The sequence below is a fragment of the Mesorhizobium sp. WSM4847 genome (genome assembly GCF_055811335.1).
Genome location: NZ_JBVVPY010000027.1, coordinates 1 through 90,126, shown reverse-complemented (window position 1 = coordinate 90,126; position 90,126 = coordinate 1). Strand labels below are relative to the sequence as shown.

The 90,126-nt window shown below is 59.3% G+C and carries 74 protein-coding genes and 10 pseudogenes; 42 read left to right on the top strand and 42 right to left on the bottom strand.

The genetic code is table 11. The features are described from left to right. Both AC0L28_RS29325 and AC0L28_RS29320 read left to right on the top strand, forming a co-directional pair. Positions 1-213, top strand: a pseudogene (locus tag AC0L28_RS29325) (alanine dehydrogenase); the annotation flags it as partial. 336 nt (positions 214-549) lie between these two features. Beyond that, positions 550-771, top strand: coding sequence for a hypothetical protein (locus tag AC0L28_RS29320; RefSeq protein ID WP_245329712.1), 222 nt, complete (start codon positions 550-552; stop codon positions 769-771). Positions 772-1,120: 349 nt separating this feature from the next. Here the strand turns inward: AC0L28_RS29320 and AC0L28_RS29315 are convergent, their stop codons facing one another. Continuing rightward, on the bottom strand, positions 1,121-1,393 hold the full coding sequence (locus AC0L28_RS29315; protein WP_473481687.1) for a hypothetical protein: 273 nt from the start codon (positions 1,391-1,393) through the stop codon (positions 1,121-1,123). A gap of 92 nt (positions 1,394-1,485) precedes the next feature. Next, positions 1,486-2,571: an HPP family protein gene (locus AC0L28_RS29310; RefSeq protein WP_473481685.1), complete on the bottom strand. Its 1,086-nt coding sequence runs from the start codon at positions 2,569-2,571 to the stop codon at positions 1,486-1,488. Between the two features lie 241 nt (positions 2,572-2,812). On the opposite strand from AC0L28_RS29310, the pseudogene groEL reads away from it, so the two are divergent. The 4 genes and pseudogenes from groEL to AC0L28_RS29290 form a co-directional block, all read left to right on the top strand. Then, positions 2,813-3,673 (top strand): annotated as a pseudogene (groEL, locus tag AC0L28_RS29305) (chaperonin GroEL); the annotation flags it as partial. A 119-nt stretch (positions 3,674-3,792) separates the two neighbouring features. Then, positions 3,793-4,143, top strand: coding sequence for a hypothetical protein (locus tag AC0L28_RS29300; RefSeq protein WP_473481683.1), 351 nt, complete (start codon positions 3,793-3,795; stop codon positions 4,141-4,143). Between the two features lie 586 nt (positions 4,144-4,729). Further along, the gene (locus AC0L28_RS29295; protein WP_473481681.1) at positions 4,730-6,742 is read left to right on the top strand and encodes an LTA synthase family protein; all 2,013 of its coding nucleotides are present in this window, start codon (positions 4,730-4,732) and stop codon (positions 6,740-6,742) included. Between the two features lie 271 nt (positions 6,743-7,013). Further along, positions 7,014-7,223, top strand: a pseudogene (locus tag AC0L28_RS29290) (EamA family transporter); the annotation flags it as partial. Between the two features lie 42 nt (positions 7,224-7,265). Here AC0L28_RS29290 and AC0L28_RS29285 read toward each other — a convergent pair. Beyond that, entirely contained in the window at positions 7,266-7,931 is a 666-nt protein-coding gene (locus tag AC0L28_RS29285) for a methyltransferase family protein (RefSeq protein WP_473481679.1), read from the bottom strand. A 129-nt stretch (positions 7,932-8,060) separates the two neighbouring features. On the opposite strand from AC0L28_RS29285, the gene AC0L28_RS29280 reads away from it, so the two are divergent. After that, a complete protein-coding gene (locus tag AC0L28_RS29280) occupies positions 8,061-8,480 on the top strand; it encodes a hypothetical protein (RefSeq protein ID WP_473481677.1) in 420 nt (139 codons plus the stop codon). A gap of 64 nt (positions 8,481-8,544) precedes the next feature. Here the strand turns inward: AC0L28_RS29280 and pmtA are convergent, their stop codons facing one another. Further along, a complete protein-coding gene (gene pmtA / locus AC0L28_RS29275; protein ID WP_473481675.1) occupies positions 8,545-9,138 on the bottom strand; it encodes a phospholipid N-methyltransferase PmtA in 594 nt (197 codons plus the stop codon). 155 nt (positions 9,139-9,293) lie between these two features. Then, the gene (locus tag AC0L28_RS29270) at positions 9,294-9,554 is read right to left on the bottom strand and encodes a hypothetical protein (RefSeq protein WP_473481673.1); all 261 of its coding nucleotides are present in this window, start codon (positions 9,552-9,554) and stop codon (positions 9,294-9,296) included. Positions 9,555-10,240: 686 nt separating this feature from the next. Between AC0L28_RS29270 and AC0L28_RS29265 the strand changes: the two genes are divergently transcribed. Genes AC0L28_RS29265 through AC0L28_RS29250 form a run of 4 tightly spaced genes read left to right on the top strand, consistent with a single transcriptional unit; the run spans position 10,241 to position 14,364 of the window. Beyond that, entirely contained in the window at positions 10,241-11,293 is a 1,053-nt protein-coding gene (locus AC0L28_RS29265; protein WP_473481694.1) for an ABC transporter substrate-binding protein, read from the top strand. A gap of 31 nt (positions 11,294-11,324) precedes the next feature. Beyond that, on the top strand, positions 11,325-12,203 hold the full coding sequence (locus tag AC0L28_RS29260) for an ABC transporter permease (RefSeq protein ID WP_473481672.1): 879 nt from the start codon (positions 11,325-11,327) through the stop codon (positions 12,201-12,203). Continuing rightward, positions 12,179-12,925 (top strand): ABC transporter ATP-binding protein, encoded by a 747-nt coding sequence (locus AC0L28_RS29255; protein ID WP_473481670.1) that lies wholly within the window; start codon positions 12,179-12,181, stop codon positions 12,923-12,925. The genes AC0L28_RS29260 and AC0L28_RS29255 overlap by 25 nt, the downstream gene beginning before the upstream one ends. Before the next feature lie 50 nt (positions 12,926-12,975). Beyond that, positions 12,976-14,364: an LLM class flavin-dependent oxidoreductase gene (locus tag AC0L28_RS29250; protein ID WP_095482957.1), complete on the top strand. Its 1,389-nt coding sequence runs from the start codon at positions 12,976-12,978 to the stop codon at positions 14,362-14,364. Between the two features lie 341 nt (positions 14,365-14,705). Here the strand turns inward: AC0L28_RS29250 and AC0L28_RS29245 are convergent, their stop codons facing one another. Further along, positions 14,706-14,918: a hypothetical protein gene (locus AC0L28_RS29245; RefSeq protein ID WP_128177658.1), complete on the bottom strand. Its 213-nt coding sequence runs from the start codon at positions 14,916-14,918 to the stop codon at positions 14,706-14,708. A 75-nt stretch (positions 14,919-14,993) separates the two neighbouring features. Here AC0L28_RS29245 and AC0L28_RS29240 point away from each other — a divergent pair, with 75 nt between their 5' ends. The 3 genes from AC0L28_RS29240 to AC0L28_RS29230 are packed head-to-tail and all read left to right on the top strand — an operon-like array spanning position 14,994 to position 18,366. Next, positions 14,994-15,992, top strand: a complete 999-nt coding sequence (locus AC0L28_RS29240; RefSeq protein WP_095482959.1) for an ABC-three component system protein — start codon at positions 14,994-14,996, stop codon at positions 15,990-15,992. Then, the gene (locus tag AC0L28_RS29235; RefSeq protein WP_245455134.1) at positions 15,983-16,498 is read left to right on the top strand and encodes an ABC-three component system middle component 2; all 516 of its coding nucleotides are present in this window, start codon (positions 15,983-15,985) and stop codon (positions 16,496-16,498) included. Before AC0L28_RS29240 ends, AC0L28_RS29235 begins: the two co-directional genes overlap by 10 nt. Then, positions 16,498-18,366 carry a hypothetical protein gene (locus AC0L28_RS29230; RefSeq protein ID WP_473481668.1) on the top strand — a complete coding sequence of 623 codons (1,869 nt, stop codon included), beginning with the start codon at positions 16,498-16,500 and terminating at the stop codon, positions 18,364-18,366. The genes AC0L28_RS29235 and AC0L28_RS29230 overlap by 1 nt, the downstream gene beginning before the upstream one ends. Before the next feature lie 650 nt (positions 18,367-19,016). Here AC0L28_RS29230 and AC0L28_RS29225 read toward each other — a convergent pair. Both AC0L28_RS29225 and AC0L28_RS29220 read right to left on the bottom strand, forming a co-directional pair. Next, positions 19,017-19,796 carry a GIY-YIG nuclease family protein gene (locus AC0L28_RS29225; RefSeq protein ID WP_095482962.1) on the bottom strand — a complete coding sequence of 260 codons (780 nt, stop codon included), beginning with the start codon at positions 19,794-19,796 and terminating at the stop codon, positions 19,017-19,019. Further along, complete coding sequence (locus AC0L28_RS29220; protein WP_095482967.1) at positions 19,726-20,928, bottom strand: DNA cytosine methyltransferase; 1,203 nt, start codon at positions 20,926-20,928, stop codon at positions 19,726-19,728. Before AC0L28_RS29220 ends, AC0L28_RS29225 begins: the two co-directional genes overlap by 71 nt. A gap of 96 nt (positions 20,929-21,024) precedes the next feature. Here AC0L28_RS29220 and AC0L28_RS29215 point away from each other — a divergent pair, with 96 nt between their 5' ends. Beyond that, entirely contained in the window at positions 21,025-21,441 is a 417-nt protein-coding gene (locus AC0L28_RS29215; RefSeq protein ID WP_095482963.1) for a very short patch repair endonuclease, read from the top strand. 396 nt (positions 21,442-21,837) lie between these two features. On the opposite strand, the gene AC0L28_RS29210 is transcribed toward AC0L28_RS29215, so the two are convergent. From AC0L28_RS29210 to AC0L28_RS29190, 5 genes are all read right to left on the bottom strand, one after another. Next, positions 21,838-22,092, bottom strand: coding sequence for a helix-turn-helix domain-containing protein (locus tag AC0L28_RS29210; RefSeq protein ID WP_095482968.1), 255 nt, complete (start codon positions 22,090-22,092; stop codon positions 21,838-21,840). A 116-nt stretch (positions 22,093-22,208) separates the two neighbouring features. Next, a complete protein-coding gene (locus AC0L28_RS29205) occupies positions 22,209-23,117 on the bottom strand; it encodes a protein NO VEIN domain-containing protein (RefSeq protein ID WP_128177656.1) in 909 nt (302 codons plus the stop codon). Then, positions 23,110-25,002 (bottom strand): DEAD/DEAH box helicase, encoded by a 1,893-nt coding sequence (locus AC0L28_RS29200; protein WP_095488815.1) that lies wholly within the window; start codon positions 25,000-25,002, stop codon positions 23,110-23,112. Before AC0L28_RS29200 ends, AC0L28_RS29205 begins: the two co-directional genes overlap by 8 nt. Further along, positions 24,999-26,318, bottom strand: a complete 1,320-nt coding sequence (locus AC0L28_RS29195) for a ParB N-terminal domain-containing protein (RefSeq protein WP_095488814.1) — start codon at positions 26,316-26,318, stop codon at positions 24,999-25,001. The genes AC0L28_RS29200 and AC0L28_RS29195 overlap by 4 nt, the downstream gene beginning before the upstream one ends. Continuing rightward, complete coding sequence (locus tag AC0L28_RS29190) at positions 26,315-27,160, bottom strand: hypothetical protein (protein ID WP_158302694.1); 846 nt, start codon at positions 27,158-27,160, stop codon at positions 26,315-26,317. Before AC0L28_RS29190 ends, AC0L28_RS29195 begins: the two co-directional genes overlap by 4 nt. 870 nt (positions 27,161-28,030) lie before the next feature. On the opposite strand from AC0L28_RS29190, the gene AC0L28_RS29185 reads away from it, so the two are divergent. The 3 genes from AC0L28_RS29185 (at position 28,031) to AC0L28_RS29175 (ending at position 32,431) form a co-directional block, all read left to right on the top strand. Then, the gene (locus AC0L28_RS29185; protein ID WP_206073020.1) at positions 28,031-28,954 is read left to right on the top strand and encodes an HNH endonuclease; all 924 of its coding nucleotides are present in this window, start codon (positions 28,031-28,033) and stop codon (positions 28,952-28,954) included. A gap of 650 nt (positions 28,955-29,604) precedes the next feature. After that, a complete protein-coding gene (locus AC0L28_RS29180; RefSeq protein ID WP_245470435.1) occupies positions 29,605-29,955 on the top strand; it encodes a site-specific integrase in 351 nt (116 codons plus the stop codon). 718 nt (positions 29,956-30,673) lie between these two features. Beyond that, positions 30,674-32,431: an ATP-binding protein gene (locus tag AC0L28_RS29175; RefSeq protein ID WP_473481663.1), complete on the top strand. Its 1,758-nt coding sequence runs from the start codon at positions 30,674-30,676 to the stop codon at positions 32,429-32,431. Here the strand turns inward: AC0L28_RS29175 and AC0L28_RS29170 are convergent. Together AC0L28_RS29170 and AC0L28_RS29165 are read right to left on the bottom strand one after the other, a co-directional pair. Next, a pseudogene (locus tag AC0L28_RS29170) lies at positions 32,428-33,134 on the bottom strand (IS6 family transposase). The gene AC0L28_RS29175 and the pseudogene AC0L28_RS29170 sit on opposite strands and share 4 nt — an antisense overlap. Before the next feature lie 55 nt (positions 33,135-33,189). Then, positions 33,190-33,366: pseudogene (locus AC0L28_RS29165) on the bottom strand (IS21 family transposase); the annotation flags it as partial. Between the two features lie 305 nt (positions 33,367-33,671). Here AC0L28_RS29165 and AC0L28_RS29160 point away from each other — a divergent pair. Next, positions 33,672-34,313: a hypothetical protein gene (locus AC0L28_RS29160; protein WP_473481661.1), complete on the top strand. Its 642-nt coding sequence runs from the start codon at positions 33,672-33,674 to the stop codon at positions 34,311-34,313. Positions 34,314-34,633: 320 nt separating this feature from the next. Here the strand turns inward: AC0L28_RS29160 and AC0L28_RS29155 are convergent, their stop codons facing one another. The 5 genes from AC0L28_RS29155 to AC0L28_RS29135 all read right to left on the bottom strand — a co-directional run bounded on the left by AC0L28_RS29155 (position 34,634) and on the right by AC0L28_RS29135 (position 38,351). Further along, complete coding sequence (locus AC0L28_RS29155) at positions 34,634-34,789, bottom strand: hypothetical protein (protein WP_473481659.1); 156 nt, start codon at positions 34,787-34,789, stop codon at positions 34,634-34,636. A 1,427-nt stretch (positions 34,790-36,216) separates the two neighbouring features. Beyond that, the gene (locus tag AC0L28_RS29150) at positions 36,217-36,462 is read right to left on the bottom strand and encodes a hypothetical protein (RefSeq protein WP_473481696.1); all 246 of its coding nucleotides are present in this window, start codon (positions 36,460-36,462) and stop codon (positions 36,217-36,219) included. Beyond that, positions 36,395-37,066 (bottom strand): M64 family metallopeptidase, encoded by a 672-nt coding sequence (locus tag AC0L28_RS29145; RefSeq protein WP_473481657.1) that lies wholly within the window; start codon positions 37,064-37,066, stop codon positions 36,395-36,397. Before AC0L28_RS29145 ends, AC0L28_RS29150 begins: the two co-directional genes overlap by 68 nt. Before the next feature lie 91 nt (positions 37,067-37,157). Next, positions 37,158-37,316: a hypothetical protein gene (locus AC0L28_RS29140; protein WP_473481655.1), complete on the bottom strand. Its 159-nt coding sequence runs from the start codon at positions 37,314-37,316 to the stop codon at positions 37,158-37,160. Between the two features lie 816 nt (positions 37,317-38,132). Next, entirely contained in the window at positions 38,133-38,351 is a 219-nt protein-coding gene (locus tag AC0L28_RS29135) for a hypothetical protein (protein ID WP_473481653.1), read from the bottom strand. 706 nt (positions 38,352-39,057) lie between these two features. On the opposite strand from AC0L28_RS29135, the gene AC0L28_RS29130 reads away from it, so the two are divergent. The 5 genes from AC0L28_RS29130 (at position 39,058) to AC0L28_RS29110 (ending at position 46,469) form a co-directional block, all read left to right on the top strand. After that, positions 39,058-40,596 carry a S8 family serine peptidase gene (locus AC0L28_RS29130; RefSeq protein WP_473481651.1) on the top strand — a complete coding sequence of 513 codons (1,539 nt, stop codon included), beginning with the start codon at positions 39,058-39,060 and terminating at the stop codon, positions 40,594-40,596. A 39-nt stretch (positions 40,597-40,635) separates the two neighbouring features. Further along, the gene (locus AC0L28_RS29125) at positions 40,636-42,870 is read left to right on the top strand and encodes a S8 family serine peptidase (protein ID WP_473481649.1); all 2,235 of its coding nucleotides are present in this window, start codon (positions 40,636-40,638) and stop codon (positions 42,868-42,870) included. A gap of 95 nt (positions 42,871-42,965) precedes the next feature. Next, complete coding sequence (locus AC0L28_RS29120; RefSeq protein WP_473481647.1) at positions 42,966-44,090, top strand: trypsin-like serine peptidase; 1,125 nt, start codon at positions 42,966-42,968, stop codon at positions 44,088-44,090. 396 nt (positions 44,091-44,486) lie between these two features. Further along, complete coding sequence (locus AC0L28_RS29115) at positions 44,487-45,974, top strand: tyrosinase family protein (protein ID WP_473481645.1); 1,488 nt, start codon at positions 44,487-44,489, stop codon at positions 45,972-45,974. A 42-nt stretch (positions 45,975-46,016) separates the two neighbouring features. Further along, positions 46,017-46,469 (top strand): hypothetical protein, encoded by a 453-nt coding sequence (locus AC0L28_RS29110; RefSeq protein ID WP_473481643.1) that lies wholly within the window; start codon positions 46,017-46,019, stop codon positions 46,467-46,469. A gap of 181 nt (positions 46,470-46,650) precedes the next feature. Here AC0L28_RS29110 and AC0L28_RS29105 read toward each other — a convergent pair. Beyond that, positions 46,651-47,089 (bottom strand): annotated as a pseudogene (locus tag AC0L28_RS29105) (helix-turn-helix domain-containing protein); the annotation flags it as partial. A gap of 343 nt (positions 47,090-47,432) precedes the next feature. Next, a pseudogene (locus AC0L28_RS29100) lies at positions 47,433-47,792 on the bottom strand (hypothetical protein); the annotation flags it as partial. A gap of 671 nt (positions 47,793-48,463) precedes the next feature. Here AC0L28_RS29100 and dctP point away from each other — a divergent pair. From dctP to AC0L28_RS29075, 5 genes are all read left to right on the top strand, one after another. Next, positions 48,464-50,455 carry a TRAP transporter substrate-binding protein DctP gene (gene dctP / locus AC0L28_RS29095; RefSeq protein ID WP_473481641.1) on the top strand — a complete coding sequence of 664 codons (1,992 nt, stop codon included), beginning with the start codon at positions 48,464-48,466 and terminating at the stop codon, positions 50,453-50,455. A gap of 96 nt (positions 50,456-50,551) precedes the next feature. Further along, the gene (locus AC0L28_RS29090) at positions 50,552-51,301 is read left to right on the top strand and encodes a hypothetical protein (protein ID WP_473481639.1); all 750 of its coding nucleotides are present in this window, start codon (positions 50,552-50,554) and stop codon (positions 51,299-51,301) included. Beyond that, positions 51,298-52,479 (top strand): hypothetical protein, encoded by a 1,182-nt coding sequence (locus AC0L28_RS29085; protein WP_473481637.1) that lies wholly within the window; start codon positions 51,298-51,300, stop codon positions 52,477-52,479. The genes AC0L28_RS29090 and AC0L28_RS29085 overlap by 4 nt, the downstream gene beginning before the upstream one ends. 551 nt (positions 52,480-53,030) lie before the next feature. After that, positions 53,031-54,005 (top strand): cupredoxin domain-containing protein, encoded by a 975-nt coding sequence (locus AC0L28_RS29080; protein ID WP_473481635.1) that lies wholly within the window; start codon positions 53,031-53,033, stop codon positions 54,003-54,005. A 20-nt stretch (positions 54,006-54,025) separates the two neighbouring features. Then, positions 54,026-55,903: a hypothetical protein gene (locus AC0L28_RS29075; RefSeq protein WP_473481633.1), complete on the top strand. Its 1,878-nt coding sequence runs from the start codon at positions 54,026-54,028 to the stop codon at positions 55,901-55,903. Between the two features lie 874 nt (positions 55,904-56,777). Here the strand turns inward: AC0L28_RS29075 and AC0L28_RS29070 are convergent. From AC0L28_RS29070 to AC0L28_RS29055, 4 genes are all read right to left on the bottom strand, one after another. After that, positions 56,778-57,758 carry a P-loop NTPase family protein gene (locus AC0L28_RS29070; protein WP_473481692.1) on the bottom strand — a complete coding sequence of 327 codons (981 nt, stop codon included), beginning with the start codon at positions 57,756-57,758 and terminating at the stop codon, positions 56,778-56,780. Between the two features lie 266 nt (positions 57,759-58,024). Further along, entirely contained in the window at positions 58,025-60,049 is a 2,025-nt protein-coding gene (locus tag AC0L28_RS29065; protein ID WP_473481631.1) for a UvrD-helicase domain-containing protein, read from the bottom strand. Next, positions 60,046-61,173 carry a PD-(D/E)XK nuclease family protein gene (locus AC0L28_RS29060; RefSeq protein WP_473481629.1) on the bottom strand — a complete coding sequence of 376 codons (1,128 nt, stop codon included), beginning with the start codon at positions 61,171-61,173 and terminating at the stop codon, positions 60,046-60,048. The genes AC0L28_RS29065 and AC0L28_RS29060 overlap by 4 nt, the downstream gene beginning before the upstream one ends. 186 nt (positions 61,174-61,359) lie before the next feature. Further along, positions 61,360-62,613, bottom strand: coding sequence for a hypothetical protein (locus AC0L28_RS29055; RefSeq protein WP_473481627.1), 1,254 nt, complete (start codon positions 62,611-62,613; stop codon positions 61,360-61,362). Between the two features lie 302 nt (positions 62,614-62,915). Here AC0L28_RS29055 and istA point away from each other — a divergent pair. Further along, positions 62,916-63,777, top strand: a pseudogene (gene istA, locus AC0L28_RS29050) (IS21 family transposase); the annotation flags it as partial. Between the two features lie 1,001 nt (positions 63,778-64,778). Here istA and AC0L28_RS29045 read toward each other — a convergent pair. Further along, complete coding sequence (locus AC0L28_RS29045; protein WP_473481625.1) at positions 64,779-65,297, bottom strand: hypothetical protein; 519 nt, start codon at positions 65,295-65,297, stop codon at positions 64,779-64,781. Between the two features lie 99 nt (positions 65,298-65,396). Between AC0L28_RS29045 and AC0L28_RS29040 the strand changes: the two genes are divergently transcribed. Both AC0L28_RS29040 and AC0L28_RS29035 read left to right on the top strand, forming a co-directional pair. Continuing rightward, entirely contained in the window at positions 65,397-65,519 is a 123-nt protein-coding gene (locus AC0L28_RS29040; RefSeq protein WP_473481623.1) for a hypothetical protein, read from the top strand. Positions 65,520-65,646: 127 nt separating this feature from the next. Then, positions 65,647-66,384 carry a hypothetical protein gene (locus AC0L28_RS29035; protein WP_473481621.1) on the top strand — a complete coding sequence of 246 codons (738 nt, stop codon included), beginning with the start codon at positions 65,647-65,649 and terminating at the stop codon, positions 66,382-66,384. Here the strand turns inward: AC0L28_RS29035 and AC0L28_RS29030 are convergent. Further along, a pseudogene (locus AC0L28_RS29030) lies at positions 66,297-67,487 on the bottom strand (IS3 family transposase). The gene AC0L28_RS29035 and the pseudogene AC0L28_RS29030 sit on opposite strands and share 88 nt — an antisense overlap. Positions 67,488-67,502: 15 nt before the next feature. Between AC0L28_RS29030 and AC0L28_RS29025 the strand changes: the two are divergent. After that, positions 67,503-68,243, top strand: coding sequence for a hypothetical protein (locus AC0L28_RS29025; protein WP_473481619.1), 741 nt, complete (start codon positions 67,503-67,505; stop codon positions 68,241-68,243). A 22-nt stretch (positions 68,244-68,265) separates the two neighbouring features. Here AC0L28_RS29025 and AC0L28_RS29020 read toward each other — a convergent pair whose 3' ends face one another. Continuing rightward, positions 68,266-68,886, bottom strand: a complete 621-nt coding sequence (locus AC0L28_RS29020; RefSeq protein ID WP_473481617.1) for a hypothetical protein — start codon at positions 68,884-68,886, stop codon at positions 68,266-68,268. A 44-nt stretch (positions 68,887-68,930) separates the two neighbouring features. Between AC0L28_RS29020 and AC0L28_RS29015 the strand changes: the two genes are divergently transcribed. Next, a complete protein-coding gene (locus AC0L28_RS29015) occupies positions 68,931-69,674 on the top strand; it encodes a hypothetical protein (protein WP_473481615.1) in 744 nt (247 codons plus the stop codon). Between the two features lie 159 nt (positions 69,675-69,833). Here AC0L28_RS29015 and AC0L28_RS29010 read toward each other — a convergent pair whose 3' ends face one another. The 5 genes from AC0L28_RS29010 to AC0L28_RS28990 form a co-directional block, all read right to left on the bottom strand. Then, positions 69,834-71,183: a hypothetical protein gene (locus AC0L28_RS29010; protein WP_473481613.1), complete on the bottom strand. Its 1,350-nt coding sequence runs from the start codon at positions 71,181-71,183 to the stop codon at positions 69,834-69,836. A gap of 28 nt (positions 71,184-71,211) precedes the next feature. Beyond that, entirely contained in the window at positions 71,212-71,595 is a 384-nt protein-coding gene (locus tag AC0L28_RS29005; protein WP_473481612.1) for a competence protein CoiA family protein, read from the bottom strand. A gap of 180 nt (positions 71,596-71,775) precedes the next feature. Next, positions 71,776-71,928, bottom strand: coding sequence for a hypothetical protein (locus AC0L28_RS29000; RefSeq protein ID WP_473481611.1), 153 nt, complete (start codon positions 71,926-71,928; stop codon positions 71,776-71,778). Beyond that, complete coding sequence (locus tag AC0L28_RS28995; protein WP_473481610.1) at positions 71,925-72,431, bottom strand: hypothetical protein; 507 nt, start codon at positions 72,429-72,431, stop codon at positions 71,925-71,927. The genes AC0L28_RS29000 and AC0L28_RS28995 overlap by 4 nt, the downstream gene beginning before the upstream one ends. A gap of 99 nt (positions 72,432-72,530) precedes the next feature. Then, positions 72,531-73,646 carry an RHE_PE00001 family protein gene (locus tag AC0L28_RS28990; RefSeq protein ID WP_473481609.1) on the bottom strand — a complete coding sequence of 372 codons (1,116 nt, stop codon included), beginning with the start codon at positions 73,644-73,646 and terminating at the stop codon, positions 72,531-72,533. Positions 73,647-73,877: 231 nt separating this feature from the next. Between AC0L28_RS28990 and AC0L28_RS28985 the strand changes: the two genes are divergently transcribed. Both AC0L28_RS28985 and AC0L28_RS28980 read left to right on the top strand, forming a co-directional pair. Continuing rightward, positions 73,878-74,975, top strand: coding sequence for a hypothetical protein (locus tag AC0L28_RS28985; RefSeq protein WP_473481608.1), 1,098 nt, complete (start codon positions 73,878-73,880; stop codon positions 74,973-74,975). A 9-nt stretch (positions 74,976-74,984) separates the two neighbouring features. Next, entirely contained in the window at positions 74,985-76,154 is a 1,170-nt protein-coding gene (locus AC0L28_RS28980; RefSeq protein ID WP_473481607.1) for a tyrosine-type recombinase/integrase, read from the top strand. Between the two features lie 88 nt (positions 76,155-76,242). Here the strand turns inward: AC0L28_RS28980 and AC0L28_RS28975 are convergent, their stop codons facing one another. The 7 genes and pseudogenes from AC0L28_RS28975 to AC0L28_RS28945 all read right to left on the bottom strand — a co-directional run. Further along, complete coding sequence (locus AC0L28_RS28975; RefSeq protein ID WP_473481606.1) at positions 76,243-78,027, bottom strand: hypothetical protein; 1,785 nt, start codon at positions 78,025-78,027, stop codon at positions 76,243-76,245. 174 nt (positions 78,028-78,201) lie between these two features. After that, positions 78,202-78,684: an RES family NAD+ phosphorylase gene (locus AC0L28_RS28970; protein WP_473481605.1), complete on the bottom strand. Its 483-nt coding sequence runs from the start codon at positions 78,682-78,684 to the stop codon at positions 78,202-78,204. Beyond that, positions 78,681-79,112 (bottom strand): antitoxin Xre-like helix-turn-helix domain-containing protein, encoded by a 432-nt coding sequence (locus tag AC0L28_RS28965; protein WP_473481604.1) that lies wholly within the window; start codon positions 79,110-79,112, stop codon positions 78,681-78,683. Before AC0L28_RS28965 ends, AC0L28_RS28970 begins: the two co-directional genes overlap by 4 nt. Positions 79,113-79,201: 89 nt before the next feature. Next, positions 79,202-80,407 (bottom strand): plasmid replication protein RepC, encoded by a 1,206-nt coding sequence (gene repC / locus AC0L28_RS28960; RefSeq protein ID WP_473481603.1) that lies wholly within the window; start codon positions 80,405-80,407, stop codon positions 79,202-79,204. Positions 80,408-80,561: 154 nt separating this feature from the next. Further along, positions 80,562-81,596, bottom strand: coding sequence for a plasmid partitioning protein RepB (gene repB, locus AC0L28_RS28955; RefSeq protein ID WP_473481602.1), 1,035 nt, complete (start codon positions 81,594-81,596; stop codon positions 80,562-80,564). Continuing rightward, a complete protein-coding gene (gene repA / locus AC0L28_RS28950) occupies positions 81,593-82,774 on the bottom strand; it encodes a plasmid partitioning protein RepA (RefSeq protein WP_473481601.1) in 1,182 nt (393 codons plus the stop codon). Before repA ends, repB begins: the two co-directional genes overlap by 4 nt. Positions 82,775-83,750: 976 nt before the next feature. Next, a pseudogene (locus AC0L28_RS28945) lies at positions 83,751-84,255 on the bottom strand (site-specific integrase); the annotation flags it as partial. A 233-nt stretch (positions 84,256-84,488) separates the two neighbouring features. Here AC0L28_RS28945 and AC0L28_RS28940 point away from each other — a divergent pair. Together AC0L28_RS28940 and AC0L28_RS28935 are read left to right on the top strand one after the other, a co-directional pair. After that, positions 84,489-84,878, top strand: coding sequence for an MbcA/ParS/Xre antitoxin family protein (locus AC0L28_RS28940; protein ID WP_006339603.1), 390 nt, complete (start codon positions 84,489-84,491; stop codon positions 84,876-84,878). Next, positions 84,875-85,393: an RES family NAD+ phosphorylase gene (locus AC0L28_RS28935; protein ID WP_473481600.1), complete on the top strand. Its 519-nt coding sequence runs from the start codon at positions 84,875-84,877 to the stop codon at positions 85,391-85,393. Before AC0L28_RS28940 ends, AC0L28_RS28935 begins: the two co-directional genes overlap by 4 nt. Positions 85,394-85,435: 42 nt before the next feature. Here the strand turns inward: AC0L28_RS28935 and AC0L28_RS28930 are convergent, their stop codons facing one another. Then, positions 85,436-86,677, bottom strand: coding sequence for a site-specific integrase (locus AC0L28_RS28930; protein WP_473481599.1), 1,242 nt, complete (start codon positions 86,675-86,677; stop codon positions 85,436-85,438). A 121-nt stretch (positions 86,678-86,798) separates the two neighbouring features. Here AC0L28_RS28930 and AC0L28_RS28925 point away from each other — a divergent pair, with 121 nt between their 5' ends. The 4 genes from AC0L28_RS28925 to AC0L28_RS28910 form a co-directional block, all read left to right on the top strand. Further along, entirely contained in the window at positions 86,799-87,755 is a 957-nt protein-coding gene (locus tag AC0L28_RS28925; RefSeq protein ID WP_473481690.1) for a DUF1403 family protein, read from the top strand. A gap of 2 nt (positions 87,756-87,757) precedes the next feature. Then, positions 87,758-88,450, top strand: a complete 693-nt coding sequence (scpB, locus tag AC0L28_RS28920) for an SMC-Scp complex subunit ScpB (RefSeq protein ID WP_473481598.1) — start codon at positions 87,758-87,760, stop codon at positions 88,448-88,450. 624 nt (positions 88,451-89,074) lie between these two features. After that, on the top strand, positions 89,075-89,863 hold the full coding sequence (locus AC0L28_RS28915) for a D-alanine--D-alanine ligase family protein (RefSeq protein ID WP_473481597.1): 789 nt from the start codon (positions 89,075-89,077) through the stop codon (positions 89,861-89,863). A gap of 56 nt (positions 89,864-89,919) precedes the next feature. Then, positions 89,920-90,126: helix-turn-helix domain-containing protein (locus AC0L28_RS28910; protein WP_473481596.1), on the top strand; the 207-nt coding region annotated here is incomplete at its 3' end.

Below are 90,126 nucleotides of genomic sequence, written 5' to 3'. Positions count from 1 at the left end.
CCGGGCGCGGTGCCGGTCACCTCGGCCCAGGCGTTGAACAACGCGACGCTGCATTACGGCCTGCAGCTCGCCGACAAGGGCCTGAAGGCGCTGGTCGACGATCATCATCTGCGCAATGGCCTCAACGTCCACAAGGGCAAGATCACCAACCGCGCCGTCGCCGAAGCGCTCGGCTACGAAGTGGCGGAGCCCAAAACGGCCTTAGCCGCCTGATATTCCAGGCCCGAAAAGTGTCCTCCTGCCTCGCCCGCTGGTTCCCTGCCGGCGGGTTTTTTCTTTGGTGACGATTGGCAAGAGGCGTCTTCCCCCTCCCCTTTGCGTCAATCTTGCGGTGCAGCCCGTCGGGGCGAAACGCTGGTCGATCCCCCGGCTTTTCTGATGCGACGATCACCCGGGCCCCTCGCCGCGCGTTCGACAGCGTAATGTGGAGAAACCATCCTGACCGCCATTGTTGGGCTAAATCCAAATCGCCCACCTTCGTTGCAAAACTACCCTGGCAAGGGCTTTGAGGGAGTTTCGAAATTGGATTGTCTCCAGAGGATAGAGACGTTGATCGATGAGGCCAGCGTGGATGCGATCGATAAGGCGCGCGTTTTGCTGGATCAGTTCAAAGGTAGGTCAGAAACACTCGCCCAAGCTATCGATGACTTCCTGCTTGATCTGATGACCCTGGTGTTCGTCGTAGAAACCACCCGCGAGAGGTTCCACAATCCGGCGCGGCGATTGGCGCGTGTGAGATTGACCAGGATCAGCCTGTTGTTGGCGTCGTAGTCTGAAACTTAGGGGTCCGTCCCGGTCAGAGAGAGGTCGCACCAGGAAGAAGGCGCCGACTGATTGTCGGCAGATCCGAGCGCACCAAACAGCTACGTTCTCTTGCGGCCGCTGGCCCTGGTGGCGAAAAGACGTGCGCCGAGGAACGCTACGGGACTGGCCAGCGCGATTTTTGAGCCAGCACCGCGTCCGCGAGCCAGGGCCCAAGACTATGTTCGGCCTCCGGCAAGAGCCCGGCGTCGAGCATCTTCGCATGCCCCGCGTCGATCTTACTTCGGAAGTATTCCCCATGCCGAGCTATTAAGATCGGCGGCGCGCCGGATCGTTGATCGGCGCGTGCTGCATCTGCTCAAGATGTGGCGGGAATGCCCGGTCGAAGAAACCGATGATCGAGGCCGGAAGACACGCACGGCCAAGGTGCGGGATCCGTCTCGGCCGTATTCAACAGCACGACCTTGTAGCCCTCCAATGTACGGGTAATAGGCGCTGGCGAACACGACGTCGTGACCCCCGGAAGGAGAAGAACGACGATCTTGCGCAAACCCTCAAAAGCGCCGCGCACCAGCGCCATTTCGGCGGCCATGGCATCATCGGCCGTGGTAAGAATTGCGGGCTTACTCATCGCGAACCGATCTCTAGTCAAACAGGGTTCGCCCGTGGATTGGATGCGCCTGTCGGCAAAAAGTTCCCGAACCTGCGATGTTAGGTTGGCCGCTATGCCACTGCTTGGAGCGGCGACTTGTCTGACACCTGCACGCGCGCCGCCGCCGCCAGCAGGTCAGTCTGGGTGATCAGGCCGAGGATGCGCCGCTCGGCATCGACGATGACGACGGCGTGGCTGCGGCCGTCTGTGAGCACGGGAAGCAGGCTCATCGCCGGCGTCTCGGGCGAGGCGGTGCCTGCCTTCGAGATCACGCCCTTCACCGTTTCGGTCGTCTGCGTCAGCTCGCGCAACCCCACGGCGCCGGCCAGCCGGCCGTCCGCATCGACCACCGGCAAGGCGCGGATGTTGTGGTCGAGAAGCTGCTTTCGCGCCACGGCGGCGGTGGCAGTTTCCGGCACCGAGATCACGGCGCAGGACATGATGTCCCGGCAAAGCAGCGTTCGGTGCGAGCGCGCCATCGCCTGCAACTCGACCTGGTGCAGCAGCCTTTCGAGGTCGTCGCGGCCAATGTCGAAGGTTTCGTCCAAAGCGGCGAGCGCCGCATCGACGTCCTCGGGCCGAAAGCCGACACGCTCTATCGGCGGGGTGTCCGCGCTGCCGTGATTGTTTGCGGCGGCCACGTGGACATGCGGATAGTTGCGCCGTGACAGAAGGTGGAAAATAAAGCCTAGCGCCACCAGTACGGCGGAGTTCAGCGCCACCGGCACCAACGGGAACAGGAAGCCGAAGCTGAGCACGGCCGGTCCGCCAAGCACGGCCGTCAGCGCCGCGGCACCGCCTGGCGGATGCAAGCAGCGAGTGAACGACATCGTGGCGATCGCCAGCGCCACAGCGAGGCCCGACGCGATCACCGGATCGTGCACGAAATGCGCCACTGTCACGCCGACCAGTGCAGAGATCGAATTGCCGCCGATAATCGACCAGGGTTGCGCAAGCGGGCTCGACGACACGGCAAAGAGCAGCACGGCGGAGGCGCCCATAGGGGCCACCAGCAGCGCCACATGCTGGCCGCCGCCCATCGCGAGCCCGCTGATCACGCCGGTCAGCGCGATGCCAATCGTGGCGCCAATGCAGGCGAGCAGCCGCTCGCGTAACGTCGCACCGGCAAGGATCGGAACAAAGAGGCGAAAGGCCATTGTAAGCCCTGGGGCGAGGTGGAATTCTGCGCTGTTCGAAATGCCGCCGAAGCCATGGATTTGAAAGTCAAACCAATCCGAATATTCGCGGCCAGTGGGAATATTATTGCGCGCACCGATTTGTGCGGTCGCCGCCAACGGCTGGTGCTTTTCAAATCGCGTCAGAGCCTGCGCGCGGAGATCTTCTACTGGAATGGATAGTATCGACTTCTCGATCTTCCGGAGGACGAGCGACTGGCAGCTCGTCGTCAACAAGCTGCGCGGCGGCCTCAAGATCGCCGCCGTCAAGGCGCCGGGCTTCGGTGATCGCCGCAAGGCCATGCTGGAAGACATCGCTATCCTCACCGGTGGCCAGGTCATTTCCGAAGACCTCGGCATCAAGCTCGAGAATGTCGGCCTCAACATGCTCGGCCGCGCCAAGAAGGTGTCGATCTCCAAGGAGAACACCACCATCGTCGACGGCGCCGGCAAGAAGGCCGAGATCCAGGGCCGCGTCGCCCAGATCAAGCAGCAGATCGAGGAGACCACCTCGGACTACGACAAGGAGAAGCTGCAGGAACGTCTCGCCAAGCTGGCGGGCGGCGTTGCCGTCATCCGCGTCGGCTGTGCGACCGAGATCGAAGTCAAGGAAAAGAAGGACCGCGTCGATGACGCCCTCAACGCGACCCGCGCGGCCGTCGAAGAAGGCATCGTACCCGGCGGCGGCGTCGCACTTCTGCGCGCTTCGCTGAGCATCAAGGCTGTCGGCGCCAACTCCGACCAGACCGCGGGCATCAGCATCGTGCGTCGCGCGCTGCAGGCTCCGGCCCGCCAGATCGCGGCCAACGCCGGTGCGGAAGCATCGATCGTTGCCGGCAAGATCCTCGAGAACACGGGCCCGACCTTCGGCTTCAATGCCCAGACCGGCGAATATGGCGACATGATCGCCATGGGTATCGTCGATCCGGTCAAGGTCGTGCGCACAGCTCTCCAGGACGCGGCCTCGGTCGCCGGCCTGCTGGTCACCACCGAAGCCATGATCGCGGAGGCTCCGAAGAAGGAGTCGGCTGGCGGCGGCATGCCTGGCGGCATGGGCGGCGGCATGGGCGGCATGGATTTCTAAGGTCCACGCATTTCGACAATTTGGAAAGGGCGGCAAGCAATGCCGCCCCTTCTTCGTGCCCATTCCGCCAGTTGTCAGTGACTCGCAAGCCGGGTATATGCCCGCCAAGGTTGGTGCTTATGCTTGAACGGATTCTGCCTTTTTTCGTGGGGCTGGCTTTACTGTTGGGTAGCGGCTGCGCGCGCAGCGATGATGGTACGCTGATTATTCCGAGACCGCTTGATGCCAGGCGATTCTTTGACAAAGAGCCGCCCCACCTGCAGCAGCCACACATCGAAACCAGCGAGTTTCCGGTTGCGCCACAGGAGCCGGAAAGGCTCGAACCGCGCCGTACGGCAAGTCACAAGACATCAAACAGACGCGCATCGCGGATCGCAAGTCCTCCGCTTTCCGCTTATGAGCCGCACAAGCCGCTTGTCTGCAAGAACGTCAGCAAGCCTGGCAAGCGATACCGTGTGGTTTGCGAATAGGGCACTTGGTTTGGCCAACGGACTACCCCTCAGGAGCCTCGCGGCGCCTTTCCGGATCAGGTTGTGCCCGGCCCGCTCGCGGTCGTCCATCAGGGCGATGTTGTGGATCGTGCGAAACAGCATCAGCCGTACAAAGCGCAGAACCACCAGTGGACCGTCTGCCACGCGGCATCAAATTGCCCCCGGTGAATGAGGACGCAGACACGTCACGGACTATTGAGAAATCGGTCCATGATCTCGCCGAAAGCTGCCGCCGCCGCGGGTCTCCCGGCTGCATCCTCGGGTGATGCTCAAGTGAGGCCCGGCAACATGAGGACGATCGCTCATTCGGTTCGGCGTTTCGTGCCCATCCACCTTCTCCCACAGGGGAGGCTGGGATGCAGCGCCTTCAAAGTGAGGAACAAATCACCTTCGCCGCGAACCTTTCACATTGTCTCGCCACCACCACCGTCGATCAAGCTTCGGACTCGCGCGGGCCGAATCGGGGATCGGCATCGCAGACCATGCGATCGATCTCGTCCCGACGGTTGCCAAAGTTGATAACGAGGCATATTGCCCAGACATCCAGCTGCTTCGGAGGCTTGCTATGACTTTTGCTCAATCGGTCGGTGCGTTCTTTCGTCGGCTGAAGCCATTCATCCTGCTTTTCCTGTTGACTCAGTTCCTGGTCAGGCTGGCGCTGTCGCTGGTTTCGGCCAAAGACCTGTCTTTCCATCCGGCCGACTGGCTGGTTCCTTTCTTCACTGGCTTCTGGTTCGATATCGTCACGCTGCTTCCAATCCTCGCGGTCCTTCTCCTCTTCCCGCTGCTCCTGCCAGTTTCGTGGGCCGGAAAGCGGTTTGACTGCGCAGTTGGGCTCTCGGTCTTCGCAATCTTCCTGTTTCTGATGGTCGTGCAGGGGGTCAGCGAGTATTTCTTCTGGGACGAATTCACGACGCGCTTCAATTTCATCGCGGTCGACTACCTCGTGTACACGCAGGAAGTAATCCAGAACATTATGGAGAGCTATCCGGTCGTGCCGCTGCTTGCCGGCATCGGCCTGTTGGCGGTCGGCGGGGCCTATCTGCTCCGCCGCCAGGTGAAGGCAGGCTTCGCGCCGCATCCGCCATTCATGAAGCGGCTGGCGGTCTTTGCGACGATAACGGGAATGGCCGCCGCCGGCGTGTTGGTGACGCCCGATTCGATCACACGGCCGATGCCGAGCGCGATCGCCCGCGAACTCGGGGGCAACGGACTCTATGGTTTGATTAGCGCCTTCTTCTCGAATGAGATCGATTTCGCGAATTTCTATCGGACCATACCCGAGAAACAGGCGGCCGAACGGACACGCGACCTTTTAGCGGAAGATCACGAGCCGTTCGAAAGCACCGATTTAAACGACATCACGCGTGACATTCGAGCGGAGGGGCCGATGCTGCGCAAGAACGTCATCCTGGTCGGCATGGAAAGCATGAGTGCGGAGTTCATGGGCACATTCGGCAATCCGAAAAGACTGACACCGAACCTTGACCGGCTGGCATCTGAAGGCCTGCTTTTCACGGAAATGCGGGCGACCGGCACGCGCACCGTGCGCGGGCTTGAAGCGATCGCGCTTTCAGTCCCGCCGACCCCGGGGCAATCGATCCTGCGTCGCCCCGGCAACGACAATCTCTTCACCATTGGCTCGGTGTTCCAGGATTCGGGCTACGATACGCGCTTCCTCTATGGCGGCTACGGCTATTTCGACAACATGAACGCGTTCTTTTCCGGTAACGGCTTCGGTATCGTCGACCGCGCTACGATGGCGGCAGGCGATGTGCATTTCGCCAATGCGTGGGGCGTTAGCGATGAGGATCTCTATGACGAGGTGATCCGCCAAGCCGACGCCTCGGCGAAAGCCGGCAAGAACTTCTTCAGCTTCGTCATGAACACGTCAAACCACCGGCCCTTTACCTATCCAGCTGGCGCCATAGACATCCCATCGCCGGGCGGGCGCGACGGGGCGGTCAAATATTCCGACTACGCGATCGGGGAACTGGTCAAGAAGGCCTCGGCGAAACCGTGGTTCAGGGATACCGTTTTTGTCTTTGTCGCCGATCATACGGCGAGCGTCGCAGGCAAGGTCGAGCTCGACATGAACAAATACCACATACCGTGCATCATCTGGTCGCAGGACTTTGTCGAGCCCCGCCGGATCAACCGGCTGGCGAGCCAGGTGGATATTGCGCCGTCGCTGCTTGCCCTGCTGCAGGCTAGCTATCGCAGCCGCTTTTTCGGCGACGACCTGATCGAAGCGGACGAACCGGAGCGGCCGGTCTACATCTCCAACTACCAGAAGGTGGCCATGATCCTTCATGGCCGCACGACGATCCTTGAGCCCAAAAAGCAAATCGTCCAGATGAAGGGTGAGGAGGTGCAACCTGAAAGCGCCGTCGACCACAACGCGGTCGAAGATACCATAGCCGTCTATCAATATGCCTCGCACTGGCGCGATATTTCACGCCGCATTCCAAGTGTTCTTGACAACGGCACGCTCGGCCGGTTCGGTGTGCATCGCCTGCCAAACTCGAAGCGACGCGCGCCTCCGTCCAGAACCACACCCACCATACCGATGCGCTAACAAAGCCACCGTGCCACAACGTCTTAGGAAGCCAGGTCTGCTCCGGTGATCGCCAAGAGGTGTGAGGACCTTAACAATCCCTTGCAAGACCCTTCGTGGCTCGCAACGGCAATGGCCGGAACGGGTCCAGCCTGTCATGGAAACGGTTGATTTGGTAAGATGATTCCTGATCAGCGAGGTAAGTCGGGCTGAAGCGGTTTGTCGAGGGCGAGGATCGCCGGCAAGCGGCACTGCTTCCCGAGTGCCTGGACGATTACGTGACGCAGGACAATCCGGGGTGGCGACGGGTGCATCGTGGATCTGCTACTTTCGCGCGCTCCAGTTTGGGAACGCAGCGCGCGTTGCCCCTGTTGACAAACTGAGTCTCGTGCTGGTGGCGGTGTTTGGAGTGACATTCCTCAAGAAACACTTGTCGTTGTCGAACTGGGCAGGGGTTGCCTTGATCGCAACAGGCGCGGTTCTGGTACGCTACAAAGGCTAACAGGAGGGCTATTCGCGGCGGCTTATTGCTCTGTCTTTAGGATCAGAACAGCCAAAAAAAGGTGGGCAGGTAGCCAGCTACCTGGAGGTATTCGATGCCTTCGATGGCTGGAAAGATCGCCAGAAAATAGAGGGCATCGAAGAATGTGCTTCTTAATGCGTTCGTGGAGAACGTGTGCTGATGCTTGTCCTGATGCAGCCACGGCTTGGGCCAGAACCGCGGCGTTCTTGCCACATATGCTTCGAACTCCGAACCAAATTTGTCACGAAGAAACGTCTCTTCCTTTCGGGCAGTCATCCCGAAAACCGCATAGGTGCACACCCCCAGAGCGGATGCAACGATGAGCGATCCGAACATGAGGCCGATGCCGAATGCTCCGATCGTCGAAAACAGATATAGGGGATTGCGTGTGATCGAGTACGGCCCGCTAACTGCCAATTCGCTGTTCTTCCGCCCCCCGACATAGAGGATGCTCCACAACCTCCCGAGTATGCAGACGAGGATCAGAACAAAACCGATCATCTCGATGACCTCGTGAAGGCTAGATGCTTCATCCCAACCGGGGCGAGAGAATAGCAGCGAGCCAATCGCCGCTATGCTCAAGGCCTGGACGACCAAAAGTCTCTTCCGCTGATTAAATGGTTGCGGGGCAATGGAAGCGGACATCATGGTTCCTTCGACAAAGGCTTTTTCGGGGGCTCGCGCCAAGCAGTGCATCCAATGTCGACCGATCTGTCAGAAATGTGACGCGCTGTCCCTTTTCCTGGCGGCGACTGCTCGGTTTCAATGGCAAGCTCGATAGCCGATTGCGGTAGGCCTGACCCTTGGCAGATCCCTATGTCGGCAACCCTTTGGAATTTGCCGGAAATTAAGGTCTCGGTGGATAAACCCGCATGGCTTTTGCTGGCAGGAAGACCGGTGCGCGGGCGTGGATGGATCAAGGCGTTGCGTCAGGACGAGGCTCGGCAGGTGCGTGCACGCATTACGGAACTGGAGCCCGATCTCATAGCTGCCACACCTCAAGGACGCCATCGACGTTTCGAAGCCGGACATGAACTTCGCAATGCGAAGTTCCGCCTGGCGCGTCTCGAGGAATGCATCTCCGGAAATACCGGAGAAACATCGGCGTTAGCGGGAAGCTTCGCCGCTCTCAATGCTTGTCGCCGAACATCATCTGCTGCGGTCAAAATCGATCCTCAGAAATGCGGAAGGGAAGGCGGTCCAGCCAGGGCGCGAATGGCTGGCCACAGCAACTAGTTCAGTCGGCTTTGCAGTCCTGTACAAGGATTGCGAAAGCCACCTGTTGCTCGCGTCCCTGTGGTCACACTGCTCGTCGATAGGTCCAGAGTTGTGCGGGGGGAACATTGCGAACGACGAAATCATAGTGAGAAACGATGTAACGGTCGGGCATTTTGAGCACCGGTGACAGAAGACCGTAGGTGATTTGGATCACAGGTCGCCCGGCCGGGATTCGTGCAAGCAAATCCTCGAGCAGTGTGAGGCGCTGTTGCATCGGAAAGCTCAACATCGGCACTGCGCTTATGACACAATCGAACTTTTCCCGGCGCTCCCCCAGAATTTCTTCCAGGGCAAACGCATTGCCCAAGCGGAAATCCACTCCCGGAAAGCGTCGCACCAGGCCATCATAAAAATCCTTGGAATATTCGACCGAAGTCAACCGATGCGGTTGGATGCCTCTTTCCAGGATGGCCCTGGTGATGACACCAGTCCCGGCACCAAGCTCCAAAACCGGCAATCCAGAATGCGTGTTGACCACACTAGCCATGCGGCGCGCCGCATGGATCGACGTGGGCATGAGTGCGCCCACACCTTTCTTATCCTTCTGCCAACATTTGAAGAATCGCACTTCTTCCTCAAGTTTCTTGCCAAGTCGCTCTTTCAATCGAAAGACCATATCCGCTCCCTTCTCCCGATCCGCGTCGGAGCGACTTTTTGTCGAAGTTTCGCCATATAAACAAGCCTGATTCACAGGGATGAATGCCGCGCTGGAGGCGCGAAACGCCCGCGCCGGCTAACACGCGCGTGTCCGCCATGATGACGTTTAATCGCTCAGATGCGCGCCAGTTCTTCCTGTATGGAAATCTGGCTCATGGCCTCGAGAGCCCCTCGCGACTCGTCGAGCCGTATCTCCGGCTGCACCATCAGCGCCAGCGCGACGCGCGCAGGTGCCTCATCTGCTGCGGGCTTCGTCAGGCGCACAGCAGACAGCGAGGCCGCTACGGCCGCAAAAAACCCGCGACGGCGGCTCGATTCCGGGACCGGTCCGCCATTTTTGGCAGGTGATCCGTGCAAGTGCGTGGCGTGGATCACCCCAGCTATCTCGTGGCTGCCTCATTGCCATTGTCCTCTTTTCAGCCGGCCGAGCCTCCCAATCGCCGGACCAATGATGAGGATCCCCTCGGAATAGTTTTTTGAGAGCCTGACGGTCTGCCCCGTATTACCGTTGTTCCGGCTTTGCCATAGCCTTCTCTGCCGCGCAGGCGGCAAAGTGCTATGACCTCTACCGTGTAAGGGCCTTGGAAAATACGACGGCTGGACCACAATAATGAGGTTTAGGCTGAAGACTTTTCAGGGAAAGCCTCAAAAAGGAAACAGCAGCTCTTCCGATCCTTACGAGCCCGGCCGTTCCTATCGGCCGGTAATCATCGCAGGCCATAGGTGCCTTTCCTTCCAGGACCGGAGCCGAAACCACTTTTCTGCTAGGCAGCTTCACGCTGGGGGCCTGTTCCAAGCCAAAGCTCGCTGCAAAGGCGCATAGGGGTATCTGGAGCCGCTTTTGGCGACGACGCGAGTTGGCATCTTTAGAAACGCGACCTGCTCTGCGGCGCCCCAACCCGCCTCTTGTTCAGCGGCGCGTGCTCCGAATGAGCATTCGAGGCGAACAGCGTTTCCCTTGAGTGGCAAAGAACAGCACCTGATACTTTTATAGTCTACCAAATCACTCGACATACTAGCAGCGAGATTCGGAGCCTTCCCAAAACTGGAGCAAGACGATGGTGTTAGCTGTGGAGAGATTTTCAAGAAGGAGGTTTGGTGGGTTCGTGACCGCGTTCGCGGTAGGCTTGGTCGCTTCTTTCTCCCCTCTCATTGCCCAGGCAGGTAGTCCGGACGCTGGCAAACTGCCGACCAAAATCCCGGCGGGCACTGTGCTTCGTATCGGCGATCCCGAGACGCAAAGGGCGCTGGAATTATCGGGGCTGATCGATCAACTGCCGTTCGAGGTCGAATGGGCCAATATCAGCGGCGGTCCACAGACCATCGAAGCCTTTCGCGCCAACGCATTGGACGTCGGATCCGTTGCCGACATTCCGCCCATCCACGCGACCTGGACGGGGCTCAAGGTCAAGATCATTGCCGCGAAATTCCGCAAGGAACCAGTTGCGCACCCGATCTATCAACTCGGCATTGCACCGGGAGTCGAGGTCAAGACGCTCGCGGATTTGCGCGGCAAACGGATTGCTTTCAGCCCCGGTCAGGCGCAAGGCGCGCTGGTGTTGAGGGTCCTGCAGGCCGCCAGCCTGGAAAAGGAGGATGTCAATCTCATCGAACTGCCCAGCAAAGGCGATGCCTATCCGGTGGCACTTGCCGGCAAGCAAGTCGACGTCGCGCCGATCTCGGGCGTCCTCATCAAGCGCTACCTGCGCCAGTATGGCGCCGACGGAGCTGCCACCATCCCGCACGGCTTGCGCGATGATCCAGCCCATCTCTATGCCCCACAAGCCGTGCTTGCCGACCCGGCCAAAGCAGCCGCTCTCGGCGAATATGTGCGCTACTGGGCGCTAGCCGCCCGTTGGGTGGAAGAGCATCCCAAGGAGTGGATCGAGGGATACTACGTCGCCACCCAGGGCCTCAACACAGAAGATGGCCAGTATCTGGTCGACGCTGATGGTCGGTTCGACATCCCCTCCGACTGGAACGACGTCATCGTGCGCCAGCAGGCGACGATCGATCTCCTGGCCAAGGAGTTGAACAAGCCCGCGATCAAGGCCGAGGACCTGTTCGACAGGCGCTTCGAGGCGATCGCCACAAACGCGCTGAACGCCTCCTGACGCCTGCTTCCCGAGACCGGAGACGACACTGATGAACGCATTCTCCAACACCGCCGCAGTTGCCCCCGCCTTTCCTGTCGCATCGGATGAAAGGTTGTTGATCCCGCCCGCCGTGGAGCCCCGCAGGACCGGGACGAGGCGACTCGCACTTGGGCGAACGATCCCGTTTGGCGCGCTGATCGGGCCTGCACTTCTTCTTGTGATCTGGTCCATCGGCAGTATCGCCGGTCTGATCGATCCTAGAACGCTGCCGGCGCCTTGGTCGGTTGTCGGCACCGCCATCGATCTCATCGCAGAAGGGAAGCTTCAGCATCATTTGATGACGTCTGCCTGGCGGGCAGCACAGGGGCTGGTGTTCGGTGTCCTGATCGGGACCATCCTTGCTCTCATTTCAGGTTTGTCGCGGCTTGGTGAGGCCATCATCGACGGCCCTGTTCAGATCAAGCGGGCGATACCGACGCTCGCTCTGATTCCGCTGCTGATGCTGTGGTTCGGCATCGGCGAGGGCATGAAAGTAACGACCATCGCGCTGGCTGTCCTGATCCCGATCTATATCCAGACCCACAGCAGCTTGCGCAGCATAGACAGCCGTTATGTCGAACTGGCCCAGACCTTGCGAATGGGCTACGGCGAATTCATCCGCCAGGTCATCCTGCCCGGCGCCCTTCCAGGGTTCTTCCTTGGCCTGCGTTTTGCGGTGACCTATGCCTGGCTGTCTCTGGTGGTGGTGGAACAGGTCAATGCCACCAGCGGCATCGGCTACATGATCGATCTCGCACGCAACTACGGCCAGACCGACATCATCATCGTCGGCCTTGTCGTCTACGCATTGCTCGGTCTAGCCTCCGACGGCATCGTCCGCTTCTTCCAGGAAAGGTCCCTGTCATGGCGTCGCACCTTGGCGGATTGAGCGGCGCGCCGGTGGTGCGGGTCGAGAGCCTTGTGAGACGTTTCGGCCCGCGAACCATCCTCGACGGCCTCAGCCTCGACATCGAGAGGGGGGAGTTCGTCGCCCTTCTCGGCCGTAGCGGGTCGGGCAAGAGTACATTGTTGCGCGCGCTCGCCGATCTCGACGACAAAGTCTCCGGCTCCGGCCGACTCGAAACACCCGACAAGAAATCGGTGGTGTTCCAGGATGCCCGGCTGTTGCCATGGAAACGAGTGCTGGAGAATGTGGTTCTTGGCCTCGACCTGCCGGAAGCCGCCGAACGCGGACGGGTAGCTCTCGAAGAGGTTGGCCTGAGCGGCCGCGAGAACGCGTGGCCGGTCGAACTCTCTGGTGGCGAGCAGCAGCGGGTGGCATTGGCGCGCTCGCTGGTTCGTGATCCTGAGCTGCTGCTAGCGGACGAGCCGTTCGGCGCGCTCGACGCGCTGACCCGCCTGCGCATGCACGATCTGCTGCGCCAGCTCTGCGCCCGTCACCAGCCGGCCGTGCTGCTGGTTACCCATGATGTGGACGAAGCCGTAACGCTGGCGGACCGGGTTTTGGTGCTCGACAATGGCGGGATCGCCGCCGACATCGCGATCGATATCCCCACGCCACGCGATCACGGCGATCGCCGGTTCGGCGAGATCCGCTCCCAACTTCTGCGTCATCTCGGCGTCGAGACAAAGCCTGTGTTGCCCGTCTGAACGGCCCCCCAAGACCTGTCGCTCAGCATCACCACCCAGGAGGACGAACTATGCCCGCCGAAAAACGACAGTTGAACCTCAACCTTTTCATCTATCCTGGCGGCCATCATGAAGCCGGCTGGCGCTACAAGGATTCCGCCCCTGAGAGAGTGCTGGATATCGCCTATTATCAGGAACTGGCGAAAAAGGCCGAGGCGAGCAAATTCGACGCGCTGTTCTTTGCCGATGGGCCCGCGCTTGCCGACAACATTCGCTACGCAAGCCGCTTCAGACTGGAGCCGCTGACATGGATTTCGGCTCTCGCTGCTGTGACGGAACGCATCGGCTTCATCGCCACCGCCTCGACCACCTACAACGAACCCTACAACCTGGCCCGGCTGTTTGCTTCTGTTGATCATCTAAGCGGCGGGCGTGCCGGTTGGAATATTGTCACGACGGGCGATGCGTCCGCAGCGTTGAATTTCGGCTTTGACCGACATCCAACCCACGCCGACCGTTACGAGCGCGCAAGCGAATTTGTTGATGTGGTGACTAAGCTCTGGGACAGCTGGGAGGACGCCGCGCTAATCGCGGACCGGCAGTCCGGTATATTTGCCGACACCGACAAGATCCATCCAATCAACCACATCGGAAAATATCATCGTGTGAAGGGACCGCTCACGCTTCCGCGTTCTCCGCAGGGCCGTCCGGTCTACGTCCAGGCAGGTTCGTCGCAAGACGGACGGTCATTCGCAAGCCGCTATGCCGAGGCGATATTTACAGCACATCAGACACTCGGCAACGCGCAGGAATTTTATGCCGACATCAAAGCGCGCGTGAAGTCGGTTGGCCGCAACCCTGACCACGTCAAGGTCTTGCCCGGCATCAGCCCCTTCATCGGTTCCACCGAGGCGGAAGCCCGCGCGCTGCATGACGAGTTCAACGAGCTGACGCAGCCGGAATATTCTCTTCACCAGCTACGCCGCATCGTAGACGCCGACCTTTCCAGCTACGATCTGGACGGGCCATTTCCGCGCGAGCTTATCCGCATCGAGGGCGAGCGTGGTGCGAGCAGCCGCTTCCACGTCGTACTCGACATCATCGAGCGCGAGAATCCAACCATCCGCCAGTTGCTCCACCGCCTCGCCGGGGCGCGCGGCCATTGGGTCCAGGCCGGGACGCCCGAACAGATCACCGACAAGATCCAGGAATGGTTCGACAATGGCGCCGCGGACGGCTTCAATATCATGCCGCCGTATCTGCAGGGCGGGTTCGACATATTCGCCGAGGAAGTGGTGCCGCTCTTGCGCAAGCGCGGACTTTTCCGGCACGACTATGACGGGGCTACGCTGAGGGACCATTTCGGTTTGCCGCGCCCGGAAAATACGTTCAGCCGGCCGCACCGCCTGAGCCACCTTCGCATCGGGCATTCAACCTCAAAGCGTTACGCCAACACATAATAGTTTGTGGGACCGCCAGGGAGACCCGCGCGATCATGACAGCCGCCATTTCCGCGTATCGCGACCCGACTGCCGGCACGGCTCCGATCAGGTCCCTTGCGAATTATCGGCGGCGGTGCCAGCTGCGTCCTGATGGCCGCGCTTGAGGAGATTCGGGCCGGACGGGTCTACGACTGCCGGCCTGATCGCGGATCCGGGCAAGAGCACCCAACCCCCCTGATCCGGTCCCTGCTCGCCACAGGTCTGGCGCGGACGGATAGGCTTCACCTCGACATCGCCACCGATGGCGCACTGATCAACCGGGATGGAAGGCACAGCGACTTGTTGTACGTGTTGGCCCCTTATACGATGAGCGCATCTATCCGCTGATGCGCATCTGGTTCTTCGAGCGCGAGCGTTTCGATGAGGAATATTCCCGTCTGCGGGCCGGGTGGGTACGTGACAAACCCGATGAATGCCAACCTGATTTGTTTGCTGGTTGATGTAACCTTGACCTCTTGCGAATAAGCTTTGACCGGACTGGCAAATGATGCCCATTGGATTTTATCGGGCATGTATTGTGCGCTGGCTTGTCAATTGAACAAGGAACGGCGAACCTTGCTTCGCCGTTTCGAACCTAGAGCGATATCTTGCGCCCAAACTACGCCGTCCAGCTCACCGCATTGCCCGACGAACGTCTCGAAGCCTTTGTCAACGACTGGCTTGCGAACCGTACGAAGGACTACAACTCACACGAGCGTTGGTCCGGCACCGGCGATATGGGACGCGATGTCGTGGCTTACGTCACAGATCAGCGGCATGAAGGCCCTTGGGACAACTTCCAGTGCAAGCAACTCGGTGCCCGTCTATCGGAAAAGGCGGCGTTTGTTGAGCTGGGCAAAATCTTCATGCACGCAGCGAAGGGTGAGTACACGCTGCCGCGCTCCTATACGTTCGTCGCCCCTCGAGGGGTTGTGCGCAACGTTCAGGCCTTCATTGCACATCCGGAACGCTTCAGGCAGGCCTTCCTCGATCGGTGGGCCACCGGCATAGCCGGGGAGTTGGTCGAGAATGCAAGCGTCCCTTTGAGCGAGGAGATCCGCTCGGCAATAAATGCTTTCGACTTTACCCAAGTGTATTCTCTGGACGCCGTCCGTCTCGTCGATGACAGCCACGCGAAGACTGTGCTCGTGAAATGGTTCAACGATGATCCGGGACCTTCGCCGCTTGGCGTGGCACCTGACCAGTTGCAAGATCACGAATCTGCTTACATCAGTCAGCTGGTCGATATTTATGGCGAGTGCGCCGGATCAAAGTTCGAGAACCCGGCTGCGGTTCTACAGGACGCTCGGTGGGGCACCCATTTGCGTGATCAGCGAACTCGGTACTTCGACGCGGCCGAGTTCGATCGTTATTATCGTGACTCGACCCCTCCGGACTATCTTTCGACGTTCAAGGATGAGGTTTATCACGGGGTTTCGGATGTCTACACGGAGTCCAACGGTGGCGGCCTGGAACGTGTGACAAGGGTGCTGTCGCAGGCGGCTACCATCCAAGCTTCCGGGGTGTTAGGACGCCACGCGCGGGTGCAGGTCAAACAAGGTACCTGTCATCATTTCGCGAATGAGGGGCGGCTTCCGTGGAAGTGATCAGCGAGGGACGGCAACCTAGTCATCCTTTCAACAGCACCCTCGAGACCGGCATCCGAGCGGTGATGCTGTTGGAAGCATTTTATCCGCGTCAGTGTGATCTGATCGAAATGACTTGGCTGGACCACTTGGTCGTTCATACGGCTGACCTCGATGGAGAGGACGTGCCCCCCAGTCTCCATCCGGACTTGCCGAATCGCACCGGTGAACTCTTCGTTCGTCGTCAGCTGGTGGAGAAGAGCTTGCGCATCATGCAGCAGGTGCATCTCGTTGACGTCGTGGAAACAGACCTTGGCGTCACGTTTGTCGCCAGCGAGGATGCGCCAACCTACCTAGACCTGCTTCAGTCCGACTATTCGATGGCACTCAAAGAGCGTGCCCGCTGGATTGCCCAGCGCTTTGCTGGAATGGCGACGGTCGAAATCAAAGCTGTGATTGAGGCCAAGATCGGCCGCTGGACCGCCGAATTCCGCGCAGATCACGCCCCCACCGGCAGTAGCGCATAATGGCGAGCGGCATCACGATTCGTCACCTGGTTTTCACAGGACCATCAGTCGCGCCGGCTGAACTGTCGTTCAACGATGGCCTCAACATAGTTTACGGAGCCTCCAACACCGGCAAGTCGTTTACGACCAAGGCGCTAAACTTCATGCTGGCAGCGACCAAGGAATTGCCCAAAACTGAGGAAATCACGCACTACGATGCTGTTTGGCTAGGACTGACGCTCTCTAGCGCCCGAGACGTCACACTTTATCGGGCTACAAAGGGCGGCGCGTTCCGTGTGCACGATGGGTTGATCAAGAATACACCCTCTGCGGCGGGGGCCATCCTTCAAGGTAAATTCGACGCCAAGCGAAGCGACAACGTTTCATATTTCCTCCTGGAGACGCTTGGCCTTGCGAACAAGGTAATCGTCAAAAGCGCGAACGCGGAAAAAGATACTCTCTCGATCCGCTTGCTATCTCCGTACGTCGTTGTGTCGGAGGAAGACATCATTTCCGAGAGAAGTCCCGTCCTCTATTCTGGAATTCCCAGTCAGCGGACGTTTGAACGGAACTTGTTCCGCCTGCTTCTAACCGGCAACGACGATGGCGCGGCTGTTACCGTTGCAGGTAAAAAGGAGAAAAGTGTCGCCCGAACTGCAAAGGTTGAGTTGGTCGATGAGATGATCGCTCAACTTGATGAGGAGATTGGCGAGGGTGGGCCGACGCGTGAGGAGCTCACCGAACAGCTCAGAAAGATCGAAGGATCCCTAGGCTCCCTGCATGACAACTTGCGTCAGGCTCAAAACAATCTTGACAGCCTTGTGACCGAGCGTCGGCAGCTTGTGGAAACCCAACGCGACCTGGTTTCTCGATTTACGGAACTCGAAGTGACGCTGCAGCGCTTCGGCCGTCTTAGTGAGGTCTACAAGTCCGACATTGCCCGGCTACAGGCTTTGGAGGAGGGCGGATTCATACTGGTCACTATGGCGGAACGCGATTGTCCGGTCTGCGGGGCGCCGCCTGGTGTCCAGCGGCGCAATCATGCCGCAGATGAGATCGCCCTTGCTCACAGGGCTGCTGCCGCCGAGGTGAGGAAGATTCAGATTGAGCAGCGTGAACTAGGTCAGACGATAACATCGCTTGAGGCCGAGGCAACGGGCTTGCGAAGCAGGTCTGCAAAGTTGTCGGACGAGATTGATCGTGCTGGGAAAAGAATAGAGGACGCTCGGCCCAAAGAAATCGCTGCACGTCACCTCTACGAAGAACTCTCTGCCACCAAGGCACGGATTGATCGAGCGGAAGACCTTTACGAGAGAAGGGACCGTCTCGTAGTTCGTCGATCCCAGATCGAAGAGAAGGCTTCTGAGGGCAAGGCAGACAAACTCGACGTGGGTGTGGATAGCACAATTGCCTACACATTCGGAGAGGTCGTGCGAGAAGTATTGACGGCTTGGAAATTTCCGCAAGCCGACCGCGCGCAGTTCGATATTGAAACGAACGATGTTACCATCGGAGGTAAGCCCAGGTCGGCGAACGGAAAAGGCGTCCGGGCCATCTTGCATGCCGCATTCAATGTTGCGGTGCTTCTCTTCTGCCGGCGCCGAGATTTGCCACATCCCGGCTTTTTGGTTCTAGACACACCGCTTCTCACATATCGCGAGCCGATGAAGAGCAAGCACGGCGAGCTTTCAGCCGACGAGGAAGAACTTAAGAAAACAAGCCTTGCGACGCACTTCTATGAACATCTCGCTGGCCTGAAAAACCTGGCGCAGATCATCATAATTGAGAATTCCGACCCCCCGAACGGAATTCGGCCTCTAGCCAAAATTGAGACCTTTACCGGCGTGGACGGTGAAGGCAGATACGGTCTTTTCCCTAAGCTGGGTTAGCCCCAAACTCAAACCCGTGCACGTACAGTTGACCCACGAGGATACCTCGCGGCGGCACCGGGCATTGCGAACAAAACAAGAATCTGGGATCGTCCAAAGTGATAGCTTGGGATGATTCGAACTGTGACTGCCACCGCTACATGCAACGCTTTCAACTCGCCTCTGCTCAGTCTAACGTCTCGCTTGGTCATGGCACTTGCCCTTCCACGGGAATCGGTGATCGCAACGTCACCAGCGTGCCATGGCCGCCCCTCGCCTCAGAGTAAGGGCCTTTCTCTCTCCAGAGCTTTTTGCAGAACCTTCAGGATACTATCTAAGCAAGCTGCCCCAACAGTTTTTAGTAAACACTTCAGTGTTGTTTGACGACAATGCCGGCGAGAGAGACGCAATGCATGTTGGCGCATTTTATGAATTTTTTGCGGGGCGGGATGGCGCGGGCCGGATTGGGTGTGGTCTTGCCTATTCGCCTTGATCCGAGAAAAGCGGCGGGCTACGCCGCTAACTTGGGCGGCGAGATTGACGATCGGCGACGTCGCTAAGGTCGGTGTCGCCCAATTCCCCTGACGCAGATAGACCCGACGCCGACGGTGACCAAGGGCATCGCGCATAATTGTTGTTTAACCTACTTTCGACGCGATGCACTCAGTTCGTCAGTGTGGAATCGCAGTTCCGTCCCCGTCCAAGTCTCCCTTTGTGTCCTCTTCGTCCTCGGCTCCTTCCTCTACTAGGCTCTCGCCGCCGAGTTTCTCGAAGCGTCTTTCCGCCAGCCAGTTCATGCGCCTAGTCTGGGTCACGAGCACACGTCGAAGGCCCATCTTCACCTCGCGTTCGGAGATGACCTGCGACAGCTTGGACACGATGAGCGCCCGACGTGCCAAACGGGTGTCCGGATGGCCGCGCAACTCCTGGATCCGGTCGGAGACAATCGAACCACGCATGGAAGGCGGCTCGGTGATTTCTACAGTCGGCGCCGGCGGGTCCTTCTCATTCAGGATCGCCTTGAACTTGCTCTCGTTGCGTAGCCGAGTGAAGACAAGGTGCTCGAGCGCGTTTAGGTGCGCATTCGCCGTTTTAAAGTCAGAGTGCTTCGACCCCACGGCCTCGAACTGCGGCAGTGGCCAGACCTGTATCTCCGCCACCTCAAAAGGGTCCAACACCGACATCGCCACAGCGTCGGTGCGCTGGTTCGTGAGGTGGCGCCCGACGCGGCCGGAAACCTTCTCCTTGGTCTGGCCGACGTAGATCGGCTCCCCGTCGTAGTCGTAGAACGCGTATACTCCCCAGCGATAGCTGCCGACGGGACGCTTCTCACCCGAGGGGTCGTCGTAGAGAGTTTCGCGGAAGAACTTCCGAATGGCCTTACGCAGCTCGTCCGTTTCGAGCGGCGGTGTTTTCGTGCTGTCTGTTGTGCTGTTCGGGAGTTTCGCCATGTTGTCCCTCGGTCGCTCGGAGGACCGGCTCGAACAGGTGCTGCGCCAGAAAGCGAACGACCGGAACTGCCACCCCGTCCCCTGTAAGGTGGTAGCCTTCATTGTATGCGCGAGGCAACTTGTAGCCGTCCGGAAGTCCCATGAGCCGTGCGGTCTCCCTCGCGCTGATCAAGCGCGACCGGACACGGGCGCCGTCCACGACCATGATCGTCTGCCGGGACGACCCTCCCGTCGGTGTGCGCAGGCAACCCGCGATCTCGTCGAAGCGCACTTCCGCTCTTACAGCTTTCCCGTTAGGATTCTGCGGTCTCGTCCGCTTGTAGACGGTCCCCACCATGCGGCGCCTGGCCCGCTTCGCGGCCTCAAGCTTCGCGATATTCACCGGAGACATCTGGGCGATCAGCCGCGCGGTCTGTTCCGTGGTGTGCCATTCGACGCTCGAGGGATTTTCTTCGACGAGGTCGGCGAAGCATGTGTTGCGGACAGGCGGAGAAGGAAGATTCCACCACAGCCACCGCTTCCGCGCCTTTGCAGGAATCCTTGCGACCGCGTTTTGAAGGCCGCGGGAATGGAAGGGCGCCACCGGCTCCGGCGATAGCATGGCCTCGTGGACCTCGAAATCCCCCCGGACGCCGATGACGAAGAGCCTTGGGCGACTCTGCGGGACAAAAAGTTTTGCGTCGATGACCATAGCGCCATAGCGGTAGCCCGCTTTCGCGAAAGTCTCGGCGATCGCCACGAAGTCAGCGCCTCCGTGGCTGGTCAGAGTCCCGTTAACGTTTTCCAGCGCGATGATCTTCGGACCGCGGCCCTCTGCGATCAGGCCGTTCATAATCGTCCAGAACGGATAGAAGGTTCCCGAACGCTCGCCTTTCAATCCAGCGCCGCCTCCGGCAAGCGACAGATCCTGACAGGGGAATGACCCCCAAGCTAAGTCGGCAGTGCCGGGGAGCTTGTCGATCTTGACTTGCCGAATATCACCGATAGTCAGCTCGCCGCCGGTCCCCCAGTTGACCTGATACGTCAGGCCTTTTTTTACATCGAAATCGTTAGCGAAGGCACACTGCCACTCTGGACCAAGTCCGGCACGCGCCATCCCTCCGCCGGCGAAAAACTCATAAAATGTCCGCATGATCTCCCCGTGATTCGCGCGTAATGCTAGCATACCCCACGCCGAAAATGGTTTACGGTTTGTTCTCATCCGTAACATGCTCACCATGAATTTTCCATGACTGCGAACGTTGATCCTGCCAGAAGCCGACAAATGTCCTTGGTCCGGTCAACCGGCACAAAACCGGAGATGGCCGTCCGCCGCCTCGCGCACGCACTCGGCTATCGCTTCAGGCTGCACCGCAAGGACTTGCCCGGGAAGCCCGACTTGGTGTTCTCCCGGCGACAGGCCGTCATCTTCGTACACGGGTGCTTCTGGCACGGACATGGGTGCAAGCGCGGCGCGCGTATGCCGAAAAAAAACCGGGAATACTGGTCGGCGAAGATCGCGAGGAACGTCGAGCGCGATGCCGAGAGCGTCGCAGCGATCGAGGCCGACGGATGGCGGGTCCTAGTGATCTGGGAATGCGAGATGAAAGACGCGGACCGCCTTGCTCGCCGACTCGCCGACTTCCTGGGCAAGCATGCTTCTTAAAAATCCCGGAGTGGCTGACTCCCTTTCTTTACCTCGGTTTCAAGATCTAACATGTTCGTCAATAATCTTACTGCGTCATAAATACCGTTCAATTGATGAAAGGCTGCATTTTCTATTGTGGCGTTTTTCGCACAAACAATTCGACGCAAATCGGGCATGGTGGCCCTTACTTTCCGCAGCGATCACAGCGCGGAATCAGATAATGCATCCGAAAGTTGGCGTAGAGCTCACGGTGACGGATGCCGAAAACTGCCTCATGGCGATATGAATGCGACAGATGCCCTTTCCTGACAGCCTTCGGCAAACCTTGGCCCAAAGCGAAAAAAGGTCTTCATTCATCTGAGACGGTCTGATCACGGCCCATGCCGTGCCGCCGGCAAGGCAAAGCAAGGATTACTACGTTGCCACGTGACACTCGATCTTTCGCCCACGGAGACCAATGAAATCCGACCTGAATAGCCAAACGACCCCTACGCCCGATATCGCGCCCTCCCGTGATTTCGCGCAGATTGACAGGGTGAACTCGGCAACGAAATTGGCACCCTGTCGCGTCACCTTGAGCTCCTTCTGGATCATGGTGGTGGAGACCAGCGGCCGCGACAACAGCAACTCGATCAGCCGCGGCAGTTTGAGCTCGATGCGTCGCTCCATCTGCTCCCGGGCTATCACACTGCTAGGCACCGGGGCCTTTTATGAATGTGCGGTCTTTCCAGATGGATGGTCTTACAGTTCTCCGGACGCGCAAGCGACAACGAGGCGCGCACATCTTACCTACACTCCAGTGAGAAGGTGTTATCCACGCGCAGTGCGCTTGGAATCCACATATCGGGGGTCGGGCGAAATTCAGCGGAATCGGTCCATTGGAACGTCGGCGATGGATCAGGAGCCAACGCTTGGAGCGCGCCGCTGCTAAGTTCACGGACCTCCTCTACATGAGGGGCTATGATGGTTCGTTCCACCATTACACTTGACGAAAATATCACCTGAATGAGTCGCCATTCGGACCCGAACTTTGCTGCTTTGTCGAATTCGTTGCGCGACACGAATACACGGTCTGCGGTGGCTCTTACGCACGCCTTCACCTCCAAGCGCTCGGTAGCAGAGGCCCGACGGTTCTCAATGTCGTAGCCGTACCAATCAGAGAGGAGCGCCACATGCACCGGTGAGTATCTCTCATAACGAAGGGCCGACATGATTGCGAGTTCGCCAGCATTGCCGAGCATCTTTCTGCGCTCGTCAAAGGCCGCACGTGTTAGCCGATGATGTATTTCGACGAGCAGCGGTTCCAGGTCCGGCCCAACCCAGGAAAGGGCTTCTAGGTCACTGTCGGGAATGAATTCTGGGGCCAGACGCCCGTCGACAATTGCAGCTCCAATCCACGCCGGAGGGCATCTCTGCAGCAAGAGACGGGCAATGCCCAACAGACTATGTCGATCAGCCTTGCTGTCGAAAGCGGCAAGTACGGGATTGATCGCGACGACATCGGTTATGCTAGCGAGGTTGATATCTACGAGCAGCCTCGCGGTACCTAGGACGTCAGTTGAGGCGGCCATGATGGTTGACTTCCCGCTCGCGGATATCACCCAAGAGTTGAAGTCACCTGAAGGCCTCAGCCGCGCACTGTAGGCCAGCAGGAAGGCAGCATGACAGCGTCCGCGACTTGGCAACTCATACATCTATGGTTCCGACGTGTGCGGCTACGGCCTGCCAATCATCCTCGAACGCAGGTGCACCGCCTTCGCCCTCATCTGGAGAAGGTAGTGAGATCTGGACTAGGCCGGGATCATCCATCAAACGGGAAAGCGCCCTGACCTTGTCGTGAAGCCTTCCGTCAACCGTATTGTCGATGGTGTTCGAGCTGATGAGTAGCGTGAAGCGCGTTTTTACATCCGCCGACAGCCCAAGCCTGTGAATGCGATCCTGGCTCTGCAGGAAGTGGCCCGCATTGAACGTCCTATCCAGGAACACAGCGTTGTGACACCAGTGATGGAGGCTGATGCCCTCGCCGCAGGCTGCAGGATTTGCCAGGAGCGCAACGCAGTGGGCATCATGTCGGAACCGCCGAAATTCATTCTCGCGCGTTAGGTCGCCAGGGGGAGCACCGTCGTCGGAGGGAACCCCTCCATGCACTATTGCCGGCTGATATTGCGCAAGCATTCGAGCCAACACCTTGAGGTTGCGCACGAAGTTGGACCAGATCAGGACCTTCTCGCCGCGTTCGGCTGCTGCCGCTACAATGGAAAGCACTTGTTGGTATTTCCACGGCGTCTCAAAGTTTTTGTAGCTTTGTAGCAGGTTGACGAGCGGCTCGCTGCTCGACAACTCGAGCGGCGGGTGAAGGAATCCTGGATCATCACTCTCATCCGAACCGGCCGTTAACAGCATGGGGTTTGTCGCGGCCTCGAGCAGGTACATTACTATGCGGCCAAGGCGCTGCATCTCGTGCCGACCGCGGTCGGGAAGCGAAAAAGTGGCGCGGTAGCGACCCACGAGCGCATCATAGATCGCGTTTTGAATGGGTCCCATTTGTCTGCGGATAACCTCGAACGTTGTGGGAGGCAGCTCCAGCTCGCTCTTGGGAGTTCGAACGAAGTACCGCGTAATCGCTGCGTGAGTCTCGCCGAGAACATTCGGATCGCGCCCCAGCCTTTCGATGTAAGCAGACCTCGGAAGAATCTGGCGATCCTGGCCCGGGTATAGGAACTTCACCAGAGCCACTAGATCGTGCGCGCCTTGGGGGGCCGGCGTACCAGTTAGCACGTCTCGGCGATGAGCCGCATAGGCTAAATCCAACACAGCACGACCATGCACCCCCGAAGCGCCGCGCTTCACGCGATGGGCTTCGTCGAGCACAACCTTGGCAGCCCCATTCGCTACGAAGGCTCTGATAATGTCATAATCGCTTGCGACGCGATTGTAATTTGAGAGCAGGATCTCCGTGTCTTGCGGGATAATTGTTTCGGGACCCCCAAAGATTACAACGCGCGGTGGCTTTTTGAAGCAAGCGACTGCATCCTCATCCCAGGCTCCGAAGGCGGCGATTGGCGCAACGACCATAAGACGGTCGATACTTCCTCGAGCGCGACCCAAAGCAAATGCCGCCAGCGCCACCGTCGTCTTACCCGCTCCAGGAACCGAAAAGTCCGCAGCATGCGGCAGACGCATGAGGCGGGCGAGATTTCTCAGTTGAAAGGGCTTCAAATTCCTTTTGAACCCGGCGGCCTCAAGCTCGGCCGCGAGGGCCTCAAGCTCGGTTTCGCTTGCCTCACCGGCTTCGATCGCCACGGAACGGGCACGGCGATCATCAGCCATTAATCGCAACTGTGATGTGAGGGTCGGTCCTAGCTCAACCCGCTCTGCAAACACTGCCCGAATGTCGCGCAGGACATCGAGTTCCGCCATGAACACATCCGGGTGCACCACTGACTGCCGTGCCGATCCAGTGAGGATGCCGCGTGCAAAGGCTTCCTGCAGCCGGGCCCAGGCACCAGGATTCGTATCGTCCAAGCGATCGACGACGACCGTCGGACGGTCCTGCCGATAGAGCTCGGCACGGATCATCCGCGTGCCTCGAGCTTGCTCACTTCGGCCTTGAGCGCGGCCACCTTGGTTTGGAAGTCGGCTTCATTCCATCCGTCAAAGCTACGCGCCCGTTCAAGCGCAGCAGCTGCGCGGCCAACCTGCTCCTTGGCGGCGGCAAGACGGCTCAATGGAGCCACGAGCGCCTTTGCGTCCTTAGAATCCTCATCGGCTTCCTGTGCCGCGACGGCGACGGCAGCCCCTACGGAAGCAATTAGATCGGATACGACAGCGTTCTTGCCATCTGCGAGAGTCACTATCTCTTCGCTGCGCTTGCGCGCGAAGAAGGCGAGGATATCGGAAAGGTCCTCTTCCTGTGCTGCATCACCGAGGGCGTCATCGAGAACATCGCCGCCATTGTTGGGCACATTATGCCTGATGGCACAAAGCAGCGGTGCGATTGTCGGATCCGATTCCAATTCCTGCCTGACTAGTGCGGCGGCATCCGGCCGCTGAAGGTGGCGAAGATCGCGGTAGTTGACCCCGGTCAGCGTGCCAAGGAAGTAGGCGCCCCGAACGGAATTGGCCTCAGCCTTAGGCTTAGTTCGGATGTGCCTAGTGAGTTCCTCAAAAGCCGACTCGTTCTCATCAAAGTCGGCGTGGTGGCGAGTGCCGTCTGACAGTGCCACCAGCTGATGCAGCTGCTGCAGCTTTTCATACTGCGCCCGAACCTTGGGTACATCCTTGTGCATCCTCGCCGCGACTCGATCCCAGTTCTGGGCTTCGCGGTTGAACAGTTCCTCGATCAAGAGCGCTTCATTGACCCACGAATAGTCTTCGCGGAAGTCACGTGCGATCTGCAGCTCAGTCTCGAGATCGACGAGTTCATCCATGGTCGCATCGGCCGGAAGGACGAGGCAGCGGACATATCGAGAAGGCGCATGCTGATCGTCTAAATAGAGGCTACGAAGCGCAGCGGACCTACGGTTGCCGTTTACAAGAACGCCCTCCGCAGTAGCTACGGCCGGCTCCTGCTGACCACGTTCTCTCAGATCAGCCTTGAGATCATCGAAGCCCGGCTGAGATTTCAGGATACGAAGCTGCGCCGCTTGTGCTTCCGACCCCATCGGGTCCGCCGAAAACAGGTCTGGGCGCCCCTTCGTCTCAATCTCTCGCATCTGCTCAGCCTTAGTCCGGTGGTTCAGAGTGGAGAGCCGCACCCACGTCACCTCTAGGTCCACCAGCGGCAGTTCGCGATCTGGCCGCGACCACGCGGCCAGCAGCGCGCGTCGTTTCGACGAGCTCTGGCGCGCGACAAGGTGTTGGACTCGTTCCTGGTCTAACACAGGGTTCATCATTTTGAGCTCCTGAAGGTCGTCAACCGTCCCGGACCAAACCGGGAGGCGACTGTGGTCCTGATGCCGCGGACGCCTTGGTGAAACCCGATGTACCCGGTCAAAACACTTGCATTGCCTGCATCGACATTGAACGCCGAGAGCAGAACTGCCGGGAATCGCCGCTGGCGGCGACCGTCCCAGTTGAAGGCAGGTCCTTGGCCCCGCTCCGGCATGATCCAGATACACGGAGGAGGAATGCGGTTTCCGCCAATCTCCACCGCCCGGCCCATCTTTGGGCACGGTCGAAGGTCTGACCCGCAGAGGTCATTGTGGAAGATGATGCCATCAAGCGTATCTGGTGCATCCGAGAAAAAGCGACGGCGGAGTCGGTTGACCCCTTTGAAAACATGTTCTCCGGGTTCCGAGGCCAGACTCGGGCACAACCACCAAAGGTAGGTCTCGACAGCCCATGAGGGAACAGACCATGCAACGCTGCTGTGAGCGCCATCGGGACACCCCTTCTGTATGATGGCTACGTTACCAATTTCAGGCACGGCCAGTTGGTAAATCGTATCCTTCCCGTAGACTGGGCGAACCACACTGGCTATCGCGCCCACAGCCAACATATGATCGAAAATCATACCCAGAAAGTCACGCCGATCGGCATTGCTGGCGGCCGTGCTGCCGCGAAGCTTCTCGATCGCGGCAGGAAGGGCCAATCTAAACTCGTCCGCCGAAAGTCCTCGCTGATAAAGGTATTGCGGGTCATCGGCGATGCCGCTGACGATTTCGGCAACGCGATTAACCACCTCCTCCGGTGGCGCCCCCCGATGACGACATGGTGCAGCTTCTTCACCAGCCATTAATCACCCCCCCATATCGCCGGTATTTAACGCGCCGGCCGACGCGATGTGTTCAAGCGTTATAATGATGTGAGGGACGGACTGCAAAGAGTCGGCCTCAACAAAACGATGTTCGCGGCTATTATTTGTCAGGAGTTCTGGCTTTCGCGCCCGCCTCTCTCATTGAAAACGGGTACACTCTGAACCGATGCGGGAGAGAGCACTAAGCGCGGGCCGCAGCACTGTCGCTTTGCAGTTAATGATGAGAGTGGCTTGTCAACGATTTCAGTATGTTAGCTATACACCTAATTTGAGAATGTGCACTTAATTTAATGATCGAGCCCGGCCATTGGCATTTAATTTGAGAATCAACGTCAACACCTTATCGGCCTAGTACTTCTCGAAGACGGATCATGGGATTCAATGGATTCACGGCCTTTCGGCAAATACGATTGCATCTAATTCGAGAATCCGAACTTCAATATTCTCAAATTAGATGCCAATCCTGGTCGAAACGACTGCCTTCTTACAGTTAACTGCCAAGCGACAGATTTGATCTGAAGGCGGCAACTGAACTCATGGAACGTCAGATACTATACCCTGCTTGCCAAGTCAATCTTACTCTTCAAATAATGTAATTATTTCAAGTCTATAACAGAATGCGATGTGGTTCTGGACTCAACGTTTACGCGTTCAGAAGCTCACCATTTTTGAGATGGCAGGCTTACAACGGGTGGTTTCTCGGTTAAGCGGAGATTGCAGAATGCGAGGCGGTTCTAAGCTGCCCATATGCACCGACTCCGCGACGACCCTGCGCCAATGCGGAGGCTGAGGGCACTGAGATGGTTCATCTTAGGCTAATCGCAGCAACTACCATTTTGGAGGGATAATTTGGAATACAAGCTACACAGGATCGCACCCAATTCAGAAGGCTGGGTTCGCCCGTCACGCGGCAGATTGAGCCAGAAGGGGGTCGGCAGCTTCGTTCATGAACACGGGTTCGGGCACGAGGACTGGAATTTCAATATTGATTTCGCGATCGATGGACAGGTCCTCGGCTACACGGTAGCGCTTCCTGCCAAGAAATATGAGGGCCAGAGATTTGGCCTTGTCCTAGCGACCTTCGATGCTGGCGGCTGGCGAGCGGCAGGCTATTACGACGGAGCCATATTACTTGATAAACCCGCCGCTCCGTCAGCCTCAGCGGTGGAGCAGATGGCGGTTGATGTTTTCGAACTCGCCAAGATCAATCAGGTTGCCCATCGATACATGAACCAAACACTTACCCAGATAGAGAACTCCATCCGAAGCGATTTTGTGTACTTTCGTTGGGCGGTCCCAAAAGATCGGATTGTCGTATTCCGGGAGTCGCTACCAATACCGCCAAACATTTTCGAGCCCGGCCGGCAAAGGATGGTAACTTCGTACAACTTGTCCGAAGAGCAGTTCAGGGCGATCACGAAGCTAGGAGCAGATGCTAGTGGAAGAGAGGGTGAGCGTTCCGAAGAAGAAGGCGCGCGCAGGCTCAGGCTTCATTGGGCCATTGAACGGAAGCCGCAACTGGTCGCCGCTTTCAAGGCGAGCCTGACTTCATTCGCATGCACGGTTTGCGGCTTTGATTTCGAGAGAACTTATAAGGAGCGCGGCATTGGCTTCATCGAATGCCACCATACGAAGCCCGTGGCAGAAATACGGCCCGGCGAAAAGACGCGATTGAGCGACCTTCGTGCGGTCTGCTCAAACTGTCACCAGATGCTACACCGCAAACCCATGCTCACGGTCGAAGAACTCAGGGATGTAGTGGAAGGGAAATAAGCTGAACGTTCATCCTTTGCCCGACGGCTCAAAGACTATCACGTGGCAGTTGTGCAGGACTATGGCTAAGGCGAGCACCGGCATCGGCTGCCGCTCGATAACCGGGTGAAGTCGGCGCGAATCCGAGGCAGAGAAGGGGGGCGCCCAGAGTGTTACTTTTCAGCATGTCGCTTGGCCGCTCGGTCCGCACGTCAACGCGATCCGGGCCGAGAGGTGTTCGTTGACCGCGCTATCGACACCGCCATCACCAGAACGGCCAAGTTGGGCGAGGCCGATGTGCCAACGCAACCGGGACGGCTCTTACGGCACTCAAAACACCGTCGGCGCGGCTTGGCCGCAAATGGCCAACGACCTCGTGGACCTCGGCTACAAGCTGCCGTCCGCCGGTTCCCTCAAACCCAAGCATGTCGAGGCGCTTGTAGAAAGTGGCTCGATTCCGATACCTCGGATGCCAGTATCCGCAACCGCCTCACCTGGCTGCGATGGTGGGCGGAGAAGGTCAACAAGGTCAATGTCGTCAACCGCGACAATGCCGCGTACGGCGTCGCCGAACGTGGCGAAGTCACGCGCAACCGTGCCCCAGACCCTCAACCAGGCCAAGCTTGGCACGATCGAGTGCCCCTCATATCAAGGCGTCGGTTCTCCTCCAAGTGGCGTTTGGCCTGCGGCGCAAAGAGGCCATGATGTTGCAGCCGCAGGCGGCCATTCGTGCCGATCATATCGCCTTGCAGGTAAGCTGGACGAAAGGGGGCCGGGCACGGACCGTGCCCGTCACCACGCTGGAACAGTGGCATGTCCTTGAACCCATCATGCGCCTTGTCCCCGGTGGCGGGTCCCTGATTCCCGCGCAAATGAGTTATGTCGAACACCTCAAGCGGTTCGAGTACCAGACACTCAAGGCGGTCTCCGCAAACAACGGATTCCGCCACGCCTATCCGCGACGGCGTCTGCTACATCGGCCTCGTATTCAAGAGAAAGAACAACCCCGCCGACAACAATGAGGCTTGCTGCGGGGCGCAGATTTTCCTGCATACCGGCGAAGGTATTGTGTTCAAGGGTGCTGTGGCGCATTCGGGTCTGATCGCCTCGGGGAGTTTCACCTCTCTAAGGAAAAGCTGCGGAGATCGTCAGCCGCTGCGCTGACAGCTACATCAGTGGGCACGGCAAGCCGCCGCAGGAGATTTTTATCCACGGCCGCGGTTCAATGGTGCGGAGAGTGAGGGCTTCCGCAGCGCGGTTCCGGCGGGAACAACTATTTCCGGCATCCAGATTACCAAGCCGAATGACCTCAAGCTTTTTCGCGAAGGCGGGCGTGCAGTTTTGCGGGGCCTAGCGCTTGAGATCGACCATCGCAACGCATTTTGAGAGGTTCCAACGCCCTTGAAGGTGCTCATTGTTTTTGGTGACACGCGGCTCCATCAGGTGCTGGCTGATGTTCTCGCTCTGACGAAGCTGAACTTCAATGCGCGCCTTTTCAGCGACGGTTAGCCGGACACTCTGCGATTTGCCGACGACATCGGGGAAATCTTGACCGCGATACCGGGCGTGGGGTCGAAACCGCTATCGTTTCGGCACTACATTTAGCCAGCAATGACGCCTGCAAAGGTTAGGCGGCACTGGGCGCAGCTTTCCATATTATATTTTATGGTTCTCGCTTCCGTATTTGGTTGCACATAGCAGCCCAATCAAAGAATAAGAACAATCGGCAGGGAGATGGGAATGGTCACGAACTACCAGGATCAGATCGAACGGGTTTCGAGCGAAAGCCTCGACGTTTTCGAGAGAATTTCCAAGGACGCACGTTCGGCGCTTGGCGAGCCATACTCCACCGGCCCGACGGCGCGCGCCAGCGTGAACACCTTTACGTCAGGCGAAGCCGTCAGGGCCCTGGGCAACGTCGACAGCGCAAACCGCCGTGCTCTCGAACTGCTCGCCAAAGAACCGGCCATCGCCAGGGTGGTAGCACGTCAGGACGATGGAAAGATCGTCATCTATTACATCTGCCGTGGAACGGCTTCAGGAAGCCCCGGCGGAGACAAACGCTTCGCTGGACGCAATTCGTTGATGGGCCGGCTGGCGTCCTGGGATGTGGGCGACGATTTCGATATCCGAACCCCTGGTGGCGTTCAGTCTGTCGAGATCATCGAGAAGGCGATCCTTCATCCTCATGAGCGCCAGGGCCAGTGGGACTCGCGTAACTCCATTCTGGAGGGCGAATTCTACGGGCCCATTACCGTCATCTCCATGCTCGATGCACTCGCCGTGCATATTGCCGTCGGGGAAGATAGCTCCATCCTCGACAGTATTTTGGCTATCGATGAGCAAGCAACCAACATCATTGAAGGCATCCGGCGCAGTGTCATCACGAAGATGGGCCTGCGTGACCAACCGATCCTGGATCGCTATCAGGACGAGATTTTCCGGTTGCCCCTCAACAGTCAGTTGCTGATTATAGGACCGCCCGGCACGGGCAAAACCACGACCTTGATCCGGCGTTTGGGACAGAAGGTCGATCGTGTCTATCTTGATGACGATGAACGGCGCTTGACCGACAACAGCAGTGCCGACAATGCCGTGGATCACTCTCACAGTTGGCTGATGTTCACTCCCACGGACCTGCTCAAGCAGTATCTCAAGGAGGCCTTCGCGCGCGAAAACATTGCTGCGCCCGACCAGAAGATCGCGACATGGTCAAGCTTTCGGCAAGGCCTGGCGCGAAACAGGTTTCGCATCCTCAAAGCTTCTGACGGCGGCGGACCTTTCATCATGAAGGAAGGTGAATCCTATGTCCTTCCTGACGTGCTCAACAGGCAAACAGCTTGGTATGAGGATTTTGTAAGCTGGCAGGCCGGCGACTACTGGGAGGATTTAGGCGGTGCAGCCGACCTCCTTGAAAAGAATGGAAACTCGGAAACCGCGCGCCTCGGGCGGAGGCTTAGAGAGGCCGTCGCGGAAACGCCTACCATTTCGCTTCCTCGCGCCTTACTGGAACTGGTGAGCGTTTCCTCTGACGTTGAAGGTCTCCTCTCCAGCATGAGGGAAGAAACCGACACCGCGTTGCGGCGGCGCCTCAATACTCAGGTCAATCAGGACCGAAAATTTCTCGAAGGCCTGGCGGCATTTATCGACGGGCTCAATACGCCCGACGACGACAATGACGAGCAAGACGGCGACGAGGACGAAGATGTCCAGACCCAGGCACCTCGTCCGCGCATGGCGGCAACTGCGGCAGCCTATATGCGAAATCTGCGCAGCCAGGCCCGGGCGCGCTTTGGTCGACGTACATTGGGCCGAACCACGCGATCTGGCCGTATTGCGGAATGGATAGGCGACCGCACTTTATCCGAGGACGAGCTCCGTGCGATAGGCGAGAGCCTGCAAATCCAGACGGCGCTCCGAAAGTTCACCAATCCTATCCGGGGTGCTGTCAGACCAATTCGAACCAGTCGCAGTTCGCCAAGAATTTGTGAAGTCTAGGCCGAGCCGAGGCTGCGCCACTCGGCGAGAGCGGCGGCCCGTTTAAGCTTGAAATTGTCGCGAGTGTAGAGATGGCGTTCCTGGTTAAAGTGGTTTTGGACGGACGAATGGACTGCGGCGAATTTCTGCAAACATCGCATCTGCCGGAAGCGCTGCATGGCTCGTTCTCGTCGTCGGAATGGCAGGTGTGAATTCTCCGCTCGATTGTTCATCCAGCGCCCGGTTTGCTGGCGATCGGCAGTTCCAATTTCCTTCAGGGCCGCGCCGTAGGACCTTAGCTTGTCCGTCACGATGGTCTTCGGAGAACCATTTCGTTTCATTGATTTCTTGAGGAATTTCAGTGCTGCCCTGCGATCCCGCCTCTTTGAAACAAAGGCTTCGAGTATCTCCCCTTCGTGATCCACGGCCCGCCAAAGGTAATGGGTCTCGCCGTTGATCTTCACGAACACCTCGTCAGATGCCACTGCCATTGCGGCCAGGCCCGCATCCGTTGCGCTCGCTTCCGGCGGATTTCAGCCGCGAACATCGGGCCAAACCGGTTCCACCAGAACCGGATTGTCTCATGGCTGACATCGATGCCGCGCTCGTGCAGCAGATCCTCGACATTGCGCAGCGAGAGAGGAAAGCGGACGTACAGCATCACCGCCAATCGGATGATCTCGGGTGACGTCTTGAAGTAACGGAACGGGCTGGGTTTGGTCATCCTTCGACGCTAGAAGCCCACCCTGCACGCTTCAACCTAGTTTCCTCTGACATGACCGGCGCAACTCCTTATCGACATAGCTCCAATCGGGCACCTCCGGGAGCTTTGCGAGGCCGGCTTCGCCGCGGGAAGAGCAGCAGCTCAAGGTCTTCGTCATCGATCCTTTCAGGCAGCGGCCAACTCATCCCGGCAAGACGGCACGCCGCAGATAACCGTGGACGACCCCCTTGCCGATCCCGAGCGTAACTGCATTCAGCAAGCGGAATGACATGACTCTGCCACTTTAAGCTGGTAAAATTTGGAATAAAACCATGGATAGACTATAACGGCGAATAAGCGCCTTATTGACCTTATCGACTACGTGTCTGTACTTCCGTATGCTAGTAACCTGTTCGCAGTATACCAGCGCTGATCGGCGGGAGATTGGGTCGCGCCTCGGCAAGGTTCGTTCGGGTATCTGTTCGGAGTTACTCCAGTCGCTCAAGGCGCCGCAGTATGTTACATTGACGATGGAAGCCGGGCTTGGAGAGTCCCGCTATGGCCGTCTTTCCCCTCACCAGACGCGAAATTGTCGGCACGCTGTCGGCCATTGTCGTTGGCGGCACCGGTTGGCTGAAGTGGTGGTTGGATAGACAAGAAGCCAAGGACGCGGAGGAGCGGGCAGAGCAGCGCGCGATGCGTGCTGAGGAGCGTGAAAAAGCTCGGGCAGACCGCGATAAGGAGCGACAAGAAGCCGGTCGGGCCCTGGAAGAATTCTTGGTGCCACTCGCGACACGTCTTGAGGTAAACCGCCGCATGCATGAGTTATTGACTAGCAACACGGAATTGAAGCGCCTCGAATTTGCCCCGGATTACGTCCAAGCCCATCTGAGAGCTCATCCTGATGAGGTCCAACGCGCTACTTGGAAGGGCACCATTGATAGCATACTTCAGACCAACGATGAAATTATCAAACTAAAATACGATAAAGGCTTTCACGTCGTGAACAATCGTGATTTGACCGCTAAATTGGATGCATTTGTTGAACATGCTAAACGCTGGAAAGATCTATGGCACACTGTTTTTAACTTCGACCAGCCTGCACCGGGAGGCCGCCTTTTGACCCCGGAATTCCCGGCTTCGCTAGACGCAACTCTTCAGGAAGAAATTGAGCGCAGGCGGGGCGCCCTGCGCTATTAAGATCGGCGACCTCGAGAGTGGCCGCGGGGTCACCAGCCGACGCGACCGCTGCTCCGCCGAGCGTCACCACGAATCCTCACCGTCCAATGTGGATTGCTCTAAGACCCCCTAGGGCGTCGCGTCACGCGTTACCGGACACTCGCTGCTCCGAAGGCCCAAGACGGCTCCGGCATTGGATCGGCGTCGGACGACGCCGCCGGCACTCAGCGGCTCTGTCTCTTCTCTATCTCTGCATCCACGTATCATCGATGCGATCCTCCGCCGCGCTTGGGACGTCCTCAACGAGGAGAACCGGCCCGCGTCAATTACCATGAGGCCTGTCACGGCCCCGGGGCGAAGCGGCTCCACGGCGACCATGCCGCGTTCGGGTCGACGTCGACCTTTTCGGAAGAGAACAGAACGCCGGTTGCGGTGACAACCCACACCTGCAGCCTGAGATCGGAAAGCCGCGTGACGGCAACCTGGCGAGGCGGCAACGGGAGCGCGCCGGCGTCGAGAGTGAAGTCCGCCCAGGCCGTCCAGTTGGCGTTCGGGTCGGTATCGACCCTCCAGCTGGAAAGAGGCCACCAGCACCATCGACCACCCAGAGCTCGAGGCGTCCGTCGGAGAGCGGCGCTACGGCGACCTGCCGCGCGCCGTTCGCAAGAGGACCCGCATTGACCTTCCGACTGCTCAACAGGCCGCAGGCACCATCGACCACCCAGAGCTCGAGGCGTCCGTCGGAGAGCGGCGCTACCGTGATCTGTCGCGCGCCGTTGGCGAGAGATCCTGCGTCCGTGCCGAAGTCTGCCCAGGCGGTCCAATTTGCGTTCGGGTCGGTATCGACCTTCCAAACTGGAGAGAGGCCCCGTCGACCACCCAAAGCTCCAAGCGCCCGTCGGGGAGCGGCGCTACGGCGACCTTCCGCGCGCCGTTCGCAAGAGGACCCGCATCCGCGGCGAAGTCCGCCCAGGCCGTCCAGTTGGCGTTCGGGTCGGTATTGACCTTGCAGCTACTGAGCAGGTTGCCTGCGCCGTCGATAACCCAAAGCTCCAGGCGGCCATCGGAGAGTGGCGCCCCGCGATGTCCTGAGCCCTCCCCGCAACCGCGCTAGCGTCGGCCGCGAAGTCCTGCCACGGCACCCATGCCGAGCGCGGGTTCGTCGTGCTCTTCCACGTGGTGAGTAGCCTGGGCTCGAGGCCCACAGTTCGAGCCGCCCGTCGTGCAACGGGCCAATGGCACACACGACACCTCCGGCATCACCTCGATATTCATCTGCGTCGAGAAATCCCCGAACCAGTCGACGTTCTACTGCGCCATCCTCTAACTGGAAGGGATAAGTGCCTGGGGTCCCGGGTGCCGTGATGTCGAACGAGAAGGTCGCCGAAGAACCGGGGGCACCGGAGCCGGGAGATCGACCCGACTGCGTCCCAAACGCTATTGTCCTGCGGGGCTTGAGCTGAGCCTGTAGTCGCCGCCCTGCGTCCAGGTGGCGGTGCCGTGTTCTGCATCGCGACGAGAACATTTCGACGTTGGCCTGGCCGAAGCGAGATATGCGCAGACTGGTATCGGAAAGACGCGTCGTTCAAACGCGCGTTTAGGGCGCAGAAATCCGAAACGGGAATGTCCCGCCATTCGGCAATATCCCCTTTCAGCGGGAGGCACCCGTAGACGATTCCCTGCCCGTAGTTGGCTTCATGGAAATTCGGGATGCCACCGACGAACCCCTTGTTGTACGTGTAATCATGGACGGTCCTGAACCTGGGCGCCATGCCTGCCGGATTGCCCAATTCCGCCGCCGGCACGTCCCGCCACTCGACTCCGCCGCGGATGAGGATACAGCCAAGCACGATTCCTTCGCCGTAATCGGCTTGGTGGAAATTCTGGAAGCCGGCTGCGAAGCCATTGGCGGCCGAATAGTCGTTCACCCCCTGAAACGACCCTCAAAGCTGGTCGGGTTGCTGAGCTCTTCCGCGGGAACGTCGCGCCATTCGACGAGGCCCGGCCGTAGTAGGATGCTCCCGAAGACAAGTCCATCGCCCCAATCGGCCTCGTGAAAGTTCGGGTAGCCGCTGACGAATCCGTTTCGGGCCGCATAGTCGTTAACATGCCTGAAGCGCCACGGCGCAAAGGAGATCGCGATGCGGTGGTACTGCCCGATCGTCTCCAAGATCCTCCGCCGGCACACCGCGCAGAACGGCCTCGCATGTTGGCGCATCTTGCATGTGAACACGGGCCCGTAGGCTCCGCAGTGGTAGTGTCCCGCCCCCTCGAAGAGTCCCACCGTTCCTGCCGGCATCGGGTGGTTGGTAGTGGATCGCACAATGTGCAATCGGGGTTGCTGTGGTCGGGATGGGCGTTCCCGCGCCGATGAGATCGCGCCATTTGATCCTCGTCGGATTCGTTCCGATCGTGATGTTGGGCTCGGATGGCTCGATTCTGATGCCCAGGATGCTGGGCCAGTTGTCACGGTCCGTTTCTTGGCCGCATCCAAGGAGATATTCGTATTCGTCGGCGAGTCCGAACAGCGAGCGCCCCATCTCGTGAATCGCCACGTTCTCCCAACCGGGCTCCACGGTGCTGGTTGCGACCGTGCCACCTTGGCCTGCGTGCTGCTGGGTGTTGGCGAGCACCAGAATGAGGTGCCACTCAGGTACGAAACGCGGACGACATCGATGACGAGCCCCTCGTCCACGCTCAAGGCGCGACGCACACCGCCGGAACAGAGTGACGCGTCGAAGTAGATGGCAGGCGCGGCTCCCAAGCCGCCGCAAGCCATTGGATCGTCGACGCCGCTTTCAGTAGAGGCAACATCGATGCGGAACACGTTCATTCCGCCTTGAGCCCGCCGCAAGGGCTCCTCCGTCAAGAGACGATCCGAGAAGCGCCGGGCGTATTGGGCGAATTGTTCCGCTCATCCTGTCGGAAGGCCTCGGCCACCAGGAGGTTGTTGATCATGAGGTCGCGCGGCCCGCGCACGCGCACGTCCTGCATCCCGAGGACGCGGCCGTCAGCGCTGCCCACCGGGATTCCCCCTCTTTTGGAGTGCGCCTGAGGCCACCTCGCTGACGACGATCCGGCGCTCGTGCTGGGCAGGGAGCGGTCCTTTCGCACAGCCGGGTCGGCTTGATCGGGCCGGCTCGACATGAGGCGACCGATGTCCCGTCCGGAGCGTGCGGCACGACAATGCTGAAGATGCGGTTTTGGCGGGGCGCCGGAACGTTGGTCAAAGGTCCATTGGGATCGTCGCCCCGCACCTCGACTACGTCCGACAACGGATCGTTGATCGCCATCCTGTAGAGCGGCTGGCCTCCGACGCTCCGCAACTCGAACCAGAACCCGGATCGGTCTGCCCCGAAACCGGCTGGCAGGGACGGCAGAACGGCCATGCCCAGGCGCTCCTGCCGAACAAGCTCCACGTTGGAACCTCTGACCCGGAGAGTGAGCCTCAGCGCGCGCCCTGGGACCTGGACGCTGATTTCGGACATGATTGCCTCCTGAAATCGAAGCGATTGCGGATCTTGAGCCACAGCCGCTGCGAGCGCCAACCTTGCAACCAATTGCTGAACGCACTGGCAAAAAAGGAAGTCGGCCATTTCAGTGCGATGCCTGGCGCAATGCCCGCTGCCCGTTGGCCCGCGAGGATTTCGGCACTTCTCGTTCGAAGTCGCAACTCGTTAAAGACCACGGGATGTACGCATCTTTGAAAAGCGCCTGATCGCCGCGTCCTCAACCACAAGGCTAGCCACTTCCGGAATTGGCCCAGGTTCGCGATAGGGATGCTCATTGCTGAGCACCCCCCGCACAGATCCGGACGAGCCCGATTCGAGCATCCGGCTCCTACCTTGAGAGTTTGACCGCGAAGCGTTGATTGACTTGTCGTACGCGGCCCAGCGCCTGGGTCACGCGTGCCCGGATCTGCATCCGCTGCGTGCTTTGCTGATCCGCGTTTCCCTTGGTCCCCGCCCTTCGCTCCATCGCCTCCGCCATCGGAAAACCGGTTTTGTTCGGCGACTTCACAGCTACTATGGTGGAGTCAGACTTCTTCTGATCGTGCATTGGTGGCTACAGGTCCTCACCTTCCCGCCGCGGACCATCCACTCGTAAGGGCCTGTGGCCGATCCGGAGATCTCCCGGTTTCCGTACAATGAGTTTGCGCCAGGTTTTTCGACCACGCCGGGTTGCCAAGACGCTTGCATTGGTGCTCTTGGACATATTGCCTTCCGCTACACAGACAGCGTCGGCACCCGGAATTGGTTTTCTATCGCGGCTCAATGGCTGTCCTGCACGTTCCCGTACCGACGCTTCGCCGAATCCTCGCGGATGCCTGCGCACTGTCCCAGAAACAGTTGTCCCCACGGAAGCGATCCTCCGAAAGTGCGTAGGAAGAGACTTACTTTGCTCACATTGGACCACAATCTCAAATTGCTTTTCGAACGGGTATTTTTCTGATCCTGTTCCTTTGACAGGTGCGGCAACGCCTAGGGCCAGGCGAAGAATACCTCTTGCGAAATCGCCCAAAACGAGGGAGAATACAAAAATCTCTACAGGTTCCCTGCCTCTCTAATTGGCGGCAAGTATGAGGTGCTCTCGCACCCTCGGAGTGAGCAAGATGCTTACAACATCCTTAAGCGGTCAGTTTTTGGGCCATAGGCGTGTAAGAATCTGTGGCGGATTAAGCATTTGCATCCTGGCTCTTTGCTTTGTGAGTCCGGAAATTGCTGTCGCCCAATCTGAGCCTTACTTTATGGTCGATGGAGCTCGAGTGGAGTTGCAGCCTTCGAGGAACTATCGCGCTTTTCGGCTTGACCTACCAACCGGCATACAACCTTCCGCTGTTCCGGAGCGTCTGGGCAGCCGTGTCAACGCCAGCGTTTCGCCAGCGCTTGCTCGCCACAACATCGTCGTGGTGCCGACAGGAGGTCCTCTGTCGACCGAAAGTTTAAGAACGACTTTGAACACGGTCGGGGCTATCGAGTCGGAGCCGCCCGTTTACTCGGTCGGTGGCATTGACCATGTCCTGGTGAATGAGTTCACTGTCCAGTTCGACGATGGAGTTTCCGAAGAGCAGGCAAAGTCCACGGTCGCCGAGTTCGGCGGCGCCATAACGGACGAAAGCGACAAGGGGCGCGGCCGTTATTACATCGAGTTCAAGGAGGCGGACGAACGCGAGGCGCTTTCGCGTTCAAACCAGCTCGGCCAGAGCTCCTCGGTAAGGTACTCAGAACCGAACCTCGTTCGTCTCTATCCTGCGCGACCTCGAGCAGATGCGCAGGGAGGAGCACTGGGCAGTCCTGAATGCCCTGCCAGCACTACACTCTCCGACGAGCGTTTTTCATGTCAGTGGGGGTTGGATAACAGGGGCAGTCCTGTCGGTAAGGCCAATGCCGACATCAATGCGATCGACGCGTGGCAATTGCTGGCAAGCTCAACTTTGCCGTCCGAGACTCCAGCGGCGCCGATCATCGTTGCATTGGTGGACGAAGGTGTCGACGTGGAACACGAAGACTTGAAGGACATCATCGTGCAGCCCTACGACGCGGTGGACGACGACAATGATCAGCAGCCATTGCCCGCCGACGGGCATGGCACCGCTTGCGCGGGCATTGTCGGTGCGGTTGCAAACAATGTCAAAGGCGTGGCCGGCGTAGCGCCAGGTGTCAATATCATGCCGATACGAATTGCCACCGGCAACCAGTTCGGAGGCTGGAGCACCGACAACCGCACCATTGCACGCGGTCTGGAGACCGCGGTTGATCGTGGCGCGAACGTTCTCAGTAACAGCTGGGGAGGCGGCGCTCCATCGAATCTCATCAACGACGCGATCGACTTCGGAGTTGGGAAGGAAAGGGTGTTCGTGTTTGCCGCGGGGAACGAGAACGGTCCCGTAGGCTATCCGGCGGTGCTGTCCTCCGGTCGTCCGATAATCGCGGTGGGCGCGACCAATGAGTGGGATGAAATCAAGAGTCCGACCTCGCAGGATGGTGAGAACTGGTGGGGGAGCAATTTCGGTCCAGAGATCGTCGTTGCAGCGCCAGGCGTGCACATTCACACGACAGACATCACCGGCTCGGCTGGCTATGACGAGGGTAATTACACGTCAACATTTAATGGCACGTCGAGTGCAACGCCTTTCGTAGCTGGAATCGCCGCCGTTCTGCTCTCCCGCAACCCAGACCTGACTCCAGACCAAGTGCGGGACATCATTAGTAGAAACGCCGACGACCTGGGTGATCCCGGGTTCGACGACTTCTACGGCCACGGCCGCGTAAATGCTCTAAAGGCGCTGCAAGCAGTCAACTAAACAGCGACTATTGGGGTCCCACGTCAGAGGGGCTATGAAATGTTTGGCATTCAGGCGGAATTGTACCGCGGTTGCCGCGGAGCTTTCTTGACAGTGCTATGCCTGGTGGCTTCAGACGCGGTTGCCATCGACCAGAAATCGCCACCCGCTGAATCTGTGGAAGTCATCGTTGAGTTCACCGGCCTTTCCACCTCCGCAGACATTCTGAAGGTGGTCTCCTCCATGTATTCGGAGTTCGGCAACGACACAATAGCGCCGAAGCCGGTGACAGCTCAAAAAGGCGATTCGCCATGTGCCCTACTGCGCCAGGCCCTCCAGTTGCCTGGATGTCCCGCACAGGAGGTTCGGGAAACGTTCGAGGTGTTCAATCACACGAAAGATGGCGATCTGTATCCAGGAAAGGCTTACCAGATACCAAACGTTGATATTAGCGCGTTCACGTACACGACCATTGTAGATGAATACAACTCGAAGCCTTTTAGAAATGATCCTTTCGATTCGTCAGAAATATTGCGTCAGCAAAGCTGGAACCCCTTTGTCCGAAGCGTTCAAAGGGGCAATCCAGGGTCAAAGTCGCTGGTCGAACTGGAGGGCAAGCGTGTTAAGCTGCGCATGAAGGACGCGGATGCAGCGATCCAGGCAATCAAACACGTTCAAGAGCTGGACCTACAATCCGTGACGGTTCACACAAACATTTCCTCAACAGGAAGGAGCAAATATAGCCAGCACTTCGTGGCGCCCAAAGCCCAGAACGGTGTTTGTCCGACGCCCGAGGGTCAGGAGGGCGCTTACTGGCATTTGCTTGATTGGCTTACTCAGTGGGATGTGCCCCAATGTGCAAAAGACTGCACGCCTGGTGTCCAGTGCCCACAGATCGTGCTTGTCGACCAGACAATCCACCCGCACACTGAGCTGAAGTCGCACGTAACGTATGTCAACCTGACTGGGGAAGAGCGTGACTATTCGCGCCCCGAGTACTGCGGTGACGGCACCGCTGTCGAGCCGGCTGATCAATGCCGCTTTGAAGACTTCCGACGTCAGTGCCATCACGGCACTTCTTTGGCTAGCGTGATAGGTAGCGTCCACAACGGGAGTGGATTTGCAGGCCTGAGTCCGGCCAATCAGGTCATCTCCTTCGACTGGAATTTGGCCAGCACAGATGATCTCATTCACTTGGTACGCCAGCGCTCGGCACCAGATTTCCAGGACATCAATGGGCCGCAGATCTATCTGTTCGCAAGCAAGTTTCCGGATATCGTCGCCGAAATACGCCGCGAGGCCGACGCGAACGATTTCTCGACCCCGTCCTATTCTGAGACCTTTTTGAATGGCGAAGAACTAAAGGACCCCGAGACTCGGCACACGGAGCAAGGGACGGTCGCGGCTATTCTTGCTGCCCGGCAGCTCTGGATCGTTGCAGCAGGCCAGCCGGACAGCGGAGCACCGCACCGGCTGCACGAGCGATCACCATTTGCACCCATGAATCTTGGCGACAATGAGCACGTAGTCGTAGTTACGGCTTGCGAAAAATGTGGCTGGCCCGAAGCGAACATCTATAGGGGTGCGAACTTTGCTGACCTGGATGACAAGCAGTTCGTGACGATAGCTGCTCCCGGGTTCGGCTACCTCACCCCTCGGGAAAGCGACGACAGCTATGCAAAGGAACATGGCGGAACCTCGCAGGCTGCCGCTTTTGTCGCGGGACTTGCCGCGGCGATGGTCAACTGCGCACCGGATTCCTACACCCAACGAAGTTTCAATGGCATTGAAGCTGCCGCATTGAAGAAAAGGCTGGTGGTGACCAGCCGTCCAATGCTTCAAAAGGACGGAAGTGGGCATTTCACCCCTGGCATCGTGGATCCGCAAGTCGCTCTTCTTGATCCCCGTAAAGATTGGTATCTGGAGCTGCCTCAGTTGGGCGGAGCCGATTACAGCAACGCCAGCGTTGACCATTGGTGTAAGGAGCGGATCGAATACTCTTACGAGGATGGTCAGCGAGGCTCCAAGTCTACCAAGAACACTCTCCGAGTTCGCTCCATCCCCGACAAATTTTGGCCAGACGGTAATCGCCGTTGGTACATCTACGGCTCGCTGGCCGACCCCACTAGTAATCGCGCGACCGTGGACATAGTCGGTCCGGTCCTTCTCGACCCTGCATTCGAGGAACAAGCGCTGGTCAAACTTTCCGAGGGCAGCACCCTGAAGCTTGGGGAGCTCGACGACCTTATCCTGTCTCGGCACAAACCGTGGGCGCAGCAATGCAACTCCCAGTAGGATCGCTACCCAATTGGCTAGGGGTGGGACTTGTCGCTCTGACCGCCGCTACATTTGACGCAAGTCAGGCGGCAAATTGCCTCGGCCCCGCACCGGTGACCGAGCTTGGTGAAATCGCCAATCCCAGTCCAGCCCTTGTCCTATCGAAGAACAACAGGCTGGAGCGCCTCGCCTATGATGGCCCTGAGATACGGTACATGAGGCCCCGGATCACGGTTTCTGGCCAGCCCGGCGCGCGCTGGACGCTTGCTATTCACGACTCGCAGATGCGAGTGCTGCAAACTTTTAGTGATCTTGATTTTGTCGGACGGAGCCACGCTTGGGCAGCCCGAATGCAGCATAGAGAGCTCTTCGCGACCCTTAGCGACCTTGAAAACCCACAAGACCTCTCTATAATTATTGACAACGTTCTGGTGCTGCCCGAGCGCAGCGGCACAACCTTCTATTCAGTCCAGGCCGACGATCCGAGCCAAGCCGCCTGGCTCCCATTGTTTAATGAAAATGTCGACTTTAAGGACCGGCGATTGGGGCAGTCGGTTGGCATGCTGCTCATCGCGACCGGTTCCAAACCAAAGGCTTGCACCGGCGTTGCTGTTGCGCGCGATCTGGTCCTTACCAATTGGCATTGTGCCCCAACGCTGCTCGCCACAATCGATGGAGTGGTAGAGATTCCCGATCAATTCTGGACGAAAGACCACTGCAGCAATACGATGGTCGATTTTTCCTGGGACGGTGATGCTATCAGCGGGGATTTCAGTTGCACCAAAGTTGTCGCAAAAAGCAGAGATCTCGATTATGCCCTTTTGCGGGTTGCCCCGGACGGGCGCGACCGGACCGTGCCCATTGCACGCCTCCGTACAACCAGGCCGAGAGGTGGAGTGTTGAAGCTCGTTCATCATCCATTGGCGGACCAAAAGCAAATCACCGTAAACTGTCAGTTCGGAGTGAATCGCAGCCGCACTAGCTGGCTAGGAGGCCGGGCCGGGACCGAGTTCGAGCACGTCTGTGATTCAGAAGCTGGCAGCTCCGGGGCCCCCGTGTTCGACAGCGAAGGGTTCGTTATCGGCCTACATCACCTAGGTTTCGATAGAAACAAGACAACTTGCAAACCAATTGATGCTGTCAACAAGGCAGTCTGGATGGACGTCATTTTAAATGACATAAAGAAGCAGCTCTCGATCATGCCGAAAGATCTCGGTTTTATTGTGGACCAGCATTAGGGGCCGGCGCTTGCCGTTACCAAAGGATTGGGAAGCGACATGGTCACGAACCGTCGTAAGCGGCCACTTCAAAATTGACAACAAACACAATTCGGAATATTCTTGTCACATATAGTCAGAACAAATTTAGTTCGAACTCAAGACACAGAGAGAGGTCTGCTGCCAGCTTATTTGACCAATGAACTCTGGGAGCGAGGGGGGCTATGAGATATTCTTTGACTGACACTTTTTGGAGTTCCCGTAGCTTTTTAAACTGGGTCCATCCGGTTACGACAGTCCAAAGCGGGTTTGCCGCCCACTTTTATTTTTCTGCTCGTCAGTATGCGTGGATTACGTCGCCATACCGAAATGTCGCCATACCGAAATAAAGGCAATCGGATTCCATAGGAGAGAGAAATGGTTACCCGGCGCGCTGTGCTCGTCTCGACGGCAGCAATAGGCACGGTGGTCTTCGCAGCGACACTTCCCGGAATGCGTGTAGCCGCACAGGCGATCCCTCCACAGCGTCGTAGCCTAAAAGGCATGGATCTGGATGATCCGATCCTTCAAACACTGCGCGATTTCGTGACGATGATGAAGGATCCGGCCCGCAACGGCCAGAACGTGAGCTGGGTTGGGTTCTCCGACATTCATGGCTCCTTCGCGGTGGGATTCAACAAGTGTCCGCACGGCAATTGGTACTTTCTGCCGTGGCACCGCAGCTATGTTCGAATGTATGAGGTGGCGGCGCGTGCACTCACCGGTAACGCTGACTTCGCCATGCCCTATTGGGACTGGACCGAGCAGCCGGACTTCCCGGCTGCCTTCGGCGACGCCGAATTCGACGGCCAACCCAATCCCCTCTACCTCACAGGGCGTTTGCTGGAGACCGGCGACGCGATCTCGCCGACCGTAACCGGTCCCATGGTACTAGACGCGATCTATGCAAGCCAGACCTACGAAGAATTCGGAAGTTCCCGGGCCATCGGTCAGAACAGCACCGATCCGAGCTGGATCATGCAAGGTGGAACACAGGGTCTGCTGGAGTTTAATCCGCACAACAACGTGCATTGCGATGTCGCGGGGCCATTCATGTGCTCCGGCGCTTCACCACAGGACCCGATTTTTCAGATGCATCACTGCAACATCGATCGCATCTGGGACGAGTGGAACTGGCGAGGCAACGCCAACAGCGGTGATCCACTGTGGTTGAACATGTCGTTTACTGACCATTTCTTTGATCCGAACGGGGCTGCCTACACGGACGTGGTCAACCAGTTGCTTGAGGTCGAACCGCTTGGCTATACCTACAGGCCGGCTCCGCCGGAAAAACCACCTGTACCGGTAGTGTACGATCCTGGGCGTTCCCTCTATCTCGCGGCGCTCTACGGCGCACCGGGGGGGTTCGAGGGAATGGTTCCGAATCCGTCGATCGGCGCAATCAATGCAACAGCCTTCCCCGACAAACCCCTGAGCGTGTCGCTTGCTGTAGGCGGCATGAACCTTGCACGTGCCGTGGATCCGTCTACCGAGGCCGCACTGGAGACCGCAGGCCTTGCAAGGCAGCAGGTCTATGCATTCATCCGCAGGATGGAGCCGTCCGACAGCGAAACGACGCAACTCAAAGTCTTTGTGAACCTTCCAGATGCGCGTGCCGATACGTCGATCGAGAACAATGCGAACTACGTGACGACCATAGGATTCTTCGGTCCGAACACGGTGCATGGTAGCCACGATATGCGCCCATCCGTGGCGGTGGATCTTACGCCTGCCTTGCGACGTCTAGCCGCATCCGGCGACTTATCCACTGACGACATTTCGATTCAGCTTGTTCCTGTTGCGCGCCACGCGGGTGCCGTTGCCGAACCTGTGGGTGTGACTGAAGTTGAACTTGCGATTGTGTAGCGCCATATCCAAGGTCGTCTTCGTCATTGCAAAGGAATCCTTGTGTTTTCCCGCAACTTCAGGGTCTGGCTTACCGTTTGGGCTCTATTGCTGGCGGTGGTCCGGGTGACCGCCGCCGGGAATGATGCAACCCCGCCGCGCCTTGTTGTACAGGGCCGACCGCTCCAACTGTGCATAGGCGCCGATGCTGCCGGTTTAGCTGAGGTTTTTGGCGGGACGCGGCGGGCGGTTCTCGTAGTCCATTCGTACGTTCCTCCGGCTGATGGTGGCGCTTCCCTTGAGGTCACCCTGACCGCGACCGGCGTAACCACTCGCATCGGTTTTTTTCCAGGGGGGCCGTTCAAGGCGGAAACACCGGGAAACGCACGGCGTTACTTCCTGCCGTCACCGAAGGGCTTGGCCGCAACCGAACTGTGCTACACCGTCAAGGTGCTCGGCGGTGTCGGTGCTGCTGTCGAAGTTTCAATGGCGTTGTCGGACGAACTTCCGCGATAGAGCCTTGGGATTCTTGCTATCGAAGCAAAGCCACATGCAGCGAGTCGCGCGTACAAAACCGTTTATGAGTACGTGTCCTAGGCTTTTCGAGAGTCGCAGAATGAAGCGACGTCACTTGAGGTCTAATGAGTCGTCCGTGAACAATGAAGGCGGATCAGGCTGCGACGGGTTTTGTCAGGCAATGGATGAGCACCAGCGAGAACAGCCAGACAATGCGCATGACACCGGGTTCGTCGGTGAAGTTCACGACAAAACGGGCGAAGTCGACCTGCGCCTGATAGCCCGCCGGCGTCTCGAACCGCACCTCGAATGGCTTGACCCGATCCTCGGGTCGGATCGCCGCGACGAAGCGCTTCACGGCGGTGTAGGCGCCGTCGTAGCCACGCTCGCGAATCTCGCGCGTCAGCCGCACGGCACTCAGGTCGGGATAAGCGGCGACGCGGTCACGCAGATAGTCGACAAAGTGCGCGATCTTGTTCGGCCGCCCCACCTTCGAGCCCGCGCTCGATGTATTTGCGGACCGTCTTAGGGTCGCGACCGGTGCGCCGGGCGATCGCCATCACGGACAGTCCCTGGCGGTGTAGATCCAATATCATCAGAAGTTCTCCAAGTTGGACCACCAGCGCTGCTCCGATTCCGATCAAATCGGAACGGATCATCGACGCCAGAGCGAAAGCCGCCAGTTCCGGGACGCGTCCCGGAACTGGCGGCAACGGCGCCAACTAGGGAATTTTCGATGCCCACAATCGGGGAGTATTCAACGCCCGATGACAGGCTTGTTCGGGATCGGCAGCGTTGCGCATCTCGACGAGGAAGTTGGACGCGACTTCATACGCCGCGAAGTCGCTTCGCGGGGATCCGTCAGGCGGCATGGGCAAGCCGCAGTTCGCTCTATCGCCTCCCGCAACTCGGCGCGGTTCATCGCCGCAATCGGCTTGGGTCCGTGCCGCACGGCAGCCGCCCTCATTGCATCCTCTCCCGCGTCGCCGTCACGGCCGCCGACGAGATGTTGGCGAACGTGTCGAGTATCGCCCTGTAATCCGGCGCCGGCTCATCGCTGCCATGATGCCGCGGCGATTCGTCGTCTCGATCCGCCAGGCCGGCGAATTCGATCAACGCGCGGCCGGCGGCAACCCTCGCGGCTGCGGGCGCCTTGTCGCTTTGCGCGACCTGTACCAGAGCGTTCAGGCCAATCGCTCCGGCGCGGGCTCGCTGGCGCGTCAGTTCGCGCATAATTAGCTCTTGGACGTAAGAGCTTTCCAGCGCTCGCCTTCCCAAGTCGACAGCGGACTTCTCGCTATAGCCTGCCTCGATCGCGGCCCCAGTGGCGTTGCCAGCGTTACGTGCGCGGCGAACCTTGTTTGCAGATCAGTTCTGGATGCAGGCATGGCTGTACTTTCCCATCGAACGTCGATAGGTATATTTTCCCACATCGCGGCTCGAAAAGCCAGCCCTGTCGCTGCCGGGCGTAGGTGCGCGCCGGGGCACCCGCGGCAGCCGTCAAACGAGCTTTTCCATTCATCGCTGTGACCAATATGTGACCACAGCTACACGCGCGAGCCGCCGGTCAATTGCAATCCTTTGTTTTCATTCGATTATTTATGGCGCGCCCGAAGAGATTCGAACTCCTGATCATTCGTCGTTTGAGCGGCCAAGGATCTAGCGCCCGCGTCGCGATTCGAGCGCGGGACCTCCACCTTCCGAACGCGGAGCGGCTAGCAGACCCCTGCCCCAAGCAAGCCACAGACGAGCATGCCGGATACGATGATCGGTTCACCTTCGGTCGTTCCCTGGCGTCTCGCCGCATGCCCAGTCCGACGGCATTGGCCCGATAACGGACTGGCCAACATTCGGGATGAGGGTTTTCACAAGCCGTCGTTTCGCTAGCGCCCCCCACGTCAGCGCGTTGGCAGCCAGCGAACTGACGATTCTTGTTGACGATGAGGCCGAAAGGCTGCGGTATTAAGGAAATATGCTGGTGAGGAGAAATCCTAGTGATCAAGCACATAAAACTGGGCCAGCTCTCTGCATTACTTGCGACATTTTTTTTCGCCGCAGCCTTCGCCTTTTCCGCGAGAAGCCAGGAAATCGAACTACGATTTGCATCAACCCCAGCCTATGAAGAGCTTATTGGCTCAGCCCAAAAGGCATTTGAAGACATCATCAAGGTCGGCGGTATCTTCCGGATAGTTGATGTTGAGCTGGGCGATGAACAAGCTCTGCGGCTAAGCTTGGCGCAGGGTAGTGCTGACATTTCGGTGATTCCAGCATCCAGCGGGGCCTTGCCTGTCGGATCCTACGTGGCCGGCGCCGGTGTCCCCGGAAGCCGCAAGCGCCAGGACAGCGAAGTTGGTGCACTTGAACTAGCAAGTATGGAACGCGACGGGCTGGCCGGCCTTGCTTTTTGGAATGCGCCGCCACGTTTGATTTCATCAAGCACCAAGCTCGATCAGATTGACGATCTGGCTGGATTGAGAATTCAAGCGGTCGACCCTGGCCAGAGAGCAATCCTAGAAGCGTACGATGCGCTGCCCCAGGATCTTAGTTTGGGCGAGGTGGAAGCTGCGCTAAAGGATGGAACGATCGAAGCCGTGGCCGAGCAAGCGGATAGTAAAAGCCACACTTCCGTCGTTCAGACTGTGATAGCTGATGCAGGTTCGACGGTCGAATTCTACTTTGTTGCGCGAAAGGAGTTTTGGGCCTCCCTGCCCCCTCGTGCAAGAAGTGGGCTGGCCGAGGCCGCCAAATCCGCTGGGATCGTTTCGGACGCGAATGCGCTGGCACGAAATAACGAAAGCCTTCAGAAACTTGCTGCACAGGGTGCGAAGATCATTTCCGCCGACAGCGGCCGCCAGCACGAAGTGTTTGCCAGCGCGCTAGCCGCTTGGACAAACAGGGAGGACAGGCCTAGCGCAGAGATCCTGTCGCTAGCTTACGCCAAGTCCTTCGCGAGCCCTGCTGTCGCGCAGGCGCGTGCAGGTTCGGCTGCAGCGACGCGTAAAGTATTCTTCGCGACCAATCGAGCGGAGAACCCTGATGAAGATATCGAGTTCCGGTTTGGCACTAACATCGTCACAGGGGGCTTGATACTGGGCACCGTTGAGGTCGAACTAAAAGGTGGGCGCGCCCTCGACGACGATTTGGAGGACGTGGCTACCCTGAAGTCCCTAGTTCTTTCCGCGTCCGAGAGCGATTTTGCAAATGCTGTGTCGCACGACGCAAGCGCGACCAATGATGGCGTGCTCGTGTTTGTTCATGGATACGGCAACCGTTTCGGCGACGCCGTCAGGCGGGCAGCGCACCTCGCCGTCGCGACCGGTTTCTCCGGCCCAATTGTCATCTTCAGCTGGCCAAGCGAAGGCGAGACGCTCCTATACAGCCATGATGAGGATCGTATCCAAGCGACTCAACCGGATTTCCGGAAGCTAGTGAGCTTAGTCGAGAAAAGCGTTGGCCGGCAGCGCGTAAACTTGCTGGCTCACAGTATGGGAGCAAGGGTCCTTCTTGGCTTAGTAGACACTCTGTCGGCAATCCCGCAGGACGATGGTGCTTTTCGCTCGGTTACCATTGCTGCCGGCGACACACCTAACGAAGTACTGGCGAAGCAGGTCGGTGCCTTAAAGCGTTTGTCACCTCAGGTGACGGTCTATTTCTCGCAAGAAGACCGGGCGCTTTGGGTTTCGCGACAGCTGCACAATAAGGTCAGGCTTGGCAACAATCGCGCTGATCAGCTTTTCAAGGACATTGAGACGGCACCACTCAAAGACTCAGGATTTGATTTTGTCGACGTACGGTTCATCGACGATGACATCCTGACTTTCAGTCCGCGCCATTCTTATCTATTCGATAAACCAGCGGCGGTCAGTGATTACGCCCGGCTTTTGGTGGAGGACATGCCAGCGTCAGCACGTCAGAGCGGTTTTCCTGAGTCGCTGTCTCCTCAACGGGAAGGGGCCGAACGCTTTTGGCAGCTTAACCCAGACTGAGACTTCCGGTTTGCTTCAGGAATTGCCAAAACCTTTCAAATCTTGATCTTAAGTTGGTGAGAAGCGAGTATACTCACTCCGGAAAGGGCACCCGCGATGCACAGTTATTTCTGGACCATGCCGGCATTGATGCTTGCCGTAGCTCCGAACATTGCAGCCGCTGACAGCAGGGAAGTCGTTCTCAACTACGCCGATCCGCACGGCTTGGCTTTGACGCTGGCCATCCTGCCTTATTCCGAGCAGCTCCCAGCTTGGATGAGGGATGAACGTAAGTCAGGGACCGGCGGCGATGATATCGGCCCCATCGTCCTAGCGGCCGGAGACGGCGGGGAATATACGCGCTATTTGTTTTCGTTCCAGGCGGCAGATAAGTCCAACAGCGCGGCCGGCACATCGGAAGCGAAGATTGACTTGGGTCTTGGGCAGACCGTTGAGGTTCAGCAGTCGACTGAAGCGCTACCCAATCTTCCGGTTTGCGAGCCAATACCTCATCCGCAGCTGCCCTGCAGGATCTCCGATTTGAGTCGCGATCTCGCAGCTATCGAATTGCGATACGCCGATAGCCTTTCAACCGAACTCCGGAACCTCATCGCTGCAAACAATCTAGTCATGGATGAACAAGCAACGAAGAGGGTCGTGGCGGTCGTAGATGACGGCAATCTTATTCAGTACGCCGACTTTGTTGGTTTGGTGCGGGGAAAAGACGAAATCCTACCTGCGCCGGACGCAGCTTCGGTGTTTGTCGTTCGCCTGAGCCAAGGCGGCGAACTTTCAATTGTCGAACGAAAGCGCGACAGCACGGTCGGTGCATCGGACTTCAAATTTGCTTTTGAGGAATCGCCATGAAAATCAACAATTTGATTCGGTGGGCGCTGTTTTCCGTCCTTGCATTCCCTGGCTTCCCCCATGCACAGGAGCAAGGCAAAAGCTCGGCCGTACTCAATGTTTCATCGTTCATGATGCCTCCCCGGCAGACTTGGGCGCCGCTGGGTGAGTCCGTTGATCCCAATGTCTCCATCACCGAAATGAATGCGAATTCCGGGGATCTCGGCTTTCGCGTGATTCACTTGCGCAAATCTGTTCAAGCCAAAAAACAAGCGGCGATAGATTTGGCCCAGTCCAAACTCGTGCAAACGGGCGACATACTGCTCAGCTTTCGCCCCCTTTGGGACAAGACACTAGCCTATGCTCACATGCAGCTCGGGGTGTCGCATTCGGCAGTCGCCTTCATCGTTTCCGAGGGAGGCAGCGAGTTCGTGATGACTTTGGAGTCACCGATTTCATACAGCAGCCCTCTCAACTCGCAAGAACACTATGCGGATTTGGATGCTATTCACGTAATACGACCCGCTCTAGATGACGCTCAAAAGCGAAACTTGGAGAAGTGGGCAAGGCAGATCATTTCGAACCCATCCCGGTTCGAATTTTTCACCGACTACAGCATGCCAATGTACAAACGAGGGCTGCCGGGAATTTCTACACCAAAGGACGAAATAGGGTTCCTTGCGGACGTAGCGTTGGGTAAGGCCAGCTCAACTTTTCAAAGCTACTGCTCCGAGTTCGTCTGGAGCCTTCTCGGGTTGCGCAATTGCGACCCCGCCAACTTTGATCCTGGTTGCATAGCGCCGGCTTTCAGCACGGCCGAGGGCATGATGACCGGCATCATTCCAAAAGTGTCGGGTGACGCCGGTCTCGTTCAAGGCCCTGAGGCGGCGCTTAACGGCGGAATGATTGGCGGCAACGAGAGGACGGTGTTGCTCACTAAGTCCATATTTGTTGACGTCCTTAGCGACCCGTCACTGCTTGCCGGCAGAATGTCGTCGGGGCATTTGAAAGTCGCCGAAGCAAACAAGGAAAATATGGCTGTCCTGAACGGCTATTACGCCAGCGGCGAGCCCGAAGCGCTAGCCGCGGGGATTAACAGTGGTGTCATTGGAAACGTTTCACCCACCTCCTTCCTTATACGCTCGAACGCTGGCGTGGACGGATTTCGCTATGTCGGTACAGTTGTATTTGATAGGTAGTTTTGAGGAACCGTCCCCTCGCGAGCAACTCGGCTGGCGATGATGTCGCATTCGTCCCAAGCGCGAGCGTGTTCCCTTCCAGGTTTGTTCCGCTGCGCCGCTGCCGCTATATATGCTGCGTAGTCCTTCCACGTCTTACGAAGCGCGTCGCCGCGCATACGTTCGATTTCCTTGCCGCCGATACAGACTGCCTGGTGCTGTCCTAATTAGGACGGTTCGCGCGTAGGGCATTCGATGCCTGCCGGCGGACCTTGGCTTGCACAAACTTAAACGTTCGTCGATGAGAACAGCCAACTTGTGTCGCTGACTTAATGCTAAATTATGCGCTCGACTAGCCGGGTTCCAGTGAACTGTGGAGTAATCGAAGGCGCAACAGGCACCTATCAAAATATTTCCTTCTTCTGTTGATTGACAGCTGCAAAAATTAATGGCCCTATAGAAGAAGTTTGCGGAAAGGGGGGCTTTGCATGCCTGCACCTGCATTCTTTTTTTTGAAAACTCGGAACGTGAAACTAGCTGGCATATGCTGGTTGCTGGTTGGGGCTGCCGCAATGGCCGACGATGTCTCGCCGGAACTTGCTCAGCCGGCTATCTGCTCCGCGACGACTGCAGCCGAGACTTCACTTGGTGAGACTTGCTCCGTCGCTCCTCTCGAAGGAGGAGGGAACGCAATCAAATTGAAACTGAAGGCGAAAACTTCATCTATTGAAGTCGGCAATTACAAGGTTACCACAGAAAATTACAATGATAATTATCTCACCCCGGTCGTTGAGGCGATGCCCGGCGACACCGTTAAGGCGCACCTCATCAATCTTCTCAAGCCTCGAGATGGCGGGGCAGACGCCCACGATCATGCAAACAGCAATACGACCAATTACCATTACTTCCATGGAGGAATCGTGTCTCCCAATAATGCGCGCCCAATGCCGGCGGAGTTGGGAACAGGCGACAATGTTTTTGTGCACCTGAATGCCGGCATGGACGAGAATGGGGCGGACAACAACTTCCATTTTGAAGTTCCCATACCTGGGGAGGGGCAACTTGACGCTCGCGTACTCGAGCGTGAAGGCTACATCCCACATCCGCTTGGCCTAAACTGGTACCACTCCCATTTGCACGGAATCTCGTCCGGCCAAGTCGCGGGTGGAATGTCAGGCTTGCTTTCCGTCGGTGAAGCGACCGCCAACGTTCGAGCCGCCAGCGGCGTGGAGGCCGATACCGCGACATTGAAGGAGCGCACCGATGTCCGCTGCGCGCTGTTGCGCGACATCGTCCTTCGCAACATTGGAGCGCCTCCGAAGGGGGCCAATGGCTCGGCCGCGAAGTGGAATCCCCATGACTTTCCCCGCGGCGACAAGTGCAACGTTTGGAAGGACGGCGTTGAGAAAACCGAAGCGCATCTGCGCAAGGGGTTTTGTCAACCCGACGAGAACTCTGCGTGGCTGTTTCCCATCAATGGCCAACGATTTCCGACAATCAAGGTCAAAGGTGGCAGAAACCTTCTGCTGCGTCTGCCAACGATTTGAGATGCGATAGGGAGGCAATGATGACCAGCTTCAATGCACACATCTTCGACCCACCACTCGGCATTCTGCAGCCAGGCAAGATTGTCACTTTGGCTCGGCGCTTCGCGTGCATCGCGTTGACGCTGAGTGCGGTGACACTGCCTGGCAGTGGGTTTGCGCAAGCGCCAGCGCAGTTCTGTACCGCGAGCGGCGACACGCTTACCCCAACCTTTGCCGTCGAGCCGGCGATGCTGGAGCGCAGCGCCGATGTCTTGAACACGACTTTCGGACAGGCCGGCATCTCCTATCCGGGCGGCAGCGAGACCGAACGATTATTCTCCTTCAAGCGCACCATCGGCGCGCTGTTGACGAGCGCGGGAATGGCGGACACAGCGGCCAATCGCGAGGCGTTGGTTCAGACCATGCTGGATTCTTTCGGCGTCACGAGTAACGATACGGACGACGCTCGGGTAAATCGCAAGTCAGGCGTATTGATGCCGGTGGACGACCGGCAGGCCGAACATGACCTCAGCCCTGCCGCGCTGCTGGATGAAACGAGCGACGTCGGCCTGGTTCCAGTCGGACTGTTCAATCGTTTCGACCTCGCACCGACCGATTGGGTACATTGTGGCGAATACCGGATCGTCTATGCTCGGCGCAATCCGCCTGACGTTTTCCACCGGTTCTTTGTGATCTTTGAAGCGGCGGTACCCAACCCAGGCGCCGGAGAGCAGGGCTGCAGAGTGCTCACAGAGTTTTGGGCCGGTTTGGGGAACGTTTTGGACACGACCGAGCGCGCCAAGCGTCTCGCTGCGTTGTATTATGATGGGGAGGCTGGAGGCGTCAAATTCGGCGATCCTATCATCAGCTTCAGCAATCTTGGGGGGGACGGCGTGCGCGGCCAAGTGCGCAGCAATCAATTTCTCGACGCCGATGTTTGGCAGCTGCGTGAATGGCTTGTGCAGAAAACCTTCCGACCCGAGCCGAATGGGATTGCCTTTGTACCAAACCCTGTAAACGACAATCCGCTCGCCGAACTCTACAGCGACGAATTTGCGACAAATTCTGAGCTTGCGGCGATCAACCCTGGAGCGTTGCTATCGCTCTCGCACGGGCAGTTCTTCCAACGGTTTTCTTTGGAGTACTTCAGCAATCTTCTGGCCGAAACGACGCTGCAACATCAACAACTCGTCGCCGGCCTATCGCGCTTCGATCTTGGCGCTTCGGCGGTGACCCCGGACTCCGTGCTGATGAATACGATCGCGCTCGGCGATACGGACATGTTCGACGAATATCAAAGTTCGTCCGACGAAGTAGACGAAGTTTCTGCGATAGCGGGGGCCGATATGCGTCGGCTGATAACCGCGCTCTTGCAGTTTCAGACAGGCAACGCCGTAGACCAGGTTGTCGACGAAACGGCGCTCCTCAATAGGGCAGGCGCCGCAACGTGCGGTGGATGCCATATGACCGCGGCGCGAGATGCGATCTTTGCACCCAATCACTCCGCAACGGTGTGGCCATCAACGCTGCCATTCGTGCATATCGACGAAAAGCATGAAATCTCCGAAGCGTTGTCGGAGCGCTTTCTGCCCTTCCGGCGATATGTAATGGCGCGCCATCTGTGTGGTGTGTCACCGGCAGTTGAAACGGCGGTTGCAGCCGCATCTTCCGACGCGGCTACCCCCAGTGCTATGCAGTCGCCACTGCGCAACATGAGGTTCGTGGAGAATATCCTCACGAATTTCCAAAGCAAAGCCGGGGCCGCACCCGTTGCAGCGGCGGCCGATGAGACCGCGAAGGCCAACGCATCCGAGAGCGCGCAGTCCGCATTTGAAAGAGTCCATGCGACAATTGCCGAGGCCCGTCGCTTGGAGCAGCGCGTCCCTGGCGCGTTTGTGCAGACAAGGCGTGCGCATTGAGTAGCAGGCTGATCTCACAGTGCGGGCTACCGTGCGTCTGACCGCGATCAGACGCACGGCAACGCAAAACGAGCTGATGGTCAGGAATTCCGCAGCGCGATCGGCGCGATACCATCGCCGGCTAGATTTATTTCAATGGCTGCAGGACAGTGAGCTTTTGGCCGCTCGGTGCGTATGCCGGCCAGGATGGCAAATGATTTTCACAATGGAGGTTTGGCCAGCTTGCATCCGAAAAGTGTCAGCAACGCGCAGCAGCCGATCGTGCGCTCAGCGCGATCACATCATCTGACTTTGCGGCTGCCGTGACCTCGTCACCTCGCCATTTCAACTTACCGTCAGAAGCGGCCGCCGCCGTTACTGGCTTCCGCCGTCAAAGTAGTTCATCTTTTTAGTGAGATATCGTGGCTGGTGAGTATGAACCTCCACTTAAGGGGGTTAAATACCGGATCGAAGCAGGCCGGTCGCGGCGGTCTGTTTGCCAGCAACAACGCCCGTTTGTCTCAGTTGGTAGTGTGTCCTTCGCCGCTGTCACGGACAGTGTCCTCGTTTTTGCGCCGGCTGACGCCGCCGCTGAGCCCGGAGTCGGAGGATCATGCCAGGTTGGACCGCATAGTCATCGAGGTGGCGACGTGACACGCTCAGAGAGGCGCGTTCGCCTGCATCGCATTCCGCCAAGCAAAACACTGGTTTGATCAAGACTCAATGTCCGCTTCTCGGTGGCCGGTAAAAATCTCTGAGCGGCCAAGATTGGGCGCGAAGCGGCCATTCACCGTGCAGGAGACAAAGGTCGCCTTTGATGAAGGGCGTGAATTTGACACGTCACGGGTTCAATCAGCGCGGACACCTGGCTCCACCCACCGCACAGTGCCAGGGGTCATATAGACCAACGCGCCGCGGCGAGCCCCGGTTGTTCGCAAGTAGTCCTCGAGTTGGCCCGCGTGAATTCGCATGTCTTCTTCCGTCGGCGCGATGTCACTTTTCCAATCGAGAACGACCGAGGCGCGACCCTCGTCCAATGCGACGGCGTCAATCCGGCCGGCAAGCGCTGTGGCTCGCTCGCATCGGCGAGCAACGCGTAGATCGGCCACTCTGGAACGAGGCCCGGTCGCAGGGCGGCGATCTCCGGGAGATGTAGGGTTCTCCAGGCGGTCGAGGCGATTTCCTCGGCTTCGGGAAGATCGACCTCGTCTTCGCGATCGACCACCAGCTCTGCGATAAGCTCCCGGGCGCGATCGGCGAACCCGACGAGGTCTTCACCAAGTTCGCCAGTCAGGACCTCCTCCATCACCTTATGCAGGATGAGGCCTCGGACACGTCCTGCTCCAATCGGCAGCTCCGTCTCCGGAGTGTCGCCGGAGCCGATCGAGATGGCTTCGGTCATGGGAACGCGATCGGGATCCTGGTTGCTCGGCTGAAGCCACGAGAGCGGGACGGCGGCAGCGGCAATGGCGGCGCGCTCTGTCGCGAAGATGTCCGGCGTCTGTCCGTTTGGCAGATCGGCCGCGGCAGGGCGCGGTGCCGGTTCGAAACGCGAGAGATCCAGCAGCGGGAGGTCATGGTGCGCCAAGTCGACGATCCGCGCCCAGGATCTTTGCTCCGCCTGCGGCAGCTCTGGGACGAGGAGGAGCTCGCGAGCGCGAGTGCATGCGACATACCAAAGGGGCTCGCGTTCACGGGCAAGGCTTTCATCATCTGACGCGAGTGCCAGCAGAAGATCGGGCGGGACGACATCGCCTATGAGCCAGTGCAGCGTGTTATCGGACGCGCGATGCACGAACGGCTCGCGCGAGCGGAGCAAGGTGGCTGTGTTGACCGGAATCACCACCGGCCATTCCAGCCCCTTCGCGCTGTGGATGGTGATGATCTCGATGGCGTCGCCTTCGGCATCAACCCGGCCCTCGTTGGACGGAACTCCCTGACTCCAATCCCTGGTGATGTCACGGACGAACCGCTTGAGACCGGTGACGCCGTAAGGCCGCGCACGTTCGAGAAAAGCTTCTACGTTCGCAGCCGCGCGGGCGCTGCGATCACCTTCGCGCGCGGCAAGAATAGGTCGAACGGCCAGCCACTCCGCTGCTTCGGCGAGCAGCAGCGCTGGTGTCGTCGCTCTCGATTTCCATCTCAGGTCTGCAGGACCGAAAGTGTCCGACGCGCAATCGGATGCGTGACGTCGCTCAGGTCGGTCAACAACGAGAATCGCGGAACCGCGTGCGGACGATCGGGGTTTTGGGGCAAAGCCGCGGTGATATCGAGCAGCTCTTCCTCGGTCAGTCCGACAAGGGGGCCTCGCATCAGCGCGCCGAAGGCCAGGCTGTCGCCGGCGTCGGCGAGCACGCGAGCCAGGGCGAGCATATCCTGCACCTCCTGACGTCGGAACAGGCCCTTGCCCGCTTGGGACGCGATCGGCAGGGCTCGTTGTTCAAGCGCGCGTTCATAGCGCCACAGTTCAGTGCCTGTCGGCGCAAGCAGGGCTATTCCGCCGGCGGTGAGCGGAACCATCAAGCCGTCGTCGTCGCGAACGTGCAGATTGCCGATGAGCCGCATGCAGAGTTCAGCGACGACTTCTGCCTCGGCATCGCGGATGTACTCTGACCGCGAATTGGGCGGGACGTCGACGGTAATCCTGGCCGCACACGGAAGATCGTGGGTGGGGGGATCGATGGTCGCCGTGAGCGCCACATAGCCAGGTTGCCCGACACCAGAAAGTGGCGTCTCGAAACAGCGGTTGACATGGGTAAGAATGTCCGGTCGAGAGCGGAAATTTGCGGTGATCTGGATGATGTTGTCCGGCCACCGCCGCTCGATTGCGGCACGCGCCTGCGCATAAGATCCGACATCGGCGCCGCGGAACCGGTAAATGGCCTGTTTCGGGTCGCCGACCATGAAGAGCGCTCCAGGCCTCAATACGCTGTCCTGCCATCGCGTCGCGCGATCTTCAGCGGCGATCAGAAACAGGATTTCGGACTGGATGGGATCTGTGTCTTGGAACTCGTCCACGAAGATATGCCGGTAGCGGGTCCCGAGAGCGCGGCGCACCGCTTCGTGGTCGCGGACAAGGGCCTGCGCCCGCTCCAGAAGGTCATCGAAATCAAGGACGGCCGCGGCGCGTTTGAAGGCGGCGTAGTCGTCAAGCACCTCGTCGAGCTCATCGGACAGGCCTGCCACAAGCGCAGTGGCAATCCGGCCGAGCACCACCCGGTAGCAATGGTCGACCCGGTCGAAGTATTGGCCGGCCTTCTCACTGAGTTGGCTACCCAGATCCTTCCCGGCGACCTTTTCCCAGGCCGATTTTCGTCTTGGCCTGATTAGATCGAATGTGTTCTTTCGCATGCAGGAAAGTCGAATCGGATGGGCGAGTGCCCAGAGCCGGGGAAAATCGGGCGGCGCCTCAAAACTGCCGGCGTAAAAGTTTGCCAGCGTCTCGAGCTCGCCCACCAGCTCGAGCGTTTTGGGCTCGACGGGTTGAGCGGCTATCCAGTGCCGGAAATCCGCGACCGCTTCGACCAGGTCGATATCCGGGCGGCCGGTGAGGTCGGCAGGCAGTGCCCGCGCATCACGATGCTTGAGACGAAAGCGCGCGAGTTCCTGAAGGGTGGAGACAACGCGGCGGGGGTCTTGGCGCGACAAGACTACGATCGGATCGCCTGGCCGCTCCGGACTGTTGAGCCGCCGTTTGAGCCATTGCTCGAATACGGAGTCAAACGCAGCGGCGGCCTGGACCGCATCGAGCATCTGCGCGCCTGGATCAATATCAGCCTCGACCGCGTAGCTTGAGATGATGGTCTGACAGAAGGCGTGGATCGTTGCGGTCGTAAGTTCGTCGAGTTTGGCAGCGGCGGCGGACATTGCGTGCCGCTGAGGCGCGTCGAGACCTTTGGGCAGCGCTTCGCGCAATGGAGCCGGCACGCGTTCGGCCAGAAGCTCGTTGACGTAGCGATGTACGCGCACTGACAGCTCGCTGGCCGCCAACTCAGTAAAAGTGATGGCCGCTATCTCATCGGGTTGGGCGCCACGCGCAAGCAGCATCGTCACGCGCCCCGCCATCAGGGCGGTCTTGCCGGTGCCAGCCGCCGCTTCGACGAGCAAAGTCGAGTCAAGTTCAGTCAGAGCCCGCCGGCGCGCGAGACTGTCCGCCAATTGGATCACCGGCAACTCCAGACGCGCGCAAAATCGTCGAAGGCGCGGCTCAGCGCCGACTGTTTGATCTGAAAGTACGCTGTCGGCGATGCCGGAAGCGCCAGCCGGAAGTCGTTCCAGTTCTCGCGCGCGTCCGGACCGGGCAAGGCCCTGCCCTGCCGCAAAAGGACGCCGGCCGCCGTCACATGGTCTGCGATTTCCGCGATTGCCTGATCGACGTCGGGCAGTTTGTAGACCCGCGGCTCGCTGCCGAGGTAGATGAGGCGGGCGACGACGCGCGGGTTGTCCGGCACGAGTTGGCGCGCTGCCAGCGCATAGATGACGCGCTGGAGCTCGGCGCCGCCCCCGAGCACGATCTGATCGGCCTTCTTTGGCGATGCACCCGTCTTGTAGTCCGAGACGCGAACGGCGTTTCCTGCGGCGGTGATATCGAGCCGGTCGATGCTGCCCTTGACCCGAACCGTGGTTCCGGTGATTTCAACCGGCACAGTCGGATCCCAGGGAAGATCGCCCGTCGTTGCAACTGCCTCGTCGGCACGGCCGAAGGCCAGCTCGGTCCAGCTGCGGGTGCCCGGCTGGAACGTCTCGTCAAGCGTCAAGGTTTTGAGCGCGAGCTGGCCAGCAGCGTCCACGGTGTGCCGCCACAGCAGCAACGGCGGCACGGATCGCTTTAGCGGCCACTCTGCACTGACCGTCGTCGCCGCCTCTGTCAGAGCGGCCTCGATCTCGTGCCCTGCGGCGCGGGAATAGCCCGGCCTGGGCTCGAGCGTATCGACGGTCCGCTTGAGGAGCTCATGCACGAGATCGCCATAGGCACGCGCATCGAGTGTCAGCGGCTGATCGTCTTCTACCACCGACCGCCAGCCCAATGAATAGCGCCACACGAAGGCGAGCGGATCGCGGAGCATGAGACGCAGCGATGTCGCGGACTGAATCGCATCGATGGCGCGTGCGATGACTGGATGATCGGCCCTCGTCCGTCCATCATGGGCGGTGATCGCAGGATTTCGCCAGTCGCGCCAGCACGCGTCAGCCGCCGCCAGCGCCGGCGAGCCCACGGCCTCGTCCCGCCGGGCGAGCAGACGATCGGCCTCGCTGAACGCGTGCGCTGGGATTCGCGACCGCTTCAGCACTTGAACACGGGCTCCTTGCGGCACGAGCGGACTGGCCGCGAGGAGGCCGCCCTGGGCGTTCCGGCGGCTCCTCGACAGGATACAGCCACCGGATGCCTGGACCGTGATTACCTGGAACGCACGTCGGTCCTGCGCGGTGACAGGATTCAGGATCGAGTGTGCCACGGCACAAAACATGGCTTGGGATCAACGGATCTTCGGCAGCGCGGCGCGAGGTGCGGCGGCGAGATGACTCGCCGGACACCACACGGCACAGGCGCCGGGATCGCGGCCATCGGGTAAGCGAAGCTCCTGCAGAGAGAATTCCAGCGCCTCGGCAGGCGCGCGCCGCAGTGCTTCACTCCAGAGCGCGCGAGCGGAGGTTTCCAGCAGCATCAAGCCAGCCTGCTCGGCCGCCGCCGGGCCGTTGGCCAGCATTTCGAGGACGGGCGTCAGGATCGGCCTGGGATCGATGCCCTCGGTTCGAAGCCGGCTCGCTTCGTCCAGCGCGCGAAGCCATTGATCGAGTTCGAAGAGAGCGGCACCAGGTTGCAATCCAAGCGCCCAGTTCCGCGGCAAGTTTTGCAAGGCGCGGCTCCGGCCTGCGGCGTGACTAAAGAGCCGGCGCAGGCGATCCTGACTGAGGCCATTCAAGAGAACGTCGGCAAGTGTGCCACAAGCCTGGCCTTCGCGCGACGCGAGTGCCAGCACACCGTGCGAGAAATGCAGCGGCAGGTCGGCGTCCGCTGCCAGCATGAGAAAGTGCTCGTCCCATTCCCCGGTCGAGGTGGCGCAAATCGCAATTTCTTCGGGTCTCGCCTGACCGGATGCGATGAGTTCGCGCATCCAGCGTAGCGCCTCCACCACTTCAGCAGCAGGATTGGCGCAAGACACCATCTCCATGGCGACAGCTGCTGGGCGCCGGTCAGTCGTGATCTCGCCCGGGAACCAGCTGACGTCCTGGGCGCCGGGACTGTGCCAGGAGAGGGGCACCGTCTCATTGAGGGCCTGAAGCAGAGGGTGCCAGAGCGGGGCAACGCTGACGACGCGGTCAAGCTCCACCGACCCTAGCACGGCCGCCGCATGGACGAGGCGCTTCAGCGCGGCGTCGCGAAGGTCGCGCGGCGTCAACACGCCTCCGGGTAGGTTTGCGCGGACACGCTGCTCGATCTCGGCAATATCGGCCAGTCGGGCGCTGCGATCGTCGCCTATTGGCAGCGAAAGGTCGGCCTGCCAGATTTTGGCGAGCGTCCGTGCGACGGCACGGATCATACCTGGAAGCTGCCGGATACTTTCTAACTCGGAAAACCCTCCGGCTTCGAGTGCAGCCCGGATGGCTGGATCGAGGTCCTCGGACCGGGCAGGTTGCGTAAAGCCGCCGGCCAAGCGGGCGGCCAGTTGCGGCATAGTGAGGATTTGCGCGCCGGTTTCGCCGCGGCGCGCAGCCGCGATCCGGCGCATCCGGAAGGCGAGAGGCCCTTCGATGACGACAGTCCGGCGTTTCATCGAATGCCCCTTTGTTCCTCGAACGGGTAGTCGGGGTCGGAAATCTGGTCCGCGACCTCATTCTGCAAATTCCGAGGGATGTCGCCCCCTGATTCCGAAATGATCTCGCCCCCTCGTTCCGAGAATTGACCGCCCCCTGATTCCGAAATGATGCCGCCCCCTTGGAGGGGTGTATGGGCGTGGTGCTCTGCTGGTGAAATGTTCCTTCTTTTGGGTTGTCCAGGAGAAGGAATGAAATGCCTGCGGAGAGATTGGCGATGCGGCGTGTCCGCGAGATTTTGAGATATCGATTTGAAGAGGGCCTTGGCGATGAGATCACCGACGCGGTCCTGGAAGCCGCGCTCTACAAGGCAAACGGGACGAAGACAGGGCACCGTCGCAGCGTGGAGCCGGATTGGGCTCATGTGCACCGCGAGCTGAAGCGCAAGCATGTGACGCTGCAGATCCTGTGGGACGAATACATCGCTCGCCAGCCCGATGGTTACCGCTATAGCCGCTTTTGTGATCTATACCGGGGCTGGGCATCCAACCTGCCAGTAACGATGCGGCAGAACCATGCCGCCGGCGACAAGCTCTTCGTCGACTATGCCGGCGATACGGTGACGGTGATCGTCGACCGGCTGAGGGGCAAGACGCGCCAGGCGCATCTGTTCGTGGCCGTGTTGGGCGCTTCGAGCCTATCTTACGCGGAGGCGCGCTGGAGTGAGACACTTCCGGACTGGCTGGGGTGTCACGTCAATGCACTGGAAGCGTTCGGCGGCGCGCCGGCTCTGTTGGTTCCCGACTGCCAAGGTCGCCATCATCAAGGCCTGCCGCTACGACCCGCAGGTAAACCGCACCTATGCCGGCATGGCCGAGCATTATGGCAGTTCGGTGCTGCCGACCCGGCCACGGCGGCCACTAGCCAAGGTCGAGGCGGCGGTGCGGATTGTCGAGCGCTGGCTTCTCGGCCGCCTGCGCCATCGTGTCTTTTACAGCCTGGCCGAGGTCAACACGGCGATCGGCGAGTTGCTTGCCGATCTGAACGATCGCCGCGTGCTACGCCGTGTCGGCTGCACGCGGCGACAACTGTTCGATGAGATCGACCGGCCCACACTCAAGCCGCTGCCGGCTAATCGATAAGAGACGTTTTTATAAATCCCGGTTCGAAATATTATGATGTCAAAGAACCTCTTTGCCATTTTATAATGCTCATTAATCAAATCGATTACCTGTAAATCCCCCTTGGCCTCAATGAACGGCTTGGTCTCTTGCGGCCAATCGTCGTTCTTACGTATTGCATCTTTGTCGAAAGCGATACCGCTAATGACTTCCTTATCGTCTCCATGAGTTATCGTGTAATGAGGGCTGGCTATTAAAATTCGGCTATGGTTGTAGCTGTTCCGCAGGTGAGAAAAGAACTTAACAATCTGAGAATCACCAAACACCTCTATTCGTGTGGCGTCATATTCGTCTTTAATTTCGGGATTTCCTGATAGGAGGTGCCTGTACGCCTGCACCAAGGACACTGCCGCGATAGAGTAGGTATAGACTTCCTTGGTAGCAACACTCAGCGCCTGCTCGAAATCGCTTGTTTCCATATGATCATGCATCACGCGCGCATGAAATTTTCCGACGATTTCGATAAAAGCCTCTCGGGAGCGCGTGAGAATATCGAAAGCACGTTTCACGTTGTTGAAGTTCTCGACCAGAATTCGTGTGGGATGGAGAGACAAAACGCGCGAGTGAAACTCTTGGGAGCAAAACGCTGCATGGCGAAGAGCTGCCTTGTCCGTCAGTTCGCCATTTTCCTGCCATTGCTTTTGAAGCAGTTCTAGGGACTCCTTTTCCCTATTCTCCTGCTGCTTTCTAAGAATCTGGTCGATGGAACTTAAAAGCGGGGATTCCATAATTGACCTCAGAACAGGTGCTAAATTCCCTCATCGTAGAATGCGGTTGAGCGGTGCATTCCGCCACGCGCCGTCGGCGTTCTGGTCGCGAGGCCGCTAGTGAATGACAAAGTATATGCCGCTTGCAGCAACAGCCAGCGAAATAGCGATGCCCATTGTCATCGCCACAGTGCCTTCGGCCGAGATCTGGACACTCGCGTTCTAGGCGTAGCGACGGCGCCGTCCGGCAGCCTAGATGGTTTGGTAGGGAAACTCGGCCAGGTTGTTCATGCCTTCTTCGACGCAAGCAAGGGCCTTGGTCTTTGCCTCCTCGAGCGAGTCGAGCCAGCGACCGAAAGGCGGGCTGTAATCCTTGGGGCTCTGCCCATGGCTGCAGGAGAGGATCCAACGGCCGCGCGTCTGCGGCGAAATATAGACGTACCAGTCCTCGACCTGTGCCCAATAGGTGCCGTGCGGATTGCGCTCCCACTTGAGATCGGGATGGCGCTCTTTGAGCCGGCGATGCTGACGCAGCAGCATGTTCACGATGACCATCATCTCGCCGGAGACGCGGGTTTCCCCCGACACCATCCGTTGAATGGCCCGAATGGTCGCTGAGAAGTCGCGATAGTCACGGTTCTTGTCCATGAAGTGAGCGAGGTCCCCTGGCGTGAGCATCAGCTCCCTGAGCGCAGTGTTGAATTTCTGCGTCAGCTCTTCCGGGGTTGGCTTACGGTCGAATACGTCTTCGGGGGCTTTTAATTCGGTCATGAAATCTTCCTGTCGCGCAATTGACGACATAATGTCGTATAGATAGCGACCTTATGTCAATGCCAAATAGCTGATAGCGAGGAGATCGGCAACCACAGCATGCGCGGCACCGGCATTGCCGCCTATCTCAACAATGGAGGCACCCTGGAAAAGGCGCGCGACATGGGATCCATTCCACTACCACCACGACGCAGCTCTATGATCGCCGCCGCGATGACGTGACACTCGATGAGGTCGAGCGGATTCTGATTTGATCGGGAGCCGTGACGGTTCGAGTCCGCTTGCCCCGCACCAGTTTCACTCTGCAATCTGCTTGTCTTCGGCATGAAAAATGTGGAGTTCTTGATTTATGCGGTTCAAACGCTCCGAAGGACTCACTCACTCTGAAAAGGTTCTCGCCGGCCTGTGCGACCATTCTTTTCTGAAGCTGTGGACCTATCCCAATCTTTTCAAGAAGCCCGCCAAAGAGCTCACAGACCTGCTGGTGGTGTTCGGAAGCGACATTCTCCTTTTCTCCGACAAATCGTGCGGCTACCCCAACACCGGCAACCCGGCATTGGATTGGTCACGCTGGTATCGAAGATCCATTTCCGATTCAGCGCATCAGGTCGACCAGGCCGAGCGATGGCTGCGTAGCTATCCGGATCGTGTCTTCCTCGATGCTAAATGCACCACACCGCTTCCGCTCGCGCTACCGTCCGGAGCGGACACGCGAATTCATCGCATCTGCGTTGCGCTTGGCGCCGCCGAGCGAGCACAGGCCGACACTGGGAAACGCCGGCTGGCCATCGACCCCTCGGTTCAGAACGACGGGATGCCGTTCACGGTGGGAAACACTGACAGGGCCCGCGACTGGGTACACGTGTTCGATGAGGAGAGCCTGACAATCGTACTTAGCGAGCTGTCGACGATCTCCGACTTCGTTCACTACCTTAACAGCAAAGCGGCTCTCTTTGATGGAGGCCAATTCGTCAGTGCCGATGACGTTGCCCCCAGTTTCTATCCAGTTTTGAGTTCGTTTCCGGCGTGGGTTGTGCCCTGCTGGGCGGGTGAAGCGACGGGCGCTGGCGCGGAGCCTTTGGCATAGCGCAGCGCGAGCGACCGTCGCGGGTTGAAGGTGCTGGCGAACTCGGCCGGTGTCTGCCAGGCGATTTGGGAGTGCGGCCGCGCGGTGTTGTAGTCGGCGTGCCACAGGGCGATGGCTACGCGTGCCTGAGCCAGCGAGGTAAACAGCGTCTCGTTGAGCAGTTCATCGCGCAGTCGGCCGTTGAAGCTCTCGATGAAGCCATTCTGCATCGGCTTGCCGGGCGCAATGTAATGCCATTCGACGCGGCTCTGATCCGCCCAGGCGAGGATGGCGTTCGAGGTGAACTCGCTGCCATTGTCGCTGACGATCATCCTCGGCCGGCCCCGCTCGGTGATGAGCCGGTCCAATTCGCGGGCAACCCGCATGCCCGAGAGAGATGTATCAACGATGAGTGCCAGGCACTCTCTCGTGCAGTCGTCGACGACGGCCATGATGCGGAAGCGGCGCCCGTCGGTGAGCTGGTCCGATACGAAGTCAAGCGACCAGCGCTCGTCGGGCCTCAGCGGCACCAGCATCGGCGCCCTGGTCCCGATCGCCCGTTTGCGGCCGCCACGGCGGCGAACGGCGAGCTTCTCCTCCCGATAAAGCCGGAACAGCTTCTTGTGGTTCACGACCAGGCCCTCCCGCCTCAGCATCACGAGAAGACGCCGGTAGCCGAACCGACGACGCTCCTGCGCGATCGCCTTCATCCGTTCGCGAACCTCGCGGTCGTCCGGCCTGCTGGTCTCGTAGCGAACCGTCATGCGGCAACAGCCGATGGCTTTACACGCCCCGCCGTTCGCTCATCCCGAAGCCTTCCTTCAGGCGAGCGACAGCTTTCCGCTTGGCCGCGGGCGTCACCATTTCTTTCCCACAAGACCCTTCAACGCGGCATTGTCGAGCATGGCGTCGGCCAGAAGCCGCTTCAGCCGCGTGTTCTCGTCCTCCAGCGCCTTCAGCCGCCGAGCCTCGGACACATCCATCCCGCCGAAGCGGGCCTTCCAGTTGTAGATCGAGGCGTCGCTGACGCCGTGCTTGCGGCACAGATCGGCAACCGATACCCCGGCCTCGTGTTCCTTCAAAATTCCGATGATCTGCTCTTCAGAGAAGCGGCTGCGTTTCATGTCCTGGTCCTCTCGATGGGCCAGAACGAACTTCAAACCGGATTAGATCAGAGGGGCAAGGTCACCGAATCCGAACTCGATCTTATGGCCTACTATCTTTGGAACAATCGAACGTTTCCGACGACGGAGCAGCCTTTCCGCCTCGATCCGAACCTCTGGCCCAAAGTCGAAGCCGATCCTTCTTTCCTTCGCGCTCGCGCAGAAAACAAGGTCAGCTATTTCTGGGATAGGCTCATCGAATATGTCACCGGGCATTATCTTGGAGAGACGCTGGAGTTTGGCAACGAGATGGAGATGGCCGACCATGAGCGGCTGGTCAGGATAATGGCAGGCGAGACAAGGCTCTTTCGCCGTATCCTTTCCAACATGATCCTCGAGCGCGCGGCGGCCGCCCGGAAGCACGCAATAGGAAGTCTTCTGGAATCCGGCCAGCCCGACGTGAACTATGTCCTCTATATCGGGCGCGGAGATCAAGGGGGCGATCATGCCGCCTATCGAACAGACCGCGCCTGGAACCTAAAAACTCGGTGCATTGCGGCCAAAGCGGTTAAGCCGGAGAAGCGCTACATCGTTGGTATCGGGCTGGATGCCCGTGGGGTAAAAGGCTCGTCGGAGGACTTCGTCTTGATCGACACCAAAGACTGGTCTTCCGAGGCAATGGAGAAAGCCGAGCATTTGCGCCAGGAACTCGGGTACTTCCTTCCAGGCAAGGTCATCGAGAGCCAGGTACATGTGGACGAATACCTGGATAATTAGGCATTCGCCTAAAAAGACCGGTCTATGGCAGCTTGAGAATGAGATCGCCGATTGCCGCCGCAACGCCGTGAAAATCCAGGCCGCAGAGATAGAGAACGAGCGCGATTCCACCATATTTTCCGATTGCCTTGCCAAATTCTTTGCCTGCTTCGGCAGTCCCGCTGTCCAGAAAAGTACCGCACAGTCCCAGGGAGCGCGTCACAAAGCCATTGGCGAGCCGAGCGAAGCTGTTATGCCATTCCGTCAGCGTGTCCCTTCCAGGCTCGCCGCTAGATAGTACGTTTAGACCACGCCGGGAGAGTCGGATTGCCTCTTCAATCTCGCTGGCATGGGGAAGAAAATCACTGTTACGACCTATCGCCGGATCATCTTGGCGGAGCAAAGATAGGTCAATGCTTTCAAGCCTTGCGAGTGTTTCCCGAACACGTTCGATAATTTCATATCGCAGATCGGCAACGGCACCGTTGGAATATCCTGAGCCGTCGGAAAAGAAACTCCCGTCGCTGTGAGGGATAGAGTACCGGCGGCGCACTGAAGTCTCAGCCCAATAGTCGTCGATCTCGTCAAGGGTTCGCACCTCGAGAGGGTCATAATGTGTTCGCCGTCTCTTGTTCCGGGCCAGGGCAGTTACGGGATCAGCCATGAGGACATGATATACATGAAAGACCCCATGCCAAAATAGACTTCGTGGCGAGGTTCCCGGCTGGATACAACGTCCCGCATTCGGGATATATCGAGGATGCGCGCCTGATCGCGCAAGGAGCACCCGTGCCGACTTGCTACACCTGCGGCGGCGAAATTGAATTTCGGAATATTGGCGGTCGGCCGACGAAAATCCATGTCGATGGTCGCTGGTGTTCCGGTTACAGCAGCGGCCCAGGTGTGGCAGCCGTCAGGCCGTTCGCCACCGTTGTTTCATATGTCAATCCGAACGCGCGTTGCCCGGTCTGCGGCAAACAGGTGTTTTATTACCAGAGCCCCCACAGCGGCCGAGTCTTCGACAATCTGGGTTGGCCATGGCCTAAACATGGCTGCACCGATAATCCGCGATCTCAGCGCGGTGCGGTAGAAACCGTCGCCCAGAATGTCCACGCGGCTTTCAAAAACGCTCAAGGCGAACAGCTCGACCTGTACGAGCTGCTTTCGCTTGCCGAAAAGCGCAACATCGTCCACATGCGCTTCGGCAGCATGAACGAGAACCGAAGCTTCAGCGTGTCATTGCCGCTCGGCCAGCTACGTGAGCACGACATCACGACGGATGATCTCAAAAATGCACCGTCCTTCGTTGTGCGCACATACGAAACACACCGCATCGTCGAATTTATTTCGGGCAGGAAAAGCGGATCGACACACTCAAGCTGGCGCGATCCAGCAAGGCCTCAGCATGAAAACGGCTTTGCTATCAGCTGGACGGTTCGATCAACGTCCTGACTGAGGCGTGACCGGCGGATTTCGGCGCGCAACAGCGTTCTTTGGTCGTCAACACCTCACTTTTGCGGAGACGCGCGGTCCTTTCAGCGGCAGTTAATGCGCCAGCGAGACGCGACGACCGTGGCGTCTTCTCACCCTTAAATTGCGAGAACAACTAGTTTAAGAACGGCGCGCGAACGTTTCCCACTGAGCGAGTTTCGTGCACGCCTTCTGAAACGTACTCTCGTCTTTGACGTATTGCAGGGGGCTCATTCGGCCGAAATCGTCCTCGCGTGCCTTCAGAAACGCAATGGCGTCCTCGAGGGAAAGTCGGCCTTTTGCCAGTTCGGCGATCTTATCTTGATATTTCGCCTTCTCCGCCGCGGCCTCGGCCTCCCGTCGGCGCTGCCTAACAAAGGTCGACAGAGCCTCCCGCGCGCGGGTCAATCCGGCGTCGCTATCCTCCGCCAATTCCACGGGCGACATGTCGTTCATGTCTGCGCGTTTGGTGTTCAGAAACGCATCGAGCTCCGGACTGCACAAGTTCTTTTCCACATCGACGCAAAACCGGTCGAGTCGCGATTGACGGTTGCGGATCGCCTCTTGGAGTTGCTTCTCGCGACGCTCTTCCGCTTGCTTAGCCATCTGGACTTTGCGGCGGGCGATGGCAGCCTCGACCGCTAACCCCAATGTCGCTGGGAGCGGTCCCTGCCCTTTCAGCATCGCTGCAATCTTCTCGACCTTCCCCACGATCTTCGGCGACTCGATATCCGACAGAAGCGCCTTGCGATACGGCAAACCGGATTCCTGGTGGATCGATTGCAACCACATCTCGCCCGTCATGCCTGCACGTTCATTGTCGGGAAGCTCGCCAAGGATCCACTCCACATCCTGCACCGCCGCGTGCATGGCAGCGGTCCTCTGCTTTTCAGCTAGGGTCCGCGCGCTCCACGGTTTGGCGAACGTCACGGCAAGCGCGACATCGTAACCTTGTTGAACCAGGACACCCTCGCCGAGCAGATATTTCAGATAATTGTCGACCGCCTTCCAAGCCGGGGCGAAGCGGGCATCGATCGCGGTGACGTCCTCAGCCACGTCGCTGGACACACGGAGAAAAGGCTTCTGGATCAGACGGCGCTTTTCCAAATGGTTGGCGATCGGCACGGATTTGCACAAGGCGTTGCCGAGGCAGCGATCGTGAAAGGTCTCAGCCAGGATGATCGCTTGCCATACCGCAGGTCGTTCCGAGAAGCAGGCGAAGCCCGCGACTTCGTAACCGATATACTCCAAAAGACCGATCGCTTGAAGTTCGGCCTGACGCGGTATGGCAATGTCTCGGCCGACAGGTTTCGCCAACGCCTGCCTATATGCTGACGCGGTTTCCTCGACCCGGGTTCGGTGCTTTGCCACAGCATCGGCCAGAAGCCTGTTCTGTTCCTTCTGCCATGCGATCTCGTCGGCATCCTGCTGCGCGCGCGCAGCGTCGATGCCGGGATGAAAAAGCCAATGACGCCGTGCGGTTTTCAGCACCGCTTCGGTGATGGCATCCCTTAGCGAATCACGCGGAAGCTTGGATAGAATCGATTTCGACGGCGGGAATCTTGTGTTCCCTGAGGCGCTGGATCTTGGCGTCGTCCGCGAAATGAGTGACCGCAACCTCGACGAACAAGTCAAAGCCGAGAGCACGCACATAGAGATCGGGAATGATCGTCTTGGGATCGGTGTACTCGAGCCGAAGGAATTCAGTTTGCGCCTCTCGCGTAGGCTTCGTCACAACGCGCCTGTTATTGAGCCCAAGCCGCTCGGGCAGCACCATCGTCGGGCTGCAGCGAAACGCTTCCTTGGCCAACAAATGAAGGACCGTCTCAGGACCGCCCCCACATGCCTCGCCGCCATGGTGGGCGAAATGAGGCACCTGCTGATCGTCCTTCAGCCGGGCCACGATTTGACCATCGCAGGCAGGGCAAACACAGCCGCGCAAGCAAGACCGCGCGTGACCTCGCCTATATGGGCCAATGTTCCGTCGGGGCGCTTCCCATAGACGAGTCACGCTCGGTCGGTGCCATAGGACTTCCGCGCTTGATCGTGATCCATACTTGCGACCTGGTGGCGTTTCATCCGATCAAATGGGTTCAAGTTCCGCCACGAACGCCGGCATCGCCTCGGCTATCCGGTTGTAGGCGAGTTCAAATAAGCCGAGCGAGCCGAGCAGCGCATTGGCAATCATGTCACCCGCGCCCTTCGTATCCCCCAATCCACGGCCGAATTCCGTCACATACCGTGTTGGGTCTTGCTTCGAATAGAGGCCAGCGGCACCGGCCAATGGGGATGCGCGATCTCGCTCAAGCTGTCGTAGCTGGCACGCACCCCCGGCACCGCCTTGTTCATCCGGTCGATACAGCTCAGGATTTGCATGGCCTGTGGCCCGTCCGGCCTGTCCCTCGAGCCCGCGAGCAGCCGCATCAACACATCGTTTAGCGCCTGCGGCGAATGGGTATGCCTGGCATTGAGAATCTCCCACATTTTCCACATAAAAGCGGCGTTTTCGGTAAGCGCACGGGTCAACAGAGCGGCAACGCTCAGATCCTCCCGTTCAAGCGCATCGCATGCATTGCGCGCCAGCTCTTCGCTCCGCCAGATCAATGCTTCGCGTGCACAAAGCAATTGGAATGGTGCTTTGGAGCGGACGCCCAAAGCTGCGGCATCGATGGACGACGGCAGACTCTCGCGCAGCCTGGTCGCGGCTTCGCGCGCCTCAACAATCTCTGCAGAAACCATGTTTGGAGCGGCCTCAATTTTCCTGCCTGATTTTATCTGAGTCCCGCCGATCGGCGAAATTCGGCCAACCGAGGCGCGCGAAGCGAACCCGTGGCTTGGTCACACACCCCCCCAAGCCTGGAACCGCTTTCTTCCAGTGATTTCCCGCAAATTCAGTTCGCCGACGAGATCCAGCGCACCCTGCCGGCTAACGTCCAGTTCTTTCTGGACCATGGCCGTCGACACCAATGGCCGCGCCAGCACCAAGTCTATCAGACGGGGCAATTTCGAGCTCGTCCGCCGCGACCGCAAGCGCCGCTCCAGCTGCGTGCGGGCGAGCAACAGCCGGTCATGCTCCTTCAGCCCGGCCGACGCGGTCGCGTCGATGGTCTCGAGCACGGCGAGCAGCCGCACGACTTTGTCGCGGGCGCGCCGCCGCTCACGCGGAATTTTTTGCGCGCCGACATGGAGGCCGATTAGGTGGTTGGCGGTCGTGCCTGTCCGCCGCAGCAGGGCCCCGGCCAGCAGCGGCCCGAGCCATGGCGCGTGTTGCAAGACCTCGATCTCGGTCCAGGCGTCGATGAGCAACGCGACGCGAAGCACAGTAGGCAGATCTTTAGTTGCCTGCAGCACAGCCTGCCACTCGGCCAGCCGTTCGTCCTCGTCCCAATCGAGATCGTAGACCAGTGTCGGCCGGTTCTCCGCGATCGGCGTTTTTAGACCGGCCTCGATGCCGGCGAGCACGTTTGTCGAGTGGGCGAGCAATGCATCGATTTCGGCGAACTCTTGCGCCAGCGCGTCCTGCTCGGCCGACGACGCCGCTTCATCGGCGCCCTCCTCAGACGGGGCCCCCTTCCCTTCCCGACCGCCTCGCGCCTCCACCACCGAAGCACAGCGGCCGGTCAGCTGGCGCAGGCCCTCCCCGCTCAGCGCCCAGTCGGGTGCGCGGGCAAAAATTTGGCGGCGGGCGCGCAAAACCGCATGCGCACGGGTGAGTTCGTGCGTTGGGGTGCGAATGTCCATATAGGCGTCGTGTAGGACGAGGTCTTCGAGGTGGACGAGCTCGCCCTCGAGCCACAGCGCGGCGGCTGCGTCGGCGAAGTGCTGGCGCTCGACAAACCCTTCGCGGACCGGCGAACGGGCCAGCCGCTCGTCGAGCCGGGCGAGCGCCTCCGTCGCGCGGGCCACGGGTCCTATCAGGGTTTCGAGGGATAAAAGACCGATGTCGTAAGCCATTGTTTTCATGATGGCTGATTCGCGTTAGTCAAGCTATCTCGATGTTAAGTTGACTTGTTGGGGATTTTCTCTGGCGCTCTTATCACTATCGATAATCACCTCTTATCGATAGTGATTGTTTTTGCGGCGCAAATCAGCCATTTTCGGCCCAAGATGGCCGCCGACGACGTCCCGCGCGGCCGAGAATGACGCAAGGCGCGGCTTTCTACCGCGCAAAAAGGGCCCACCGGCATGAGCGAAGAAAAACCCGTCCGCCTGCCCGACCCCGCTTCGGTCGAAACCGCGCTCGCAGCTCTGGAGGCGCAGTCGGCCGACGCCGAGCTCGCCCCTGCCCTCAACAAGGCCTTTCCAGGCTTTTCGTTCTCGACCGCGCCGGTCGACGACTTTTACTGGCGCGGCGACGCCCGCACCGTCTTGTCCGCCCATGGCACCCGCCTCGGCGACCATCGCGCCTGGGTGGAAAAAGAGCTGGCCGAACTCAACGGCGATCTCACCGCGTTCTGGATCCGGCATCGCGAGGACGGGACAAAATTCGCCGAATGGCGCGGCGCCAGCGCCTTCGCCTTTGCGCCGACCGGGCCGGGCGTCGCCGATTTTTTGCAACTCTCGCTCGGCCGCGAGCTCGAGGTTTTGGCCGGACCCGTGGTCGATCCCGATTATCGCCCCTATAGCGCCGACGATCTTTTGGAGCCGTCCTGGGTGCGGCGCGAGCCTGATGCGGTCGCGCCCGTGCTTGCCGGGCCCATCTACCGGCTGCGCGGCCGCGCCGGCAGCGGCATCGTTCACATGCGCAGTTTTCTGGCGCGCGGGGCCCGCATCGAACGCGAGCAGCGGGAGGCGCGCCGAACCGAGCTCGAGAACAGCGTCCTTCATGAGGTTGGGCCCGCCGGCACACGAGACATCCCCTTGCTGGAAGCCAGTCCCGGGTGGTTCGATTTCGTACCGCGCGAAAACCGCTTTTTTGCCGACTGGCAGCGGTCGAGCGCTTGCGGCCACCGCATTTTTGACCATTGGGCCTTCGACATGCACGATCTCGAAGATCGTGGCCGGCGCGAGATCGGCTTTATCCCGCGGCCGCTCAAAATGCCGGCAGAGCGGCTGCCGATGGAAGACAGTATTTCGGTGCATCGCCTGATGGAGCGGACCGAGGCGATCGACGCCGAGATTGGCCTGCCCTTCGCCTGGTTCTTTCTGATGACGCACGGGCACTGGGTCGATCCGGACGTCGGCGATGCGATCGCTGAAGGCCTGCGCCAAGGACGGGTGCGCCTGCCAGACCGCGATGCCGCCGTGCTGCTCGCCTGGGCAGACAAAAAATATCTGTTCTGAGCCGCCGTCATGGATCTTCGCCTGCCAAAGCCCTTACCAGACCAAAAACTGCGCCGTGCGGAGGCGCTCGATGCGCTGGATTCGGTGCTGCCATTCGACCGGCGCGATTTTCTGGCCGAAATCCTCACCGACGACGATGTCGCCACACTGCGCCATCTCGCCAAGGAAGGCCTCGGCGAGAATTCCCTGCGCGCCCTGGCCTCGGATCTCGGTTACCTCGAAGCCTGGTCGCTGGCCGCGACCGGTTTTTCGCTCCCCTGGCCGGCGCCGGAGGCGCTGCTGATAAAATTCGTCGCCCATCACCTGTGGGATCCCGCAAAGCGTGAAACCGACGTTTCGCACGGCATGCCGGAAGACGTGACCGCGGCGTTGAAGTCGGCCAAACTGTTGCGCGTCGATGGACCGCACGCGCCGAACACCGTGCGCCGGCGTTTGTCCAGCTGGTCGACGCTGACCGGCTGGCGCGGTTTTGTGGGAAAATTCAATGCGCCAGGCCTGCGCAGCGCCATAAAACTCGCGGTGCGCGCCAGCGCCCGCCCGCGCGGCCGCAAGAGCAAGAAAGCGGTGACCGCCGACATTTTGACCGCGCTCCTAAAAGCCTGCGCCGGCGACCGTCTCGTCGACGTGCGCGACCGCGCCGTTCTCATCACCGCCTTCGCCTCAGGCGGCCGCCGCCGCAGCGAGATTGCTTCGCTCAGGTTCGAGCAGATCGTCGAAGAAGAGCCGGTACCCGCCGATCCCAAGAATCCCGGCGGCGAAAAACTGCCGTGCCTGTCGATCCGGCTCGGCCGGACAAAGACGACACAGGCCGACAGCGACGCCTTCGTGCTGCTGGTCGGCCGGCCGGTGCTGGTCTTGAAGGAATGGCTCGAGCGCGCCGGGATCAGGGAAGGCGCCGTGTTCCGCGGCATCGACCGCTGGGGCAATCTCAAAAAACGCGCGCTGACGCCGCAAGCCGTCAACCTGATCCTGAAGCGCCGCGTCGCCGAGGCCGGGTTTGATCCGATGGCGTTTTCCGCCCACGGCCTGCGCTCCGGCTACCTCACCGAAACCGCCCGTCGCGGCATTCCGCTGCCCGAAGCCATGCAGCAGTCACAGCACCGCTCCGTGCAGCAGGCCTCGAATTACTATAACGACGCCGAGCGGACGCTCGGGCGAGCGACGCGGATTCTTGCCTGACCGGATTGGCAGATGCCTGAGATGCTCTTGGTCCTAGGGCGTTCGCTCGATGTAGATCTGTCGACGGCGCCGAACAGCGTTGCGGCAGTCATCGTTCAATCTCAATGACCTCGACGCTTATCCCGCCGGCGCGCTTGGAGCCCAAATGTTTGGTCTTGAATCCAACGAGATCAGCAATGCCGTCCCTATCGGTTAGCAAGACGACACGTTCATGATCTTCGAGTAGGCTGGTGATGGGATCGTGCAGGCTTGTATGGCCGCGACGTGAGCGTCTAATGTCGTTGGTGACGAGGTCGAGCTGACCGACGCTTTGAATCTCGGAGTCGACCAGGGCTACCGCTGCTGTGCGCCCTTCCGCGACCGAGGATAAGAGTCCGGCGAAGTCTGGCGCGTCGATCGCAGTCGACATTGACGCTGATACATCGACCGCGAGCATGAGGAGCGGTCCCGCATCGACACCAGTCCTGCGGAAGACTGGCTCGCCCACGTAGTCCCGAACAATCTTCTTCAATGTTTCGCGCTGTCTCAGGTGGCTTGGCGTCAAATCACCGATGACGACGCATCGGCCGCTGACATCGCGATCGACTGCCTGGAAGCTCTCCCGCGCCGGGCCATGATTGACGAGTAAGACCCTCGCGGCGCGATGCGCCCGGGCATAGTCGATCAGTGCCTCGCGGAATCGTGCCGGAGACCCGCGCTTGTAATGCTTCACCTCGATCACAAGACCGCACTCTTCCCGATCCCCGAAGCGGCGCCACAGGCTGTAATCGGGTTGGACGTGGCCCGTGCGGCCATGCCCGATTGGCGCGATGAGAGGGCTGCGCCGCTCGGCGAACAACCTCACTTTCGGGTGGCTCGAACGCACTGTCGCAATGACAGACTCTCGAAACGCGAAGGTGATACGGCCTTTCTCGTGATGGAGCGCGCAATCGTGGTCGTCGAGTGCGTTGACGATCTCGGTCGCGATCCAAACGGCATAGAGCTCGTGGCGACGCTGCCAGATAGGCAGAGATAGAATGCGCTCCAATTCCGGCAGCTCCGCCCGAATGCCAATCTTGCGTCTCGGGTAGCGGCTTAACGCAATAGCAAGCCGTTGCCCGATCATGCGTTGGCTTGCCTCATCCAACGACACATACCGCCCGAGCTGCGCCACTATGAAGCCAAGTTGAAAGTCAGTCTCATGCTGCGCGACAGTTCCTAAGTTGAAGCCGTCGCCGCTCTCGAACCCGAGCCTGCGATCCCAATAGTCTCGCATCATTGTCTCGCGATCTGGCCAAGCGCGGCGAACGCTGTCTGCCAGAACGGTGGCGATCGAGATCGCATCCCGAAACCCAGCCGAGACATGATTGGCGTGGAGCGAGCGAGGGAAAGGGAGGTAAAGTCCCCTATCATGATACATTTGCTGCCAGTGATCGACATCTGGGACACCAGTCTTCGCGCGCCATTCTGCATCGATTAGGTCATCACCCGCCCGCAAGATTGCCGAAGCGCCGTCGGAATCGACAGCTGGAACATCCACTTCGCAATCGAGCGCATTCCAAGTCTCGAGAAACTTCTCGAAATGCTTCAGTTCGAAGTGTTCCTCGTCGATATGGATATCCCATTGGGAGCGGCCCTGCTGCACTCCGGCAGCCTGGAAGAAGCTCAGGATGGCGCGGAACATGGCTACGAACGGCTCTGCCAAGTCAAAGACAGCTCTGACGAGATGATCGGTGGAACTGGAGCGCAGCGCCTCCTCCAGTGTGGCGGCCGATGGCGATAGTGCGGTGCGCAGGTTCTCCCCGAAATCAGCATCGCGATCGTCGAGCTCAAGCCCGCCCGCCGCACAAAGCCTGCTCCATGCCTCGAAGCTGTCGCGCGCCACACTGGTCATATTTTTCCTCCGCAAAGATGCGCGTCGATGCTAACCGAGAACCCTCACCCTGTCCTTGTTTGATCGGCTTTGCGCCCGCAGCGCCGCAATCAGCATCGGCGGTGACGAAATCCGCCAGCTGTTGCTTGTCGGCAGGCACACGCTGATAGCAACGGAAAGCCCCGGCCTCCCCCGTTACGCGCCAAACAGCCGCCGGTCCCAGTAGACGGGCTGGTGCAGACTGGTCTCGATCCTTGAAAACTCCGGATGCGCTGGATTGATCAGCACATTGCAATCGAGACGCGCCACGACACTCGGCACCAGCAGGATGACGCTGCGCCGTGCTAAACACCAGGTTTCGCCAAATCCCTTGCTCACCGTCGCCGGCATCGAGTCCCAGCCGGGCAGTGAGGGCTGGGAAAAGACCTCGTAGCTCAGTCCGCGCGGGATCGTGATTTCGATGTAGTGCTGGTTGGGCGGCAGGCGGCCGCTGCCATGCACCAGCTTTTCCAACAGGGCCGTCGAATAGTGCTCGCTGGTGTAGATGATAGGACTTCCGGGCGTGTTCCATCGCCCTGGCGCGATTGTCGAGCCGATCGCGTCGAAGATCGGGTAGGTGCCGGCGGGATCACCGATACGAAAGGACGATAGCGTGCGATCGAGAGACTGCGCCGTCACGCAGCACTGCCGTACTTCAGACCTGCGAGGATATCGACCACCATTTCGGCGCCGAACTCGCTCAGGAGAACGACGTCGATCGGTCGCTTGTCCTCAATCATCGGGTGCGGCCGAAACAGGAAATCGCGCGCTTCCTCTTCGTTCTGCCAGACATCGACAGCCAGACCCCAGACGCGCGCCACGCGGGCCAATCGGGTGCCCTCGTCCGACGACAGGCGATGCACCATCTTGCGCCGCTCGTAGGTCGCCTTGGGGATCAGCCGATATTTGAACTGAGCATCGCCAGGCGCCAGAAGATGCGCAACGCGCTCGAGCGCCCCGATGGGAAGTCCATCCTCGATCCGGGAGATCAGCCCGAAAGGCGACCGCGCCGCCACCTCTTTAACGGGCAGCCCCAACACGTCGGCGACATTTCCGAACGCTAGCATTTCACTCTCCATTCCATTTGAGGCAAAATATAGCCTCACCTGATGCGTCATGCAAGCCCCCGCATCAGCGCGAGCCGATCCGCCAACGGTCACCCTGTCATCTTTGCTGTCACGCCGTTCGCTCGTAATGCCGCCATCAGCATCGGCCCGACCGAAAACGCCCCTGTCCTGGCCTTGTCAGTCAGCACGCGCAGGTATCCGCCGGCGGAATTGATGTGCTGAGCGCGTTGCAGGATGCAGGCAATCACGATCGCGGCGGTTTCCTGGCCCATCGCATGACAGGCCTCCTCATACGCCGACGGCGAGACACCAAGGTAGCCCCTCACCTGGGCGGCGGTAATCATGAAATCGCGCCAATTGTCGATCCCATCAACGGCGTAGTCCGAAATTTCGGGGCAGGCCTTTAGCACCATCCCCAGCGGATATGTTTTCGGGGCCTCTGCGGTCCTCGTCCTGGGCTCGGCCGTCGACCCGCTTTTCTCTAAAGCAGGTTCAAATTCAAAAATAGAGTCGGTGTTTGAATCAGATTGCTGCCGCTCGTTTTGAGAGTCATTGCCGCTCGGATTCGTGGATTTCATATGAATTTCCAGCAGCTTATCCACACCATCACGCAAGGCGGCCAGATCGGCTACGATCGGCTCAAGCTCGGGGACGCTAGCGCGGCGCGGAATCGCCTCCACAACGCCGCGGAATCGCTTCCACAGGCCTCCCCAGTCGCCCGGGACATCTTCGTCAAGCGCGGCCTCGATCAGCTTGTGGATGTCGCGGCGGTGCAAGGTGATCCGCTCGCGCATAAGCCTGAGCGCTCGGCTGTCTGCGCGAACGCGTTCGGCCGCCGCCTCGAACTCATAAGCACGTGCCAGCAGCGGCGCCAGGGAGAAGCCAAATGCTTCCTCGATCTCCCCTCCCCGGCCCTTGCGGGCGTAACGCTTGCCGTTCGGGCTATCCCGACGGATGATCAGCCCGCAGTCTACAAGAGCCGCCAGGTGCCGCCTGACCGTGGCATCGGGCATTCCGTGCGCCCTGAGCGACAGCTGTGCGTTCGAGGGAAAGACGATGAGGTCGTTTTCCTCACTCAATTCACTGTCAGGATAGAAAGATAGCAACGCATTCAGCACGGCCAGGGCACGATCGCCGATGCCGACGACGCTCTTGCCTTCGCAGAGGTTGCGGTAGATCTGCCACTTGTCGACGACCCTGCCCTTGGGGATCTCACGTGACTCGTTTTGCGCTGCCAGCATGGCAAGCGACATCGGCCGCCGCCCAAAGGGCGTCGTTGCAATACCCGTCTCCATTTTCTTTCACCCTCGATTAGGCAAAAGAAATCTGCTCGCCAAAACGACGCCAATGACTCTTGACAGTGATTCGTGGAGATGCGATTCTCAGAGTGCTTAGTTCAGAGAGAGGCTTCCACGGCTTGCCGTTCGGGGGCCTTTTTCTTTTGCGGTTTCAGTCTCCTCGTTTCGTGGTGGACTTCCGAAAGGCCTCAAACAGGTCGTCCAGTTGTCCGGCGATAAACGCTGCGAAGCGCGATCCTTCAGCCTCTCCCACGGCAATCACGGCAGTTTTTCCATTGTCTTTGAGGCTGACGCTGACCGTTTTGTCTGGAGCAGCCCAGGATTTCGTAGCAATCTTGGGCTTTGACGGCTTGACCGGACCCGCAGGTTCTTTGATCGCATTAGTACCCACCGGCAGCGTCCCAAGCAGCATAATGAATCTGTCATCGGACGTTGCCTCGCGGAATTTGTTTTTGTGAGTAAGATCGAAGACTTTCGCGAGTGAGCCTTCTACGGAATAGCGGTTTGAGAATTCCTGCCATCGTCCTCGACCTATCCCGGGAGCTTTACCGATCGATTGCAGTATCTCCTTGTCGACCGAGGAGGCGATTTTGATCATCTCGGAGACGTGCGATTTTCCTGTCGACAACGAAGCGCAGATGGTGTCCCGTTTGTATCCTGCTTCCTGCTGCGCAAGCGCAAAAGCGCATTTTTCGATGTATGAAAGATCCTCTCGAGCGGTGTTTTCTTCCCCTTGGAAAATGACTGCTTGTTCATCATTCAACTCGCGGACGGCCGCTTTGAAGGCGATCCCAAGCTGCTTGGCGGCCGCTAGTCTCCTCCGACCATAGACGATTTGAAACTCGCCATCCTTGCCTTGTACTGGCCGAACCAATCCAGGCACAATTTGACCGCGCTCCCGCATGGATTCTGTGATTTCAGCAATGGCGGAAATCTCGTAAGCGTCATCATATCGATCGGTGATAGATGACGGCCTTATTTTGTCGGGATCGAGTTCAATGATTTGCTCGCCTGACTTCAGTAACTTGTCAGCGATATCGCTTCGTTCTTGCATTTGGCGGACACCAGCCGCCACCTTCATCAGGTGCGGCGATGACGTGCGACGGCTGAGATTCTCCTCCGAATTCTCCTCCCCGAGTTGCCCCAAAACAGCAGCAAACATGCCCTTAGAGTCTTTACGGCTCACTGTTCACGCCTCCATGCCATTGTGATGAGGCTTTCTATTTCCGCGTTCGCGGCATTGATGGATTCGATTGCACGATCATAAGTTTTAGGTGCGGAGAACCTCGATCGTTGCACCTCATAGAGGCTCTGCTTCCAAGTAAGAGCGTCCGCGACCGCAGTGGATTTGGAGACGGAATTGAGCAGTAGATCCTCGCCAAACACTTGACGCATTAGCGCCTGCATATTGGCTTGCGGATGGTCGTTGGCCTCAAATTTTGTGATGAGGAATTTTGCGAAATCCCAACGCGCGCCGGCACCGGCCTCATCCAGGATTTGCATATAAGACGCGGCCAGCTCCAAAAACTTGCCCGTGGAGTCGACATCGAGCATGTGCGCTGGAACGGGGATTAGGACCCCGGTAGCGGCAGTGAGCGAGGAAAGCGTCAGGAAATTTAGTGACGGCGCACAGTCGAGAAGAACAATATCGTAGCGATCGACGATCTGTTCGAGGGCCTGTGACACTCGAAGCAGAAAACTGGTTCCACCGTTCTTGCGCATTTCAAGGGTAACGGCGGTTTCGAATTCGGTCAGCTCAAGGCCGGCGCAGATGACGTCGAACCCGATGATATGAGTCTGATGTACAATCTTTTCCGTTGGCACCGGATCATCAAACCGAATCGCCGAGTAAAGGGTGTCACCTTCTCGGTAGTCAAATCCCGGTAACGCTCCTTGCAGACTTGTTAACGACGCTTGGGGATCCATGTCGACTGCGAGAACGCGATATCCTCGTAGTGCCAACCAATGACCCAAGTGAATAGTGGTCGCTGTCTTGGACGATCCGCCCTTGAAGTTCGTGACCGCGATGATCTGGCAATCCTCGCCTTTAACACGACGAGGATTGATCCATTTCTTCCGTGCCTTTTCCGCCAGGTGCATCCGAAGGTCCAGCACCTGCTCCACAGAATATAGGCGCTTCCCGGTGGCCGTTGTCTCTGGCTCGGGTCCCTGCCCCTTTAAAGAGACCTGCCGTATGTAAGCTTCGGTCACTCCCAGCAATGCTGCCACTTCCGTCGAAGTGAATTTGCGCATGGTACGAACCGCGTCAGGAGGATACTGAGCCAGCGAAAGATTGTTGAGTGCCTTCTCGAGTTTCGTCGAGAAGGTATTCATGAACTGAAGGCTGCTTAGATGCCGCGTCACCGAGATTCTCCTCTTGCACCCAGCGCCTATTGATAGCGACTGTGGTTAACAAGCTGTTAACGCCACGCCAACTACGCCAACTTTTCGAATTACGCGGTTTTTCCGTTACTGGGCTTATGCCCGATTCGGGGAATTCGGGCAAATGGGACATACGGCAGTTCCCAGCTGGGAACTTTCGCTATCGCTGTCTCCCCTATGCCGTCAAAATTGCGCATCAGGTGTTGAAAACTATAGCTATGAAGGTGGTCACGCAGCATGGGCGCACGGGCGAGCCCGTTGCCCGCCTTGTTCTGGTGGATAGTCGACGTCGACGTGCCGGTTGGCTCTAGCTTCCGCGTGCAGCGGCGAGCGACCTACAAAGGCGCGGGCAGCTTTCGGCGCCTGGAGAGATGCCCCCACATTGGTGCGGCGGCGAAATTCCCCTTGTGACGGCAGGCACGGTACTCGCCCAGTCCCTAAGGGTGTCACATCCTTCGCGTCGGAGACGATCGGATGTGTTTGTGATGCAGCCATGCCACGACGCTTCCGATGTCACTTCGGTAATCGCGCCTACCAGGTTGGCCAATTAGACGCCCGACGTCCCCCTCCCTGCAACAAGCATTCCGCGCCAAGCGGTTCTCGAGAATGGCAACTCAACGGCTAGGATTTGTCGCCAGGCATCCCACGCGATTTGACAGCAATCACCACCGTTTGGCACGCGGGCGTCCAGTCCACGCGCACCCTCCTCCAGTGCGTAGTCGATGAGGCAAGCGGGAGGCTGCTGAAGTCGCCAGGCAGCCTGCCTCTGAGTCTGTGTTGGTGAAGGATCCAAACTTTTCGCACAAGTCTTAGTCTAGCACGCCACCACCCGTACTTTAAGTTCCCAGCTGGGAACAGCTTTATCAAGTTGGAGGGATGCACGGCACCAAGAAACCCTGGACACTCATCAACTTTACGGTTGCGCATGTGGCTCTCGGGCGCATTGGCGCATCCCGTGTCACCTGCGGGTGTGGGCGTACCGCACCACAAATTCTGACGCCTTAGTTAGAACTCGAAACCCGTCACGCGGTCGCTGACACTTGCGTGTCATCTCGGCGCTGGGGTGGCAGCTGCTTTTTGCACATAGCGCTCGTCGAGCTCGGCTGAGGACGCGCGCAGCGAATGGCCAGAAAACTTCTGTTCACGCCTTCGGTGAGATCGCCGCGCACACCGGCAGCCAAGGCCGTGCGCTTGACCAGCCGTGCGACTTCCTGATCGTTGAGCCGTTCAGCGCCGACCGTTTCACCCTGACCAGTAACACGGCGGAACAAGGGGCCCCATGGGCAATGCGGGCAAACTTCAGCCAGGCCTGAAGTCCGACAACCGGGCAGGTGGCGTCGGACGAGCCGCGACCAATTTCGACCTCGCGCCAGCCGATCTTGCCCCGCAACGTAGCCAGCCACGCCCATGTCTGGAAAAAATTCAATCCAGCCGCGACTGACTTCGGTTTGATCACGCGCAACCCCAGGCCGAGAACCGGAGGCCTGGGCCGTGATGTAGAGGCCGACGATTTGTGGATCTGGCGGCGGCGGATCAAACGACTGACGCCGGCAGCAGGTCGCGCGCACGGTCGGCTCAATCCGCGTGCGTGCTAGGCAGCACCTCGAATTGGTTCGGTGCCGAGCTTGAAAGCCGCCCAGAATTGCCATATATTTTGCACAAGAAATATGACTCTCAATATGGTAGGATGAATTCTGTGGCTCATGCACTGAAGATCCCCGAGCAGAATGGACCTCTCATCTTGTCCTATATGGACCGGAACGGGAAGATTGCGATCGAGCAGGTCGCGGACGGGTTTGGCATGTCCAAGGGCCAGTTGGCCCAGACCGCTGGTCTTGCTCGCGAGACCCTTTATCGGTCGGAGCGCAGCGCTACGGTTAAGACACAGGGGCGTCTGCGGGAAATGCTTGAGATCATCAGTCGCGTGACGGATTGGGCGGGCGGCAAGGAGCAGGCGATGGCTTGGTATCGAGCTCAGCCGCTTCCAGCATTTGGCGGACGCACTGCTGAAGCGCTGGTGAAGGATGGCAAGGCCGCTGCGGTCCGTGATTATCTCGATCACATGGCCGTTGGTGGTTTTGCTTGAGGTTCATTGGAACCTGCTACCGCGCACACGATCCACGTTGGGCATTCAAGCCGACTTCCGGCGAAGGGGCGGCGATCAGAGGTGCGCGGTTCAATCCCAAAGGCGTGCCGGCGCTCTATTTGGCGCTGACCATCATGACAGCGGTCAAGGAAGCCAACCAGGGGTTCGCGCACCGGATCGATCCTTGCGTGCTGTGTTCCTATGAGATCGACTGCGATGACATCGTGGATCTGACAACGGACGAGGCGAGGGGAGAATTTTCTATCGCGCTCGAGGAGATGGCCTGCACCTGGGGGACGGCGCTCAGCGACGGAGAGCGCCCAGCGTCCTGGTCCATCTACGACCGCTTGCGACCTCGAAATATTGCCGGCATTGTGGTCCCAAGTTTCGCGCCTAGCGCCGAGATAGAGGATCGTAACCTGGTACTTTGGGACTGGGGTCCGGGTCTGCCGCACAAGATAACTGTATTCGACCCGAGCGGCCGGCTGCCGAAGGACCAGCTATCCTGGCGATAACGCACTCTCGGCATCCGAAGGGCAGGGGAGGAGTGTTTCGCCTTACAGGCCTGATGCTTTGGTGAGGTTGACCCGGAAGCGGTCACGCCGCCGCTGATACCTGCGGGTCATCTCAGCGCTGGTATGGCCGAGTTGCTTCTGCACATAGCGCTCATCGACTTCGGCCGAGGAGGCGAGGCCCGCGCGCAGCGAATGGCCGGAAAACAGCTTTCCGCGTTCGCCTTCCGTCAGGTCGCCGCGTACGCCGGCCGCCAGCGCGGTGCGCTTGACGAGGCGGGCGACCTCCTGGTCGTTGAGCCGCTCGGCGCCGACTTTTTTGCCTTGCCCCGTCACCCTTCGAAACAGCGGCCCGTGGCCGATACGGGCCAGCTTCAGCCAGGTTTCTAGCGCGACCACCGGGCAGGTCGTGTCGGATGAGCCGCGCCCGACTTCGACCTCGCGCCAGCCGGTCTTGCCTCGCAGGCGCAACAGCATGCCCTTGTCCGGGAAAATTTCGATCCAGCCGGAAGAATCCTCGGTCTGGTCGCGGCCGCAATCGAGACCGACGACCTCGGAGCGGCGCAGGCCGCCGGCAAAGCCGAGGAGCAGCATGGCGCGGTCACGGAGGCCGCGCAACGTGCCGCGGTCGAGCGTCTCCAGCATGGCGATCAGATCTTCGGGCAACACCGCCTCCTTTTGCCGGGGCGGGGAGGCGTGTTTGTTGCGGATGCCGGCCATGACGGTGGCGATGTGCCGGTCTTTTCGGTCAAGCGGCTGGCCGCGCTGCGAAAAATTCCAGGACAGCGACGACAGCCGCCGCTCGATCGTCGACACGGAGTTTGGCGTCTTGTCGCCAGTGGCCGTGCCGGATGCGCAAGCGGTGATGTACAGCCCGACGACTTGCGGCTCGGGCGGAAACATCTCGACGCCTTGGCGCCGGCACCAGCTCCCAAAATGCTTCCAGTCGGCGGCGTAGGCGCGGCGGGTGTTGGCCGAGCTCGCCGCCTCGACATAGTCGCGGGCGCGATCGGCGAGTTTTTCCAGATGCGCCGGCACACGCGTCTGGCCGCCGCTGATCGGCAAGGCAGGGGAGGGGGCTTTCGCAGGCTCGTCTTCCGGCGCCTGGTCCATCGCCATGACGATCGATACGATGTCCGGCAGCTCGCCGTCGGGACTGTCGGCGCCGGCCCTGGGCTCGGCCGACACCGGTGCGGCGGAAACAACGTCTTGCGGCCCGGTGCTGTGGGACGCTCCGGAGGGTCGCTGCGGGCGATTTTTGGGCTTCTGCTCGCTGAAAACGGCCATTTCCTCTATAAAGACGAAAACGATAATGCAACATTATCGTTCGTTATATCTGCACGACAGGCTGTGCGTTTTGGCGCAAAAATCGTGGCGCAAAGCGCACCGGCACTTTACCCTCCCAATCATGATTCGCCTTGATCCCGCGACCGCCAGCCCTATTACCACGCCGACTGTGCCTACCTGGGCGCTTGCCGCCGGCGGCGCATCGAGCGACGCCGCCGCCGCCTTCCAGGCCGGCGCCGCCCTGGCCGCGCTCGACGCGCTCGCCCGCGCGCAAGCCAGCTGGGCTGGCGCCTGGCGGCAGCGGCTGGCGCTTCGCTGTGCCGCCGCCAGCATGCGGCTTGCCCGCCGCGCCGAGGACGCGGCCGCGTTGCGCGACGCCTGGTACCTGCGCCCGGCCGGCGCCGACCCCGGCCCCGCCGGCGCCATCCTTGCCGCCTGGCGGCAGTTTTCCGTGCAGCCGCCCGTTGTCACCGCCGATCGTTTGGCCAAGATCGTCGAGATGCTCGGATTCCACTGGGACGGCGCGGCGCTCGCCGCGCTTTGTGAACACATTGACGACCTGGCGCGCTCGGGGCGGCCGGCGCCGTTCGCCGCCGCGGCGATCGCCGCCCAGGTCGTTGCCATGCGGCCCGATGCCGAGCTTCTGGCCTGGTGGCTGGCCGACCTGGTATTGGCGCAAAACCTGGGCTGGCCGCGGCCGCTGCCGGTCCTGATGGCACACGCTTTTGGTCCGGCTTTTCGCGCCACGGCCGACGGCGGCCGGAGAACAAAGCCGGGGGAGCAAAATTTTGAGCGCGCGGTTTGCCTGGCGCTGGTTCAGGCGGCGGCCGAGGCCTGCCGGCTGGCCGCCGAGCTGTCGCGTCGCGCGGAGCGGCTCATCGCCGTCGCGCCGAAGCTCAGAGCAAAGGGGGCGGGTGAGGTGATCTTTTTGCTGCTCAATGAAGACGCCGTCTCCGGCTCGCTGGCGACCAAAAACCTGTCGCGTTTTGCGACGCGGCGGCTGTTCGAGCGGCTGCAACAACTCGATGCGGTGCGCGAGCTCTCCGGCCGCCCCAGCTTCCGGCTGTTTGGGCTGTAGCGATGAGCGAAGCGTCCGCCCGTAGGAAGCCAAACGTTCAGCCGGCTTTGCTGGATACCGAGCTGGAGCACCTTCCGGCCGAGCTGCGCTGGCGCGAGTGGATGGGCCGGGTCGAAGCGGTGATCTTTGCGGCAAATGAACCGGTGACACGTAGCGTCCTCGCGCGGGTGGTGGGAAGGAATTGCAACATCGAGCTGATCATCGACGACATCCGCGCCGAGCTCGCCGGCCGCCCTTACGAGCTGGTCGCGGTCGCTGGCGGCTGGCAGCACCGGACTAAAAAGGCCTTTGGCGACATCATCCACGCCGCCTTTGGCACGGCAGGGCAGGGGACAAAAGAACTGTCGCAATCCGAAGCGCTGGTCTTGATGTGCATTGCCTATTTCCAGCCGATCACCCGTGGCGAGCTGTCGAGCTTCTTCGGCAAGGAGGTGTCGCGCGACCTGATCGGCGTGCTGCGCGCGCAGGAGCTGATCGCGTCGGGTCCGCGCAGCCCGCAGCCGGGCGCGCCCTACACCTATGTGACGACAAAAAACTTTCTGTCGCAGTTCGGGCTCGACACGCTGCGCCAGCTGCCGGATTTCGAAGCGCTCGAGGATGCTGGCCTGCTGTCGAAGGAGAAGCTGCTGGCGGGCGACATCATACCGGGGTTTTCAGATTGCGATCAGGATGACGGTCCGGAATCCGACATCTGAAAGCAGGCCCAATCCGACCTTGAGGTTTGCAGCCCAACATCGCCTTTAGCCGCCATGCGTCAGGCGACCCTGGGTCCGTTACTCCCGGCGATCGATGCTGAGATTTTGTAGCGGCCCTGGTCGCTATGGCACTTGCCGTCATCCAGGTTCGCATGTCGTCCAAGAAGTCGCCTCAGCCGGCCACTTCCTGTCATGTTCAGCCATATCCGATTCAAGAGGTCTTGTCTGAGACACGACACACTGAGCCGCGACAGCCCGGTGCGAAAAACAGGCTTCCTCTTTGTTTTAACACGGTGGCACGCCGATTGCATTGGACCGAGAAGGCGCGGAGTTTAGCCATCAACCTCCATCAATCAGAAGTTCCGAGCCAATGAACTGATAGCGGACAATCCAAGGAGTAGCTCATGCGGGTAGCCATCGTGACGGACGTTGATTCTACGGACGTGATCAACCGCTTCGGTCAGCCTTGTCCGAAGCCGCCGCAGCGATGGCCGAATTGGGGCACAACTAGAAGCGTGGTCTCGGGCACAATTAGTAGCGTGGTGGTCGGCACTGCACGAGGTCGGCCACGAGACGCTGCTGTGCGAAGGCGACGAAACACTGCTCGCTACGCTCGAGCGATTCATGCCACCCGATCCGCAAGCCCGTCCCTCGGGTATCGTCTTCAACTTGGCGGAGGGCACTCATGGCGAGCACCGTGTAACGCAGGTTCCGGCTATGCTTGAGATGGCCGGTGTTCCGCACACCGGATCGAGCCCGCTCTGGCTTGGTGTAACGTATGATGAGGTCATCACCAAGGCACCCATCCTCAACAGTGGCGTGCCGACACCAAACTTTCGCTTCATGCGCCTGGGAACCGAGAGTACCGGCGACGTGCGATTCCCGGTGGTAGTGAAGCCGCGCACGCCCGCTCAGTTGAGTCAGGCTGTGGAAGCGGTCGTCACACAGTATGCGCAGGATGCGCTCATGGAAGAATACATTGACGGTCGTGAAAACTGCGTTGCGCTGCTTGGAAACGGAGAGCTCGAGGTATTTCCCTCGGTGGAGATCGAGCTCGGCGAAACTGGTATTTATACTTGGGAAGCGAAGTACCAGGCGGCCGCGAGCCGGCCGAAAGTTTGCCCGGCGGAAATTGGGAGCCGCCTTGCGACTTTGGTGCAAGATATTTCGGTTGCATCCTTCCGTGCGTGCCAGTGCCGGGACTATGCCCGCGTCGACCTCCGGATCGATCGCGCGGGCCAGCCGTTCGTCCTGGAGATTAACCCGCTGCCGGGGCTCAACATCCACTCTATTTTTGCTACAGCCGCAATGACCGCCGGACACAGTTACTCAAGCCTGATAAATCGAATCCTCCATGTCGCCCACCTGCGCTGCTTCGGAATTGGCATCCCCCGGCCATGTTGGACATCTTGAAATTGTCTCAATGGCGGGGTGGGTGTGAACGCCCAGGAGACAAACCAGGCGCCCTCTTGGGCAATCTGGGCGGCCAAAACCTGAGCTGGAACCTCTTGCGCAGTTTTTGCATCATCGCTGAAGAGAGGAGCATCACCGGCGCCGCAAAACGTCTTCACATGAGCCTGCCCTCCGTGAGCCTTGAGTTGCAAAAACTCGAGGATCAACTCGACTGCAAGCTCGTCTTCCGCGACCCTCGCCATTTTGCGCTGACATTACGTGGC

Excerpts from the sequence above, each read along its gene's own strand:
- AC0L28_RS29315 (WP_473481687.1), bottom strand. The coding sequence starts at position 1,393 with ATGAGTAAGCCCGCAATTCTTACCACGGCCGATGATGCCATGGCCGCC.
- AC0L28_RS29310 (WP_473481685.1), bottom strand. The coding sequence starts at position 2,571 with ATGGCCTTTCGCCTCTTTGTTCCGATCCTTGCCGGTGCGACGTTACGC.
- AC0L28_RS29300 (WP_473481683.1), top strand. The coding sequence starts at position 3,793 with ATGCTTGAACGGATTCTGCCTTTTTTCGTGGGGCTGGCTTTACTGTTG.
- AC0L28_RS29295 (WP_473481681.1), top strand. The coding sequence starts at position 4,730 with ATGACTTTTGCTCAATCGGTCGGTGCGTTCTTTCGTCGGCTGAAGCCA.
- AC0L28_RS29280 (WP_473481677.1), top strand. The coding sequence starts at position 8,061 with ATGTCGGCAACCCTTTGGAATTTGCCGGAAATTAAGGTCTCGGTGGAT.
- pmtA (WP_473481675.1), bottom strand. The coding sequence starts at position 9,138 with ATGGTCTTTCGATTGAAAGAGCGACTTGGCAAGAAACTTGAGGAAGAA.
- AC0L28_RS29260 (WP_473481672.1), top strand. The coding sequence starts at position 11,325 with ATGAACGCATTCTCCAACACCGCCGCAGTTGCCCCCGCCTTTCCTGTC.
- AC0L28_RS29255 (WP_473481670.1), top strand. The coding sequence starts at position 12,179 with ATGGCGTCGCACCTTGGCGGATTGAGCGGCGCGCCGGTGGTGCGGGTC.
- AC0L28_RS29250 (WP_095482957.1), top strand. The coding sequence starts at position 12,976 with ATGCCCGCCGAAAAACGACAGTTGAACCTCAACCTTTTCATCTATCCT.
- AC0L28_RS29245 (WP_128177658.1), bottom strand. The coding sequence starts at position 14,918 with ATGCCCGATAAAATCCAATGGGCATCATTTGCCAGTCCGGTCAAAGCT.
- AC0L28_RS29230 (WP_473481668.1), top strand. The coding sequence starts at position 16,498 with ATGGCGAGCGGCATCACGATTCGTCACCTGGTTTTCACAGGACCATCA.
- AC0L28_RS29225 (WP_095482962.1), bottom strand. The coding sequence starts at position 19,796 with ATGGCGAAACTCCCGAACAGCACAACAGACAGCACGAAAACACCGCCG.
- AC0L28_RS29220 (WP_095482967.1), bottom strand. The coding sequence starts at position 20,928 with ATGCGGACATTTTATGAGTTTTTCGCCGGCGGAGGGATGGCGCGTGCC.
- AC0L28_RS29215 (WP_095482963.1), top strand. The coding sequence starts at position 21,025 with ATGACTGCGAACGTTGATCCTGCCAGAAGCCGACAAATGTCCTTGGTC.
- AC0L28_RS29210 (WP_095482968.1), bottom strand. The coding sequence starts at position 22,092 with ATGGAGCGACGCATCGAGCTCAAACTGCCGCGGCTGATCGAGTTGCTG.
- AC0L28_RS29205 (WP_128177656.1), bottom strand. The coding sequence starts at position 23,117 with ATGTATGAGTTGCCAAGTCGCGGACGCTGTCATGCTGCCTTCCTGCTG.
- AC0L28_RS29200 (WP_095488815.1), bottom strand. The coding sequence starts at position 25,002 with ATGATCCGTGCCGAGCTCTATCGGCAGGACCGTCCGACGGTCGTCGTC.
- AC0L28_RS29195 (WP_095488814.1), bottom strand. The coding sequence starts at position 26,318 with ATGATGAACCCTGTGTTAGACCAGGAACGAGTCCAACACCTTGTCGCG.
- AC0L28_RS29190 (WP_158302694.1), bottom strand. The coding sequence starts at position 27,160 with ATGGCTGGTGAAGAAGCTGCACCATGTCGTCATCGGGGGGCGCCACCG.
- AC0L28_RS29175 (WP_473481663.1), top strand. The coding sequence starts at position 30,674 with ATGGTCACGAACTACCAGGATCAGATCGAACGGGTTTCGAGCGAAAGC.
- AC0L28_RS29160 (WP_473481661.1), top strand. The coding sequence starts at position 33,672 with ATGGCCGTCTTTCCCCTCACCAGACGCGAAATTGTCGGCACGCTGTCG.
- AC0L28_RS29135 (WP_473481653.1), bottom strand. The coding sequence starts at position 38,351 with ATGCACGATCAGAAGAAGTCTGACTCCACCATAGTAGCTGTGAAGTCG.
- AC0L28_RS29125 (WP_473481649.1), top strand. The coding sequence starts at position 40,636 with ATGTTTGGCATTCAGGCGGAATTGTACCGCGGTTGCCGCGGAGCTTTC.
- AC0L28_RS29115 (WP_473481645.1), top strand. The coding sequence starts at position 44,487 with ATGGTTACCCGGCGCGCTGTGCTCGTCTCGACGGCAGCAATAGGCACG.
- AC0L28_RS29090 (WP_473481639.1), top strand. The coding sequence starts at position 50,552 with ATGCACAGTTATTTCTGGACCATGCCGGCATTGATGCTTGCCGTAGCT.
- AC0L28_RS29085 (WP_473481637.1), top strand. The coding sequence starts at position 51,298 with ATGAAAATCAACAATTTGATTCGGTGGGCGCTGTTTTCCGTCCTTGCA.
- AC0L28_RS29080 (WP_473481635.1), top strand. The coding sequence starts at position 53,031 with ATGGCCGACGATGTCTCGCCGGAACTTGCTCAGCCGGCTATCTGCTCC.
- AC0L28_RS29075 (WP_473481633.1), top strand. The coding sequence starts at position 54,026 with ATGACCAGCTTCAATGCACACATCTTCGACCCACCACTCGGCATTCTG.
- AC0L28_RS29055 (WP_473481627.1), bottom strand. The coding sequence starts at position 62,613 with ATGCGCCGGATCGCGGCTGCGCGCCGCGGCGAAACCGGCGCGCAAATC.
- AC0L28_RS29045 (WP_473481625.1), bottom strand. The coding sequence starts at position 65,297 with ATGACCGAATTAAAAGCCCCCGAAGACGTATTCGACCGTAAGCCAACC.
- AC0L28_RS29040 (WP_473481623.1), top strand. The coding sequence starts at position 65,397 with ATGCGCGGCACCGGCATTGCCGCCTATCTCAACAATGGAGGCACCCTG.
- AC0L28_RS29035 (WP_473481621.1), top strand. The coding sequence starts at position 65,647 with ATGCGGTTCAAACGCTCCGAAGGACTCACTCACTCTGAAAAGGTTCTC.
- AC0L28_RS29025 (WP_473481619.1), top strand. The coding sequence starts at position 67,503 with ATGGGCCAGAACGAACTTCAAACCGGATTAGATCAGAGGGGCAAGGTC.
- AC0L28_RS29020 (WP_473481617.1), bottom strand. The coding sequence starts at position 68,886 with ATGGCTGATCCCGTAACTGCCCTGGCCCGGAACAAGAGACGGCGAACA.
- AC0L28_RS28995 (WP_473481610.1), bottom strand. The coding sequence starts at position 72,431 with ATGGTTTCTGCAGAGATTGTTGAGGCGCGCGAAGCCGCGACCAGGCTG.
- AC0L28_RS28990 (WP_473481609.1), bottom strand. The coding sequence starts at position 73,646 with ATGGCTTACGACATCGGTCTTTTATCCCTCGAAACCCTGATAGGACCC.
- AC0L28_RS28985 (WP_473481608.1), top strand. The coding sequence starts at position 73,878 with ATGAGCGAAGAAAAACCCGTCCGCCTGCCCGACCCCGCTTCGGTCGAA.
- AC0L28_RS28980 (WP_473481607.1), top strand. The coding sequence starts at position 74,985 with ATGGATCTTCGCCTGCCAAAGCCCTTACCAGACCAAAAACTGCGCCGT.
- AC0L28_RS28975 (WP_473481606.1), bottom strand. The coding sequence starts at position 78,027 with ATGACCAGTGTGGCGCGCGACAGCTTCGAGGCATGGAGCAGGCTTTGT.
- AC0L28_RS28965 (WP_473481604.1), bottom strand. The coding sequence starts at position 79,112 with ATGCTAGCGTTCGGAAATGTCGCCGACGTGTTGGGGCTGCCCGTTAAA.
- repC (WP_473481603.1), bottom strand. The coding sequence starts at position 80,407 with ATGGAGACGGGTATTGCAACGACGCCCTTTGGGCGGCGGCCGATGTCG.
- AC0L28_RS28930 (WP_473481599.1), bottom strand. The coding sequence starts at position 86,677 with ATGGCCGTTTTCAGCGAGCAGAAGCCCAAAAATCGCCCGCAGCGACCC.
- AC0L28_RS28925 (WP_473481690.1), top strand. The coding sequence starts at position 86,799 with ATGATTCGCCTTGATCCCGCGACCGCCAGCCCTATTACCACGCCGACT.
- scpB (WP_473481598.1), top strand. The coding sequence starts at position 87,758 with ATGAGCGAAGCGTCCGCCCGTAGGAAGCCAAACGTTCAGCCGGCTTTG.
- AC0L28_RS28915 (WP_473481597.1), top strand. The coding sequence starts at position 89,075 with ATGCCACCCGATCCGCAAGCCCGTCCCTCGGGTATCGTCTTCAACTTG.